At 61.5% G+C, this 115,343-nt stretch carries 102 protein-coding genes, 4 tRNA genes, 1 other RNA gene and 1 riboswitch (2 of these 108 cut by a window edge); of the genes, 38 read left to right on the plus strand and 69 right to left on the minus strand.

The genetic code is table 11. The features are described from left to right. A protein-coding gene (gene ptsP / locus I6E74_RS11840; protein WP_197125914.1) for a phosphoenolpyruvate--protein phosphotransferase crosses the window boundary here: on the minus strand, nt 1-1,566 show its 5' portion. The gene continues 81 nt to the left of window position 1, outside the view; the window shows 1,566 of its 1,647 coding nt (coding positions 1-1,566); the start codon lies at nt 1,564-1,566; its stop codon lies beyond the left edge, outside the window. Nucleotides 1,567-1,620: 54 nt separating this feature from the next. Here ptsP and I6E74_RS11845 point away from each other — a divergent pair, with 54 nt between their 5' ends. The 9 genes from I6E74_RS11845 (at nt 1,621) to ribH (ending at nt 9,843) form a co-directional block, all read left to right on the plus strand. Next, nucleotides 1,621-2,733 (plus strand): YihY/virulence factor BrkB family protein, encoded by a 1,113-nt coding sequence (locus I6E74_RS11845; protein ID WP_197125915.1) that lies wholly within the window; start codon nt 1,621-1,623, stop codon nt 2,731-2,733. A 44-nt stretch (nt 2,734-2,777) separates the two neighbouring features. After that, a complete protein-coding gene (locus I6E74_RS11850; RefSeq protein WP_197125920.1) occupies nt 2,778-3,638 on the plus strand; it encodes an exodeoxyribonuclease III in 861 nt (286 codons plus the stop codon). 12 nt (nt 3,639-3,650) lie between these two features. Then, entirely contained in the window at nt 3,651-4,661 is a 1,011-nt protein-coding gene (gene trpS, locus I6E74_RS11855) for a tryptophan--tRNA ligase (protein ID WP_197125921.1), read from the plus strand. After that, nucleotides 4,661-5,227 carry a GNAT family N-acetyltransferase gene (locus tag I6E74_RS11860; RefSeq protein WP_197125922.1) on the plus strand — a complete coding sequence of 189 codons (567 nt, stop codon included), beginning with the start codon at nt 4,661-4,663 and terminating at the stop codon, nt 5,225-5,227. Before trpS ends, I6E74_RS11860 begins: the two co-directional genes overlap by 1 nt. 21 nt (nt 5,228-5,248) lie before the next feature. Further along, nucleotides 5,249-6,004: an HAD family hydrolase gene (locus I6E74_RS11865; RefSeq protein WP_197125923.1), complete on the plus strand. Its 756-nt coding sequence runs from the start codon at nt 5,249-5,251 to the stop codon at nt 6,002-6,004. Between the two features lie 145 nt (nt 6,005-6,149). Then, nucleotides 6,150-6,304: riboswitch (FMN riboswitch) on the plus strand. A gap of 101 nt (nt 6,305-6,405) precedes the next feature. Next, complete coding sequence (ribD, locus tag I6E74_RS11870) at nt 6,406-7,455, plus strand: bifunctional diaminohydroxyphosphoribosylaminopyrimidine deaminase/5-amino-6-(5-phosphoribosylamino)uracil reductase RibD (RefSeq protein WP_197125924.1); 1,050 nt, start codon at nt 6,406-6,408, stop codon at nt 7,453-7,455. 2 nt (nt 7,456-7,457) lie between these two features. After that, on the plus strand, nt 7,458-8,081 hold the full coding sequence (locus I6E74_RS11875) for a riboflavin synthase (protein WP_197125925.1): 624 nt from the start codon (nt 7,458-7,460) through the stop codon (nt 8,079-8,081). After that, nucleotides 8,078-9,370 (plus strand): 3,4-dihydroxy-2-butanone-4-phosphate synthase, encoded by a 1,293-nt coding sequence (gene ribB / locus I6E74_RS11880; RefSeq protein WP_197125926.1) that lies wholly within the window; start codon nt 8,078-8,080, stop codon nt 9,368-9,370. Before I6E74_RS11875 ends, ribB begins: the two co-directional genes overlap by 4 nt. After that, on the plus strand, nt 9,370-9,843 hold the full coding sequence (gene ribH / locus I6E74_RS11885) for a 6,7-dimethyl-8-ribityllumazine synthase (RefSeq protein WP_100389547.1): 474 nt from the start codon (nt 9,370-9,372) through the stop codon (nt 9,841-9,843). The genes ribB and ribH overlap by 1 nt, the downstream gene beginning before the upstream one ends. Nucleotides 9,844-9,894: 51 nt before the next feature. Here the strand turns inward: ribH and I6E74_RS11890 are convergent, their stop codons facing one another. Then, on the minus strand, nt 9,895-10,560 hold the full coding sequence (locus I6E74_RS11890; protein ID WP_197125928.1) for an alpha/beta hydrolase: 666 nt from the start codon (nt 10,558-10,560) through the stop codon (nt 9,895-9,897). A 112-nt stretch (nt 10,561-10,672) separates the two neighbouring features. Between I6E74_RS11890 and I6E74_RS11895 the strand changes: the two genes are divergently transcribed. From I6E74_RS11895 to I6E74_RS11910, 4 genes are all read left to right on the plus strand, one after another. Continuing rightward, nucleotides 10,673-11,164 carry a hypothetical protein gene (locus tag I6E74_RS11895; RefSeq protein ID WP_197125930.1) on the plus strand — a complete coding sequence of 164 codons (492 nt, stop codon included), beginning with the start codon at nt 10,673-10,675 and terminating at the stop codon, nt 11,162-11,164. A 55-nt stretch (nt 11,165-11,219) separates the two neighbouring features. Then, nucleotides 11,220-11,600 (plus strand): YidH family protein, encoded by a 381-nt coding sequence (locus tag I6E74_RS11900; protein WP_197107834.1) that lies wholly within the window; start codon nt 11,220-11,222, stop codon nt 11,598-11,600. Further along, the gene (locus I6E74_RS11905; RefSeq protein WP_197125932.1) at nt 11,597-11,965 is read left to right on the plus strand and encodes a DUF202 domain-containing protein; all 369 of its coding nucleotides are present in this window, start codon (nt 11,597-11,599) and stop codon (nt 11,963-11,965) included. Before I6E74_RS11900 ends, I6E74_RS11905 begins: the two co-directional genes overlap by 4 nt. Nucleotides 11,966-12,195: 230 nt before the next feature. After that, nucleotides 12,196-14,067: an ABC transporter ATP-binding protein gene (locus I6E74_RS11910; protein WP_197125934.1), complete on the plus strand. Its 1,872-nt coding sequence runs from the start codon at nt 12,196-12,198 to the stop codon at nt 14,065-14,067. A gap of 101 nt (nt 14,068-14,168) precedes the next feature. Here I6E74_RS11910 and I6E74_RS11915 read toward each other — a convergent pair whose 3' ends face one another. From I6E74_RS11915 to I6E74_RS14780, 21 genes are all read right to left on the minus strand, one after another. Continuing rightward, nucleotides 14,169-14,969 carry an RNA methyltransferase gene (locus tag I6E74_RS11915; RefSeq protein WP_197125936.1) on the minus strand — a complete coding sequence of 267 codons (801 nt, stop codon included), beginning with the start codon at nt 14,967-14,969 and terminating at the stop codon, nt 14,169-14,171. Between the two features lies 1 nt (nt 14,970). Next, nucleotides 14,971-15,525, minus strand: coding sequence for a hypothetical protein (locus I6E74_RS11920; protein WP_231601514.1), 555 nt, complete (start codon nt 15,523-15,525; stop codon nt 14,971-14,973). A gap of 17 nt (nt 15,526-15,542) precedes the next feature. After that, nucleotides 15,543-16,127, minus strand: a complete 585-nt coding sequence (locus tag I6E74_RS11925; RefSeq protein ID WP_197125937.1) for an isochorismatase family protein — start codon at nt 16,125-16,127, stop codon at nt 15,543-15,545. A gap of 81 nt (nt 16,128-16,208) precedes the next feature. After that, a complete protein-coding gene (locus I6E74_RS11930) occupies nt 16,209-17,633 on the minus strand; it encodes a D-alanyl-D-alanine carboxypeptidase (protein WP_197125938.1) in 1,425 nt (474 codons plus the stop codon). Nucleotides 17,634-17,677: 44 nt separating this feature from the next. Beyond that, nucleotides 17,678-18,538, minus strand: coding sequence for a hypothetical protein (locus I6E74_RS11935; RefSeq protein ID WP_197125939.1), 861 nt, complete (start codon nt 18,536-18,538; stop codon nt 17,678-17,680). A gap of 216 nt (nt 18,539-18,754) precedes the next feature. After that, a complete protein-coding gene (locus I6E74_RS11940; RefSeq protein WP_374221070.1) occupies nt 18,755-19,453 on the minus strand; it encodes a lysophospholipid acyltransferase family protein in 699 nt (232 codons plus the stop codon). A gap of 531 nt (nt 19,454-19,984) precedes the next feature. Then, a complete protein-coding gene (locus I6E74_RS14835; protein WP_374221064.1) occupies nt 19,985-21,004 on the minus strand; it encodes an HNH endonuclease in 1,020 nt (339 codons plus the stop codon). Between the two features lie 30 nt (nt 21,005-21,034). After that, complete coding sequence (locus I6E74_RS11950; protein WP_197125943.1) at nt 21,035-22,108, minus strand: DNA cytosine methyltransferase; 1,074 nt, start codon at nt 22,106-22,108, stop codon at nt 21,035-21,037. After that, nucleotides 22,108-23,259: a DNA cytosine methyltransferase gene (locus I6E74_RS11955; protein WP_197125945.1), complete on the minus strand. Its 1,152-nt coding sequence runs from the start codon at nt 23,257-23,259 to the stop codon at nt 22,108-22,110. The genes I6E74_RS11950 and I6E74_RS11955 overlap by 1 nt, the downstream gene beginning before the upstream one ends. A gap of 438 nt (nt 23,260-23,697) precedes the next feature. Next, nucleotides 23,698-23,770, minus strand: a tRNA-Thr gene (locus tag I6E74_RS11960). A gap of 79 nt (nt 23,771-23,849) precedes the next feature. Beyond that, a complete protein-coding gene (locus I6E74_RS14775; protein WP_197125947.1) occupies nt 23,850-25,418 on the minus strand; it encodes an alpha/beta hydrolase in 1,569 nt (522 codons plus the stop codon). Nucleotides 25,419-25,434: 16 nt separating this feature from the next. Beyond that, the gene (locus I6E74_RS11970) at nt 25,435-26,976 is read right to left on the minus strand and encodes an alpha/beta hydrolase (RefSeq protein ID WP_197125949.1); all 1,542 of its coding nucleotides are present in this window, start codon (nt 26,974-26,976) and stop codon (nt 25,435-25,437) included. After that, the gene (locus I6E74_RS11975; RefSeq protein WP_197125951.1) at nt 26,973-28,139 is read right to left on the minus strand and encodes a DNA polymerase III subunit delta'; all 1,167 of its coding nucleotides are present in this window, start codon (nt 28,137-28,139) and stop codon (nt 26,973-26,975) included. Before I6E74_RS11975 ends, I6E74_RS11970 begins: the two co-directional genes overlap by 4 nt. 9 nt (nt 28,140-28,148) lie before the next feature. Beyond that, complete coding sequence (gene tmk, locus I6E74_RS11980) at nt 28,149-28,778, minus strand: dTMP kinase (protein ID WP_197125953.1); 630 nt, start codon at nt 28,776-28,778, stop codon at nt 28,149-28,151. A 1-nt stretch (nt 28,779) separates the two neighbouring features. Then, nucleotides 28,780-31,662, minus strand: coding sequence for a type I DNA topoisomerase (gene topA / locus I6E74_RS11985; protein WP_197125956.1), 2,883 nt, complete (start codon nt 31,660-31,662; stop codon nt 28,780-28,782). Between the two features lie 82 nt (nt 31,663-31,744). Then, complete coding sequence (locus I6E74_RS11990) at nt 31,745-32,146, minus strand: Rv3654c family TadE-like protein (protein WP_231604992.1); 402 nt, start codon at nt 32,144-32,146, stop codon at nt 31,745-31,747. Continuing rightward, nucleotides 32,143-32,517 (minus strand): TadE family type IV pilus minor pilin, encoded by a 375-nt coding sequence (locus I6E74_RS11995; protein WP_307784467.1) that lies wholly within the window; start codon nt 32,515-32,517, stop codon nt 32,143-32,145. The genes I6E74_RS11990 and I6E74_RS11995 overlap by 4 nt, the downstream gene beginning before the upstream one ends. Next, on the minus strand, nt 32,495-32,776 hold the full coding sequence (locus tag I6E74_RS14480) for a DUF4244 domain-containing protein (RefSeq protein WP_231604993.1): 282 nt from the start codon (nt 32,774-32,776) through the stop codon (nt 32,495-32,497). Before I6E74_RS14480 ends, I6E74_RS11995 begins: the two co-directional genes overlap by 23 nt. 104 nt (nt 32,777-32,880) lie before the next feature. Further along, nucleotides 32,881-33,798 carry a type II secretion system F family protein gene (locus tag I6E74_RS12005; protein ID WP_197125965.1) on the minus strand — a complete coding sequence of 306 codons (918 nt, stop codon included), beginning with the start codon at nt 33,796-33,798 and terminating at the stop codon, nt 32,881-32,883. After that, nucleotides 33,795-34,883 carry a TadA family conjugal transfer-associated ATPase gene (locus tag I6E74_RS12010; protein WP_197125968.1) on the minus strand — a complete coding sequence of 363 codons (1,089 nt, stop codon included), beginning with the start codon at nt 34,881-34,883 and terminating at the stop codon, nt 33,795-33,797. The genes I6E74_RS12005 and I6E74_RS12010 overlap by 4 nt, the downstream gene beginning before the upstream one ends. Before the next feature lie 106 nt (nt 34,884-34,989). Further along, a complete protein-coding gene (locus I6E74_RS14780) occupies nt 34,990-36,258 on the minus strand; it encodes a response regulator transcription factor family protein (protein ID WP_197125971.1) in 1,269 nt (422 codons plus the stop codon). 93 nt (nt 36,259-36,351) lie between these two features. Between I6E74_RS14780 and hxlB the strand changes: the two genes are divergently transcribed. After that, entirely contained in the window at nt 36,352-36,933 is a 582-nt protein-coding gene (gene hxlB, locus I6E74_RS12020; protein ID WP_197125973.1) for a 6-phospho-3-hexuloisomerase, read from the plus strand. A gap of 83 nt (nt 36,934-37,016) precedes the next feature. Next, nucleotides 37,017-37,640 carry a 3-hexulose-6-phosphate synthase gene (hxlA, locus tag I6E74_RS12025; protein WP_197125975.1) on the plus strand — a complete coding sequence of 208 codons (624 nt, stop codon included), beginning with the start codon at nt 37,017-37,019 and terminating at the stop codon, nt 37,638-37,640. Nucleotides 37,641-37,737: 97 nt separating this feature from the next. Here the strand turns inward: hxlA and I6E74_RS12030 are convergent, their stop codons facing one another. Further along, nucleotides 37,738-38,160: an Ohr family peroxiredoxin gene (locus I6E74_RS12030; protein WP_197125977.1), complete on the minus strand. Its 423-nt coding sequence runs from the start codon at nt 38,158-38,160 to the stop codon at nt 37,738-37,740. Beyond that, nucleotides 38,160-38,651, minus strand: a complete 492-nt coding sequence (locus I6E74_RS12035) for a MarR family winged helix-turn-helix transcriptional regulator (RefSeq protein ID WP_197125979.1) — start codon at nt 38,649-38,651, stop codon at nt 38,160-38,162. The genes I6E74_RS12030 and I6E74_RS12035 overlap by 1 nt, the downstream gene beginning before the upstream one ends. A 415-nt stretch (nt 38,652-39,066) precedes the next feature. Between I6E74_RS12035 and acs the strand changes: the two genes are divergently transcribed. Further along, on the plus strand, nt 39,067-41,031 hold the full coding sequence (gene acs, locus I6E74_RS12040) for an acetate--CoA ligase (RefSeq protein WP_197125981.1): 1,965 nt from the start codon (nt 39,067-39,069) through the stop codon (nt 41,029-41,031). Nucleotides 41,032-41,102: 71 nt separating this feature from the next. On the opposite strand, the gene I6E74_RS12045 is transcribed toward acs, so the two are convergent. Continuing rightward, nucleotides 41,103-42,620 carry a UDP-N-acetylmuramoyl-L-alanyl-D-glutamate--2,6-diaminopimelate ligase gene (locus I6E74_RS12045; RefSeq protein ID WP_197125983.1) on the minus strand — a complete coding sequence of 506 codons (1,518 nt, stop codon included), beginning with the start codon at nt 42,618-42,620 and terminating at the stop codon, nt 41,103-41,105. Beyond that, nucleotides 42,617-43,078 carry a RidA family protein gene (locus I6E74_RS12050; protein WP_197125985.1) on the minus strand — a complete coding sequence of 154 codons (462 nt, stop codon included), beginning with the start codon at nt 43,076-43,078 and terminating at the stop codon, nt 42,617-42,619. The genes I6E74_RS12045 and I6E74_RS12050 overlap by 4 nt, the downstream gene beginning before the upstream one ends. A 215-nt stretch (nt 43,079-43,293) precedes the next feature. Here I6E74_RS12050 and I6E74_RS12055 point away from each other — a divergent pair, with 215 nt between their 5' ends. From I6E74_RS12055 to I6E74_RS12095, 9 genes are all read left to right on the plus strand, one after another. Then, entirely contained in the window at nt 43,294-45,846 is a 2,553-nt protein-coding gene (locus I6E74_RS12055) for a transglycosylase domain-containing protein (RefSeq protein WP_197125994.1), read from the plus strand. Continuing rightward, on the plus strand, nt 45,837-46,808 hold the full coding sequence (locus I6E74_RS12060; protein WP_197125996.1) for a metallophosphoesterase: 972 nt from the start codon (nt 45,837-45,839) through the stop codon (nt 46,806-46,808). Before I6E74_RS12055 ends, I6E74_RS12060 begins: the two co-directional genes overlap by 10 nt. Nucleotides 46,809-46,836: 28 nt before the next feature. Continuing rightward, nucleotides 46,837-46,910 (plus strand) — tRNA-Pro (locus tag I6E74_RS12065). Between the two features lie 163 nt (nt 46,911-47,073). Further along, nucleotides 47,074-48,612, plus strand: a complete 1,539-nt coding sequence (locus I6E74_RS12070; protein WP_197125998.1) for an adenosylhomocysteinase — start codon at nt 47,074-47,076, stop codon at nt 48,610-48,612. Then, on the plus strand, nt 48,609-49,967 hold the full coding sequence (locus I6E74_RS12075; RefSeq protein WP_197126007.1) for an amidohydrolase family protein: 1,359 nt from the start codon (nt 48,609-48,611) through the stop codon (nt 49,965-49,967). Before I6E74_RS12070 ends, I6E74_RS12075 begins: the two co-directional genes overlap by 4 nt. After that, the gene (locus tag I6E74_RS12080; protein WP_197126010.1) at nt 49,960-50,436 is read left to right on the plus strand and encodes a cupin domain-containing protein; all 477 of its coding nucleotides are present in this window, start codon (nt 49,960-49,962) and stop codon (nt 50,434-50,436) included. Before I6E74_RS12075 ends, I6E74_RS12080 begins: the two co-directional genes overlap by 8 nt. A gap of 89 nt (nt 50,437-50,525) precedes the next feature. Continuing rightward, a complete protein-coding gene (locus I6E74_RS12085) occupies nt 50,526-51,374 on the plus strand; it encodes an ABC transporter substrate-binding protein (protein ID WP_197126012.1) in 849 nt (282 codons plus the stop codon). Nucleotides 51,375-51,384: 10 nt separating this feature from the next. Beyond that, complete coding sequence (locus I6E74_RS12090) at nt 51,385-52,251, plus strand: amino acid ABC transporter permease (protein WP_197126014.1); 867 nt, start codon at nt 51,385-51,387, stop codon at nt 52,249-52,251. Then, complete coding sequence (locus I6E74_RS12095) at nt 52,248-52,979, plus strand: amino acid ABC transporter ATP-binding protein (RefSeq protein WP_197126016.1); 732 nt, start codon at nt 52,248-52,250, stop codon at nt 52,977-52,979. The genes I6E74_RS12090 and I6E74_RS12095 overlap by 4 nt, the downstream gene beginning before the upstream one ends. A 14-nt stretch (nt 52,980-52,993) precedes the next feature. Here I6E74_RS12095 and I6E74_RS12100 read toward each other — a convergent pair whose 3' ends face one another. The 15 genes from I6E74_RS12100 to ffs all read right to left on the minus strand — a co-directional run bounded on the left by I6E74_RS12100 (nt 52,994) and on the right by ffs (nt 73,185). Continuing rightward, nucleotides 52,994-53,659: a thymidine kinase gene (locus tag I6E74_RS12100; protein ID WP_197126019.1), complete on the minus strand. Its 666-nt coding sequence runs from the start codon at nt 53,657-53,659 to the stop codon at nt 52,994-52,996. Next, nucleotides 53,659-54,342 carry a response regulator gene (locus I6E74_RS12105; RefSeq protein WP_197126021.1) on the minus strand — a complete coding sequence of 228 codons (684 nt, stop codon included), beginning with the start codon at nt 54,340-54,342 and terminating at the stop codon, nt 53,659-53,661. Before I6E74_RS12105 ends, I6E74_RS12100 begins: the two co-directional genes overlap by 1 nt. Next, nucleotides 54,329-55,483 carry a hypothetical protein gene (locus tag I6E74_RS12110; protein ID WP_197126023.1) on the minus strand — a complete coding sequence of 385 codons (1,155 nt, stop codon included), beginning with the start codon at nt 55,481-55,483 and terminating at the stop codon, nt 54,329-54,331. Before I6E74_RS12110 ends, I6E74_RS12105 begins: the two co-directional genes overlap by 14 nt. Next, nucleotides 55,480-56,700: a sensor histidine kinase gene (locus tag I6E74_RS12115; protein WP_197126025.1), complete on the minus strand. Its 1,221-nt coding sequence runs from the start codon at nt 56,698-56,700 to the stop codon at nt 55,480-55,482. The genes I6E74_RS12110 and I6E74_RS12115 overlap by 4 nt, the downstream gene beginning before the upstream one ends. Nucleotides 56,701-56,839: 139 nt before the next feature. After that, nucleotides 56,840-58,315: a malate:quinone oxidoreductase gene (locus tag I6E74_RS12120; RefSeq protein ID WP_197126027.1), complete on the minus strand. Its 1,476-nt coding sequence runs from the start codon at nt 58,313-58,315 to the stop codon at nt 56,840-56,842. 20 nt (nt 58,316-58,335) lie between these two features. After that, a complete protein-coding gene (locus I6E74_RS12125; RefSeq protein WP_197126029.1) occupies nt 58,336-59,007 on the minus strand; it encodes an SGNH/GDSL hydrolase family protein in 672 nt (223 codons plus the stop codon). A 105-nt stretch (nt 59,008-59,112) separates the two neighbouring features. Then, nucleotides 59,113-59,802 (minus strand): SGNH/GDSL hydrolase family protein, encoded by a 690-nt coding sequence (locus tag I6E74_RS12130; RefSeq protein WP_197126031.1) that lies wholly within the window; start codon nt 59,800-59,802, stop codon nt 59,113-59,115. Between the two features lie 38 nt (nt 59,803-59,840). Further along, complete coding sequence (locus I6E74_RS12135; RefSeq protein WP_197126035.1) at nt 59,841-60,905, minus strand: aspartate-semialdehyde dehydrogenase; 1,065 nt, start codon at nt 60,903-60,905, stop codon at nt 59,841-59,843. 73 nt (nt 60,906-60,978) lie between these two features. Next, nucleotides 60,979-62,244: an aspartate kinase gene (locus I6E74_RS12140; protein ID WP_197126037.1), complete on the minus strand. Its 1,266-nt coding sequence runs from the start codon at nt 62,242-62,244 to the stop codon at nt 60,979-60,981. A 92-nt stretch (nt 62,245-62,336) separates the two neighbouring features. Next, on the minus strand, nt 62,337-62,936 hold the full coding sequence (gene recR, locus I6E74_RS12145; RefSeq protein WP_197107976.1) for a recombination mediator RecR: 600 nt from the start codon (nt 62,934-62,936) through the stop codon (nt 62,337-62,339). 3 nt (nt 62,937-62,939) lie between these two features. Further along, a complete protein-coding gene (locus tag I6E74_RS12150; RefSeq protein ID WP_197126039.1) occupies nt 62,940-65,135 on the minus strand; it encodes a DNA polymerase III subunit gamma and tau in 2,196 nt (731 codons plus the stop codon). Between the two features lie 283 nt (nt 65,136-65,418). Beyond that, on the minus strand, nt 65,419-69,591 hold the full coding sequence (locus I6E74_RS14785) for an IPT/TIG domain-containing protein (RefSeq protein ID WP_197126041.1): 4,173 nt from the start codon (nt 69,589-69,591) through the stop codon (nt 65,419-65,421). A gap of 180 nt (nt 69,592-69,771) precedes the next feature. Beyond that, the gene (locus I6E74_RS12160) at nt 69,772-70,893 is read right to left on the minus strand and encodes an acetate/propionate family kinase (protein WP_197126044.1); all 1,122 of its coding nucleotides are present in this window, start codon (nt 70,891-70,893) and stop codon (nt 69,772-69,774) included. A gap of 2 nt (nt 70,894-70,895) precedes the next feature. Then, nucleotides 70,896-73,034: a phosphate acetyltransferase gene (pta, locus tag I6E74_RS12165; RefSeq protein WP_197126046.1), complete on the minus strand. Its 2,139-nt coding sequence runs from the start codon at nt 73,032-73,034 to the stop codon at nt 70,896-70,898. A gap of 54 nt (nt 73,035-73,088) precedes the next feature. Then, an RNA gene (gene ffs, locus I6E74_RS12170) (signal recognition particle sRNA small type) lies at nt 73,089-73,185 on the minus strand. 143 nt (nt 73,186-73,328) lie between these two features. Here ffs and I6E74_RS12175 point away from each other — a divergent pair. Then, nucleotides 73,329-73,413 (plus strand) — tRNA-Ser (locus tag I6E74_RS12175). A gap of 138 nt (nt 73,414-73,551) precedes the next feature. After that, on the plus strand, nt 73,552-74,118 hold the full coding sequence (locus tag I6E74_RS12180; protein ID WP_307784469.1) for a hypothetical protein: 567 nt from the start codon (nt 73,552-73,554) through the stop codon (nt 74,116-74,118). 97 nt (nt 74,119-74,215) lie between these two features. On the opposite strand, the gene I6E74_RS12185 is transcribed toward I6E74_RS12180, so the two are convergent. The 8 genes from I6E74_RS12185 to I6E74_RS12220 all read right to left on the minus strand — a co-directional run bounded on the left by I6E74_RS12185 (nt 74,216) and on the right by I6E74_RS12220 (nt 85,817). After that, nucleotides 74,216-75,151, minus strand: coding sequence for a carbohydrate ABC transporter permease (locus I6E74_RS12185; protein WP_129073070.1), 936 nt, complete (start codon nt 75,149-75,151; stop codon nt 74,216-74,218). Continuing rightward, the gene (locus I6E74_RS12190) at nt 75,148-76,038 is read right to left on the minus strand and encodes a carbohydrate ABC transporter permease (protein ID WP_197126050.1); all 891 of its coding nucleotides are present in this window, start codon (nt 76,036-76,038) and stop codon (nt 75,148-75,150) included. The genes I6E74_RS12185 and I6E74_RS12190 overlap by 4 nt, the downstream gene beginning before the upstream one ends. A gap of 74 nt (nt 76,039-76,112) precedes the next feature. Continuing rightward, nucleotides 76,113-77,384 (minus strand): ABC transporter substrate-binding protein, encoded by a 1,272-nt coding sequence (locus tag I6E74_RS12195; RefSeq protein WP_197126052.1) that lies wholly within the window; start codon nt 77,382-77,384, stop codon nt 76,113-76,115. 274 nt (nt 77,385-77,658) lie between these two features. Further along, entirely contained in the window at nt 77,659-79,581 is a 1,923-nt protein-coding gene (locus I6E74_RS12200; RefSeq protein ID WP_197126054.1) for a helicase HerA-like domain-containing protein, read from the minus strand. 4 nt (nt 79,582-79,585) lie between these two features. Further along, entirely contained in the window at nt 79,586-80,272 is a 687-nt protein-coding gene (locus tag I6E74_RS12205; RefSeq protein ID WP_307784470.1) for a phosphatase PAP2 family protein, read from the minus strand. 88 nt (nt 80,273-80,360) lie between these two features. After that, nucleotides 80,361-81,590, minus strand: coding sequence for a multidrug effflux MFS transporter (locus tag I6E74_RS12210; RefSeq protein WP_197126056.1), 1,230 nt, complete (start codon nt 81,588-81,590; stop codon nt 80,361-80,363). Between the two features lie 146 nt (nt 81,591-81,736). Next, nucleotides 81,737-83,590, minus strand: coding sequence for an ABC transporter ATP-binding protein (locus I6E74_RS12215; protein WP_197126058.1), 1,854 nt, complete (start codon nt 83,588-83,590; stop codon nt 81,737-81,739). A 124-nt stretch (nt 83,591-83,714) separates the two neighbouring features. Next, the gene (locus I6E74_RS12220; RefSeq protein WP_197126060.1) at nt 83,715-85,817 is read right to left on the minus strand and encodes an RTX toxin; all 2,103 of its coding nucleotides are present in this window, start codon (nt 85,815-85,817) and stop codon (nt 83,715-83,717) included. A 276-nt stretch (nt 85,818-86,093) separates the two neighbouring features. On the opposite strand from I6E74_RS12220, the gene I6E74_RS12225 reads away from it, so the two are divergent. Further along, a complete protein-coding gene (locus tag I6E74_RS12225) occupies nt 86,094-87,692 on the plus strand; it encodes a helix-turn-helix transcriptional regulator (protein WP_197126062.1) in 1,599 nt (532 codons plus the stop codon). 503 nt (nt 87,693-88,195) lie between these two features. Here I6E74_RS12225 and rplL read toward each other — a convergent pair. The 4 genes from rplL to I6E74_RS12245 form a co-directional block, all read right to left on the minus strand. Beyond that, entirely contained in the window at nt 88,196-88,573 is a 378-nt protein-coding gene (gene rplL / locus I6E74_RS12230) for a 50S ribosomal protein L7/L12 (protein WP_197126064.1), read from the minus strand. A gap of 39 nt (nt 88,574-88,612) precedes the next feature. Then, entirely contained in the window at nt 88,613-89,128 is a 516-nt protein-coding gene (rplJ, locus tag I6E74_RS12235) for a 50S ribosomal protein L10 (protein WP_197126066.1), read from the minus strand. A 312-nt stretch (nt 89,129-89,440) separates the two neighbouring features. After that, a complete protein-coding gene (locus I6E74_RS12240; protein WP_197126069.1) occupies nt 89,441-90,931 on the minus strand; it encodes a cell wall metabolism sensor histidine kinase WalK in 1,491 nt (496 codons plus the stop codon). After that, complete coding sequence (locus I6E74_RS12245) at nt 90,928-91,680, minus strand: response regulator transcription factor (protein ID WP_197126071.1); 753 nt, start codon at nt 91,678-91,680, stop codon at nt 90,928-90,930. The genes I6E74_RS12240 and I6E74_RS12245 overlap by 4 nt, the downstream gene beginning before the upstream one ends. Before the next feature lie 177 nt (nt 91,681-91,857). Between I6E74_RS12245 and I6E74_RS12250 the strand changes: the two genes are divergently transcribed. Further along, nucleotides 91,858-93,351, plus strand: a complete 1,494-nt coding sequence (locus I6E74_RS12250) for an ABC transporter permease (RefSeq protein ID WP_197126074.1) — start codon at nt 91,858-91,860, stop codon at nt 93,349-93,351. Nucleotides 93,352-93,385: 34 nt separating this feature from the next. Beyond that, a complete protein-coding gene (locus I6E74_RS12255) occupies nt 93,386-94,057 on the plus strand; it encodes an ABC transporter ATP-binding protein (protein ID WP_197126076.1) in 672 nt (223 codons plus the stop codon). A 36-nt stretch (nt 94,058-94,093) separates the two neighbouring features. Here the strand turns inward: I6E74_RS12255 and I6E74_RS12260 are convergent, their stop codons facing one another. Together I6E74_RS12260 and I6E74_RS14660 are read right to left on the minus strand one after the other, a co-directional pair. Next, the gene (locus tag I6E74_RS12260; protein WP_197126077.1) at nt 94,094-95,425 is read right to left on the minus strand and encodes an MATE family efflux transporter; all 1,332 of its coding nucleotides are present in this window, start codon (nt 95,423-95,425) and stop codon (nt 94,094-94,096) included. Nucleotides 95,426-95,431: 6 nt separating this feature from the next. Next, complete coding sequence (locus tag I6E74_RS14660) at nt 95,432-96,928, minus strand: hypothetical protein (protein ID WP_197126078.1); 1,497 nt, start codon at nt 96,926-96,928, stop codon at nt 95,432-95,434. A 135-nt stretch (nt 96,929-97,063) separates the two neighbouring features. On the opposite strand from I6E74_RS14660, the gene I6E74_RS12270 reads away from it, so the two are divergent. Next, nucleotides 97,064-97,666: a YqaJ viral recombinase family protein gene (locus I6E74_RS12270; protein WP_197126403.1), complete on the plus strand. Its 603-nt coding sequence runs from the start codon at nt 97,064-97,066 to the stop codon at nt 97,664-97,666. Nucleotides 97,667-97,687: 21 nt separating this feature from the next. Here the strand turns inward: I6E74_RS12270 and I6E74_RS12275 are convergent, their stop codons facing one another. From I6E74_RS12275 to I6E74_RS12305, 7 genes are all read right to left on the minus strand, one after another. Continuing rightward, complete coding sequence (locus tag I6E74_RS12275) at nt 97,688-98,356, minus strand: DUF998 domain-containing protein (RefSeq protein ID WP_197126079.1); 669 nt, start codon at nt 98,354-98,356, stop codon at nt 97,688-97,690. Between the two features lie 4 nt (nt 98,357-98,360). Next, the gene (locus I6E74_RS12280) at nt 98,361-98,912 is read right to left on the minus strand and encodes a GNAT family N-acetyltransferase (protein WP_197126080.1); all 552 of its coding nucleotides are present in this window, start codon (nt 98,910-98,912) and stop codon (nt 98,361-98,363) included. A 110-nt stretch (nt 98,913-99,022) separates the two neighbouring features. Then, nucleotides 99,023-99,712, minus strand: a complete 690-nt coding sequence (rplA, locus tag I6E74_RS12285) for a 50S ribosomal protein L1 (protein WP_197126081.1) — start codon at nt 99,710-99,712, stop codon at nt 99,023-99,025. Next, nucleotides 99,712-100,143: a 50S ribosomal protein L11 gene (rplK, locus tag I6E74_RS12290; RefSeq protein WP_100389473.1), complete on the minus strand. Its 432-nt coding sequence runs from the start codon at nt 100,141-100,143 to the stop codon at nt 99,712-99,714. Before rplK ends, rplA begins: the two co-directional genes overlap by 1 nt. Nucleotides 100,144-100,229: 86 nt before the next feature. Next, nucleotides 100,230-101,210 (minus strand): transcription termination/antitermination protein NusG, encoded by a 981-nt coding sequence (gene nusG, locus I6E74_RS12295; protein ID WP_197126082.1) that lies wholly within the window; start codon nt 101,208-101,210, stop codon nt 100,230-100,232. A 57-nt stretch (nt 101,211-101,267) separates the two neighbouring features. Continuing rightward, the gene (secE, locus tag I6E74_RS12300; RefSeq protein WP_197108034.1) at nt 101,268-101,549 is read right to left on the minus strand and encodes a preprotein translocase subunit SecE; all 282 of its coding nucleotides are present in this window, start codon (nt 101,547-101,549) and stop codon (nt 101,268-101,270) included. A 63-nt stretch (nt 101,550-101,612) separates the two neighbouring features. Next, nucleotides 101,613-101,685, minus strand: a tRNA-Trp gene (locus I6E74_RS12305). Between the two features lie 607 nt (nt 101,686-102,292). Here I6E74_RS12305 and I6E74_RS12310 point away from each other — a divergent pair. From I6E74_RS12310 to I6E74_RS12320, 3 genes are all read left to right on the plus strand, one after another. Next, nucleotides 102,293-104,248: a choice-of-anchor G family protein gene (locus I6E74_RS12310; protein ID WP_231604994.1), complete on the plus strand. Its 1,956-nt coding sequence runs from the start codon at nt 102,293-102,295 to the stop codon at nt 104,246-104,248. Nucleotides 104,249-104,425: 177 nt separating this feature from the next. Continuing rightward, on the plus strand, nt 104,426-105,622 hold the full coding sequence (locus tag I6E74_RS12315; protein ID WP_197126085.1) for a pyridoxal phosphate-dependent aminotransferase: 1,197 nt from the start codon (nt 104,426-104,428) through the stop codon (nt 105,620-105,622). 29 nt (nt 105,623-105,651) lie between these two features. Then, on the plus strand, nt 105,652-106,341 hold the full coding sequence (locus I6E74_RS12320; protein WP_197126087.1) for a HEAT repeat domain-containing protein: 690 nt from the start codon (nt 105,652-105,654) through the stop codon (nt 106,339-106,341). Here the strand turns inward: I6E74_RS12320 and I6E74_RS12325 are convergent. Further along, complete coding sequence (locus I6E74_RS12325) at nt 106,338-106,805, minus strand: hypothetical protein (protein WP_197126089.1); 468 nt, start codon at nt 106,803-106,805, stop codon at nt 106,338-106,340. The genes I6E74_RS12320 and I6E74_RS12325 overlap by 4 nt on opposite strands. 120 nt (nt 106,806-106,925) lie before the next feature. Between I6E74_RS12325 and I6E74_RS12330 the strand changes: the two genes are divergently transcribed. The 4 genes from I6E74_RS12330 to I6E74_RS12345 are packed head-to-tail and all read left to right on the plus strand — an operon-like array spanning nt 106,926 to nt 110,448. Then, nucleotides 106,926-107,801 (plus strand): ABC transporter ATP-binding protein, encoded by an 876-nt coding sequence (locus tag I6E74_RS12330; RefSeq protein WP_197126091.1) that lies wholly within the window; start codon nt 106,926-106,928, stop codon nt 107,799-107,801. Next, nucleotides 107,798-108,667, plus strand: a complete 870-nt coding sequence (locus I6E74_RS12335; protein ID WP_231601512.1) for an ABC transporter permease — start codon at nt 107,798-107,800, stop codon at nt 108,665-108,667. The genes I6E74_RS12330 and I6E74_RS12335 overlap by 4 nt, the downstream gene beginning before the upstream one ends. Beyond that, nucleotides 108,668-109,822 (plus strand): sensor histidine kinase, encoded by a 1,155-nt coding sequence (locus tag I6E74_RS12340; protein ID WP_197126093.1) that lies wholly within the window; start codon nt 108,668-108,670, stop codon nt 109,820-109,822. Beyond that, nucleotides 109,819-110,448 carry a response regulator transcription factor gene (locus tag I6E74_RS12345; protein WP_197126095.1) on the plus strand — a complete coding sequence of 210 codons (630 nt, stop codon included), beginning with the start codon at nt 109,819-109,821 and terminating at the stop codon, nt 110,446-110,448. Before I6E74_RS12340 ends, I6E74_RS12345 begins: the two co-directional genes overlap by 4 nt. 51 nt (nt 110,449-110,499) lie before the next feature. On the opposite strand, the gene I6E74_RS12350 is transcribed toward I6E74_RS12345, so the two are convergent. From I6E74_RS12350 to I6E74_RS12370, 5 genes are all read right to left on the minus strand, one after another. Further along, nucleotides 110,500-111,633: a UDP-N-acetylmuramate dehydrogenase gene (locus I6E74_RS12350; RefSeq protein ID WP_197126097.1), complete on the minus strand. Its 1,134-nt coding sequence runs from the start codon at nt 111,631-111,633 to the stop codon at nt 110,500-110,502. Further along, nucleotides 111,630-112,037, minus strand: coding sequence for a MaoC/PaaZ C-terminal domain-containing protein (locus I6E74_RS12355; protein WP_197126098.1), 408 nt, complete (start codon nt 112,035-112,037; stop codon nt 111,630-111,632). Before I6E74_RS12355 ends, I6E74_RS12350 begins: the two co-directional genes overlap by 4 nt. Then, entirely contained in the window at nt 112,034-112,480 is a 447-nt protein-coding gene (locus tag I6E74_RS12360; protein ID WP_197126099.1) for a MaoC family dehydratase N-terminal domain-containing protein, read from the minus strand. Before I6E74_RS12360 ends, I6E74_RS12355 begins: the two co-directional genes overlap by 4 nt. Nucleotides 112,481-112,930: 450 nt before the next feature. Further along, nucleotides 112,931-113,596: a class I SAM-dependent methyltransferase gene (locus tag I6E74_RS12365; protein WP_231604995.1), complete on the minus strand. Its 666-nt coding sequence runs from the start codon at nt 113,594-113,596 to the stop codon at nt 112,931-112,933. Between the two features lie 11 nt (nt 113,597-113,607). Next, on the minus strand, nt 113,608-115,343 hold the 3' portion of the coding sequence (locus I6E74_RS12370; protein WP_197126100.1) for an FAD-dependent oxidoreductase. The gene runs 787 nt beyond the window's last position; the window shows 1,736 of its 2,523 coding nt (coding positions 788-2,523); its start codon lies beyond the right edge, outside the window — the gene reads right to left on this strand; the stop codon is at nt 113,608-113,610.

The following is a 115,343-nucleotide window of genomic DNA, read 5'->3' on the forward strand; positions in this document are numbered from 1 at the left end:
CTCAAGCGTGACCGTCAGAAGCTCGGCGCGCACGTCGGCGAGCGCCGCGGGCGTCATCGAGAGGCTTGTGACTCCCAGACCGACAAGGACGATCGCGAGTTGCGGATCGGCAGCAGCTTCGCCACAGACTCCGACGGGCTTGCCCGCAGCAGCACCAGCGTCTCCGAGCATCTTCACCATGCGAAGCACGGCAGGGTGCCATGGGTCTTGGAACTTGGCGAGGGTGCCGAGCATCCGGTCTGCAGCGAGCGTGTACTGGGTGAGGTCGTTGGAGCCGATCGAGACAAAGTCACTGCGCTCGGCAACCTGGTCGGCGAGCACGGCGAGCGAGGGAACCTCGGCCATGACACCCACAGTGTTGAGGCCGAGTTCGCGGCCTAGGGCGACGAAGTATTCGGTCTCTTCGGCATCCGACACCATCGGGGCCATGACCCAGAGGTCGGCATCCGTGGCGTTCTGCGCATTGACAAGGGCAGTGAGCTGGTCGCGGAGGATGTTCTCGTTGACACGAAGCGAGCGGAGGCCGCGCTGGCCGAGGGCGGGGTTCACTTCTTCGCCCATGTCCATAAAGCTCAGGGGCTTGTCGGCACCAGCATCGAGCGCGCGAACGACAACCTTCTTGCCCGGGAAATGCTGCAGCATCTCGGTGTATTCCTTGGTCTGCTCTTCAACCGTCGGCGCAGTCTTGGCGTCAAGGAACATGAGCTCGGTGCGGAACAGACCAACACCTTCAGCGCCCAGCTCAACCGCCTGCGCGGCCTCAGAGGGAGTGCCCAAGTTGGCGAGGAGCGGAACGAGGGTTCCGTCAGCGAGAGCTCCATCAGTGATGGGAGCGTTTGCTGCGGCAGCGAGCTCGGCGATGCGGGCCTCTGCTGCGGAGACTTGCTCAGCGGTGGGCTCTGTCGTGATGATGCCAGCACCGGCATCCACAATTACCAGGGTGTCATCGGCAAGGTCGAGTGCTTCTGCGACGCCCATGATGGCGGGGATCGCCTTCGAGCGAGCGAGGATCGCGGTGTGGCTCGTGGGGCCACCCTGGCGAGTGACGAGAGCGAGAACCTTGTCGAGTTCGAGCAGTGCGGTGTCTGCCGGAGCGAGGTCGTCGGCAACGAGCACGAACGGCTCGTCGCGCTGCGGAACGCCGGGGGCTTCGACGCCACGCAGGCGAGCGACTACGCGCTGGCTCACGTCACTGAGGTCAGTGGCACGCTCGGCCATCATTCCGCCGAGCGAAATCAGCATCTCGCGGAACGAAGCGAAAGCCTCAAACACTGCGCGCTCGGCAGCTTTGCCGCCGTCGATCAGTTCGTTCACACTGTCGAGAATCGAGGGGTCTTCAGCCATAAGGGCTGTAGCGGTGAGAACCTCGTTGGCTTCGGCATCCGCTTTTTCTGCGCGGGCGCGCAGGTCAGCAGCCACAAAAGTCAGTGCGGATGCTGCCGCTTCTTTTTCTGCTGCAGCATCGCCGGAATGGCGAGCATCTTTCGGTTCCGGAAGGGGGTCGGGCATCCGCACGACTTTTCCGACAGCAACCGATCGTCCGACTCCAACACCCTGAAGTTCCATGTGATCTGACCTCTCCTCTGAGTTACGCACAGACAGCCTAGCTATTCTTATTGGATGCAGCTTGCGCAACGACTGAAACCAGCCATTGAGTGGGTACTCCAGCTACGCCCGGTGCGTGTCTTCATGCACTACGCGGAAAAGTTAGGACCACTCCTCTCATCGGGACTTTCCTACCAAGCGATCTTCGCCGTCTTTGCCGCAATCTGGGTTGGTTTCGCTGTCGCTGGCTTCATCGTGCAGGGCGATCCAGTGTTGCTCGATGCGGTCTACAACTTCATTTCCACGAACATCCCTGGCCTCATTGGCGATGGCAGCGGCAACGGCGCGATCAGCCGCGACACCCTCGCCGACACCAGCATTCTGGGTATCACTGGTGTCATTGCTGCCTTCGGTTTGGCGTTTACGGCTCTGGGCTGGATCGCCTCCGGCCGCAGTGCCGTTCGTTCCATGTTTGGCCTCGAGAGTTCCGAGACGAACTTCCTTATTTTGAAACTGAAAGATGTCGGGCTGGCGATTGGCTTCGGCCTTGCCGTTCTGCTGTCGGCTGCGATCTCTGTCGTGAGTTCCGCCGCTCTGAACTGGATACTCGGCCTCGCATCGATCGATGAAGACTCCGATGTCGCGATCATCGCCACTCGCGGTGTCGCCCTCGTGATTGTGCTGCTTCTCGACACCGCCACTCTCGCCGTGTTCTATCGGGTAGTTTCCGGCATCAAGATCCCCTTCCGTGTGCTCGCTCAGGGAACGATCATTGCGGCCGTAGCGCTTGGTGCGCTGAAGTTTGGTGGTGGCTTCCTGCTGGAAGGTGCCACCCGCAACCCGCTGTTGGCATCCTTCGCCGTGATTATCGGTTTGCTGATCTGGTTCAACTTGATCTGCCAAATCATTCTCATCGGTTCGGCGTGGATTGCCGTCTCCGCCGATGACGCTGACCTCGACATCAGCGGCGAGAAGCGTGATGCTGAGGCGCCGCGGGCCGTGGCAGCGACGAAGGCCGCCAATGACGCGAAAGCGAACAAGGCCGTCAAAGCCGACCGCAAGGCTCAGCGTCAGGCCAACCGCAAACCGCAGGCAACTCCCGACGAGCAGAGCGAACTCGACAAGGCCAACGAAGTGAAGTTCAAGCGCACCTTTAAACGGATGATGAAGCGCAACAGCAAGAGGTAGCTGACGGTCACCACAGGGTCAGTGGCGCTCGGTAGTCTTGAGGCATGGCAACACGTCTTCGCATCGCATCCGTCAACGTCAATGGTGTTCGCGCCGCTTACCGCAAGGGAATGGGCGACTGGCTGGATGCCCGTGACGTCGACATTCTCGCGTTGCAAGAGGTTCGCGCCGCCGACGCCGACATCGAAGGGTTGCTCGGCGATGGCTGGAACATCCTGCACGATGCCGCGACAGCGAAGGGCCGCGCGGGCGTCGCTGTTGCCTCACGCAAGGGATCTGCGGCATCCGCCCCTCTCGCTCACCGCGTTGCGCTCGGCGCCGACGACTTCGACAGCGCCGGTCGCTGGCTCGAAGCCGACTTCGATGTCAACGGCACGACCGTCACGGTTGTCAGCACCTACGTTCACTCGGGCGTTGTCGATACCCCGAAGCAGGTCGAGAAGTACAAGTTCTTAGAGGCCATGCTCGTGCGCCTGCCCGAACTTGCCGCGCACAGCGACCATGCCCTCATCGTCGGCGACCTCAACGTGGGTCACCGCGAACTCGACATCAAGAACTGGCGCGGCAACCGCAAGAAGGCGGGCTTCCTCCTCGAAGAGCGCGCCTACTTCGACCGCATCTTCGGCGCTGCTGGCGAGACCATCGAATGCGTCGACGGCACCACTGGCCCCGGCCTCGGTTGGGTGGATGTCGGCCGCCAGTTCGCTGGCGAAGTCGAAGGCCCGTACTCCTGGTGGTCGCAGCGCGGCCAAGCTTTCGACACCGACACTGGTTGGCGTATCGACTACCACGTCGCCACCCCCGCGCTTGCGGCCACCGTTGCGGATTACCGCATCGACAAGGCCGGCGCCTGGGATGAGCGCTGGAGCGACCATGCTCCCGTCGTTGTTGACTATTCGATCTGAAAGACTTAGCTAATGAGCACCACACCTCGCCTGTTTTCAGGAATGCAGCCGTCTGCCGATTCGCTCCACGTGGGCAACTACGTTGGCGCGCTCATGCAGTGGCGCGAGATGCAGCAGAACTACGACGCTGTCTTCTGCGTTGTCGACATGCACGCCATCACGGTTCCGCAAGATCCGGCACTGCTGCGCGCTCAGACCCGTCGCACCGCCGCGCAATACATCGCTGGCGGCATCGACCCGGAGAACTCTGTGCTGTTCGTGCAGTCCCAGGTTCCCGCGCACGCTGAGCTTGCGTGGGTCCTGAACACCATCACCGGCTTCGGTGAGGCTTCGCGCATGACGCAGTACAAAGACAAGTCCGCCAAGCAGGGGTCGGATGCCGCTTCGGTTGGCCTCTTCACCTACCCCATCCTGATGGCCGCCGACATCCTGCTCTATGACACCGCCATTGTGCCGGTGGGCGAAGATCAGCGTCAGCACATCGAACTCACGCGCGACCTGGCCGCACGCTTCAACTCTCGATTCGGCGACACCTTCGTGATGCCGGAGCCGCAGATTCAGAAGGCCACGGCCAAAATTTACGACCTGCAGAACCCCGAGTCGAAGATGAGCAAGTCAGCGACGACGGATGCGGGCGTGCTGTGGTTGCTCGACGAGCCGAACAAGACGGCAAAGAAGATCAAGTCGGCAGTGACCGATGACGAGCGCGAGATTCGCTTCGACCGCGAAGCAAAGCCGGGCGTCTCGAATCTGTTGACGCTGCACTCCACGTTCAGCGGAACACCCGTCGCCGACCTCGAAGAGCACTTCGCGGGCAAAGGTTACGGCGACCTCAAGAAGGAAGTTGCCGAAGTAGTGGTGGCCGAGTTCGCGCCCGTGCGTGAGCGCACCCTCGAGTTGCTCGCTGACCCCGCCGAGCTCGACCGCATGCTGAGCAAGAATGCCGAGCGCGCCAACGAGATGGCTCAGAAGACGCTTGATCGCGTCTACGATCGAATCGGCTTCTTGCCGCGGGTGCGCTAATGCAGGTCTTTAATCTGTCGAGCGAACGCCTGACGTTGGATGCCCTCACCAGCGACGATGTCGAGCTCATGACCGCCTACTGCCAAGACCCAATCTTCGAGCACACGCTCACGATCCCCTGGCCCTACGCTGCATCAGATGCCGAATTCTTCATCAACAACCTCGTGACGCAGTGGTGGGACGACGACGACGAATACACCTGGGCAATCCGCGAAACCGGCAAGCCTGAACTGCTCGGCGTCATCAGCTTTCGCCTCTACAACGACACCATCGGCTACTGGATGGGCGAACCCCACCGCGGCAAAGGCTTCATGAAAGAAGCCGTCGCCGAGGTCAGCCGCTGGGTGTTCTCCACCGGTCGCCCCGAAGTGCGCTGGGAAGCCCTCGTGGGCAACAAAGCCTCCGCCGCCATCGCCAAGAGCCTCGGCTTCATCTACACCGGCATCGAACCCGCCTCGAGCGAGTATCGCGGCGGCACGCATCCGCCATCGTGGTGGGCAACGCTCACCGCTCCGGATGAGAACCCCACGTATGAGGTCGAGTCCGGCCAGCCCTGGCCGGTTTAGAACTGAGAAAGCGCTGACGCATTGACAATCACAGTCGCCCTCTTTGACCTTGACGACACCCTGTTTGCTCACCGGGCATCCGTGGATCTCGGAATTCGCAATCACCGACGTTCGTTGGGGGCCGCATTTGCTGCCGGGCCCAGCGTCGACGGGAGTGCGGTGTGGCCCGACGATGCATCGGAGAGTGTGCGCTGGACCGCGCTGGAGGAACATCACTACCACCGCTACCTCGGCGGCGAACTGACCTTCGAAGGCCAACGCCAAGCGCGCGCCCGCGGTTTCGTCGAGCCCTACGGCGTGATGCTCAACGATGCCGAATCCAGCCAGTGGTTCGACACCTACTTCGAGGCGTACCGCGACGCCTGGCACCTGCACGACGACGCCCTCGCCTGCCTCGATTCGCTGGAGACCCGCTCCCCCGCCACCCGCCTCGGCATCATCACCAACGGCGAACTCGACTTTCAGACGCGCAAAGTTGAGACAGTCGGTCTCACTCACCGGGTTGAGCACCTCGTCGCGAGCGGCGAATTCGGACACACCAAGCCCGACCCGCGCATCTTTCACCACACCTGCGAACTCTTCGGCGTCGAACCCGCCAACGCGGTCTACATCGGCGACCGGCTAGCGACGGATGCGCTGGGAGCCGCGAATGCCGGACTCACCGGAGTGTGGCTCGACCGCGAGCGCAGCGCAACCACCGACCAACTCGACGAAGCTCGGGCGGCTGGCGTTAGTGTCATCCACTCGCTTGATGAATTGGACGGGCTGCTCGACTGAGCTGGCCGCACGCTTCGGCTGCGGCCGTAGCGCGAGGACTCGCCCGAAACAGTCGCGCCAGTCCCTCCTGCCTCGCGTAACAAACTGAGAGGTTGGGGCGGGAATAGTTCGCGGCGAAACGCGTTGAGTAGACTAAGCAAAGCAAAACGTGCTCCGGGGCTCGGTGAGATTCCGAACCGGCGGTTATAGTCCGCGACCCGCGCCGAAGTGAAAACTTCGAAACGGTTGACCTGGTGAAACTCCGGGACCGACGGTAATGAGATCGCAAGATTTCTCAGTCCGGATAAGAGGAAGCACGAGCTGAACCAACGAACGTGCCCGCATTCTGGGCGCGATTAGTGGTGCAGTGTGGTTTTTCGAACCCACTTTCCCGGAGCGCGTCCCACGAGACGAGAGCCCGGATGACCGCCCCAGAGCAGACCGCACAGCAGGTGCAACAGCTGGAGAAGCTGATGCACCATGCGCTGTCGTTGGCGAGCCACGGGCCGATCACCGGTGGCAACCCTCAAGTGGGCTGCGTGCTCGTGGATGCCACCGGCGAGATCGTGGCCGAAGGCTGGCACCACGGTGCGGGCACTCCGCACGCCGAAGTGGATGCTCTCGCCAACCTCGACGGCATCGCCGCAGGCCTCACCGCCGTCGTTACCCTCGAGCCCTGTAACCATCACGGGCGCACCGGCCCGTGCGCTCAAGCCCTGCTCGATGCTGGCGTGAGCCGCGTCGTCTACGCGGTGTCTGATCCTGGGCCACATTCCGCTGGCGGTGCCGAACGGCTCCGCGCTGGTGGCGTCGAAGTGATCGCCGGCATCGCTCAGGCCGACGCTGAAGAGTTTTTGCACTCGTGGCTGACCGCCGCTCGACTGCAGCGTCCGCACGTGACCGTGAAGTGGGCATCCACCCTCGACGGTCGCGCTGCGGCCGCCGATGGCACGAGCCAGTGGATCACCGGCACCGCCGCCCGCCAGCACGTGCACGAGCAACGAGCGCGCGCCGATGCGATCGTCGTGGGCACAGGCACGGTGCTCGCCGATGACCCGAGCCTGACCGCGCGGGGCGACGCCGGCGAACTTCTCGAGTCGCAACCGCAGCCGGTGGTGCTCGGTCGGCGCGAGATTCCGGCGGATGCGCAACTGCGCCAACACCCCGAGAAACTGCGTCAGATTGACGGCAACGACCTCGACGCCGCACTGAGCGAATTGTTCGAGGCGGGCATCCGGCGCGTCTTCGTTGAAGGCGGCCCGACTATCGCGAGCGCCTTCATCGCTGCTGGGCTTGCGGATGAACTGCTCATCTACCTGGCCCCGAAGCTGTTGGGTGGACCCAAGGTCGCGCTCGGCGAGCTCGGGATTACGACCATGGCTGAGGCCAAAGACCTCAGCATCACTGAACTTCGCCCGCTGGGCAACGACGTACTGATTGTCGCCCGCCCGGCGACAGAAACGAGAGCGTAACCATGTTTACCGGAATCATTGAAGAGCTCGGCGATGTCGTCGAGCTGGCCGCGACCGATGATGGTGCCCGCCTCACGGTGCGCGCTCCGAATGCGGTGTCGGATGCCGGCCACGGTGACTCGATCAGCGTCAGCGGCGTGTGTCTCACCGTTGTCGATCAGGGCGCCGACTGGTTCACGGCCGACGTCATGGGCGTCACTCTCGACATGAGCACGCTCGGCTCGCTCGCTGCTGGCGCCCGCGTGAACATCGAGCGCGCCATGCAGGTCGGCGATCGCCTCGGCGGCCACATCGTGCAGGGGCACATCGACGGCACGAGCTCGGTGCTGAGCATTACCGATGAGGGCAGCTGGAGCATCCTGCGTTTCAACCTCACCGAAGAACTCGCCCCGCTCGTCGCCCGCAAGGGCTCCATCGCGGTGCACGGCGTCTCTCTCACGGTGAGTGCCGTGGGTCGCGACTGGTTCGAGGTTTCGCTGATTCCCGAAACCCTCACCGCTACAACGTTGGGAGCGCTCGCTGTGGGCGACTCCGTCAACATCGAAACCGACATCCTCGCCCGCCATGTGGCCCGGATGGCGGAGTTCACCGACGCTGATCAGCGTCACGAAAGGACCGAGTCATGAGTCTCGCCACTATCCCCGATGCCATTGAGGCGATCCGCGCGGGTCGCCCCGTGATCGTCGCCGACGATGAAGGCCGCGAGAACGAGGGCGATGTCATCATTTCCGCCGAGCTCGCCAGTCAAGAGTGGATCGCGTGGATGGTGCGCCACTCCTCCGGCTTCATCTGCGCTCCGATGACCAACGAGATCGCTGACGCACTGGCGCTTCCGCCGATGGTCGCTGTGAACGAAGACCCTCGCGGCACGGCGTACACCGTGTCGGTGGATGCCGCCAACCGTCTCAGCACCGGCATCAGCGCCTCCGATCGGGCCCACACTCTGCGGGTGCTCGCCGATCCGCTCTCGATACCGTCGAGCCTGCACCGCCCCGGGCACATCATGCCGCTGCGCGCAGTCGATGGTGGAGTGCGCGAGCGTGACGGCCACACCGAAGCATCCGTCGATCTCATGAAGCTCGCGGGGTTGCGCCCCGTCGCGGCGATTTCGGAGATCGTGCTCGACTCGGGCGAAATGATGCGGCTGCCCGAACTGATCGAGTTCGGTGCGCGCGAAGATGTGCTCGTCATCACGATTCTGGACCTCATGCACTGGCTCGAAGAGAACCGCTGCGATACCATCCCGGCACCGATCGAACCGATCCCCGAGATGAGTCGCGTGCAGTTCGAGGTCGAAACCACCATCCCGACTGTGCATGGTTCCTTCACCGTACGCGCCTACCGCGATAACTCGACGGGCGCCGATCACGTCGCGTTCATCGCGCCCGGAACCCTCGAGCGCATCGGCGAGGGCCCCACCCTGGTGCGCGTACACTCCGAGTGCCTCACGGGGGAAGCGTTCGGTTCGCTCAAGTGCGAGTGCGGCCCCCAGCTCGATAGTGCGCTCGAGACCATCCAACGCGATGGCGGCGCGGTGATTTACCTGCGCGGCCACGAAGGTCGCGGCATCGGGCTCATCAACAAGCTGCGCGCCTACCGCCTGCAAGAAGACGGGCTCGACACTCTGGACGCGAACCTGGCCCTGGGCCTGCCTGCTGACTCCCGCGACTATGGGGCTGCCGTCGGCATCCTCAAGGATCTCGGAATCTCGTCGGTCAGCCTGCTCAGCAACAACCCTGAGAAGAAGCGTCAGCTTGAAGAGCGTGGCGTGATCGTCGGCGAACTTGTGCCCCTCGTTGTTGGCGTCGGCGCCGGCAATGAGGGTTACCTCGAAACCAAGCGTGACCGCATGGGTCACCAACTCCCCACCACCGCCGTGCTCGCTGAAGCACGACTTACCGCGAAAGGCCTCTGATGAGTGGCGCAGGATCCCCCGAAATTGTTACCGACGCAACCGGCCTCAAGGTCACGATCATCGCCGGGCAGTGGCATGAAGTCATCACCAATGGACTGCTCGCCGGTGCCCACCGCGCCCTCAAGGCAGCCAACGCTGAGGTGACCGAGGTGCGCGTTCCCGGCAGCTTCGAGTTGCCCGTCGCGAGCAAAGCAGCCCTCGATGCTGGGGCGGATGCCGTTGTTGCTCTCGGCGTCATCATCCGTGGCGGAACACCCCACTTTGAATACGTGTCGGATGCCGCCACCAGCGGCCTCACGCAGGTCTCGATCCTGACCGGCAAACCGGTGGGCTTTGGCGTGCTCACGCTCGACGACGAACAGCAGGGCCTCGATCGTGCCGGGCTTGAGGGCTCAAAAGAGGACAAGGGTGAAGAAGCCGCCAACGCCGCTATCGCGACCGCGGTGCTGTTGCGGCAGCTTCGCGGGGAGTAACCGTCGCACGCTCCCCTCGAGCGCATCCGGGAATTAGCGGTATCGCACTCGTCAGTTCGAAACAGCGCGAGCCAGAAGACTCGCGACCGTCTTCGGCTCACTGATAAACGGCGAGTGGCTCGTCGCGATTTCGACGGCATCGTCGCAGCGACGCGCCATCTCCCGCTGGAGCTCAGGGTCAAGAGCGCGGTCCCGGGCGCAGATGACGTAGGTCGATCGAGTGGAATGCCAGCCAATGTGACTGGGGACTCCGCGACCGTGCCCCGGAGCTTGACGGCGCAGCAGGGTTGTCGCCCACTCGCTGACCTCGTCCGAACAATCTCCGTACAGGTACTCCCCCGCCTTCGACGGATCGACCCGGGTAGAACCGTCACTAGTGGTGATGAGAGCCGGCTTTATCAGCGGCTCAGGGCCACCAAGCGAAGCGCTGCTCTCTCCGCTGTCGGGAACGAATGCCGCCACGAATACGAGGTGGTGCGCGTCGCGCAGTCCGGTGATCACCGATCCGCCATAGGAATGTCCCATTACAACCGGTGGACTTGCACAGGCATCGACTGCGTCTTGAACAACGGCGGTATCTGCCGCTAGCGACCCACGGTGCAGCTGCGGTGCGATTACTCGGATGCCGTTCTCCCGAAGTTCGCGCGTGACGAGCGACAGGTGCGCTGGCTGGTGCCACAGGCCATGCACCAGAATGACCTCCCGCACTTGTTCCACCCCGCGAGCGTAGAGCGTACGAGCGAGAAAACTCCTACAACTAGCGCTATTGGGGATGAAAGTTTTTCAGAAACCCTAGCCGCTGCCTCAAAACCCGGCCTAGGCTGGCGGTATGCGAAACTCACCACGAATGACGCAGTCTGCTCGATCCCTCGCCGCGCTGGTGATTCTCGGCGTCGCGATTGCGGTCTCCGGATGCACGCCCGGAAGCCCCACCGACGCAGATTCCACTCCGACGCCGACGTTCATCCCGGATGAGGCGAGCGCGTCAGCTTCGGCGGATCCCACGAGCGAGCCGATCGAAAGTACGGCGCCCGGCAGCGAAGTCGCGTTCCAAATGGTCGACAAGTTCACGCTGTATGAGGACGGACCAGGCACCGTAGTGCTCACAGGCAAAGCCCTCACTGGTGTCTTTCGGGCGGGTGATGGACTTGAAGTTCTCGGCGGTGGCCCCGATACCGGCATCGTGATCCTTGAAATTCGGATGGGGGTGCCGCTCGCCGCAGTCGATTCATTGCCTGCTGGCGAATACGGCAGCATCCTCGTCAACGGCAACTGGGACGATTACGACTTCGACGAGAAGTTTGTGCGGCCGACGGAGTAGCCGCGCCATCGCCCCGCTCCTGCTCCCGATAGGATCGGGGCATGAAGGATCGCTCGTGACCGAACCAGTACAGCCGCCTCCTCGCCGCTTTCCGCGCCGCGTTTACGGAGTCGGCACTGAGCCGGATGCTCGTTTCAGCCTGGCCAACGAGCGCACGTTTTTGGCGTGGATCCGCACCGCTCTCGCGCTGATCGCCGCTGGTGTGGCGCTCGAAGCTTTCGTGTTGCCGATCGCTCCTGGGTTCCGACTCGGCGCATCCGTGCTGCTCATTCTGTTGGGCGTACTGGCTCCCATGCAGGCATGGTTTGGCTGGATGAAGGCCGAGCAGTCGTTGCGGCTCGGGCGCCCGTTGCCCTCCCCTAACCTTGCTGGCCCCATCGGTGGCGGTGTTGTTGTGGCCGGGCTGCTGCTCGCAATCGGTATCCTCCTCCAGTGACGCGCGCCTTCGACCGCCCCTTCGATGCCGGCCTGCAAGCGGAACGCACCGCCCTCGCCTGGCAGCGCACCGTGCTGTCGTTTGCCATCGCCGCGCTCGTCTCCGCGCGACTGCTGCTCAACACTGTCAGCATCGGCAGCTACGCCGTGGCCGCTCTTGGCCTCATCATGACCGCCGTGCTGTTCTGGGTGGGGCATCGTAGATACCGCACCGTGCATACGAAGCTCGTCCAGGCATCCACCGATCGCATTCGCCTCACGAGTGCGGCGCCGCTCTTCCTCTGGGCGCTTGCCGTCTTCGTGCTCGCCGTCGTCGGCGCGGTATTCGCTGCACTCGGTATGGTCCCGACTGTTCAATCCCCGTAGCTGCGGCTTCGGCCCGCACCGCGCCTGGCACCCCGCGCACGGCGAAATTGCCCGCCGCAGCCCGCCCTCACCATCCAGCGGAGCAGCAGCTCCCGCAACACAGTTACACCGGATGTTGTACGCAGCGCCCAGACAGAAGGCTTAGTGTTTTAGAGGCTGATTGCTGATGCCGATGTCGCTGAACACTCGCGGCACCTTCGCCCTCCAGTTTTGGGACAACGAGAAACTTCATGAGCTCGACTTCACACACCGCTGCACCGCGTCGCGGACGTTCTGGATCACGCGACAACCCCGACGACGGCCCCCGCGCGAAGTTCAGCGAACTGCTCCCCTATCTCTTCGAGCACCGCAAGGTCATGATCTTCGTAATCATCCTCAGTGTGCTTGGCGCGGGCGCTTCGCTCGCGCAGCCGCTGCTCGTCAGCCAGGTCATCACGATCGTTGAGGCCGACGAATCGCTCGGCACCCTCGTGTGGCTGCTCATCGGCCTCGTCGTCATCTCGGGCCTCATCAGCGGTTACCAGCACTATCTTCTGCAGCGCACCGGCGAAGGTGTCGTACTCTCGAGCCGCCGTCGTCTCGTGAGTCGGATGCTCAACCTCCCCATCTCGGAGTTCGACCGTCGCCGCACCGGTGACCTCGTCTCCCGTGTCGGCAGCGACACGACCCTGCTGCGCGCCGTACTCACGCAGGGACTCGTCGAAGCCATCGGTGGCTCCATCACCTTCATCGGTGCGCTCATCGCGATGCTCATCATCGACCCCGTGCTGCTCGGCCTCACCGTGCTCGTGATCGCAATCGCCGTCGTCACGGTTACCACCCTCTCGAAGCGCATCCGTGTGGCCAGCCAGCGCGCCCAGCGCAAGGTCGGCGACCTAGCCGCCGCTGTGGAACGTGCGATCTCCGCCGTGCGCACGCTGCGAGCATCCAACGCCACCGAGCGTGAAATCGAGGCCGTGAACGAAGACGCGCTCGGCGCCTGGAAGATGGGCATCAGCGTCGCCAAGATCTCGGCACTCGTGGTTCCGATTGCCGGAATCGCGCTGCAAGTGTCGTTCCTCGTCGTCCTCGGTGTCGGTGGCTACCGCGTGGCCAGCGGCGCCATCGAGATCGCTGACCTCGTCGCGTTCATCCTCTTCCTCTTCCTCATGATCATGCCGCTCGGCCAAGCCTTCGGCGCCGTCACCGCCGTCAACCAGGCGCTCGGTGCGCTCGGGCGCATTCAAGAAATCATCAAGCTGCCCAGCGAGCTCGAATCCGACGTCAACGTCGTTGCCGTTCCGAGCATCGAATCGGATGCCGCGATCACGTTCGAGAACGTCGAGTTCTCGTACCCCCGCGACTCGGTGCTCGTGCAAGCCGAAACGGAACTGGCCTCGCTCAAGCACGGCGGCGCAGAAGCGGCCGCCGAGGAAATCGACCTCACCGTGCTGCGCGGAGTCAGCTTCACCGTGAAGCGCGGCGAACGCACCGCCATCGTCGGCCCGTCGGGTGCCGGCAAGAGCACCATCCTCGCCCTCGTCGAGCGCTTCTACGACCCCACGGGCGGTGTTGTACGCCTCGGCGGCGACGACCTCCGTGCCCTCAACCGTGAAGAGTTGCGCGCCCAGATCGGCTACGTCGAGCAAGATGCGCCCGTGCTCGCTGGCACCATCCGCCAGAACCTTCTCATCGGGGCCCCCAACGCCACCGACGAGGAATGCACCAAGGTCATCGCGGCCGTGAACCTCACCGGTGTGCTCGACCGCAACCCTGCCGGTTTGGATGCCGCCGTCGGCGAAGACGGCGTAATGCTGTCCGGTGGTGAGCGTCAGCGTCTCGCGATCGCCCGCACGCTGCTCGCCGCTCCCCCAATTCTGCTGCTCGACGAATCAACCTCCAGCTTGGACGGCCTCAACGAGCAAATGCTCCGCGAAGCCATCGACGCTGTCGCCGAGAACCGCACGCTCATCGTGATCGCGCACCGCCTCTCCACCGTCGTCGACTCCGACCAGATCGTGGTGCTCGACAAGGGCAAGGTTGTGGGCGTCGGAACCCACTCCGAGCTCGTGAAGTCGACCCCGCTCTACAAGGACCTCGCCAAGCACCAGCTGCTCGTTTAGCGGTTCGCGGGTGCGCCGCTTCGGCGGTGCGCCCGCGCGCTAGGGCCCTGCCGCTGCTGCCGGGCCGCTCGGCTCTCCGCTACGGAGCGGGTGCGCTGCCGCTATTCGACCGCGAGCGCGAACATCGCGACCGCGGCGGTCGCAGCAACGTTGAGCGAATCGATGCCGTGCCGCATCGGGATCTGCACGATCGAATCAGCGGCGTCGATGGCATCGCGGGTAAGACCGTGGCCCTCGGTGCCGAGCACGAGCGCGACCTTCTCGGGAGCATCCGCCGCATAATCGCGCAGCGACACCGCGCCGTCCTCGAGGGCGAGCGCTGCGATCTGAAAGCCGGATGCCGTGAGCAGCGCCCGAGTGTCGGTCCAGTTGCCGATGCGGGTCCACGGCACCTGGAGCACGGTTCCCATCGAGACGCGGATCGCGCGCCGGTAGAACGGGTCGGAGCACTGCTCGGTGACGAGCACGGCATCTGCCCCGATGCCGGCGACCGAGCGGAAGATGGCACCAACGTTGGTGGGATCAACGACGTTTTCGAGAATGACGATGCGGCGAGCATCCGCCAGCAGCGTCTCGGGAGCCGGCAGTGGCGGCCGGTGCATTGACGCGATGACACCGCGGTGCAGCACGTAGCCGGTGAGCTCCGCGAGCAGCGACCCGTCGCCCGTGAAAATGGGAACCTCGTCGCCGACGAGGTCAACAATCTCGTCCACCGAAGTGCCGAGCGCGAGCACCGAGCGCACGCGATGACCGGAGCGCAGCGCGCGCTGCAGCACGAGTGTCGACTCGGCCAGATAAAGGCCGTGCTCGGTGCCCTGCGCTTTGCGCAGTGCAACATCGGTCTGGTGCGAATAGTCCGCGAGCCGCGGATCGCTGAGCTCGGTGATCGGGATGACCGGCACGCTAGAGTGCCCGACTCACGCGGATGAGAATCACGGTGCGTCCATCGGCACGCTGCCCACTCGCGGCCTCAAAGTCGGGCCCGGTGATCGACTCGATGCCCTCGTACAGCAGCGCATTGTCTAGCCCGAGTGAATCCACTTCGGATGCCCACGACAGCGTTGCCGCAACACGGTAGTTACCTCCACGCAATGGATCAGCCGCCCCTTCAGGCAGCACGACGGTGGCATACAGCAGCCCGAACGAATCCTCGACCGTCGCGAACTGCACGCTCTCGACCTCGACGCCCTCGGGAAGATCAATGAGCGAGAACTCGGCGATCTGCTCAGCCGAAACATCGCTACAGGTGCCGGCAGAGGAATCGCACAGTGTCTCGCTGGTCGGCCAGATCGCTGTGAAGACTGCTGCGCCACCCGCAATGGCGAGGCCGATCACGAGTCCCAAACCCACCAGCAACGCCAGCAGACGCCAGCCCAAGCCCTTACTCGGTGGCAGAACGTCTGACTCAGCGATGAAACCCGGGAGGCTCAGCTCTGGCTCGCTCATATCGTTTGTCATTTCTCGGCCACCACTCGTCAGTCTTCGGTAGAGACAAGGGTGATGCCCGTGTCTGCCATCGTGCTGAGAGCGGCGGCGCTCGATTCCGGAGCGACACCGGCGACTAGGCCGGTGAGCACCGACACGTCGCGGCCGCTGCCCGCGGCATCCAGAGCAGAAGCAAGAACGCAGTAGTCGGTAGCGATGCCAGCGACATCGATCGTGTCGACACCGAGACGATCAAGCAGGGCGGGCACCGTCTCGCCATCTTCGGTAGTGCCCTCGAAGATTGAGTACGCGGGAACGCCCTGCCCCTTACGCACGTGCACCTGCACGAGCGAGGTGTCGAGCGCGGGGTGGTACTCGGCCCCAGCTGTGCCCGCGACACAGTGAACGGGCCAAGTGTCAACAAAGTTGGGTTCGGCATCCGTGGCGAAGTGGCCACCGTTGTCATTGTCAGCATCGTGCCAGTCACGGGATGCGATCACCACGTCATAGCGATCGGGATTGGCCCGCAGATAGTCGGTGATTCCGGCCGCCACAGCAGCACCGCCGTCGACGCCTAACGCGCCGCCCTCGGTGAAATCGTTCTGAACATCAATAATGAAAAGTGCAGCAACCACGATGCCAGTCTAAGTCGCGCCGACGCCCCACAACCGATCGCCGCAGGCTTGAGTAGTTGGCGAGCTGAGTAGTTGGAGAGCTTAGTAGTTGGAGAGATTGCTTCCACAGGCATAAACGCCAGCGACGAGGTTGTCGAGCGCGGTGCGTGCGTCGGTGGAGATGCCCTCGCCGATCGCGTAGAACGCGAAAGCGAGCTGAGTACCATCCTTGGCATTCACCACGCCACCAAGCGAATGCTCCTGGTTCGTCCACCCTGATTTAGCCGCGACGTGACCGGATGCCGCAGCGGCATCCCCCTCAAAACGGTTATAAAGGTCGCCGCTTTCGCCCCCAACCGGAAGCATCGAGAACGCTGTCGCGATTGCGCCGCTGCCTGATGCCCCTGCCGCCATGAACTGTGCGACGAACAACGGCGAGACTTGGTTTTTGGCACTGAGACCTGAACCATCGGTGATGGTGATGGTTCCGGCATCATCGAGTCCGGCATCCGACAGCACACTCTGGATCGCCTGGTTCAGGGTGCTTGCAGCGCCGCTGAGACCTTGCTGTTTGGAAACCAGACGGGCAAGCGACTCAGCCAAGGAGTCATCGCCACTGATCAACATCTGCTCCACGAGCACGCTGACAGGTTGCGACTTAACTTCAGCCAGCACCGTGTTGCCGACCGCTGCGCCGGTCGAGAATGTGACCGCGGGTAATCCAGCGGCTTGGGCGAATGCTTGCCCAGCCGATTGCACGGGATCGGTGCCGCGGGGGCTGATCGCGATGGTGGGATCAGCCCGGTCGCCGTTCACCATGAGCGCCGTAACGTAGGAGTGGTATCCACCAGTGCGTTCACGCTCGGGCCAATTGGAATCCCAGGCATCGCTCGTGTTCCACAGAGTGGAGTCGAGCACGATCTCCGTAATCGGAACTCCAGGATGGAGTTCCTCATAGCGGGTTATCGCCTGCGAAGCGAGATCCGAAATTTGGGGGGCATCGCGATAGTACGACGCATTGGTCGTCGCGAGGGTCGGGTCACCGCCACCCACCAGCACGATCACGCCCGCCGATGATCCGTCGATAACTTTGGTGCTGATACGAGTGTCTGCACCGAGAGCCTGAAGTGCCGCAGCAGCCGTCATCGCCGTCACGATGTGGGCGGGGCTGGCGGCTTCGTCGGCAGAACGGTCCCACAACACGGTGCCCGTAGCGACATCCGTCACGACTCCGACAAGCGAGGGGAAGGTTGCGACCGTGGCCAAAGAATCCACAGAGCAGGTGCGCACCGCTACCGCTCCGGGTGTAACATCCGGTTGGCTCCGCTGCTCTGCAGTGACTTCGTCTGGGGTGACATCAACTGCCGAGTTCGCGGAGCCAACCGAAATTCCGGCGAATACTGCTACTACTGCGAGTAGTACGAATACAACCGCTGCGACCGTCACCGTGGATGCGGTGGGGTGCTGAGTTATAAACGCGCGTATTCCTCCCGGCGCTTTCGGCTCACTACTGGCTGAATCAGTCACCCGGTTATAGTACCCGGATGTTCGAACCCAGCGCTTCGAGTGGCCTAGCAGTACGTCCATCGTGCTGCTGCGCGGGTAAAGCTATAAGGCTCATCGATTCCACCATGGGTCATGGCAAAGGCGATGCAAACGCCGCCGGTGCTGGCACCGGGCTGGTAGAGCGATGCGCGGTGAGAATACGATTCCCACCACTTGGAAGCAACGGTGGCTCCGCTGTTTCCTGAACCACCGGCGAGGTTTCCGTCGCAACCGCGAGCGGCAACGCCGTCGGAGCGAGTGGTGCCGTTGTGGCCCCAACCGTCGAGAGGATCCGAGCTGGGCGATTCTGCCATCCAGAAGAGGCGTTCTTCCATGCAGGAGTCGTAGCGGAAGTTCGAGAGGGGAATCGGCTGCAGGCAGTTGGCGACGCGAATCGCGTTGTACGCGTAAGCGAAGGATGCGAGGTCGCCCGAGGTCGTTCCGGCGACGCCCTGTGATGAGCTGCGGCTCGGCGCACCAGGTACGCCACCACCAACATTGCTCGGGCAAGCTTGGCCCGCCGAAGCGTAGGCTGCGCGAAGCTGAGTGACGGATGCTGAACCGCCCGTTACCGAGGCAACGACGATCGGCTCCGGCTTCGGCACTGCTTTCTGCGCGAGGTGCTCAGAGTCAGTGGTCAGCGACTTGGCTTCAGCCTTGATTGCTGCAGCCAATGACTCTTCGCTGACGCGTTCGATGCTGGCAATCGCGACGACATCGACCGACTCTTCGATCGGCGCAGTCGCCGTCGACGCAAACAGCGGCGAACGTGCAGCTGAGTTAGCGGTTGCGCTCTCGGTGAGCCCTGGGCCGCCTCCCCCGACGAACGGTACTACTCCAACAATTACGACGGTGACTAAGGCCGTTAAAAACGGAACTCTCCCCATGAAAATCGTCCCCCAGACGAATAAATAGGAGGCAGACCCCTCTGCTTCCTGTTGCCAAAACTAGGCGCGAAAGCAGCGTTCCACAAGGGAAAAACCCCGGAAACATAGGCAAATACCCGTTAATGGGGGGTCTGGGTGACGGGTCTATCCTCTGTTTGGGGGACACCCTCGTAGCCCGAAATCGTCGTTCGGGGCATGAGGGAAAACAGTGCCGGGTTAGTGCTTGCGGGCGGCTTGTGCGCGTCGCGCATCGCGCTCAGCATCTGCCGCGGCCGCCTCGTCTGGCGTCGGTGCGGTTCCGCCCAAGTGACGCGGTTGCCACCACTGACCAGTGCCATCGAGCGGGTAGGCCTCCTGCGCCGTCTGGAGCAGGCCTTCCATCGTCTTCTTGAGTCGCGCAGTTGCCGTTGCCGCGTCATCCGTCGTCGCAACCGTCATCGGGTCCCCAACGACCATCACGATCGGGATGCCCACACGTTCACGCAAAGTGATCTTGCGGTTCTTCGTCATGAGGCGCTGCCCACCCCACAGCGCGATGGGAATCACGGGCACGCCCGCTTCTGCTGCCAGACGCACGGCGCCGGTTTTGAAATCGCGGATGGTGAAGGATGCACTCACTCCGGCTTCGGGAAATACCCCAATCAGTTCCCCCGTGCGCAGAGCCGTGACGGCAGACTCGTAGGCCTTAGCCCCAGCATTCATGTCGACAGGGATGTGCTTCATGTTGCGCATAAACGAGCCGACAACGCGCTTCTCGAATACGCTCTTTTTAGCCATGAAACGAATGCGGCGGTGATTGTGCAGCCACAGCGCCCACTCGACAAGAGCGAACTCGAGGTAACCGAAGTGGGTCATCGCGATCACGGCCCCTCCCTCATCGGGCAGATTCTGCGACCCGATGACGGTGCGTCGCACACGAAGAGCACCGAACATGGCGCGACCCGCGCCGATGGCTGCCGTATAGATGGGTTCGTTGCGGTACTTCATACCTTCAGCTTAAGACTCCGATATGGGAGTTTGCCGCCACCACAACGCACAACGAGGACCAGATTTCTCTGATCCTCGATGCTCAACGGAGCCGCCTGTCAGAATCGAACTGACGACCTTCTCATTACGAGACAGATTAACCGACGTTTTCAGATTGAGTCCGCTTGCACAGCACTGCACTGCACTGCACTGCACTGCAAAATCTCCACTGTTTACCTGGGATTTGGCGACTTCGAAGCAATCTAAAGCCAACGGTTACCACCGATTACGAGATCCATTTGCCCACTAGCTGCCCACTAAGTCTGGCTGGAATCCTTTCGTACTCCGATCATCGACGCTTCGACGTCAGGCATGCCGCTCGCGATGGTTGTCCCAATTGAAGGAGACCAAAAGCACCCGTCCTCGACGAGGAACGAGTTCTTGGCGCCCGCCTTGAACAGGGCCGCGGCAGACTTCAAATCAACCGACCCACCGGCGAGCTTCTCTCCCGATCTGCAAAAATTCTGGTCGTGGCCTGTCCGAGGCCAATTCCGGGATCACTGCCAAGCTAGAACCGTCGAACGACATAAGTTCATCTAACCCGCCACCTCGTGACTCGGCGCGCAAAGCGCTCCCGCGCAATCTGGAGATCTCCACCAAATATTCTGGTGTGACTGAGAGCAAGTTTGCGTCATATGCACGGTGATGGTTTCTGCACAGCGATAGCCCGTTGCAGGTCAGATCCGTGCTCCCGGCGTATGCGACAGGAATTATGTGGGCAGCTTCGGTAAGGGAAAGCTGAATTGAGCATACGGAGCATCTTCCGTGATACGCCACACTTATCCGGCGAGAAAAGTCCCAAGCCCGGAAATTACTAGTAACCACTCGAGTAATCCTATTCCGAGACTCCCCGACCGGTTGTGGTTGCGCTTCCTCGATGACCTGACCGACAGACCCCGCGATTCCATTGAGCAAGTCAGCGATTTCTGCGGCAGTATCGCTGTGGATCTCCTCTGCATTCAAGCAGTAAACCGCAAGCATCTCGGCCCGAAAGGCGACGACTACGTCGTCGCTATGCCGAGTGGCTGCGGCCAAACCAATCGAATTGGCTGACAACAACGTTTGTTCACGTATTTGTAGCGACGGGGATGAAGACGAGCGCTGGCCGTGGACACTAGCGTCCCATCCCGCGAAGGTCTGAAACTGCGGACTCCACCCGATCACGACCGTGGTCTCCCCGGGAACGTTCTCGGGCATCTCACCCGTCAGTTGGATCCGGTACTCGTCAGCGGCTCGAGCGCTACCTCCGCCATGCGTCACATTCCAAGCGTAGATTCGGAGCGTCGTCGCGCCTTCATCCCCGAGAGCCCCCAGAAGAACCCGCATAGGTTTCCGCCTATTCGAAGGCAGGAGCAAAGCAGTTCGGCCGCTTGCACGCAGCGATTGAAGTACGTGATCTTCGAGAGCTGATCGCGATAGTCGTTGCACCGTGTCCGGCATTATGGTTTCCCCCCATTGTTCAGATTAAAACTAGGCTGCTTCTGCCTTGCTGGCTTGAGAGGAAAGCGCTTTCACGAGCTCTTCCCCTAGCGCCTTCGCTAGCATCGGCGGGACTGCATTCCCAACCTGACGCCATTGTTGCTCAACTTTGCCATCCAAGAACCAATCGTCTGGAAAGGTCTGAAGCCGCTTGACTTCCTCAATGCGCAGGATTCGATTCTTCCAATGCAATGGACCCATGTTGTTAGATCGCCGCGCTTGAATCGTCCACGAAGGCATGTCTGGGCTTAGTTTCAACAAGAACGACCAATACCGCTTCCGCCATTCAAACTGAGGGTTTGGATGACCTCTTTTCGCGGTGAGAAACAAGTAGTTGTCCCCAGGCGGGATTTGTTTCAAAAGTTCTCGGTGCTTTCCGCCTGCGACATGACCAGCATCGTTGGCATTCGCTTCAGTGTCCAAGTCGCTAAGTACGGCACCTGCGGTGCGCCAGCCGGGCAGATTAGAGTCCGCCTGCAAAGGCCCCCGATGCGACTCCGAAGGCCATTCGAATTCTGCGTCGAGGGTGCCAACAAGAAAGAATCGCTGCCGAATCTGCGGCACGCCGAAATCGGCAGCGTTCAGTACCTTCATCTGACACTTGTACCCGAGCGCCTCGGCCGTTTCGGTTATATGTTCAAGAGTTTCGCTGTGAACTTTGAACGCCATTCCGGCGACATTCTCCAATAGGAATGCGCGAGGACGTAGCCACTTGAGTGTTTCAAGATATCCACCGATAGTCACTTCGCCTACTGGATCATTCATCGCCCGAGGTTTATCCGTCCGGTAGAACCGGCTTTTCGAGAACGGAGGGCAGGGCGGACCACCGATAAGGATGTCTACGTCGCGAAGCTGTTCCTCTCCGACGAGCGCTATAGCTTGAGATTGCGAGAAATCAGCGATGCTTCCCTCGAAGAACTTCGAGGTTGGAAAATTTACTGCATGGCTTCGGGCGGAAAAAGGATCGCTGTCAACACCGAGCACTATGTCAAACCCAGCTTCTCGGAATCCGAGATCCAGACCTCCACACCCCGAGAAAATACTCACTGCTTTCAAACGACCCACTATGCCGCCTTGCTTTTAGCTGATAGTGATTTCATGGCAGCCAACACCATCTGCTCGGCCATTACTGACGGGACGGCGTTCCCAATTTGTCGCACCTGTTCTCGGCGCGGTCCCGAAAAAACGTATCCATCTGGAAAAGTTTGAAGCGCAGCAAGTTCGCGGATTCTCAGGCGTCGACCGCTCCAGTGGAACGGTCCGGTCCAAGGCCCCGGACTGGCGGGAATCGTCCAAGAAGGCCGATCAGGATCTAGTTTCAGAAGAAAATTCCAGTAACGCGTTTCGGTCTCAAACGTCGGATTGGGGTGCCCGGCCCACGCGGTGTGGAACTTGTAATTCATGCCGGGAGGAACATCTTTCAAATGTGAAGCCCAAGTTCCCGTCACTTCTTCGTTCCCTTCGGCGTACTCATCCCCCTCAAATCTTCTCAACGCATCACCGGAGGTAACCCAGGGCAATTGGCCAGCGTCCGGCTCCTTGAAATACGTGCCAGCTGGTGCTTCAGGCTGGGCTTCACGTGACCCCAAAAGGAAAACGCGTTGGCGTGCTTGAGGCGCCCCGAAGTCCGTAGCCGTCGCTACAACAGTTCGAGTGAAATAGCCGGCGGCCTCTGCGTCTTGGCGTAAGGCCTCAAAAACATGCTTGTTTCTTGGGTGCAAAATGCTTGGAACGTTCTCGAAGACGAAGGCTGCGGCATCCGTTTCTTTCGTGAGCCTCCAAAACTCATTCACGAGGGTTCTTCGGCTGTCTGGCCTAGCGAGCAACGGCTCCGTCGTGCGTTGTGCAGCTTCTCCGCGAGCTCGAGCCCTGCGGTATGCCGCCTCGTCACCCTTGTCCACCCAATACGCGGCCTTACTGAAGGGCTGGCACGGCGCGCCGCCTATCACTACGACATCTTCCCTCGAATTCAATCCAGCTTCTTTGCGCAGATCTGCCGCCGTTAGTGCCGTAACGTCGGCGTGCAATGCTGCACCACCGTGCAAATTCGGGTTCGCTGTCACTGTTTCACAGGAAAAGCGATCGCTATCGACTGAGAGCCGAAGATCAGCACCAGCGCGCGCCGCGCCGATCCCTAAGCCGCCTGCTCCAGCAAAGAGATCAATAACTGGTAAGGAGTTCAGCAACGTGTATCCCAACTTTCCATCCGAAATCACTCTTGAGAGTACGCCCAACGACCGACAAACTAAGCGATCGCTTCTGCCACAGATTCGTTGAACAGCCAAATCAAAGAAGCGTCACGCTACAAACTTCCGTTCGCTCTCGATCACTCGTCGAGTCTAGATTGCCTACTGCGTAGCGCACCGACGCAACGCTGTCGACGGTGAAGAGACGCAAACCTGAGCCCATTCTCTGTGATTTAGGGCGGAATACCGTCTTCACACCGCGCTTGCGATGGGTATCTAGCGTGCTTGTGAACAGCTTCGCTAGAGCCCTGCTTCGGGAAATGAAGTGTAAGGCCTTGGTCTTCGTGACTCTCAGCATGCTTCTGCAATCAAGCATTTGCCGTGAAATAGTGCCCACCAAGTGCCCACTAGAGGCAGACTCGCGGGGTGTCATATTCACAAAACAACCCTCTGACCTGCATTTTTTCGAGCCGCCTGTCAGAATCGAACTGACGACCTTCTCATTACGAGTGAGATGCTCTACCAACTGAGCTAAGGCGGCCGGCCACATTTTCATGAGGCACAGCAAGATAGCTTAGCCGAAGTTTTGGGGCCCGAAAGCCCACTCCGCCAAGTTGTCGTTAGGCAGCACAATCTGGGTCGTCATTCGGGACTACACCGTTGATGAAATAGGCGTCGACCGCACCATCGATGCACCCGACACCACCGTTGTAGGCGGTGTGACCTTCGCCGTTGTAGGTGATGAGCTGGGCGCTCTCTAGCTGCTCGCTGAGTGCTACGCCCCATTCGTAGGGTGTCGCCGGGTCGCCCGTTGTGGAGATGATCAGCACGGGCGGTGCGCCCTCACCGGTCAGCTCCGTAATGTCGGGCCCGATGTACTGGTACGGCCAATTCAGGCAGGTCAGGTCACCAGTCGGCGGAAAATCGCGGTAGGTCGTCGGCGAAGCCTCACGCATGAGTTCCTGCTGTTCAACCAGCACGGCAGGGTCAGTCTCAACGGGGTAGTCGACGCAGTAAATCGCGATGAAAGCCTCGAGCGAGTTGTCGGTGTAGCTGCCATCGAGATCGCGGCTGTAATAGAAATCAGCAAGGAAGAATGCGGTATCCGTTTCGCCGCGCGCAGCCTCCGAGAAAAGGTCGTTGAGGAACGGCCACGAGTCTTGAGAGTAGAGGGCAGTGCTCATCGCGATATCGAGCACACCGGCATCCATCATGCGGCCATCGGGGGCAGCAATCGGATTCGCGTCATAGCGGTCGTAGAGTTCGCGGATCGTCGCCAGCGCGGCATCCACGCCGCCGGTGAACGGGCAGTCATCGAACGATGTCGGGCACGCCGCCAAATAGTTTTCGAGTGCCCTCTGGAAACCAATCGTCTGAACGCGGCCGACCTCAAAAACAGAAATAGACGAGTCGGTGGCGCCGTCGAGCACAATGCGACCCACGTTCTGCGGGAAGTTTTCGATGTAATACGAGCCGATATCGCTGCCGTAGGAGTACCCCAAATACTGCAGCTTCTCGTCGCCCACAATCGCGCGCAACATGTCGAGGTCGTGCACCGTGCTTTGGGTATCAATGAACTGCAGGATCGGGCCCGTGTTGTCGAGGCACGCCTGGCCGAAATCGATGGCCGCCTGCTCGCTCTCCGCAAGCCATTCATCGCTGCCGACCGCCGTATCCGGAATACCAAAAATGAAATCATCGAGGCCGCCGTCATCGAGGCACGTCACGGGAGTCGAACGGCCAACTCCGCGAGGGTCCCAGCCGATCACGTCGTAGTTCTCGCGCAGGTTCGCACTCACCGCAAAGTCCACGTCATCGTGGATGAGATCAAAACCTGAGGCGCCTGGCCCACCAGGGTTCACAAACAGCGACCCCAGGCTCTCCCCTGTTGCCTCCTGGCGAGCCATCGCGATTTCAATATCAGTTTCCGAAGACGGGTTTGCCCAATCCATCGGAGCGATCGCCGTCGCGCACTGAGCGCCGTTATCGCAATCCACCCACGTGAGAATTTGCTCGTAATAGGGAGCGAGTTCTGCCGCCACCGTCTCACCGGTCGGCTGCGAAGTCTCCCCGAAAAGTCCCGAAAAGAGGTTCGCACAGCCGCTCAGCACGAGGGTGAGAACGAGAGCGGGCACCACGAGGGCAAACCTGCGAGTGCGAGAGGCGGGGGCGGCGGCGATAAAGTTCACCGCATGAGCCTAGCGGTTAGCAGTTCGGATCGGCGCTGGGAACTTCGCCCCTGAGGAGAAAGTCCTCTACCGCTGTATTGACGCACTCATTCGACTTGTTATACGCCGTGTGACCTTCACCGTTGTAAGTAATTAGGTGACCCGAGTCGAGGTTTTCGGCAACGGTTTGTGCCCACATGTACGGCGTCGCCGGGTCATTCGTCGTGCCAATCACCAGCATGTCGGCAGCACCGGGAGCAGCAATCGCCACGCGCTCTCGCTTCGCTTCCACCGGCCAGTTAGCGCAACCGGGGTCGCCATACGACATCTGCGGGCCAAACACCGGAGCCGCGGCGGCAAGCTCGGCAGCCTGCGCACGCATGCTCTCGTTATCGGCTGGCTCGCGGGCATCCAAGCAATTGATCGCGATGAAAGCTTCTGTCTGGTTTTCGGCGTAGGTGCCGTCAGCGCTGCGGCCGTTGTAGTTGTCGGCCAAATCGAAAGCGATGGTGGCGTCGCCCCTCATTACCGAGTCGAAAAGCTGGCGAAGGTAGGCCCAGTTATCTTGGCTGTAGAGCGGCAGGATGATGGCTGTGAACATGGTTGCACTGCCCAATTTGCGCCCGTCAGCGTTCGTGAGCGGGCTCTTATCGAGGCGGTCGAGCAACGTGCGGATGGTCGTGCGCGACTGCTCGACAGATCCCGTGAACGGGCAATCGCTCGCGCCGGCACAGTCAGCCAAGAACGCATCAAGCGCGCCCTCGAAACCCTCTGCTTGAGCCTTGGTAGTTTCGAATTCGGATGCCGCGGGGTCGACCGCGCCGTCGAGAACGAGCCGCCCCGTCTTTTCCGGGAACAACTCCGCATAGACCTGGCCGAGCAACGTTCCGTAGGAGTAGCCCAAATAGTTCAGCGTCTCATCGCCGAGAGCGGCACGCAGCATGTCGAGATCGCGGGCAGCACTCGGGGTGTCAACGAAGCCCAATAGCTCGCCCGTCTCCTCGCTACAGCGCTGGGCAAACTGGGCGGAGGCATCAGTGGCGGCAGCAATCCATTCGTCGCTGCCCTTCTCCCCCGGCGTGATCCCGTAAATATAGTCATCAAGCTCGGCAGGGTCGGAGTAACACGACACCGCCGTCGAACGGTTCACCCCACGAGGATCAAAACCAACAACGTCAAACTGCGATTGGAGGGCCTCACTGGTGGCGTAATCCACACTGTCGGCGATGAAATCGAAACCAGAACCGCCAGGGCCACCCGGGTTGACGAGCAAAGAACCGATGCGGTCATTGCCTTGAGCAACTTGACGCACAAGGGCCAACTCGATCGTGTCACCCTCGGGATTCTCCCAATCCACCGGCGCAATCGCCATAGCGCACTGCAGATCGTCTCCACAGCTCGCCCACTCCAGCACCTGCTGATAAAACTTTGTCAGATTCGGCGCAACGGCTTCTTCCGTCGGCGTCGATGTTGTGCTGGATTCCGACGGAACAAACCACGAAACACAGCCACTCAGTGTCAGCGAGACCGCCAGCGCGACCGATGTGAGGCCAACGAGGCGTGCAGAGCGGTGCCTCATGCCCCGCGTCCCGATACAGCGACCTTCACGAGCATCGCCTCAAGGGCGAGTGCCGGAGCAACGTTGCTTTCGATGCGACGGCGCGCTTCAGCGATACCGTCCATGATGGCGAGCGTCGCTGGCGCTGTTGTGCGGTTCGCCACCGCCGTGAGGTTATTGACAATGCTGAGGTTAATGAGTTCTCCCGGGGCACCAATTTGGGTCAACAAAATGTCGCGGTAGAGCGACAGCAAGTCGACCATGATGCGGTCAATACCGTCGCGCAAACTTCGAGTCGCACGACGCTTCTGGTCTTCTTCGAGATTCTTGAGCTGCACCCGCAGCGCCGGCGGAATAGTGCCGCCGGGAGCAACACCGAGCGAGCGAAGCGCGGACTCGCGTTCGTGGGCGTCCTTCTCCTCGGTGAGGGCGGTGGCATCCGCCTTCGACAACTCGAGCAAGAGAGTGGCGGCGATCACAGCGTCCGACACCGTGCGGATGTTGAGCACGGTGGTCAGTGCCTGTTCGCGTCGTTCGCGGGCCTCCGCATTGGTCGCAAGACGGTGTGCCATGCCGATGTGGCTTTGTGCTTCTCGTGCCGCGCGCAAGGCGATGTCGGGTGCAACGCCATCGCGATCTTGCAGCAGTTGGGCAACATCCTCGATCGCGGGCGTGCGGAGACGAACGCTGCGCACGCGGGAACGGATGGTGGGAATGAGGTCGGCTTCGCTGGGCGCGCACAGAATCCAGACCGTGCGTGGCGGCGGCTCTTCTAGGGCTTTGAGCAGAACGTTGGAGGTGCGCTCGACCATGCGGTCGGCATCCTCAATAATCATGACCCGGTAGTGGCCGACCGACGGCGAGAACTGCGACGAGGCCACCAGCTTGCGCACCTCGTCGATGGAGATGATGACGCGTTCGGTGCTCAGCACGCCAAGGTCGGGATGGGTGCGAGCAACAACCTGTTTGTAGACCGACTCTTCGGTTTCGTCGCCGCGCGTGCCGAGCAGGGCGGCAGCGAAAGCGTAGGCGATATTAGAGCGGCCAGATCCGGGCGGGCCCGTGATCAACCACGAGTGCGTCATCGACGACTGTTCTGAGCTGCCCAACGCCGATGACGAGGCCGCAGCCTCAAGAACGGCGATCGCTTCAGCTTGGCCCGTCAGGCCCTCCCACAACGACATGCGCTCAGTCTAGGCGGGTTGCGGGAGGTGGTTCTGAATGCGCTCACGGATCGTGCCAGCGATCTCATCGACGCCGCGGGCGGCATCCACCACAAGGATTCGCTCGGGCTCCTTCGCCGCGCGTTCCAGGAAGGCGTCGCGAACGCGGGTGTGGAATTCTTGCTTCTCAGCTTCGAGCCTGTCGTAGCGAGTGCGAGCGTTGTCGAGGCGCTTGCGACTGTCGGCAGGATCGAGATCGAGCAGCACGGTCACGTCGGGAAGCAAGTTCTGCGTCGCCCACAGCGAGAGGTCACGCACCTCGTCGGACCCGAGCACTCGACCGGCACCCTGGTAGGCCTCGGAAGAGTCGATGTAGCGATCCTGAACAACGATCTCACCGCGCTCAAGGGCTGGACGCACCAGCGTTGCGATGTGGTGGGCACGGTCGGCGGCGTAGATGAGCGCTTCGGCACGCGGGTCCATCTCGCCCCGGCGGTGCAATACGATTTCGCGCAACTCTAAGCCCAAATCAGTGCCACCGGGTTCGCGAGTTACAACAACCGTGTGGCCGGCTTCTTCGAGCCACTTCACGAGAAGCTGTGACTGCGTGGTCTTACCAACGCCGTCCCCGCCCTCGAGCGTGATGAACAGTCCGGGCACGCTACTCTGCTTCAGTAGCGGCGGCGGTGGTGGCCTTGGGCGCAGCAGGCTTTTTCGCCGCCGGCTTCTTGGCCGCAGTCGTCTTAGCTGCTGTGGTCTTCGCGGCAGTCGTCTTCGCCGCAGGCTTCTTCGCCGCAGGCTTCTTCGCCGCAGGCTTCTTCGCAGCCGGCTTCTTGGCGGCAGGCTTCTTGGCGGCTGGTTTCTTCGCGGCAGGCTTCTTCGCAGCCGTCTTGCGCTTGACCGGTCCCTTGGCTCGCTTGTCGGCCAACAGCTGAACGGCACGCTCGAAGTCGACATCTTCGACGGTCTCGCCGCGCGGGATGGTGGCGTTAGTGGTGCCGTCGGTTACGTACGCACCGAAGCGGCCATCCTTGATCTTGATCGGCTTTTCGCTCACGGGGTCAGCATCGAACTCTTTGAGAGCACTGGATGCTGCGCGGTTGCCGTACTTGGGCTGGGCGTAGAGCTCTACGGCACCGGCGACGTCGATGTCGAAAATGAGGTCTTCGCTCGTGAGCGAACGAGTTTCGACACCCTTCTTGAGATAGGGGCCGTAGCGTCCGTTTTGCGCGGTGATTTCGACGCCCGTTTCAGGGTCGAGACCAACGACGCGGGGCAGGCTGAGCAGCTTGAGCGCGGTGTCGAGGTCGATCGCGTCAAGTTCCATCGTCTTGAAAATGGATGCAGTGCGCGGCTTCACGACGGCAGCCTTCTTAGGCTTCTTGGCCTTCTTCACTTCGCCGGTCTTAGGATCGATCTCTTCGACGGGCTCCGGAACGGGCTCAGGTTCTGGCTCGAGCTCGGTGACGTAGGGGCCGAACCGGCCATCTTTCGCCACGATCTCTTTGCCGTTCTCCGGGTTGACGCCGATGACGCGGTCGCCGATAACGGGTGCTTCGATGAGTTCGATCGCCTTGGCGAGCGTGAGTTCATCGGGCGCAAGAGCTTCGGGAATGTTGACGCGGCGCGGCTTCTCCGGGTCGTCACTGGGAGTCTCGAGGTACGGGCCGTATTTTCCAATGCGCAGGGTCACGTCATCCGACAGCTTCATCGAGTTGATTTCCTTGGCATCGATCTCGCCGAGGTTGTCGATGACGGTGCGCAGGCCGCGGTACTTGTCGTCACCGAAGTAGAACGACTGCAGCCACTCCACGCGGTTCTGGGTGCCGCCCGCGATGCGGTCGAGGTCGTCTTCCATGCCTGCGGTGAAGTCATACTGCACGAGGTCGCCGAAGTACTCTTCGAGCAAACGGATCACGGAGAACGCAATCCAGTTGGGCACGAGGGCCTGGCCGCGAGGAGTGATGTAGCCGCGGTCGATGATCGTGGAGATGATCGACGCGTACGTCGACGGGCGACCGATGCCGAGTTCTTCTAGCTTCTTGACGAGGCTGGCTTCGGTGTAACGCGGCGGCGGGCTGGTCTCGTGGCCCTTCGCTTCGACGTCGAGAAGTGTGAGCGTCTGGCCTTCCTTGAGCGGAGGCAGTTTCGCTTCTTTGGGCTCAGCGGTGGCGTTGCGCTCTTCGTCTTGGCCTTCTTCGTAGGCCTGCATGAAACCGCGGAAGGTGATGATGGTTCCGCTGGCCGAGAATTCGGCAACGGGAGCTTCACCGGCAGCGATCGTGATGGATGCCGTTGACCCCTTAGCGTCAGCCATCTGCGAGGCGACGGTGCGCTTCCAGATCAGTTCGTAGAGCTTGAAGTCGTTGCCGCGCAGCGTCGACTGCAGTTCGCTTGGCGTGCGGAAGGTATCTCCCGAGGGGCGAATAGCTTCGTGGGCCTCTTGAGCGTTCTTGCTCTTGCTGGCGTAGACGCGGGGCTTGTCGGGCACAGCGTCTGCACCGTAGAGGGCAACGGCTTGGGTGCGAGCGGCGGTGATGGCCTGCTGCGAGAGCGACGAGGAATCGGTTCGCATATAGGTGATGTAACCGTTTTCGTACAGCGACTGCGCAACGCTCATCGTCTGGCGAGCGGAGTAACGCAGCTTGCGCCCGGCCTCCTGCTGCAGCGTTGAGGTGGTGAACGGTGCTGCGGGGCGGCGCGTGTATGGCTTGGTCTCGACCGTTTTTACGGTGATGGTGGTGCTCGGCATCCGCAGGGCATCTGCGAGCGTTTGAGCGGCCTTTTCGTCGAGGGCCACGGCGTCACCCTTGAGGTTTCCGCGGTCATCGAAGTCACGGCCGGCGGCAACACGCTTGCCGTCGAGGCGCACGAGCTTGGATTCGAAACCGTTGGTTTCGCTGTCTGGCGAGAGCTGGGCGATGAGGTCCCAGTAGTTGGCAGTGATGAAGGCGAGCCGTTCGCGCTCGCGCTCGACAACGAGGCGGGTCGCGGCGGACTGCACGCGGCCAGCGGAAAGACCGGGGCCGACTTTGCGCCAGAGCACGGGAGAGATTTCGTAGCCGTAGAGGCGGTCGAGGATGCGGCGGGTTTCCTGAGCGTCAACGAGCGCGGTGTCGACGTCACGGGTGTTGTTGATAGCCGCTTCGATGGCGTCTTCGGTGATTTCGTGGAACACCATGCGCTTCACGGGAACCTTGGGCTTCAACACCTGCAGGAGGTGCCACGCGATGGCCTCACCTTCGCGGTCCTCATCAGTTGCGAGGAAGAGTTCGTTAGCGCCGCTGAGCGCTTTCTTCAGTTCGGCGACGGTTTTCTTTTTGGCGTCAGAGACGACGTAGTAGGGCTCGAAGCCGTTATCGACGTCGACAGAGAACTTGCCGAGCGAACCCTTTTTGAGCTCGGGCGGCAGGTTGCGAGGCTCGACGAGGTCACGAATGTGACCGACGGAGGAGAGCACGTCGTAGTCGTCACCGAGGTACTTGGCTATCGTCTTGGCCTTGGTGGGCGACTCGACAATGACAAGTTTTTTGGTGCCAGACACGGGACTCCTTGGATGATGACGCACTTGACCGGTGGCAGCGCCACTATCAGCGACACAATACACACACCGACCGCTCAGTTGCCTAATCCGCCCTGGTTGGGGGTGGGCCTGCTGTAGCGCTCGTTGTGACCAGTATGCCGAGGATGCGGCGACTAGCGGTAACTGTCACGATACGCCCATCAACCACACAGTCCTCTATAAGGGAGTTATTAGCACTCGCGAGCCGCTCGGCGTTGGCACACGGGTAGCCAGCAACAAGTCCACTCGCGGTGTCTGCTGCGGCGAGCGCGGCAGCGTCCGTTGCCCCGGCGAGCGCATGCCTCACGCTGAGCGCCCAATAGAGAGGGATGACGAGCGCAGTGACGGCGAGAACTGTCGCGATGAGGCCGACCATCAGGATGGTGCCCGAGCCTCGTTCGTCGTTCAGCGGGCGACTCGCAGCACCCGCCGTAACCCCAGCTCCCGCCTGCAACTTGGCCATCATTGGCCTCCCGCGAGAGCGCAGCTGGTTGCACTGAGCGTGATTGGAAGCAGCCCGAGCAGTGCGTTGCGCGCGGGGGCGCTCACGGTGGCGCACACGAGGTCGTCGCGGTGATGGGAACTGAGTCGTGCTGACGCGACCAGAGCGGATGCGGTGGCCGCGACCGTGCCGGAGCTTTCGTCGCGGGCGAGGCTGCGTGCTGACGCGGCTGCCGCATCCTGTAACTGGATTTGCAGCCCGGCGAGTTGCACCCCGCTGAGGCAGCACACGAGAACGAGAGCGACGGCGGGCAACGCCAACGCAAACTCTGCGGTGACGCTGCCACGCTCGTTGATCGCTGCTCCTGCTCGGTTACGCCGGGATCGAGAGCGCACTGCGCACAAGGTCGGTGAGCATGCCGCGCACCTCTCCGGAACGAAGAATCACGACGAGCAGTCCGGCGAAACCGACTGCGGCCAGGGTGGTGATGGCGTACTCGGCGGTTGCTGCGCCTCTCTCGGACTTGAGCCGGGTGCGGACAATCGAGCCCATCCGGCGCGCACGTAGCGACAGCTCCAGATCGCCACCGAACCGGTGCCGGCGGGAACACCCGGGTTCGAGAGCGGGCAAGGGAACAAGGTGTGGATCATTCATGAGGTACTCCTTGGTGCGCTGTTGCGCAGTCTGCGGCCGAGTGACTCCAGCCTGCCGAGCGCGAGAGTCATACAACCCAGCGCGGTCCAATATGTGGAACATCGCTAGAACCCGGCAACGGTGGATGAGATGACCGCAACCATGAGCGGCAGCACTCCGAGCACCATGAAGGCCGGGAGCACGCACAGCCCGAGCGGGAGCATGAGCCGCACCGAGAGCGCTGCGGCACCAGCACGAGCATCCGCGTCGGCCGTCAGCCGCACCTCGTCAGCTTCGGCTCGCAAGAGTTCGGCGGCGGGCACCCCGGCCTCCTGCGAGAGCCGCAGCACCTCGTCGAGATGAGAGCCGTCGTCGGGCAGGCCGAAGCGTTCAAGGGCCTGCGTCACGACTGCCCGAGCCTGCACGAGTGAACCACCACCTGAGACCGCAACGGCCATCAGCTCGCACTCAAGACCGGGTGCTGCGTGCGTGGGCGTCGCCGACCGTACAAGCCTGATGTTCCACCTCACAGCGATCACGATCAGCCCGCCGCCGACCACGAGACAACCCCACCCGATCGGCGTTGTGAAGAGCACCCCGAGGGTGTCAAAACCCAGCAGCGCTCCAAAGATGAGTCCGACGGCGGGCAATGCCAAGACCATGCGCGCTGTGGCGACGGGGGCAGCGAGGGCGGTGGCCACTTCGCGCTGGATGTGCACGAGCATCCGCAGCGCTCGCGCATGAGTGCGTAACGCAGCGGCCAGCGGCGCACCAACCTGCCCAGCAACGAACCAGGCGGCGGCAAGCGAGTTCCATGCTTGCCGATCCAACGCTGGCAGCCCGGCGGATGCCCGTGAAATGCGTTCCGGGGCCCCTCCCGCATCGCTACCTTCCACCGCCACCGCCGTCGCAACGCCCCCCTCGGCTCGGCCGCGCGCCACGTGCTGCCAGGCCGAAGTGGGAGACAGCCCGGCGTGCAGCAGCACGGCGAGCCGTTGGGTGACACTGGCGACGTCGGGCAGTTGCGATGGCGGGCGTTTCATGCGATTTCGGCGATCGCGAGGCGGTCGTTGTCGTCGAGCACGAGCCGGCCGAGGTGGGTGAGGCGTCGGCGGCCGTCAACGCGATCCACGTGCAGCACGGCACCAATGGCGCTGACGGCTTGGCGTGCGATGGCGGTCGCGTCTAATCCGGCGAGCGCCCCTAACGCTTCGAGCCTGCTTGGTACGTCTTTCAGCGAGTTAGCGTGCAGGGTTCCTGCGCCTCCGTCGTGGCCGGTGTTAAGCGCGCTCAGGAGTTCGCGGATTTCAGCGCCCCGACATTCACCAACGACAAGCCGGTCGGGCCGCATCCGCAACGCTTCCCGCACGAGCGCGGGCAGCCCGTAGCCGCCGGCACCTTCGAGGTTCGCTTGCCGTGCCTCGAGCGATACAAAGTGCGGGTGTTCGACCCGCAGCTCCGCGACATCCTCAATGGCGACAATGCGTTCGGTGTCGGATGCCGCCGCCAACAGTGCGCCAAGAAACGTGGTTTTTCCGGCTCCTGATGCGCCCGAGATGAGCACATTCTCCCGCCCGTCGATGAGGGCTTTCACTCGTTGCAGCGGCACCTCGTTGAAGAATCCTGCGAAGTCGAGTTCTGCCAACCCGAATGGTTCTCGGCTCGGCACGCGAATGGAGAGCAGCGTGCCGGTGGCGGAGATGGGAGGGAGAACAGCGTGTACGCGCACCCCACCGGCGAGCCGAACATCCACGCAGGGTGTCGCTTCGTCGACGTGACGTCCGCCGAGGTTGATGAGGCGAATGGCGAGCGCGCGCAGGTCAGCTTCGGTCATGCCTACGTCGCCAACAAATTCAAGCCCTCCGCCGCGGTCGATCCAGACATTCTGGGCGCCATTGACGAACACGTCGGTGGTGTTCGGACGCCCAACGTAGGGGGCTAATGGGCCGAACTCGTGGAGTGCCCGCGTCATTGCATCCCCGGGGGCCACCCCAGAGCCGCGGCCAGCGCCGCCCCCCACTCCAGGAACGCCCCGCGCCTGTGCACTGGCGGTAGGGGTGGCCTCAGCTGTAAACCGTCGCCGAGCAACGAAAGGAACAATGTCGGGGTGCGAAGGAGTCGTAGTCACAGGGCAACATTAAGGAGACTCCGACTGCAGTTTCGGCGGCACAACCGCACTAGTGCCGAACGGCGACTCCGCGACTTTGTTGGGGAGAAGTGCGCAGGAAAACGAGTCAGCGATAGGCCGAAACGAGCTCAGCCCGGTTCGAGACCCCCGCCTTGCGCAGCAGGTTCGCCACATGAAACTTCACCGTGTTCTCGCTGATGGACAGCGAGAGCGCGATGGCTTTATTGCGAGCACCCGAGGCAACCAGTTCCAAGACCTCGGCTTCCCGTTGAGTGATCTGCCACTGCACGCTGGGCGAGCGATCAAGTCCTTCAGCACTCAGGGGCAAGACCACCGAAATTTCGGAGCCCCATCCTGCAGTGCCATTCACACTCAACCGACCACGAAGAGCAGCCGCCCTTTCAACAAGCTGCCGCACCGCGGGGTCTTCGACCGCCAACTCGCCAGGCCCGTCATCGCGAATCCCAATCAGCAGATTCTCGCCGTCGCAATCCCACTCCACCCGCAACCGAGCGACTCCCGGTTGGTCAACGAGTGCAAGCACAGCGCCCCGAACGATCGCTCGGCCAGCGTGGGCGACTTCGCCCGGCAATGCGCGACCGTTAGCGGGTGGTTCCACAAATTGCACGTCAAGGCCTCCAAACCGGGCCAAGGGCCGCAGGTCTGCTTTGAGGCGTTCGAAAGCGCGCGCAACCGGCTCCTCGGCCAAACTGCGATCCCGATCAGACACTGCCCGCAGATTGACCATAGCCGTAGCGGCCAGCTCGGTGGCTTCTTGGCGCGCAGTCTCATCCGACGCACTACGGGAGCGCAACGTCGCAAGAATTTGTTCCAGAGTCGTGGAGTGCGCATCGGTGAGATCGGCAATGACCTGGGCACGGTCCTGCGACGCCATCCGCGAATCCCGAAGATAGTCGGGGCTTGCAACGGCGACTTGCTGCTGGATGCTCACCGCCACCAATCGCCACAGTGACGCGATCGTCGCCAACGCTTGTTCCTGCGATTGCCCACCAGTCACGATCACCGGATCGGTGAGGACGAGCAGCGAACCGGTCGGCGCAATCCATACCGCTGCGGGACGCTCGTGGCGGGCAACTACCGCCGTGATTGCCCACACCGGATGCCCGATGCCCGACACTGTCTCCCGCACGGCGTCGAGTTCGGCGATGCTCACGTGATTGGTGATCGAAGGATCCCCCGCTTTCTTCTGAGGGCGCCCGGTGCAGTCTTCCGTGAATATCAATAGAGAGCTGTGCGCCACCATGGGCGCAAGCACCGCAGAAAAGGCGCTCGCAATCTGAAGTAGAGAACGTGAAACCACCGAATGGGCGGCATCGAGGAGGTCAAGGGAACTGGCGTTACTGAGAGCAGTCACTCCCCCATTTTACGCACGACCTACCCTTTCGGATAGGGAGAACCGGCCAAAAGGTGGGCGGTCTGCTGCCTAAACGGGTGGCACAGTGAAGTAATGGCCAGCAACGACACCACTACGGTTTCCTCCGCAATCGAACTTGTTCTCGCAGAAAATACCCGCATCAGCACCGCAATCGCTCGCGACGAATCCGGGGCAGTGCGATCAGCACTCGACCTGCTCAGCACCGCATCCCGAGTGTTCGTGCTCGGCTCCGGCCGCTCCGGACTAGCCCTGCGGATGCTCGCGATGCGCCTCATGCACGCGGGCCTCACCGTGCACGTCGTTGGCGAGGTAACCACCCCCGCAATAGCTGCTGGAGATGTTCTGCTCGCAGCAAGCGGCTCGGGAACGACCGCCGGCATCATCCGCTCAGCAACGACTGCGGAGGAGGTTGGCGCTCAGGTCATCGCCGTCACCACGGCAGCGGATTCGCCTCTGGCGCAGCTCGCACAGGTCGTCGTGATTATCCCCGCCGCACAGAAACAAGACCACGGACACTCTCGCTCGGCTCAATACTCCGGCGGACTGTTCGAGCAATCGTTGCTGCTGCTTGGCGACGCACTCTTCCACGTCCTCTGGCAAGAGTCCGGCGCGACCGCCGAAGAGCTGTGGCCGCGGCACGCCAACCTCGAGTAGCAGCACCCCCTTCTGCCCCTTCTCCCCGACTCCCCCGTCGGCCGATTCCCCTCGGCCAACTCCCCCTAAAGAAAGAGAACTCAATGAAGCTTCAAGTAGCAATGGATGTACTCACCACAGAAGCCGCCCTCACGCTGGCCGGCCAGGTTGCTGAGTATGTCGACATCATCGAATTGGGCACACCGCTCATTAAGCACGAAGGTCTCAGCGCCGTGCGCGCCATCAAGGACGCGCACCCCGACAAGATGGTCTTCGCCGACCTGAAGACGATGGATGCCGGAGAGCTCGAAGCCGACATCGCATTCTCTGCGGGCGCCGACTACGTCACCGTCCTGGGCACCGCCGGAGACAGCACCATCGTCGGCGCCGTGAAGGCGGCGAAAGCCCACAAGAAGGGCATCGTGGTTGACCTCATCGGCGTAGCTGACAAGGTCACTCGCGCGAAGGAGGTCACCGCTCTTGGTGCCGTTTTCGTCGAGATGCATGCAGGGCTCGATGAGCAGGCGGAGCCCGGATTCACCTTCGAGACTCTGCTCAATGACGGTGAGACCGCGAGGGTTCCGTTCTCGGTCGCTGGCGGCATCAACGCTTCCACAATCGCAGCAGTGCAGCGTGCCGGCGCAACCGTTGCCGTTGCCGGGAGCTCGATTTATAGCGCAGCCGACCCAGCGGCAGCAGCAGCCGCCCTGAAGGCGGCAATCGTCTAGTGAGCAGCGCTGCCTAGAGAGCGAAAACGAGGGGGTGCCTACCGGCATCCCCTCGTTCTTTAAGCACACGAGCGCGCCACGACGCACCCGCTGACGACTAGTCCTGTGCGACAGTGATGGTGACGTCGATGTTGCCGCGAGTGGCGTTGGAGTAGGGGCAGATCTGGTGGGCGGCATCCGCCAGTGCCTGAGCCTGGTCGTGCTCGAGGTCAGGGATTACGACCTCGAGATCAACAGCGAGTTTGAATCCACCGCCGTCGATCGGCAGAAGGTGCACAGCACTGCCGACGGAGGAGTGGTCGATGGCGACTTTCTCATTTCGGGCAACAAGCTGCAACGCGGAGTGGAAGCACGCGGCATAACCGGCCGCGAAGAGCTCTTCGGGGTTGCCACCGTTGCCCGAGCCCCCCATCGACTGCGGCACAGCCAAGTCGAGGTCGACGGAGCCGGATGTCGTAGCGACGTGGCCGTTGCGGCCAGCGCCAGTTGAGAGAGCCTGTGCGGTGTAGAGAGCTTCCATTAGTTCTGCCTTTCAATGACATGAGCTCCAGCAGCGGTTGCTGCGGAGAGGTTGGTGGTGACGTCGTGAAGAGTGGTCAGCGTCGAGGTAAATTCGGGGAGAGTAATGCCGGTGGCCTCGGCGATGCAGCCGGGAATGTGAGTCAGTTCCGCGCGGAGCTCGAGCCCGGCGGCAGTGAGCGACACCATCACGCGCCGTTCGTCAGAAGCCGATCGTGAGCGCATGACAAATCCGCGGTCTTCCAGCCGCCGAATCAGCGGCGAGGTGGTGCCGAGGTCGAGCATGAGGCTTTCCGCGAGGCCACTCACTGTCGACGACCGACGTTCCCACAAGAGAATCAGAACCAAATATTGCGGGTAGGTCAGCCCCCACGGCGCCAAAAGCGCGGTGTAGCGACGATTCGTCGCCCGGGCGGCCGCATAAAGACCGAAGCACAACATGGTGTCGAGGGCGGATGGAGCCAATTCTGTCTCAGTCTGTTCGTCATCCATTCAAAAAGCTTTGCACACAAATAAATTGTGCACAAAGCAATATGGCGAACTGTCAGCAAGCTGGATGCCAGCGACAGCCAAGCCGTCTGAGGGCCACGATTGCTAAGGAAGTAGGTCTCTATCGCACTTGCGTAGAGACCAGCCTTGGCCGAGCTACGGGTCTGTAGGTGGCCGCCGAAATATGCCTGCGCATCTGTCTTTTAAAGAGAGAGGGGCGGCGCCCAGTGGGGGGAAAGGGCGCCGCCACAGCGGCCGACGATTGGGGGGAATCGTATTGGCCACTTGCTGAACTTGCGCCCAGCGACTTTCAGTGTAACGCAACGGTGTGGGCGTGCAACGGAGGTTCTAGAATCGGTGGAATACTTTCAGAAAGCACGTGGTCAAGAAATGCAATCACAGGATCGAAGAGGATCAAATGCCTAGTAATTCCATTGACAGTCTTCTGCACGAATCACGCCGTTTTGCCCCGTCAGAGGCCTTTTCTGCGGCTTCCGAGGCAAGCGCCGACCTCTATACCTCAGCCAAAGAAGATCGCGTTGAGTTTTGGGCCGACAAGGCCCGTGAATACGTGCACTGGCACAAGCCGTTCACAGAAACACTCGATTGGTCTACCCCTCCCTTTGCGAAGTGGTTTGCCGACGGAGAACTCAACGTGGCGTACAACTGCCTCGACCGCCACGTGCTCGCGGGCAACGGTGACCGCGTCGCCATCCATTGGGAAGGCGAGCCCGGCGACAGCCGCAGCATCACCTACGCCGAACTAACCGCAGAGGTGAAGCGCGCCGCTAACGCCATGGCTGCCCTCGGCGTCGGCCAGGGTGACGTTGTCGCCATCTACATGCCGCTCGTTCCCGAGGCCGTCATCGCGATGCTCGCCACAGTTCGCCTCGGAGCCGCTCACTCCGTTGTCTTCGGCGGCTTCAGCGCCGAGAGCCTGCGCAGCCGCATCGACGACGCGAGCGCGAAGCTTGTCGTCACCGCCGATGGCGGCTGGCGCAAGGGCAAAGTCTTTCCCCTCAAAGCAGCAGTGGATACCGCCCTCGCCAACGGCGAATCCAGCGTCACGAATGTTTTGGTCGTCAAGCGCGGCGACAACGATGTCGAGTGGACCGAGGGTCGCGACCTGTGGTGGCGCGAACAGATTGAGGCAGCGGAGCCTGAGCACGAGGCGCAGGGCTTCCCTGCCGAGAACCCTCTCTTTGTGCTCTACACTTCGGGCACAACGGGCAAGCCCAAGGGCATCCTGCACACCAGCGGCGGCTACCTGACTCAGGCTGCATTCACTCACAAGAACGTGTTCGATCTGAAGCCAGAGACCGATGTGTACTGGTGCACCGCCGACGTGGGGTGGATCACGGGTCACACGTATGTCACCTATGGTCCGCTTGCGAACGGTGCAACGCAGGTGCTCTACGAGGGCACACCCGATAGCCCCAACCCGGGCCGCTGGTGGGAGATCATCCAGAAGTTTGGGGTGAGCATTTTCTACACGGCGCCCACCGCCATCCGTTCGTTCATGAAGGCCGGTCGTCAAATCCCCGAGCAGTTCGACCTGAGCTCGATTCGCGTGCTCGGTTCGGTGGGCGAGCCCATCAACCCTGAAGCGTGGATTTGGTACCGCGATGTAATCGGTGCGGGCACCGCCCCCATTGTTGACACGTGGTGGCAGACCGAAACCGGCGCCATCATGATCTCCGCCCTGCCGGGGCTCACGACGCTGAAGCCGGGCTCGGCACAGGTGCCGATTCCGGGCATCAAGATTGACATCCTCGGTGAAGATGGCACGCGCGTTGATCCACCCAACGGTGGGCTGCTCGTGGTCTCCGAACCGTGGCCTGCCATGTTGCGCGGCATCTGGGGTGACCCCGAGCGCTTCAAGGAAACCTACTGGTCGAAGTTCCCGCAGCTCGATGGCGAACAGTACTTCGCTGGCGATGGTGCCCACGTCGACGAAGATGGCGACATCTGGCTGCTCGGCCGCGTGGATGACGTCATGAACGTCTCCGGCCACCGCCTCTCGACCACCGAAATCGAGTCCGCTCTCGTCTCCAACCCGATCGTGGCGGAAGCCGCTGTGGTCGGAGCCGCTGACGAAGCGACCGGTCAGGCCGTAGTCGCGTTTGTAATTCTCAAGTCGAACCAAGAGCACGCTCAAACTGCCGCCGAAGCGAGCGCCCTGTTGCGTCAGCACGTTGCGAAGGAGATCGGGGCGATCGCTCGCCCCCGTGAAATCTTCATCGTCGCGGAGCTACCCAAGACCCGCTCGGGCAAGATCATGCGACGACTGCTTCAGGATGTCGCGGAGGGTCGCGAGATCGGTGACACCACCACCCTCGCCGACACCACCGTGATGCAGATCATCTCCGACAAGCTCAACTAGCTCTCCGAGCAACGACGAAGGCCGGGCCCATAATGGGACCCGGCCTTCGTTGCGTTACAAGCGCGTTTTCGCTACTCCGCGCGCTCCTTGAGCAAGCGAATAGCGGTGTCGATGTCGCTGAACGGTACGCGCTCGTTGCCCACGATTTGGTACGGTTCGTGACCCTTGCCCTGCAAGAGCACCACGTCATCCGGATTCGCTGCATCAATCGCATAAGCGATGGCGGTCGTGCGGTCGCGAATTTCCACTACCCGCTCCGGGTGTTCGAATCCGGCGCGAATGTGGTCCACAATCTGGTCGCCATCTTCGTTGTGCACATCGTCGTCGGTGACCACGATTACGTCAGAGGCTTCTTCAACGATGCGAGCCATCACCGGGCGCTTGCCGGGATCACGGTCGCCCGTTGCACCAAAGACCGTCACGATACGGGTGTGGCCCGAATCCCGCAGAGCCGTGACTGCCTGACGCACCGCATCGGGAGTGTGGCCGGCATCCACTACAACCAACGGCAGCTGGTCGTTTTCGCGGATGCGGGTCATCCGCCCCAGCACCGGCTCGAGCGGCGCCAATACCTCAGCGATCGCACGTGGCTCGGTACCTTGGGCCCACAGCACAGTGGCGCACGTGAGCAAGTTGTCCACATTGAAGCGTCCGATGAGACCGCTGGAGACGTGATGGCTTTCGCCCTCGATCACGAGATCGAACTCGAGACCCTCGGTGGTGAGCTTCACGTTATCGGCACGAACACTCGCTTCAGCATGGCCGTGGGAGGTCATGCCAATCGCGCGCACGCCCGCAGGGATCGTGTGATGGAAGTGATTCTCGGCAGCCGCATCATCAAGATTCAGCAGAGCCGTCTGGATGCCCGGTAGCGTGAAGATCTTTGCCTTCTGCGCCGCATATTCCTCCATCGACCCGTGGTAGTCGAGGTGATCGCGCGTGAAGTTCGTGAACGCCACAATGTCGAACGCAACGCCATCTACTCGGCGTTGCTCGAGCGCGTGAGAGCTGACCTCCATAGCCACGTTCGTGACGCCGGCACGGTGGAAGTCATCCAAGAACTGGTGCACCGCCGTCACTTGCGGAGTTGTCATGCCCATGTTGATGCGGGGCTCGCCCGTAATTCCCGCGCCCAACGTTCCGATCGTTGCCGACGTCATTCCCAGTCGCTGCCACGCTTGCGTCAGCAAGTGAGCCGTCGACGTTTTACCATTCGTGCCTGTAATACCCACCATGGACATCGAGGCAGACGGATGCTCGACAAACGCATCCGCTCGGCCACCGATTACGTCGCGGAGGTTCGCAATCGCGAACACGCGGTCGTCACCGTGGGCGCTCTCGGCCGCCTTCGCGTCCACGAGCACAGCGACAGCACCCTGGGCGAGAGCGGCATCGATGTACGGCAATGCCGACGACGCAGTGGTGCCGATAGCGACAAACACGTCATCTGGCCCAGCCTCTCGACTGTCTTGCACCAGACGACGCGCCTGCAGCGTGACGCCCACGAGCGTAGGATCCCACTCACTCAGATCTAGCGAGCGAAGCGGGGCATTCTCGCCGGCTTGACCGGACTGCCAGACTTCGATCACGCGAACTCGAACACGAACTCGACCTCAACAGGAGAATCGAGCGGCAATACAGCAACACCGACAGCACTACGAGCGTGCTTGCCGATCTCGCCAAAAATCTCAACCAAGAGCTCGGACGCTCCGTTGATTACACCAGGCTGGCCGGTAAAGCTGGGGTCGGATGCCACGAAACCGACAACCTTCACCACGCGCGTGATGCGGTCGAGCGATCCGATCGCACCGCGGGCGGCAGCGAGGCCATTGAGAACACAGGTCTTGGCGTACTCCTGCGCTGCAGCAGCATCCACCTCAGCACCCACCTTGCCTGTGGCCGGAAGTGCACCGTCAACCATCGGGAGCTGGCCCGAGGTGTACACGAGGTTCCCGGACACCATTGCTGGCAAATAGGAGGCAAGTGGCTTTGAACTTTCTGGGACCGTCAGGCCCAGCTCTGCGAGCCGCTGGTCAAGCTGTGACATTACTTATTCTCTTCCTTGATGCGTTTGAAATAAGCGACCGGGCCCCCTTCAGGGCCAGTACCGACCTGCACAAGCTCCCACCCTTCGGATCCCCAATTATTGAGAATCGCGGTGGAATTGTGCACCATCAGTGGTGTTGTCAAGTACTCCCATTTAGGCATATTTGCGGCTCCCGTTCAGCATGGCGTTATCAATGATCCCCTACTCTTGATCATATGTCTGCCCAAAAAACTCCGCGTCGCGGCATCGCTTCGGCTATTGCCGGATTGATCAGCTTCAGTGTCCTCTCTGGCGTGCTCGTCACAGCCATGGTTGCCCCCGCGCTCGCGGTCACCGGCATCACCGCCACAAGTACTATCGGCATCTTCGATGGACTGCCCGATTACCTCGAAATCGATCAGCAGCCAGAACGAAACGCGATCTACGCGCAGTTCACCGGCAGCGGCAACGTAGACGGCTACTACCAGATCGCCACGATCTACGATCAGAACCGTCAAGAGGTCGGATTCGACGAGATCTCCGAGTACGCCGTTGATGCTGTAGTTGCAGGCGAAGACCGCCGATTCTTCGAGCACGGTGGCGTTGACCTTACCTCGCTCGTGCGTGCCGCCGTGGGTAACTTCGTTTCTTCAGGAATCGAGAGTGGTGCATCCACGCTGACGATGCAGCTCGTCAAGAACACCTACATCTCAGAGGCAGAATCTCTGCCAACCGAAGATGAGCGCTCGGCCGCGTATCTTGCCGCCACGAGTCAGTCCTTCGACCGCAAACTGAAAGAGATGAAGCTCGCAATCGGGCTTGAGAAGCGGTACACGAAGAAGGAAATCCTGACCGCGTACCTCAACATCGCCAACTTCGGCAACGCCACCTACGGCATTCAGGCCGCCGCGCAGCGCTATTACAGCGTTGATGCGAAGGATCTCACCCTCGAGCAGTCTGCAAGCCTGATCGCCATCGTGCAAGAGCCCAGCGTCCGAAACCTGTCGGATCCTGAAAACTATGCAGCCAACCAAGACCGTCGCGACGTTATTCTCACCGCGATGCTCGACGTCGGCTCCATTGATCGAGAGCAATACGACGAAGCCGTCGCCATTCAGGTAGACGAAGAGTCTGTCGATCTCTCCGCACCGAACAACGGTTGCACCTCGGCGTACGAGTATGCCAAGTGGTTCTGCGACTACGTCGTCAAGAGCGTTCCCGACTTCGAGTTCCTCGGCGACACCGTCGACGAGCGCAACGAGAACTGGAAGCAGGGTGGTTACAGCCTCTACACGACCCTCGACCTCGACGCTCAAATTCCCGCCCAGAAAGCCACCTGGACGTACGCGCCCAATGACGAGACTTCGTTCAGTCTGGGAAGCGCCACCTCCACCGTCGAGTCGGGCACCGGGCGAGTGCTCGTGATGGCCGAAAATAAACTCTTCAACGACACCTTCGACGGCGGTGGCATCGAGAGCACCGCTGTGAACTACAACACCAGCTACGACTATGGCGGATCGAGCGGATTCCAACCCGGATCGACCTACAAGGTGTTCACTCTCATCGAGTGGCTCAATCAGGGCAAGGGCATCTACGACCGTCTTGAAGGTACCGCTCGAGACATCCCTGGATCTCAGTTCTTGGATAGCTGCAACGGCCCCTACGGCGGCACCGTGGAGTTCGGCAACAACGCCAACGAATCCGGTATTTACACTGTCGCCGAGGGTACCGCGGAGTCCATCAATGGTGTGTTTTTCTCCATGGCTACCCAACTTGACCTGTGCAACATCCGCAACGTCGCTGCAAGCATGGGCGTTGAGCGCGCCGACGGCGCCGAGCTCGAGAGCTTCCCGTCATCGATCATCGGCACGAACGATGTAACCCCGCTCAGCATGGCGTCGGCATACGCCACGATTGGAGCTGGCGGACTCTGGTGCGAGCCGATCATCATCGACAAGGCAATCAACGCCAGCAACACCGACCTTGGTGGCCAAGAACAAAACTGCCGTCAGGCCATCTCTCCCGAGGTCGCCGCGACCACCGCATATGTACTCACTGAAGTACTGAACCGCGGTAACGCTGCCTACTCCGACCCCAACGATGGCATCCCGATCTTTGGTAAGACGGGAACCACCGACGGCGCTGTCCACACGTGGATGGCCAGCGGAACGACTCGCTACGGCACGGCAACCTGGGTCGGAAATATTTCCGGGTTCCAAAACATCAGCCAGCTCTACTACGCCGGTGTCAACGGTTATCGTCTGCGCCACTACATCACCAAAGCAACGGACACTGCGCTGAACATCAAGTACCCCGGTGGTGCTCTTCCTGAACCCGACTCAAGCCTTCTCACCGGTTCGGGTACCGAGGTTCCTGACCTCTCCCTGCAGTCGCTGGAACAGGCCAAGTCAGTGCTCGTGAGCCTGGGCTTCAGCTTCGCAGATGGCGGTCAAGTCGACTCTGAGCTCCCCGCAGGTCAGGTCGTCAAGACGAATCCTGCAGCAGGCACACAGTCCGCCGCCGGCGTCACCGTCACGGTCTACACCAGTAAGGGCAACAAGGTGGAGGTACCCGATGCCGTCGGGGACGGTGAGTCGAATGACTTTGCCACCGCCCAGGGCATCCTCAGCGGCTCTGGATTCTCGAACGTGAGCCAGTCCTGCGAGGAAGTACCGCCAGGTGATCCGAGCGACGGAATGGTAACAGCCTCCAGCCCGTCGGCAGGCTCCTACACAAAGACGAGCACCACGATCACGCTCACCGTCGCGCAGTCAACGCCGTGTCCGTAGGCAGACGTCTCTCCCCCGCAGCTACCGCACTCGGTGCGGTAGCTGCGGTAGGGGTCGCCGCGTTCGCGTGGGGCTCGCTGGTGGAACGCAATGCGTTCACTGTTCGACACGAGATCCTTCCGATCCTCGACCCGAGTGCGCGCGACATTACCGTGCTGCACATCTCCGATTTGCACATGGCTCCGTGGCAAACCCGCAAGCAGAACTGGGTTCGCGAGTTAGCGCTGTATGAGCCCGATCTGGTCATCAACACTGGCGACAACCTGGGCCACCGCGACGGCATCATGGGCATCAAGCGCGCCTTCGAGCCTTTCGCCGGCGTTCCCGGAGTCTTCGTGCACGGCTCGAACGACTACTACGGCCCCCAATTCAAAAACCCGTTTACCTATTTCACCGGGCCGTCCTCAGGACATCGCCCCGTCGAACACCTCGACACAGATGCGTTGAATGAGTACTTCGAAGACGAACTCGGCTGGCTCTCGCTCAATAACCACGCGCGGGCGATCGAGATGCGCGGGTCACGGCTCGAACTTTTCGGCACGGCAGATGCGCATCGCGGCTGGGAGCGCCTCGATCGGCTTCCCGCCAATGTCGAAGAAATGCGCGAAAACGTGGGCTGGGCGGATGACCCCCACGGCCCCGAAACCGTAGCGCTCGGCGTAACGCATGCCCCCTACCGTCGCGTGCTCGATGCCCTCGTCACTAACGGTGCTGACGCCATCTTCGCTGGACACACCCACGGAGGCCAAGTTCGGGTGCCTGGCATGCCTGCCCTCGTGACTAATTGCGACATCCCTCGCGAGCAGGCAAGCGGCCTCAGCATCTGGCACCACTTGCGTCGTGCTGCGTTCCTCAACGTCAGCGCGGGCCTCGGAACGTCGATTTATGCGCCCGTTCGCTTCGCTTGCAAACCAGAAGCGGTGATAGTGACTCTCACCGCCGGAGATATCGGCTATTCTTGATGTATCGGTTGCGCAAGCGACCGATGATCGGGGTGTGGCGCAGCTTGGTAGCGCGCTTCGTTCGGGACGAAGAGGTCGTGGGTTCAAATCCCGCTACCCCGACAAACCACTGGCTCTGAGCCGCAGAATTGCAAGTCTCAGACAGTTCACTAATCGCTCTCCTTCGGGAGGGCGATTTGTGTATGGTCACTGTGCACGGCCGGGTGGCGCCGCGGCGCTCGGGCGGCGTTCGATTGTTGCCCGAGTGGTGCCTTATTCTTGACAAGTGGCCGACGTAACACTTATAGCCGAACGAATCATTCGCCGCTTCGCCCGCGACACCAACCTCTTGGTCGCCGGCCGCAGCGTGCACATCAGCGCGGTTCAGCCCGAAACTGCTCAGCTCGTCGCCACGTCCCGCGAACTGACGCGAATGCTCAGCGCGCTGGGTGCTCACGTTGTCACCGCTAGCCGCCACAACGCCACCGCATCCGCTCATCTCCTCGACATCCAATTAGATGCCGCTGGCCCCGATTCAGAGATAACCGCCACGCTCCTTCTGGGTGGCGCTCCCCTGCCGTCGCGCGGAGACGCCGACGGACGCATCGACTTCGCGGGCGAACACATGCCCGTTTCGCGACTCGTAGCGAAGGGCCTCGGCGAGCGCGGATCGATACGAGGCTTACGTATTGGCATCGCCATGGTGCTCGAACCCAAGACTGCCCAGTTGGCGCTGCTGCTTGCGGCCGCGGGTGCCGACGTCGCGGTGTACGCGCACCCGGATGAAATCGATGCGTCTGTTGCAGAAGCACTACGGGCGCGCGGTATAGCTGTCGACGGCTCCGAAACGCTCAGCGGCCAGGCTGAGCGCGCTGCTGCGCTGGCGTTCCTCGAACGCGGTTTCGACATCCTGATCGACGATGGTTCGCACCTCATCCGCCTCGCTCATGAAGATGCTCCGCACCTCGTGAAGCAGTGGATCGGCACGAACGAGGAGACGACGAGTGGCTTGACGCCGCTTCGCCACATGAGCACTATGGGCATCCTCGACACTGCTGTGTTTGCGGTCAATGACGCTCAAATGAAGACACGTTTCGATAACCGTTACGGCACCGGCCAGTCGTGTGTGTTCGCGATTGCGGATGCCCTCGACCGAGTGGGCGTGACCGTGCGCGATCAGCCCGCACTCGTGATCGGCTATGGCCCGGTCGGTGAGGGCGTCGCTGCCCACCTTGCGGCGCTCGGAGCCGAGGTGCGCGTGGCCGAGGTCGACCCCGTGTTGGCTCTTCGCGCTGCCCATGACGGTTACGACATCGGTGAGGCTGCCGAGCTCGGTTCCGGCGCACTTGTCGTCTCGAGCACCGGCGTTGCGCACACGATCAGCGCCGACTTGGCCCGCACAGCGCGGGCCGTTGCCGTGGCCGGTGGAGTTCCCGGAGAACTCGATCTCGACGGACTGCTCGTGGGCGATCCCGCCGAACAACTAACGCCACTCGCCGCCCACATCGAACGCGCTGACCCCGCGGGCACCCTCGTGCTCGACCGTGGCGGCTGCATCAATATCACCGCGGCCGAAGGCAACCCGATTGAGATCATGGATCTCTCGTTCGCTGTTCAGCTCGCCGCCGTCGAAGAACTCGTCGTCACGCGACCGGCCGTCGGAGTGCACGCGCTGCCCGCCAGCATCGACGATATCGTTGCCCGCGCCGCCTTGGCCGCCCGCGGTGAACACATCGACACGCCCGCCGACGACCAACTCGCCGCGGCCCACGACTGGCGCTCCCGCCGGTACCTCAGCTCTTCACCGAATCAGGAAACCCGATGAGTAACCTCCATCCCGAGGCATCCGCCCGCATCACTACGGATGCCGACCACCAGGTTGTGCTGTACACCGCCGACCTCGTGATCCCCATCACCGCTCCCCCGCTGCTGAACGGCGCCATTGCCGTGCGCGGCGGTCGCATTCTGCACGTCGGCGAGCGCGACTGGGTTCGCCGATCACTCGCCGATCGCGGTATCGGTGCGCGCGAAATTCACTGGCCCGGTGTTCTCCTACCCGGGCTCGTCAACGCGCACTCGCACTTGCAGTACACCGGCATGGCCGAAGTCGGCCGTGGGCAATACAACGGTTTTGACGACTGGTCCACCGCGTTCAACCCGGTGTACGACCAACCCCACGACTGGGCTGCGGATGCCGCGGCAGGCGCTCAGCTCATGATCGAAGCGGGCACCACCGCCGTGGCCGACATCGTGACCGATGGTGAGGCATCCGCGGCGCTGCACGACGCGGGATTGCACGGCATCACGTACTGGGAAGTGATGAGCTGGACCAATGACGACTGGGCTCGCACCGGGCGCCAGCAGGTTGAGGCTGCTCTGGATGCCCTGCCGTCCCCTCCCGGAACCGGGCTGTCGCCGCACGCACCGTACTCGCTCGAGGTCGTGCCGCTGCTCGAAATCCCCGACATCGTTCGTGAGCGCGGAAGCCGTCTTCACCTGCACTTGGGCGAAGCAGCGTTCGAGCGCGAGTTTCACCACGAGCACGGCGACCCGTGGCACGGCCGCGAACTGGGCAGCTTTCGTGAACTGCGCGCCGCGGGTTTCGGCACCGGCGCCACCGAATTCGTCGACCAGCTTGGCGTGCTCGGGCCCGACTGCCATATCGCCCATGGAATCTACATGACCGCGCGCGATCGTGCCCTTCTGCGGGCTCGCGGCACGAGTGTGGCGCTCTGCCCCCGCTCCAACGCCGTTATCGGTCTTGACGAGCCTCCCGTGGCCGCGTATCTGGCCGAGGGCAACGCGCTGGCCATCGGTACCGACTCGCTGTCATCGAGCCCCTCGCTCGACCTCATGGCGGATGTCGCTGAGCTTTCGCGCATCGCTCATTCTCAGGGCCACACCATGCGTGATCTACCCGAGCGACTGCTGCGCGCGGCCACTCTCGGCGGCGCTCACGCGATGGGGATCGATGTCGGCCCCGACCGCACGGGTCACCTCGCCGTTGGGGCGCTCGCTGACCTCGCTTTCTTCGACATCCCTGTCACCACCATCGACGACACCATCGCTACGCTCGTCGAGTCAGGGGCCGGCCGCACCGCCGCCACGCTCGTCTCCGGGCGCGTCCGATTTGCCAGCGCCAACTTCACAACCCAGACCGGAGTGACCGCTCATGACTGATCCCACTGCTTCTTCTGATGCCGCTAGCGTTGCCGCCGATACTCGCCCGGCAACCGCGCAGCTGCTCAACCTCGAATCGCACCCCGAGGGCGGCTGGTTCCGTCGCACCTGGGCGGGCACCAGCCCTGTCGAGACTCCGAATGGCGCACGCCCGTCAGCCACCTGCATCCACTACCTGCTGGTTCCTGGCGAGCACAGTGACTGGCACGTCGTAGCCAATGATGAAATTTGGATGTGGCACGGCCCCGGAACGCTTGAGCTCTCACTCGGCGGAAGCGGCGACCTGCCCGACGAAGAGAACGTTCAGCACTTCGTTTTGGGCCCCGATCTCGCCAACGGGCACGTCGCTCAAGTCGTTGTTCCGTCCGGCGTCTGGCAAGCCGGCCGTCTGACCGCCGACAGCGAGGTGCTCGTGAGTTGTTTTGTGTCGCCCGGTTTCGACTTCGCTGACTGGCGACTTGTAAACTAGCAAGTCTGTAATCGTTTTCTCCGCCCGAGCACAGCGCCGCTCGGGTGGCATTTGTTCGACCACCTCACGCACCGCAACTGGAGACTTTCATGACCACATCACGGCATTTTCGTCGGGCCCTCGTCGCCACCGCAGCAGCCGCTGTTTTGGCATTGACCGCTTGCGCCGCAGACACCACCGCCGACACGAGCTCGACCGTTGACGACGGATCGCTGCCCACCCTGACCGCGGGCAAGCTCACCATCGCTACCGGCGAGCCCGCCTACGCTCCGTGGATGGTCGACAACGACCCCACGAACGGTGAAGGCTTCGAAGCTGCCGTGGCTTACGCTCTCGCCGACGAACTCGGCTTCACCGCCGATGACGTTGTTTGGGTTCGCTCAAGCTTCGACAGCGCCATTGCACCGGGCCCCAAGGACTGGGACCTCAACCTGCAGCAGTTCTCGATCACCGAAGACCGCAAGCAAGCCGTTGACTTCTCCAGCCCGTACTACACGACCACTCAGGCGATCATCGCGACGGAGAGCTCGGCGGCAGCCGGCGCCACATCGCTCGCCGACCTCAAGGACGTCATCGTCGGTGTCGCTAGCGGCAGCACCAGCTACACGATCGCCGCTGAAGCTCTGGGAGACGACCTCGCGGTCTTCAACTCCAACGAAGACGGCGTTCTTGCGCTGACCAGCGGTCAGATCGATGCTTTCGTCATCGACCTACCCAGCGCTTTCTACCTCGCCAACGTTGAAATCGACGGTGGCGTTATTCTCGGCCAGTTCGAGTCCTCCGCCGGCGGCGATGAGTTCGCTTTCGTGCTGCCGAAGGACTCCGAGCTCACCTCCGCCGTGAGCGAGGCTCTCGACGCTCTGGCTGCTGATGGAACTCTTCAAGCCATCCAGGACGAGTGGCTCAGCGCTGCCGTCGACGTTCCTGTCCTGAAGTAAGGCCACGCCGATGAGCACCTCCACGAGCAGGCCGTCGTGGCGCCCAAGCGAGCTCGAGCTGTCACGACGGGACGTGCGCCGGCGCGCCACCGGTCGTTCGGTGCTCATCGGCATTGTGAGCACGATTGCTTTTGCCGCGATTGTCGGACTGCTCGTCGTCAACACCCCCGGTTGGGAGAGCGTCAAAGCTTCGTTCTTCGACTTCGAGGTGGGGGCGGCAAGCGTGCCGTCGATCCTCGTCGGGCTGTGGCTCAACATTCAGGTGCTCTTTATCTCAGCGATCGGCGTTGCCATTTTTGGCACTCTGCTCGCTGTAACGCGATCGCTGCGCGGACCGGTTTTCTTTCCGCTCCGCGCAGCGGCAACGATCTACACCGACCTCTTTCGCGGGATGCCGCTGCTGATCGTTCTCTACCTGGTCGGCTTCGGGCTGCCGGCGCTCGATATCTTCCCGCGCATGCCGGCCATGTTCTGGGGAACGATCGCCCTCATCCTCACCTACTCGGCTTATGTGGCTGAAGTACTGCGCGCGGGCATGGAAGCCGTGCATCCGTCGCAGCGCATGGCGGCCCGCTCGCTGGGTCTGAGCCACGCCAAGACCCTGCGCATCGTCGTGATCCCGCAGGGCGTTCGCAAGGTCGTTCCCGCCCTCATGAACGACTTTGTCTCTATGCAAAAAGACGTGGGGCTTATCTCGATTCTGGGTGCCGTGGATGCCGTACGCGCTGCCCAGATTCAAGTCGCCCAGAGCTACAACTTCACGCCCTACGTGATTGCCGCCCTGCTCTTCGTCGCCATGAGTTGGCCGATGATCAGGCTCACCGATTGGCTCACCGCACGACTCGCTAAGCGCGAGCAGATCGGAGGCGTCGTATGAGTGTTCTCGACGTGCGCGGAGTGCGCAAACAGTTTGACGACCACGAGGTCTTGCGAGGTGTTGACCTCTCGATCGACAAGCACGAAGTTGTCGTGCTCATCGGAGCCTCGGGCTCGGGCAAGTCGACGCTGCTGCGAACAATCAACCTCATCGAACGAGTGGATGACGGCCAAATTCTGCTCAACGGTGACGACATCACCGACCCCGGAATGAACGCTGACTCGGCCCGCAGCCGAATTGGCGTGGTCTTTCAACACTTCAACCTCTTTCCGCACTTGCGCGTGATCGACAACATCACGCTGGCCGCGCGCGAGGTGCACGGAATGTCGAAGGCGGATGCCACGGAGCGAGCGATGGAACTGCTTGTCTCGCTGGGCCTCGGCGACAAAGCGCGTGACTACCCCGATCGCCTCTCCGGCGGCCAGCAACAGCGTGTGGCCATCATCCGTGCGGTGCTTACCGACCCTGAGCTGCTGCTTCTCGACGAGATTACAAGTGCTCTGGACCCTCAGCTCGTCGGCGAGGTCCTCGACCTCGTACGGCGCCTGAAGACTGACGGCTCGACCATTCTCATGGCAACCCACGAAATGTCGTTCGCTCGCGAAGTAGCCGACCGCATCGTCTTCATGCAGGGCGGGCGCATCGTTGAACAAGGCACGCCAGCACAGATCTTCGACTCACCGCAGGAGCCCGAAACCGTGCAGTTCCTCTCCCGCGTTCGCCACTAGAGCGCGAACAGCACCTAGGAGAAGTCGGCGTCAGGCGCGCTTCCGTAGCTGAATTCGATCTTGGGGCGCCAGCCGCTGTTGAGAACACCACCGCTCTCTTCGAGGTAGCAGGCTCCGCACAGTGACTGGTAGCCGACATCCACACCGTCGATAGCGACTTGGTCGCCATCGAAGATGAACTGGTCGCCGACCGTGCGCGCGTTGAATACTGCTTTGCGGCCGCAGCGGCAAATGGTCTTCAGCTCTTCAAGCGAATGCGCGATTTCGAGCAAACGACGGCTGCCAGGAAACGCGACCGTCTGGAAGTCGGTGCGGATGCCGTAGGCCAGCACCGGAACCTTCTCCACAATGGCGATACGCAGCAAATCATCGACCTGCGCTTCGCTGAAGAACTGTGCCTCGTCGACGAGCAAACAACTCACCGGTAGCCCGGTCTTCTCCAAGACACGGGCACGTTCACGCGCGAATACCTCGTAAACATCATCGGTAGGCGAGATAGTGAAGTCGACCTGACGCGTTACGCCCAGTCGCGAAATGATCGCGTTGTCGCCCTTGGTATCGATGTGAGGCTTCGCCAGCAACACCTGCTGATCGCGCTCTTCATAGTTGTAGGCGGCCTGCAGCAACGCGGTGCTTTTGCCGCTGTTCATGGCGCCATAGCGGAAATATAGTTTGCTCATCAGCGTAGAAATCCATCCTCAGCAGCCCGACGAATCAGGTCAGCCTTTTTACTTGCCGGCCGGTTGGCCTTGGCGTACTTTTCGCGCACTCGCCGCAAGTACGTTTTCGCGGTCTCGTACTGAACATTCATCCGCTCGGCAACCTGCGGTGTGCTTAGTCCAGAAGCGTACAGGGTGAGTGCGTCAGCCTCGCCGGCACTCAGCTTCGGCTTCGACTGGTCTGCCGATCCCGATGGCAGCGGTCGCCAGTCATGCTGCTGCGAACCTTCGCCCTCGACCCCCATGATCTGGCGGGCGGCATCCATCACTTCGTGCATCGGCAGCGACTTCGAGAGGAAAGTGGCCGCCCCGGCCGCCAGAGCGCGGTCACGAGCCTCGCGACTATCGAGGCTGGAGAGAACGATCACTTTGGCTCCCGCGGCGCGACATGTGCGCACACGGGCTTCGATCGACACCGGCTCTTTCAGCTGGAAGTCGAGAAAGACGAGCTCGGTCGGAAAACGGTCGCTGTGCACGAGCTCGAGCCACGTGCTGGCGGTGAGAACAACATCGAAGTCCGGCGCGTTGTTGGTGATCCAACTGTTGAGGCTGTCGAGCAGCACTTCGTGATCGTCGAGGATCGCAAGACGAATGGGCGGCCTGTCGCCGAGATGAGCGCTGAGGTTGGTCTCAGGGGGTGTCATAAGTGAACCTAACGGTGAGAGAGGGCGATCGATAAGAGATGCGAAGTCCGGTAAAGACAACGCGCAAAACTGCGAGATAGGGCGCCAGAGACGAACGCCACGATGATTCGGATGAGGTGATGAGGCCTGTCACTGTGATGACCGCCCCGGAGTCAGTCTTCTCAATCGCGAGGCGCACGCTGCGACGGTCAATTTCACCACCGGTCGCAACGGCCAATACGGCCGCGCGCAAAGCAGTGCGTTGATGGGCTGTCATGGCACCGGCCAGTCGATGAGGATCGTAGACCCGATTACCATCGTCGAGCGCACCGAAAGAGTTGGCAACGACAGATTCGAGCCAACTGCGGTTAACTTCGGTAACCATGAGTTCACGGATCGATTCCGAGTATTTGGCCGCTCGAGCGCTGTCCTCGGGCGAGATGATTCCGCGCTGAGCGAGTTCAGCAAAGAGCGGCGCAATATCGCGATTGAGGATAGTGACGCGGTCCTGTTGCACCGATCGCGCAACTCCCGCATGCTCACGTCTCATCTGGCGCGACGTCGCTCGCAGGGCGCGTGACGCCCACTCTTCATGCGTCTGGATGAGCGACCGTGAAAACGCGGCACCACCGATCGACATCGTGAGAACCGGAGTCATCGAAAAGAGCGCGACGATCATCGCTGGCGCCTGAACTTCCGAAACGGACGACTGCACGATGGCGATAAACCCCGTAAAGATCGCGGCGACCACCCCCATCGTGACCAGCTCTGCGATGGGCCGATAGGGGGCAAGGGCCATGCAGGCGATACCAATGAGCAGCGGCCCCCAGAAATCGGTGAGCAGTGCAGCATTGCTTCCCAGCGACGCCGAACTGAGCGCGAACGCGATAACCAGATACCCGATAACAGCCGCGTGCAGCCCGCCGCTGAACGGGGCACGCAGTGGGCTCGTGCCAATGATCAGCGTCACCGAGGAGAGCGCGACAAAGATCAACGCACTATTTGCGAGCACGGGATGGGCAATGTGCGGCCCGCTAAGCCAGGTCATGACAGCGCCGAGAATAAGAACGCCAGCCGCAGCCACAACACCGACGGGGCGCGCATCAAGGGTTCCGAGGGGGTCGAGCTGTTGAACCGACTCGGTGTCAGCGAGAGCGGTCATTGGGCTGCACTCCGCTCTGAGGCGGGCGCGTTCTCCGCCGTGGGCACCCGAATCATCACCGATGTGCCGAGGCCCGGAGTAGACCAGACTTGAACTGTTCCCGACACCGTCTCGATGCGCCGGCGAACAGACTGCCGCAAACCCAGCCGATCAGCACCGGTCTCTGCCTCGTTGAAGCCCTTGCCCGCATCCACGACGAGCACGCTAACTTCGCTCGGGGAGCCGAAGATTGCCACTTCAGCCCGCATCGTGCCGGAGTGATTGATGACATTGACGAGACACTGCTTAACGGCGGGGGCAAGAGCAGCATCGCCTCGAGAATCCAAGCGGGACAACGCCGTCAAGTCTCCGGTGACTTCAACAACGAGTTCCAGGGCACGAGCCTCAGTAATCGTCGCGAGGAGCGCGCTGTTCTGCCAGTCGTGCCGCACGCTATCGGAGGAATCGAGAGCCGCCTCCGAAAGCCATTCTTCACCCACGAGCACCTCAAGATCACGGCTAATGTCGCGCTGGAGTTTCGGGTTCATCGCGCCAAATGGAGCGTGTGCGATAGCAGCGAGATGACTAAGAACTGTGTCGTGCATAACGGCAGCCGAGGTGGCTTCGATGCCATAGCGAAGACTCGCGAACTCATCATCGCGTGCCGCCCGGTGCAGGTGAGATTGCACGCGCCGCACCCCCCGTTGGCTGAGCCGCAGAATCATGAGCACGCTGATAACAGCAACGTAAATCACAAAGGCTGTCGGATGCGGGTGAACAAAGCCCTGAATCTGCAGCGATGCCAACGCCACTGACGCCTGAGACACGGCAGCACCAACCGTGCACCAGAGGATGCTCCACACCACGTTGCGCCCGGCGCCGCCCACGAGCATCATGGCGATCAGGACGAGGTCGAGCAAGTAGTGCCCGACAACCCCCACCGGTCGCAATTGCGAAATGATCGTGAGCGCGAACCAGTAGGTAGCGGGGCCGCCGATGAGAAGGTGCGCGACGGTAAAGAACATCGTGCGATAGCGGTTCAGGAGCCTGACCGTAATGAGCATCGGAATAAGAGCGATCGCCGCAGGCACGAGATTGCGGCTCGTGTCGCCGGCGTACAACGTCACCACCCCCACGAAGGCGAGGGTTAAGCAGACGAAAGCGACAGCATTAACAACCCGCGCGAAAGCCCGAGTGACGCTCTCTTTGCGCAAGTGGGCGGGCAAGCCAATAGACATGTCTGCCCCCGTTCCTCGTGCCGAAAATACACCACACACAGTATGGCAGCATTCGGGGTACGAGCTGTACCCCGCGTGCGGGGTACAGCTGGGGTCAGAGGCCCACTAAACGGGGGACAAATAGCGCGCTACCAGCCACTTACGGATTGATGTGCAACGCCTTGGCCGTGCGGGTGATCGTCTCGTGAGCAAGTTCAGGCGAGTCAGCAAGCTGCTGGCCGAACGTCGGGATCATCTTCTCAATCTTCGGACGCCACTCATCCATGCGCTCCGGGAAGCACTTCTCCACCAGACCGAGCATGATCGGAACGGCCGTGGAGGCCCCCGGCGATGCGCCGAGAAGGCCAGCGATGCTGCCATCGGCGGAGGACACGACCTCGGTGCCGAACTGCAAGACGCCGATCTTCTTCGGGTCTTTCTTCATCACCTGCACGCGCTGACCAGCCGTAATGCGGTACCAATCTTCTGGCTTGGCATTGGGCACGAATGCCTTGAGCTCTTCGAACTTGGTCTCGGGGCTTGCCATGAGCTGCCCAACCAAATACTTGACGAGCGACAGGTTGCTGAGCCCGGCGGCGACCATCGGGAGCACGTTGTGCCAGCGGATGGACGCGAAGAGGTCGAGAACTGAACCGGTCTTCAGGAACTTGGGGCTGAATCCGGCGTACGGGCCGAACATGAGGCTGCCCTCCCCCTCAACGACACGAAGGTCGAGGTGAGGAACCGACATGGGCGGCGAACCGACCGCGGCTTTGCCATAGACCTTGGCGCTGTGGGCGGCCACGATCTCGGGGTTGTCCGTGCGCAGGAACTCGCCGCTGACGGGGAATCCACCGAAGCCGCGAATCTCTTTGATGCCTGACTTCTGCAGAAGGTTGAGGGCATAACCGCCAGCACCCACGAAGACGAAACGTGCGGTCACGGGTTCGACAGGTGTGCCGCCGATGTCGTGACGAAGCTTGAGCTTCCAGAGGCCGTCGCGCTGTTTCGTGAGGTTCGTGACCACGATGCCCGTGCTGAGCTCAGCACCCGACTCCACGAGGTTGTTGACGAGATAGTGCGAGAGCGCACCAAAGTCGACGTCAGTGCCCGCAGGAATGTGCGTCGCGGCCACCGGCTCTGACTTGAGGCGGCCTGGCATCATGAGCGGCGCCCAGCCGTGAATGATGGCAGGGTCTTCGCTGTATTCCATGCCCGCGAAGAGCGGGTGATCCTTGAGCGCTTCGAAACGCTTGCGCAAATATTCGACGTTTGTTTCGCCCCACACAAAGCTCATGTGCGGGGTCGCGTTGATGAACGACTCGGGTTCGGGCAACGCTCCCTCGTCAACGAGGTACGACCAGAACTGGCGTGACACTTGGAACTGCTCGTTGACCTTCACCGCACTCGAAATCTCGATAGAGCCATCGCTCTTTTGCGGGGTGTAATTGAGCTCGCACAGCGCGGAATGTCCGGTGCCAGCGTTGTTCCACGGATTCGAACTCTCCAGGGCAAGATCGCCCAAGCGTTCGAAAATCTGGATCTCCCAGTCCGGCTGCAATTGCTTCAGCAGCGTTCCGAGGGTGGCACTCATGATTCCGCCGCCGATAAGCGCGACGTCGACGGTTTTCTTCACAACTCCACTTTAGCCTTCTGTTAGAGGCCCAAAGTGCGAAGAGCCTGATCCATCTCGCTGGCCATCGCCGCGTAACCCTCATTGTTGGGATGCAGCCCGTCGCTGGCCATCCACTCGGGGTGCCCCTCGATCCAGTGCGAGGCCCCCGCAATGTAGTCAGCACCGCTGTCGGATGCCGCAGCCTCGACCCAACCGATGATCGTTTCGACGGACTCTGGCCGCTCATCCGTGTACCAGAACGGCTCGACAACAATGAAGCGGCCATCCGGAAGCGCGGTTGTCAGCCGGTCGAGATCTGCTGAGATTTGAGTGCGGATGTCGCTGGCTCGGGCATCGAAACTGAAGTTGTCGTTGAGGCCCATCGTCACGATCACGATGTCGGGGTCATCCGCGATGATCATGCTCGGAAGGTCGCCGTCGCCGAACGCGCTGCGGTTGTTGATGAAGCCGAGTCCGTTCACGCTCGGATTGAACTCGCTCCACCCCCGCTGCTCGCTGATCACCGTCGACCACCGGTTCTCGGAAGCCGACGCTCCGGTGCCGAGAGTGTAGGAATCACCATAGAAAGCGACGCGAACCTCGTTGGGGTCGCGTTCGGCCGCGGGCTCCTCGGAGCTGCATGCCGAGAGGCTGAGGGCCGCGGCGACCACAACGGTCGTCGCGATAATGCGGGCTACTGAATCAAACTTCATGGAAGGAGTTCGGCGCGGGTGGCCCAAACGGTTGCTATGGTCTGGGACGCGGGAGACCATGAGTGATTTACGAGAGCTAGAGTCCGAGTTCGCGAAGCGCGAGAGCTAGAGTCCGAGTTCGCGAAGCGCGAGATCCATCTGGGTTGCGATCGCCGCATGCCCCGCATCGTTGGGATGCAGGTTGTCGTCGGACATCCACTCCGGATGCCCCGTGAGCCAATACGACGCGCCCGACACGTAATCGGCGCCGGCTTCAGTCGCGGCGGCACGGACCCACGAAATGATCACTCCGACCGAAGCAGGGCGCTGGGTTTTGTACCAGAAAGGCTCGACGACAATGATCTGGGCATCGGGAAGCTCCGTCACGAGTCGCTCAAAATCGCTGAGAATCTGGCCGGGCAGCTCGTCGGCATACGCGTCGTAGGCGAAGTTGTCGTTGAGGCCCATCGTGACAATAACGACGTCGGGGTCGTCGGCAATGATGAGGCCGGGCAGGTCACCGTCACCGAACTCCGTGCGGTTGCGCATGAACCCAAGACCGCTGACGCTCGGGTTGAACTCCCTCCAGCCGTGCTGGCTGCTGAGAAGCGTCGACCAGCGCAATTGCTCCGCTGATGCTCCTGTTCCCCGCGTGTAGGAGTCGCCATAGAAAGCGACCCGAAGAGCATCGGAATCAGACGCCGCGACGACAAGAGGCTCCGTCGAGGACGCGCTCGTCGCGCACCCCGCAAGACCCAACGTGACCGAGACCGCGATCATCGCAACGATCGTGCGGGCTGCGGAACCGAAGGTCATACGGGAAATTCGGAGCGGCGGGCAGTGGAGCGTGCCCGCTAAGCCGAAACCTTTGCGAGAATCTTTGCGGCAACAAGCTCCGCGATCTGTACCGCATTGAGAGCGGCGCCCTTGCGCAAGTTGTCGTTGCTAATGAACAACGCGAGGCCGCGACCGTTCGGCACGCCCTCATCCGTACGGATGCGACCCACAAAGCTGGGGTCGGCGCCCGCTGCGTCGAGAGGCGTCGGGATGTCGCTGAGACTGACACCGGGAGCATCCGCCAGCAATTCCTTCGCCCGCTCGGGGCTCAGGGGCTTGCCAAATTCCACGTTGATCGACAGCGAGTGGCCGGTGAAAACAGGGACACGAACGCACGTGCCGCTCACCAGAAGGTTCGGCAGTTCGAGAATCTTGCGGCTCTCGTTGCGCAGCTTCTTCTCTTCGTCGGTCTCGTTAAGGCCATCGTCGACGATGTTGCCCGCGAGCGGAACAACGTTGAACGCAATGTTCTTGGGGAACTTGTTTGGGGCAGGCATCGTGACCGCCGCGCCATCTTCCACGAGTCCCATCGTGTTTTGGGCGACCGCGGCAGCAGCCTGCTCGAGTAGCTCTTCGCCACCGGCAAGGCCTGCACCAGACACAGCCTGGTAGGTGCTCACGATCAAGCGCTCAAGACCGGCTTCAGCATCCAGAACCTTCAACACCGGCATCGCTGCCATCGTGGTGCAGTTCGGGTTCGCAATGATGCCCTTAATGGCCTGATCAATCGCGTGGGGGTTGACCTCGCTGACGACCAGCGGAACCTCAGGGTCCATGCGCCAGCCCGACGAGTTATCGATCACAGTGACACCGGCCGCCGCAAAGCGCGGAGCCTGCGCCAACGACGTCGTGGCACCGGCCGAGAAAATCGCAACGTCGAGGCCTGTCGGATCAGCGATGGAGGCATCTTCAACGGTGATCTGCTCGCCCTTGAACGGCAACGTCGTACCCGCACTGCGAGCAGATGCGAAGTAACGAATCTCCGCTACCGGAAAATCGCGCTCTTCCAACAGACGGCGCACAACAGCGCCAACCTGACCCGTCGCACCAACAACACCAATACGGATGCCTGCGTTACTCATGAGTACCTCTACCTACAGTTTGTATTCGCCACACTAGCGCCGAACAATGAGAAAATTTGGCCGCGAAGCGCGGTTAGCGACCCGTGCCCGCGTGAACAATAGCCTCTTCGTCGCCATCGAGACCGAAGGCAGTGTGCACAACACGAACCGCTTCCGCAACCGTGTCGGCACGCGTGACCACAGAAATACGGATCTCACTCGTGGAGATCATTTCCATGTTGATGCCCGCCTCGAACAGAGCCGTAAACAGTCGAGCTGACACTCCAGCGTTAGTACGCATGCCGCCACCGACCACGGAGAGCTTTCCGATCTGGTCATCGTGCTGCAGCGACTCGAAGCCAACCTCTTCTTGATTGAAAGTCAACGCGCGAAGCACATCTTCGGCATCCGACTTCTTCAAGGTGAAGGAGATGTCGGTGCGACCTGTTGCCGCCTCAGAAACGTTCTGAACGATCATGTCAATGTTGGCATTAGCGGTGGCCACGATCGTAAAGATCTGTGCAGCTTTTCCTGGAACATCAGGAACTCCTACCACCGTGATCTTCGCTTCGCTCAGATCGGAGGCAACACCTGTGATGATTGCTTCTTCCACGCTCTCTCCATCCTTCGGATTGACCACCAACGTGCCGGTGTTGTTATTAAACGACGACCGCACGTGAATCGTTACCCCGTGCCGGCGCGCATATTCCACAGCGCGCACATCGAGCACCTTGGCGCCTGCCGCAGCAAGCTCCAACATTTCTTCACTCGTGACGACATCGACCTTGCCCGCAGACTTAACGATGCGGGGATCAGCCGTGAAAATGCCATCGACATCGGTGTAGATTTCGCAGGTCTCGGCGCCGAGTGCGGCGGCGAGGGCTACCGCGGTGGTGTCTGAGCCACCGCGACCGAGAGTCGTAATGTCTCCGGTTCCGCGGTTGAATCCTTGGAAGCCTGCGACGATCGCGATAGCACCATCATCGAGGGCTTCTTTGACGCGGCGAGGAGAAACCTCCACGATGCGAGCAGCACCGTGCTGGGCATCCGTGACCATTCCGGCCTGACTGCCGGTGTAACTGCGAGCGTCGACGCCCAAGCCCTTGATCGCCATGGCGAGCAACGCCATCGAAATTCGTTCGCCTGCGGTAAGCAGCATGTCGAGCTCGCGCCCGGTCGGCACTGGCACGACTTGCGCGGCGAGGTCGAAGAGTTCGTCGGTGGTGTCCCCCATGGCTGAAACGACAACAACAACGTCGTTTCCGGCCTTGCGGGTCTCGACAATGCGCTTGGCGACGCGCTTAATACTCTCAGCGTCGGCAACGGACGAGCCACCGAACTTCTGAACGATGAGGCTCATTGTTCTCCTGAAGCGTGGTTGATCGGGCAGCGGGTGCCCAAAATGCGAGTCTAACGGTGCCAGCACCATCCGCCGAGTTCGTTACGGGAGGGCTAGTTGTCGATCGTTCGACGACCTTCAAATGCACGACCGAGAGTGACCTCGTCGGCATATTCCAGATCTCCGCCGACCGGGAGACCGGATGCGAGGCGAGAAATACGAAGGTTGGGTTGAACGAGAAGCCGCGTGAGGTACGTAGCGGTTGCTTCACCTTCGAGATTGGGGTCGGTCGCGATGATGACTTCTGTGACGACGCCGTCAGCTAACCGGCCCAACAGTTGCTTGATGCGCAACTGGTCGGGACCAATTCCATCGATGGGGCTGATAGCTCCACCGAGTACATGATACAGCCCGTGGAATTCGCGAGTGCGCTCGATAGCGACGACGTCTTTTGCCTCTTCGACAACACAAATCGTGGCCGGCGAGCGCCGAGCATCCCGACAAATCGAACACGTGTCGTGCTCGGTTACGTTGCCGCAAATGGCGCAAAAATGCACTTTGTCGCGGATGTCGTTGAGCAGTTCTGCAAGCCGACGAACATCGAAACTTTCGGTCTGCAAAATGTGGAATGCGATGCGCTGAGCAGACTTGGGCCCGATGCCGGGAAGCCGACCGAGCTCGTCGATCAGTTCTTGAACAATTCCGTCGTACACGGGTTACTCGTCTCTCGGCTGCGGCACCACACGGGGAGCCACTTGCTCTTCTTCGATAAAGGTTGCGTTCAGCAGTTCGCGCACCACGGATTCGCCATAACGCGAACGATCCATTTGCGCTGCCGTTGCCGACATCGCTGCTTTCGCCATTGATTCTGGTGGGGCTGGGGGCGCAGCTGCTGCCGCTTCTGCCAACCGGTCGGCCGTGGGCTTCTTCGCCGCTTGCTGAGCCTGCTGCGCTTGCGCGTTAGCAGTGCGTTGTGCTGCAGCGCCACCGCGTGCTGCGGAGGGGTCGCCCTCGGGTTCTGGCTCGGACTCAGGGATAGCCGCTACAGCCCATCCCCCGGGTTCACGATCTTCGGCCGGCGCAGGTTCCTCAGGCTCGGGGCCCTCATCAACGGCGGGCGCGGTGCGCTGCGGTGAACGCGGCTGAGCTGTGGGTTCCGGCGAAACCTCCGGGGCGGGCATCCGCGATTCTTGCTGCGGTGCTGTCGTCGCTGCTGGGTGCTCAGCGGGAGGCGCTGACGGGGCACCCTCAACTTTGGCAATGAACGCGGGCTCGAAACCGAGCACGTGCACGACTGCCTTCTTGAGATAGTCGCCGACTCCTTCGCCGGGAGCACTGCGCTGCTTGAGAGCGTCAACGTCGCGTTGGCTGGGGAACGAGAGCACCAAAATCTTCTCGTCGCGAAGCTCAAGAGGCTTGGCAGTGAACACGACCATCCACGCGGTGCGCTTGAGGTTCTCGACCACATCAAGAATTTCGGGCCAGGCGTCTTTAACCTGCTGAAACGACACGGGCGTCGTGCGCGGCGCAGCGGGGGCAGAGAGCCCCGTACTGGATGCTGCGGGCGCCGGCGGTGAGGCAACTGGAGTCGCCGAACCAGCCGAGGGTGCCGGCGGCGTCGCGGCAGGGGTCTGCGCAGCGGCACGCACAGCGGGTGCAGCCGCAGGGGCGGAAGCGGGAGCCGCAGGTGCCGCAGCACGCGACGGTGCCGCGCTGGCAGCGGTAGCCGCGGCGATGGGTGCATCACCCTCGATACCGATGCGACGTTCGAGGCGCTCAACCCGGGCGAGTGCACCACGTTGGGTGTTATCGCTCGCGGGAACCAAAATGCGCGCGATCATCAGTTCAAGATGAAGCCGCGGTGAGGTTGCGCCGGTCATTTCTGAGAGCGCAGCGTTGATCACATCGGCTGCACGCGATAGCTCAGCGGCGCCCAGCGTGTGGGCTTGCTGCGCCATGCGCTCGAGTTGATCTTGCGGGATGCCGCGCAGCACGGAGGCCGCATTGTCTGCGGTCGCTGCGACAACGATGAGGTCGCGCATCCGCTCAAGAAGATCTTCGACGAAACGGCGCGGGTCTTGACCGGTCTGGATGACGCGGTCAACCGCCGAGAACGCAGCGGCAGCGTCGCCAGTGCCGAGAGCATCAATCACTTCGTCAAGCAGCTCGGCGTGCGTGTAACCCAGCAGCGCAACGGCGCGCTCGTAACCGACCGTTGCAGTGTCGGAACCAGCGATGAGTTGGTCGAGCAGCGAGAGAGTGTCGCGCACCGAACCTCCACCAGCGCGGACGACGAGGGGAAGCACCCCTGGCTCAACCTCGACGTTCTCGCTTTCGCACAGCTGCTGAACGTAGTCGAGCATCTGGGCAGGCGGAACTAAACGGAACGGGTAGTGATGGGTGCGCGAACGAATCGTGCCAATCACCTTGTCAGGCTCGGTCGTGGCGAAGATGAACTTCACGTGCTCCGGCGGCTCTTCAACGATCTTGAGCATCGCGTTGAAGCCCTGGGGCGTCACCATGTGCGCCTCGTCGAGAATGAAGATCTTGAAACGGTCGCGGGCCGGGGCAAACACGGCACGCTCGCGCAGGTCACGGGCATCCTCAACACCGTTGTGGCTTGCCGCGTCGATCTCGACAACATCGAGCGAACCGCCACCATCACGCGACAGCTCTACACACGACGCACACACCCCACAGGGAGTATCGGTCGGGCCCTCGGCACAGTTGAGACAGCGAGCCAAAATGCGGGCGGATGTCGTCTTGCCACACCCACGCGGACCACTAAACAGGTACGCATGATTGACCCGATCGGTGCGCAACGCTGTGCGCAGCGGATCGGTCACTTGAGATTGGCCGATGAGTTCAGCAAAAGTCTCGGGCCGGTATCGGCGATATAGGGCAGCAACCACGCCCCTAGCGTAGTCGTGCCCGCTGACGATCCCAACGTGCGCTGAGCGAACAGGCACAGCCCACACTTATCTCAAAGTTGTGTGAAATCGACCAAACCGTATCGTCGCCCGCCCCGAATCATCTCTGGTCGGCTGGTTACCGACCACGGCCACACCTGATCCGTGGCACGCGTTACCCGAATAGACGTGCAGGGCTCACCCGGGGGGTGGGAAAACCCTGCACGCACTTGTGTCTCGAAACGAGTGATGAGGCGGCAGCGCTTTAGTGCGCTGCCGCCCTCATTCACGCGCGGTGGCGCCCGGTGGGGCGTCGAGAAATCATGAGCAGTCCGCCGGCGCCGATGAGAGCGAAAGCGAGCCAAGCGCCTAGGGAACCGGACGAACCGGTGAAGGCGAGGCCATCATCCGCTGCAGCCAGTGTGGTGAGCTCGAAGGTGAAGCCAGGCGTGCTGACCTCTAGTGCGCCCGAGGCGACCATCGCGGGAACCCACATCGCTTCGTGTTCGGGAGTGACAACCGTTGCGACGGTGTCACTCAGAACCGTGAAGTTGGAGCCCCACACCGCACCGAAGCGTGCTCCGGTAGCGGCCGAGAATCCAGTTCCGCGAAGCGTCACTAGGGTGCCACCATCGTCGGGGCCGACGAGCGGTGTCATTGACATGACTACCGGGGCTACGACGTAGGTGAACTCGCCAGCGGCGGCATCCACGATGGGATGCTCGACCACCACGGCAGCTGCGCCTGCCGACCCTGCGGGCGTCATGACCGTGATCTCGGTGTCACTCACGACGGTGAACGATGTTCCATCTTCCCCGTCGAAAGTCACCCCTGTCGCTCCGGTAAAACCACTACCCGTGATCGTGACCTCGGTGCCGCCAGCCAACGGACCGGTATCGGGGGTCAGGCCGGTCACACTCGGATTCGCGAGGTAGGTGAAGGTCGCCGAGGTCGAATCGCCAGCGGCGTGGGTCACTACAACATCGACGGCTCCCACAGCGTGCGCGGGGCTCGAGACAGTGATTTCGGTATCGCTGACCACGGTGAACGATGTTCCGTCATCCCCGTCGAAGGTCACCCCGGTGGCGCCGGTAAAGCCGGTGCCGGTGATGGTCACTACGGTTCCTCCCGCGACGGGGCCGAGGACGGGACTGAGCGACGCAATCGCGGGCCCGTCGGTGTAGGTGAAGTCACCAGCAGCCGCATCGGCGATCGGATGCACGACCACGACGGCCGCGTCTCCCGCCGCATGGGCGGGACTCGTGACGGTGATCTCTGTGTCGCTCACGACAGTGAACGACGTTCCGTCATCCCCATCGAACGTCACGCCGGTAGCGCCGGTAAAGCCGGTGCCGGTGATCGTGACCTCAGTGCCGCCAGCAAGCGGGCCGGAAGTCGGGCTGAGGTCGGTCACGCTCGGAGTTGCCAGGTAGGTGAAGTCGCCAGCGCTCACATCGCCACCGGCATGCTCGACGACAACGTCGACGGCTCCCGCAGCGTGCGCGGGGCTCGTAACAGTGATTTCGGTATCACTAACTACGGAGAACGACGTTCCCGCATCCCCGTCGAAGGTCACGCCGGTGGCGCCGGTGAAGCCGGTGCCGGTGATGGTGACGTCCGTTCCTCCCGCGATGGGTCCCAGGTCGGGGCTCATCGCAGAGACGGTCGGTGCCGCAACGTAGGTGAAGTCTCCGGCGTCAGCGTCGCCAGCAGGGTGCTCGACCACTACCGCGGCAGCGCCCTCGGCGCCTGCGGGTGTGGTGACGGTGATTTCGGTATCGCTCACCACAGTGAACGACGTTCCGTCATCCCCATCGAAGGTGACCCCCGTTGCGCCGGTGAAGCCGGTGCCGGTAATCGTGACAACCGTTCCGCCGGCAAGCGGGCCCTCATCGGGCGCGATCGACGAGACCATAGGAGCGGCCTGGTAGCTAAATTCGCCCGGAGCCGAATTGGCGGGCGTGTTGAGCACGATCACATCGACCACGGCAATGACGTGGGCCGGGGTAGAGACAGTGATCTCGGTGTCGCTCACGACGGTGAACGACGTTCCCGCATCCCCGTCAAAGGTGACTCCCGTGGAGCCCGTGAAGCCGGTACCGGTGATGGTCACTGCGGTTCCGCCAGCGACCGGGCCGATGTTCGGCGACAGCGACGAAATGATGGGAGCTGCGGTGTAGGTGAAGTCACCAGCAGCGACGTTTCCGAGCGGATGCTGCACCACCACGCCAACGGTTTCCGCGGCATGCGCGGGGCTTGAGACGGTGATCTCGGTGTCGCTCACGATGGTGAACGACGTTCCGGCATCCCCGTCAAAGGTGACTCCCGTGGAGCCCGTGAAACCGGTACCCGTGATCGTCACTTCAGTGCCGCCGGCGAGCGGCCCCTCGGTGGGAGCCAGGTCGGAGACGGTCGGTGCTCCGCGGTACGTGAAGGTGGCGGGAGCCGAGTCGCCAGAGGCACGCTCGATGATCACATCGACGGCGCCGAGAGCATGGGCCGGGCTCGAGACAGCGATTTCGGTGTCGCTCTCGACAGTAAATGACGTGCCGTCGGTTCCATCAAACGTGACGCCGGTCGCGCCCGTGAAATCAGTACCCGTGATGGTCACCGCGGTGCCACCCGCGATCGGACCGAAATCAGGTGTCATCGAGGAGATGACGGGCACCGGCGTGTAGGTGAACTCGCCAGCATCCGAAGCACCCGCAGGATGCTGGATGATGACCTCGACGTCGCCCACAGCATGCGCGGGGCTCGTGACCGTGATCTCGGTGGCGCTGACAACGGTGAACGACGTTCCGGCATCACCGTCGAAGGTAACCCCCGTAGAGCCGGTGAAGCCAGTACCCGTGATGGTCACTGCCGTACCGCCTGTTGTCGGACCGCTGGCGGGATCGACGTCGGAGATGGCGGGGCGCACACCGGTGTGGTTCGGACCGACAGCCGAGCGCGCGACATCCAGCTCGAGAAGACCGGCGACCGGACCTTGGGCGAGAAGGCTAATGCGAAGTGCGGTTTCGACAAACTGCTGGTCAGGCGACGTACCGATGAGTTCCTGGTTGTTGATGGTGATCGCAAGAACGGACTCCAGCGCAGTGAAGACGGGAGACAGAGCAGCGATTACCGGAGTGACAACACCGGACTGCACGCCGGCGACAAAGATCTGCAACGCTGTCGTACTCGGGTCGATGAGGTCAGCCGCGAGCGGAGCAATCGCCGCGCCCACGATGGCTTCCGTCAGCAGATCGACGTGGATGATTCCTAATGCCGAAATACCGATTGTCGCGTTCGAAGTTGCAATATCAGCGAGCGTTCCCGCGACAGTTACCTCGACGAGAGGCACAACACCAAGACCAAGATTGATACCGAGGTTGACCTCGATCTCGACTTCGGCGGCCTCGAGCGCGGCGGTGACGGCGTCCTCGACGTTGTCGGCGAATTGCCCGACCAGAGTCGTGATCGATGTGGTGATTGCGGTGAGCTCTGCAGAGCTCAAAACCGACGTGTTCGCAGGCTGCGCGGAAAGCGAGCCACCCTTCAGCTCGGCCAAATCAACAGAAATCTCGCCGGTACCAAAGTCGATGGTGACCGCATCTGACGTCATCGGCGTGTAGAGCGGGGCGATCGCTCCGGGGAGATCGAGAGTCACGCTCGCCGAGGTACCCGTGGTCGAGATCAGTCCGACACTATCCAGAGTGCTCAACGCGACATTGGACACCGCACCGACGAGAGAACCGCCGGGGCCCGCAACGGCATCGACCGCTCCGGAAAGCGTTCCCGCAAGACCGTCAACCGTTGCGCTCACGCCGGCAACAGTGTCGCTCGTTAGCTTCAGCTCAGCCCCAACAATTTCGTAGCTGCCTGTAGCCGCGGCAGGTGCAGCAGCTTCTGCTCGTGAACTCGTCGCACCAATTTCGAGAGACAGCGCAGTGAGTTCGCTCGCCAATCCCGCGTCGAGTACTTGAGCGAGATCCAGAGACAGCGGTGAGGGGCGATCTTCGATGCCAAAGAGTGCCACGCCGACGTCGCCGTCGACATTAACAAGCCCCGTGGCAGCGACTGAGCTGCCATCATTGGCCGCTTGGGAAAATGCCCTCAGCACCCCCGCATCGGCGAGCGCGATGGGCACACCGACACCACCCACCGTTGCGGTGAGACCAACGAGCGCTCCGACGCCCGCCGTATCCGTTTGCAGCGCCTGAACGCCGTTATTGCTGGCATCCGATTCTCCGAGGAGAGCCAATTCGCCCGCAAGCAGTCCGGAGAGCAAACTGCCCGAAAGGTAGGCGGACTCCGCAACGGAATCATCGCCCGCTGCAGCCTGCGCTGGAGCGCCAGCAGAGAAGACGGAGAGTGTGACAAGCCCTGCCGCAGCGACCGCCGAAACGGTTAAGCGAACTGCCCGAGCAAGCCCCCGATTGGTCTTATTCGTACGTAAAATTGGTTCCCCGAAAACCACAATATCCCCCTGATCACGAGGCCAGTGTGCTTGGTATACACAGTCTCAACTCGAGCAGTGGTTAGTCACTCGCAGGGTGGTTGGCCCAGCGTTGAGATGGTCCGAATCCGACCTCGAAGCCATAATAAAAGCTCAGGGTGTACCACTACAAGGTTCCACTAAGGGGGACAAACAAGTGGTCTATCGGGTTACAGCCTCAACGGATTCCCGTGCTATCTGGAGTTCTTCGTTGGTGGGGATGACGAGAACCTTCACGCGCGAATCGGATGCCGAGATGATGCGCTCGCCACGATTTACTGCGGCGTTGGTGGCGATATCCATCTCGATCCCAAACGATTCGAGACCCTCGACGGTAGCCAGACGCGTGTTGGCGTTATTCTCGCCCACGCCGGCGGTGAACACGATTGCGTCTGCTCCGCCCAACGCCACGAGGTATGCACCGAGGTAGTGACGAAGCCGGTGGTAGTAGACGGCGAGCGCCGCCTGCGCACGCTCATCGCCCGCATCCGCCTTCGATTGCACATCGCGCATATCTCCAGTGCCGGTCATGCCAAGCAATCCACTCTCACGGTTAAGCAGGTGGTCTAATCCGGGGAGGTCCATTCCTGCCCGGCCGAGATGAAAAAGCGCCCCAGGATCGATATTTCCGGAGCGGGTGCCCATGACGAGCCCCTCGAGCGGAGTCATGCCCATTGAGGTGTCAACGCTGCGACCCCCGTCGATGGCGCACACGGATGCCCCGTTGCCGAGGTGAAACACAATCAGTTTGAGGTCGGCGAGATCTTTGCCCAGCACTGCGGCCGTCCGCCCCGCGACGTAGCGGTATGAGGTGCCGTGGAAACCGTAGCGGCGGATGCCGTGCACTCGGGCCAGTTCCGTATTAATCGCGTACGTGTAGGCGTGGGGCGGCAGCGTTCCGTGGAACGCGGTATCGAAAATTGCGACGTGCGGCACGGTCGAGAATGTCGCCCTCGCCGCCCGAATCCCCTTGAGGTTGGCGGGGTTGTGCAACGGCGCCAGTACTGAAATCTCTTCGAGCCGATCCTCAACCGCATCCGTAATCACGGTGGCTTGGGTGAACTCCGCCCCGCCGTGCACCACACGATGGCCGACGACCGCCGGATGCTCGTCCCCGAGCTCGGCCAAGATCTGCCGCATTCCGTCGTCGTGGTCTGCGGCTCCTCCGCCGGGTTCCCCGATGCGTTCCACGATGCCGCCGCTATAGACGGAACCGGACTCGGCATCGAGCAGCTCCCATTTGATCGACGATGAACCGGAGTTCACCACGAAGACCGTTGTCATTCTTACTCCTTGGCAGAGGCATCATCGGCGATGCCAGGTAGTGCGGCAGCCTCGGCGGCAACCGATTGAGCCTGGATCGCTGTGATCGCCACAGTGTTGACGATGTCTTGCACGAGGGCGCCTCGTGAAAGGTCGTTGATGGGTTTGCGTAGACCTTGGAGCACCGGCCCAATGGCGACTGCGCCAGCGCTGCGCTGCACGGCCTTGTATGTGTTGTTGCCTGTATTCAGATCGGGGAATATGAACACGGTGGCACGGCCGGCGACTTCTGAGTCGGGCATTTTTGATTTACCCACGGCGGCATCTACTGCAGCGTCATATTGAATGGGGCCATCAACGGCAAGATCAGGGCGTCGTTCGACCACGAGCGCGGTAGCGGCCCGCACCTTGTCAACGTCGGCGCCGGTGCCCGATGCTCCCGTGGAATACGACAGCATGGCGATGCGCTGTTCGATGCCAAATTGGGCGGCAGTCGCAGCAGACGAGATTGCGATGTCTGCCAGCTGCGCGGCATCCGGGTCGGGGTTTACCGCACAGTCGCCGTAGACGAGCACGCGGTCTTCGAGGCACATCAGGAACACACTCGATACGATCGACACATCGGGCTTGGTCTTGATGATTTCGAAACTGGGGCGGATGGTGTGAGCCGTGGTGTGGGCGGCGCCCGAGACCATGCCGTCGGCCAGCCCCAAGTGCACCATCATGGTGCCGAAGTAGGAGACGTCGGTCACCGTGTCTCGCGCCACCTCCATCGTCATTCCCTTGTGAGAACGCAGCTTCACATATTCCGTCGCGAATCGGGTGCGCAGTTCTTCGTCAAAGGGGCTCAGGATGCTCGCACCCGAGATGTCGAGACCGAGTTCAGCCGCGCGGCCACGCACCTCGCCCTCGTCACCCAGGATCGTGAGCTTGGCAACGCCGCGGCGCAACAGCGTGCTCGATGCGCGCAAAATGCGGTCATCACTGCCCTCCGGCAACACAATGTGCTGCGGGATGCTGCGAGCGCGATCAAGCAGACCGTACTCGAACATGAGCGGCGTGACGACGGTGGGCGGATGCAGGTCGAGTCGACGCAGCAGCTCTGCGGCATCCACATGCTGTTCGAACAGGGCAAGCGCCGTGTCGAACTTGCGGGGAGATTCAGCAGCCAAGCGACCGCGCGTCTTGGTAATAATGCGCGCGGTGTCATAGGTGCCGAACGAGGTACGAATCACCGGCAACGACACATCGAGACCATCCATGAGGCGCTCGACCTGGGGCAGCAGATCAAAACCACCGTTCAGGATGATGCCCGCAAGCGAGGGGAACGTCTCCGACGCGTGCGCCATCAGCGTCGCCAACAACACATCCGATCGGTCGCCAGCAACCACCACGACCGAGCCCTCGATGAGACGCAGCAGCACGTTCTCCATCGTCATACCCGCCACAACAACGCCGAGCGCTTCGCGCTGCAGCAGATCATCGTCGCCGCGCAGCAATTCACCATCAACGGCAGTGAGCAGAGAGGCAAGGCTGGGCGCGATAAGGAAGGGGTCTTCTGGGATAGCCCACACCGGAGTATCGTCGCCGACCGCTGCGCTCACTCCGGCGATGATGTCGGTCATGAAATCGGGGTCAGACCTGTTGACGATTACGCCGACCAACCGCGCGTGGGCGGCGTCAAGTTCTTGATGCGCAATCGAATACACCTGAGCCATGTCAGCGGGACTACGGCTCTCGCCGTCCTCGGACTGACCACCCAATACAAGGAGCACCGGAGCACCGAGGTTCGCGGCGACGCGCGCGTTATAGGAAAGTTCTGTGGGGCTGCCGACATCCGTGTAATCAGAACCGACAATCACGACAACATCGCACTGGGCCTCGACTGCCTTGAAACGTTCGATGATGCGGCTGAGCGCCAGTTCGGGGTCCGCGTGCACGTCGTCGTAGCCCACACCGACAGCCTCGTCGTAGCTGAGATTAACTGCGTCGTGACCGAGCAACATCTCTAAGACGTAATCTCGCTCATCGCTCGTGCGAGCGACTGGCCTAAACACCCCCAGACTCTTGGCTTCGCGACTGAGCGTGTCGAGTAGACCGAGGGCGATGGTGGACTTGCCAGCGTGGCCTTCGATGGAGGTGATGTAGATATTCCGCGTCACCTCTCCAGCCTACGCCGGAAGATACGCCCCAGAAGGAGATGCCGGGCGCTTAACAGAAAAGACCCCTCGCGCACCCGCCAGAGCCCGGTTACCCTTGCTACGTTTCCGTCCTGGGGGAATTGGCCTGGATGGCGCCACGCGAGGAGCCGCCCTCAGTCTACCCAAAATTATTGACCCTCGCGCGCCCGCGGCACTCCTCTAATCCAGAGTGTTTGGGACGCCGATTACCACTGGGCCGCCCACCCCGTTATGATCACTTGAGGCTGTTTGCGCTAACGCGCGTTCAACCTGTCAGGAGAATTCGCCTAGTGGCCTATGGCGCACGCTTGGAAAGCGTGTTGGGTGCAAGCCCTCGGGGGTTCGAATCCCCCATTCTCCGCACTTACCCCATTGTGATCGCCCACGCGAAAAAACGAAGGGAACGCCGTTGTCGACTAGGCCCGTGAGCCTCAAACCTCGCCGTGACGATCCTCGTCGTCGGCTCGTTCCGCCACTCTCACTATTTTGGCGTGGGTTTGTGGCTGGCCTTCTTTTCACCGTAGTAGTCTTCGGCGCACTTTATCTCCTCACAATCCCGGATGGGCCTTGGCTGGCGGTCGTGATCACTCAGGTGATCGCTCTAGCCGCTGCCACTCTCGCTGCCATTTCTTACTTTCGCATCGCTATCTGGATCGGTGCAGACTCGCCTCTGGTCACCGAGCGAGGGTTCCTCTTCGGCCGACTACGGCACTTCGATAGGTCAGAAGCCACGCTGATGGTGCGGTCAACGGTCTACACAAGCGATGGTTTGGAGTCGCGGGCCGAACTCTCCGTGATGGGCCACAATGGCCGTCGTCTGTTGCGCATGCGTGGGCAGTATTGGGCTCTCGAGGATTTTGAATTCGTCGCGTCCCAGTTCGATGTGCCGGTAGAAACAATTCCCGGCACCGTTTCCCACGGTGAAATTCGGCGCGATTATCCCGAAACCCTGTATACGTACGAGCGGTATCCCCTCCTCGTAGTCGCTATCGCGATTGGCACCACTGCCGCGGCCGCCGGCATCTTTGTCGCAGCGCTCACGGTAATCAACGCCCTCGCTCGTTAGCGGCAGCAGCGACTCCCCTTTAACGCACAAAAGCCGCAGTGCCGACGCCCTCTGGAGGGGCAACAGCACCGCGGCATTCGCGGCGAGGAGATCTGACTTAGCTCTTGACCGAGCCGCTCATCAGACCACCGATGAAGTACTTACCAAGCACGATGTACACGACCAGCGTGGGTAGCGATGCCAGCAGCGCTCCCGCCATCGCGGCACCGTAGTTGGCTAGTTGCGCGCCCTGAGCGAGGTTGTTGAGCGCAAGCGACACGGGCCCCTCATTCTGGTTCGACAGGAACAGCGCGAACAAGAAGTCGTTCCACGCTGAGGTGAACTGCCAGATGATCGTTACGACAAAGCCGGGAAGCGACAGCGGCAGGACGATGCTGCGGAACGTGCGCAGCATCCCCGAACCATCCATGCGAGCAGCCTCCATGAGCTCATGAGGGATGCCGGCGTAGTAGTTGCGGAAGATCAACGTACAGATCGGCAGACCGTAAATCACGTGCACCACGAGCAGGGTGGAGACATCGCTCGGCAATCCGAGGCTGGTCTTCATTTGCACGAGCGGCGTCATGATCGCCTGGTACGGAATGAACATTCCGAACAGGATGAACGTGAAGACGACGTCGGCGTACGGAAAGCGCCAGCGGGCGAGAACGAAACCGTTCATTGCTCCCAGGAACGACGCGATCAGTGCGGCGGGAATCGCCAGCAAGAACGTGCGACCGATGGATGCCGACAGCGCGTTCCAGGCGAGAGCCCAGTTGTCGAAGCCGGTTGGTCCGCCCTCGAAGGCGGGTTCCCACGGCCAGCGAACCGGAAGCCCCCACGAGGTGGCGGGGTTGACGTCCTGCGGCGGCTTGAGGCTCGTGACGATCAGCACGTACACGGGCATCAGCACAATGACCAGGAAGAACACCAGCAGCACGTACTTCGCGGTGCGACTCAACCCAGCGCGCGCACGGATCGCCGAACTCTGCGGCATGTGCGACTCGGTAGTGGGTTCGCTTGGCTTCTTGTCGAGTCCAGTTGCGACACTCATCCTTGCCTCTTCTCTGCGCGAGCGGTGTAGATCAAGTAGGGGACGATTACGACGGCAACGAAGAGCAACAGGATCGTCGCGATCGTGGCCGACTTGGCGTAGTCGTTAGAGGTCAAAGCAACCCACAGGTAGGTTGCGGGAACCTCGGTCTGGTAGATCGACTTCGTGATCGCCATGATGAGGTCGAAGACCTTGAGCGACATGTGGCCCACGATGATGAGAGCCGACAGCGCGACGGGGCTGAGCTGGGGGAAGATCACATAGCGGTAGAGCTTCCACTCGGTCGCGCCATCCATGCGGGCTGCTTCACGCAGCTCTTCAGGGATGCCACGGAAGCCCGAAAGGAAGAGCGCCATGACGTAGCCGGCGAGCTGCCAGATAGCGGGCAATGCAATGGCCGCCATGCCCCAGGTCGGATCGTTCCACCACGAGTTCTGGAGAAAGTCGAGCCCGAGGTTCTCGAAGATCCGGTTGAGTCCAGATGCACGGTCACCCTCAGCGCTGTTGAGCAACCAGCGCCAGACAACACCGGATGCCACGAACGAGATCGCCATGGGGAACAGGAACACCGAGCGGAAAACGCCCTCTGCGGTAACGCCCTTGTCGAGCATCCACGCCCACAAGAATCCGAAGATCATGGTGCCACCGATGAAGAAGAGGGTGAAGATACCAAGGTTCTGAAGCGAGTGGATGAAGCGCTCTTCGCCAAACAGAGCGATGTAGTTATCGAGTCCAACGAACTCAGTAGCGGGAACAAGACTGTTCCGGTTGCTGAGCGACACCGAGATGTTGGCGCCGATCAAGCCATAAACAAATATCCCGAGAACGATAATCGTCGGGGATATCAAGAGGAGCGGTGGGCCCCAGTTTTTGTATCCTTTTTTCACGCGCGAGCTCCTCGGTTTGCACGGTAGTGGGTGGAGACGTCTCCGCCCCCACCCACTGTGTCTCGTAGTGCTAGTTAGCCCTGAGCCTTGTCAGCGGCAGCAACGAGTCCGGACAGGAGCGAAGCTGCATCGCGGTCAGCGCCGAACTTACCGATAGCCGAGGAGATGTCTCCCGACCAGGCAATGCTGGCTGCTGCGCCGTGAGCGAGCGAGCTCACTACGGTGTCTTCACCGAAGGAGGTGATGGCGGTCTGCTGGTACGCGGGGTAGTCAGCGGCAACCGTGTCGGTGCGGGCCGGGATCGAACCCTTAGCGAGGTTGAATGCCTTCTGGCCTTCAGCCGAGCTGATGGTCGTCAGCCAGTCAATGGCAGCTGCTTCGTGAGGAGCGCCTACCGAGAGGGTGAACGAGTCAGCGAGGAAGTCGAAGACTCCATCGGTGCCGGGGGTTGCCCAGGTGGTGTACTCGTTGTCGTAGGTCCAACCAGCCTGCTGGAATGCAGACTCGGCCCAGTCACCCATGACGTTGTAGGCGGCGTTGCCATCGAGAACGATCTGCGTTGCAGCATCCCAGTCGAGGCCAGCGAAGTCGCTGTTGGTGTATTCGAGCAGGTCGCCGTAGTGACCGATTGCGGTCTCTACTCCAGCGTCATCCCAGGCCGTGTCGCCAGTCCAGAGTCCCGAGTAGCCCTCAGCGCCAAGGTCAGCGATGAGAACGTTTTCGAAGAGCTGCATCTGGGTCCACTCGGTTCCGAGGGCGAGAGGAGTCTCGACTCCGGCGTCCTTGAGCTTCTTCAGGTCAACAAGCCACGCGTCGATGTCGGCGGGAGCGGCCATCGGGTCGATGCCGGCATCCTCAAGCACCTGGGTGTTGGCCCAGACGACGTTGGCACGGTGGATGTTGCTGGGCACCGAGTAGATGGCACCGTCAACGGTGATGCGCTCAATCAGGCTCTCGGGGAAGACATCCGTGAGGCCGTTCTCTTGGTAGAACGAGCTGAGGTCCTGAAGCTGACCGGCGTTGATGTAGTCCGTGAGCTCTGCTCCGGCGTGGGCCTGGAACGTGTCCGGCGGGTCGTTTGACTCGAGGCGTGATGCAAGAGCAGCCTTGGCGTTAGAGCCGGCGCCGCCAGCTACAGACGCATTGATGAACTCAATGTCAGGGTTCTGCTCTTCGAATACCTTGACGAGAGCGTCAAGGCCGACCTTTTCTGATCCTGAGGCCCACCAGGTGAATACCTCAACCTGGTCAGCGTTGTCGGGGTCTGAGCTAGGGGTGCTCGAGCAGCCTGCCAGAACGAGGCCTAAGGCCACCGCCCCGGCAATAATGGAAAGTGGCTTACGCATTCTGTGTTCCTCCATTGGAAAGTGAGTGCTGTTCCGTTCAAGAAGTGAATCGGACGTTCACCAGTAAACTGTCTAACCGTTGGGTTTGACAAGTGAACGCAGCTACTTTTTCCACATTGGTATGGTCACAATTTGGCAACAGCGAGCTTGTTTCGGTTCGTTGCCACCACCAATCGGAGCGGAATACGTGCTCAATTTCCGCCAAAACACTGGGGTCTAGGCACGTGAGACCGCCCGGGCGTCCGCCACGGCGCGCTCGGGATGTCGGTCGAAATTAGCGACGCTTGAGAGTCGAAAAAATCCCGCGAAGCACCTCGCGCACGACCGTCTGTCCAGTTCGTGAACCCAAGGCGTCACCCAAAACGTTGGGTTGCTTGCGCGTTGTCGTGCGTGTTGTGGTGCGCGACGTCGTCTTTTTATTCATGTCTTTGAGCGCTCGTTCGTAGTCGGCTTGCACCTTCGCCTGCTCTTTGGCTTGCGCCTTCGCGAGCTTCTCCGCGTCTTTGGTGGCAACCTTCGCGGCCGCTTCAGCCGCTTCTGCTGCCTCCGCCTTGGCATCCGCTTCGGCCGCTGCATTCATCTTCACAGCCAATATTTCCCGCGCAGATTCGCGATCGATCGCGGTGCCGTACGTCGCCATCAGCGGGGATGCCGCGACCGCAGCCTCCATCGTGGCGGCATCCGTTGGCGACATTGAGCCTTGTGGGGCACGCAACCGAGTCCAAGCCACCGGAGTCGGAGCACCCTTTTCGTTCATGACAGTGATGATCGCCTCACCGGTGGCGAGGGACGTCAACACCTCGCCCAAGTCGTAACCCGACGTCGGGTAAGTCGACACTGTCGCTTTGAGCGCTTTTGCCGAGTCAGGCGTGTGGGCGCGCAGCTGGTGCTGGAAGCGAGATCCAATCTGCGCGAGCACATCGCTCGGCACATCCTTGGGCGTCTGCGTCACAAACACCACACCGACCCCCTTGGAACGGATCAGCCGAACCGTTTGCGTGATCGATTCGATGAAGTCCTTCGACGCATCGTTGAACAACAAATGAGCTTCATCGAAGAAGAAGACCAGTTTGGGCTTATCGATGTCGCCAACCTCAGGGAGGTCGTTAAAGAGATCGGCAAGAAGCCACATCAAGAACGTCGAGAAGAGCGCGGGTTTGTTGCTCACGCCCGGCAGCTCAAGCAGGCTCACGATGCCCTTGCCGTCAGCATTGGTGCGCAGAAAGAGCGAGGTATCGATCTCGGGCTCGCCAAAGAACTCGTCGGCACCCTCGTTCGCAAAGCCAATGAGCTCGCGCAGGATGACGCCGGCCGTCGCAGAGGACAACCCTCCCAGATTCTTCAGCTCGGCCTTGCCATCATCGCTCAACAGGTATTGCACGACAGCGCGCAAATCACTGAGATCAACCAGCGGCAGGCCGGTCTGATCGGCGTAGTGGAAAATCAGGCCCAGGCTCGATTCCTGGGTGTCGTTGAGGCCGAGCACCTTCGAGAGCAACAGCGGCCCAAAGCTGGAAACTGTCGCACGAATGGGAACGCCGATGCCCTTACCGCCGAGCGTGAAATACTCCGTCGGGGATGCCGCGGGCTGCCAGTCTTGGCCGATCGACTCGGTGCGCTCCAGCAACTTCTCGCTCGAACTGCCTGCCGTAGCGATACCCGAAAGGTCACCCTTGATATCGGCGGCGAAGACCGGAACCCCGGCGGCCGATAACTGCTCGGCAAGCACCTGCAGCGTCTTCGTTTTACCTGTTCCAGTAGCACCAGCCACCAAGCCGTGACGGTTGAGCATCGCAATCGGAATGCGCACGGGAACATCAGCGAGCGCATCTCCATTGACGAGAGCGCCCATCTCAAGCACGTCACCCTCGAAGGCATAGCCCTCGCGGATCTCGGTCACCTCGGTTGCGTCGAGAGGCCCGTCACCAGAGTCAGTGGTCTTGGAAGGTTGTGCTGCGGCGGGGTTTGCGCTGGCCGGTTCTGCGGTGGCCGGTTGCCCCGGAGCAGCTTCGGCGGGAGTCGCTTCGGCAGCGGGCTCGGCAGCGGCTTCGGCGGTGGCCGCCTCCGACGCTTCGGCAGCCGCTTGCTCGGCGGCAAGCGCGGCCTCAGCTGATGCCAGTTCGGCAGCCGCGAGCGCAGCCTGTGCCTCCGCTAGGGCTTTCTTGGCTGCTTCTACTTGGGCTGCGGCATCCGTCATGCTTCTAGCCTACGGAGTGAGGTCGCCTAGCGCGCTTTTTGAGGCCGAATTGTAGGTCTTCAGTCGCCAAGACATGCGCGAAGGGCGCCCACAAGATAACGCCGACACCGATACCAACGAGTGCGCCGCCGATGGTGTCGCTGAGCCAGTGAGCGCCGAGATACGTGCGGCTCAGAATCATCAGGATCGTGTACACGATGCCGACGACCAGCACCCATCGCCGCTGCAACAGGATGATCAACACGACCGAGAGCGTCGCCGCGTTGGCCACATGCCCCGAGGGGAATGAACCGAGGTCAGCGGTCACCAAGATCTCGTCGGGACGAGCACGACCATAGAACGATTTGAGCAACTGAACAACGCCGGCGCTCAATGCTGATGCCAGCAAAAAGTACAGAGCAGCCCAGCGACGTTTCACCAGAAAGAAAGCGAGTGCTCCTCCGAGCGGTACCACGAACACCCCAAACCAGCCGCCACCCAAGAAATTCATTGCTAAGGCCGGCACGGTGAAGATATCGGCTCGGATGCTCAGCAGATCGTCGAGCACCAACTGGTCGAGGCTCAGCACGCCGTCTCGTGTCGCGATCAGCACGCCGAGGAGCACCGCGAGCACTAGCGCGCTCACGCCGCTGATGAGAGGCCACCGCCGCGTAATCTGACGGGCTTCTGCGGGCGAAATTTCAGAGTTCACCGGTTCACGGTACCGGATGAATCTTCGCGACTGCCGAGACAATCCGCGGCTGTCAGCCTTTCGTAAGCCTCAGCATTTCTCGCGATACCTAGCGCGATAGTGCGGGCACGGTCCTCGGGCGAATGACGGTCCACATGACGATGATCGACACGATTGCCGTGCTCCCCATCACAATGCCCATCGGAATTGCGTTGGTGATTCCGAAGGCGCCAACAATGGGTGAGGTGAGTCCGGCAAGGCCAAAGTTCACGGCGCCCAACACTGACGCCGCCGTCGCTGCTTCTCCCCCGTGGTTGGCGAGCGCCAACACTTGAGTACAGGGGAACGAGAAGCCACAGGACATCACGAAGAAGAACAGGGGAATCAGCACCGTAATGAGATCGCCGTTCACAATGTCGAGGAACACGATCGTGGATGCCGAGAGCAGCAGCATGACTCCGGAGCCTGCAAGAATCCACTGCGGCCCGATGAATCGCATCAGGAATGCTGCGGACTGGACTCCGATCACGACCCCCACCGAGTTCACGGCGAAGACAAGACCGAACGCTTGAGGATCAAGACCGTAGACGTTCTGCAGGAGGAACGGAGATGAGGCGAGGTACGCGAAAAGCCCGGAGAAGGTCATTCCCGCGATGATCGCCGTGCCCACGAACACCCGGTCAGTGAAGAGCGCCTTGTAGCGTTGCCCTGCCGTAGCGTGGCCGAGATCTCGGCGCCGGGCTGGTGGCAAGGTTTCGATAATGAGGAACCACGCAGCTATCAATACCAAACCGGCGTAGACCGCCAAGAAGACGAACATTCCACGCCAGGGGGTGATCAGCAGAAGCTGAGACCCGATAAGCGGAGCCAAGATGGGCGCTAGCCCCTGCACGAGGGCAAGGCGTGACAGCATCCGCACCAGAGGAAGCCCGCCGAAGAGGTCGCGCACGATTGCCATGGTGACAACAGCACCCGCCGCCGCTCCCATTCCTTGGATAAGCCGAAACACAAAGAGCAGTTCGATGTTGGCCGCGAGGGCAACGCCGACACTCGCCATCAAGTGAACGCTGGTGGCAACGAGAAGCGGCAGTCGTCGACCGATCCGGTCGCTCAGCGGGCCAACAATCAGTTGACCAAGCGCAAAGCCAAGCGTCGTTGCTGTCAACGTGAGCTGCACAATCGCGGCCGTGGTGTCGAGATCCGCTTCAATGAGCGGGAACGCGGGCAGGTACAGGTCAACGGTAAACGGCCCGAGCGCGGTGAGTGCACCAAGCACGAGAACATACACAAGCCGTTGACGCGCAGAGAGCGAGTCACCGGGATGAACGACGGTAGTCAAGCGATTCCTAGCTAAGAGAGCGCCCGGTTGTGGGCGCGGCAAAAATGTGATGCCCGCAACCCCGAGGGCTCCCCCAGCCTACGCCCAGCGCACACCGCACCGGCACCCGGGCCAGCAGTGGTCTCCGAGAGGATGTGTGCGACCCGTCAGTCGGTGCGGTTCTGCTCCGCATACAACCGCGAGTACTCGCCGCCGCGCGTGATCAGCTCAGCGTGCGTTCCCCGCTCCACAATCGCGCCGGCGACGACAACGAAGATCACGTCCGCCGAGCGTACGGTCGACAGCCGGTGCGCGACAGCGATGGTCGTTCGACCCCGCGAAGCAGTGTCGAGAGCGGCTTGCACGATGCGCTCAGAGATCGAGTCCAACGCACTCGTTGCTTCGTCAAGGATCAGCACTCCAGGATCTTTGAGCAGCACGCGGGCAATAGCGATGCGCTGCTTCTCGCCGCCCGAAAGCCGGTAACCACGCTCCCCCACCGTGGTCGCATATCCGTCGGGGAACGACATGATCGTCTCGTGGATGTTGGCGGCGCGAGCCGCGGCTTCGATCTGCTCGGTGGTCGCATCCGGTCGCGCGTAGGAAAGGTTCTCGGCGATGCTCGCGTGAAAGAGATAGGTCTCTTGGCTCACTATGCCGATGTTTCGAATGAGGGAATCTTGAGTGAGGTTCTTGACGTCATCCCCGGCAAAGAGCACACGCCCGTCACTCGCTTCGTGCAGGCGCGGGATCAGGTAAGACACCGTGGTCTTGCCTGCACCCGACGGGCCGACAAACGCCGCGTACTGTCCGGCCTCAATCGAGAAGCTCACCGAGTCGAGCGTGGGTCTCGTGGATGCGTCGGCATCCGGATAGCGGAACGTCACGTTGTCGAAAGCGACCGCTCCGAGCTTGTCTGTGTTCACCTCGTGGGCGTCAGCCTTGTCGGTAATCGCGGGCTTGAGGTCGAGGTATTCGAAGATGCGCGCGAAGAGCGCCGATGACGTTTGAAGGTCGAGCGCCACACGCATGAGACCAAGAAGAGGGAACATGAGGCGCGCCTGCACGGTGGTGAAGGCAACGATCGTTCCCGCGGTCACGTCAACGCCACCAGTAATAAGGTACGCCGCGACCATATAGACAATCGCCGGGATGACCGAGAGGAAGATGTTGACGATGGCGAAGAACCACTGACCACTCATCTGCTGGCGCACCTGCAGATCGACCTGCTGTTCGTTCTCGTCGGAGTACCGCTGAGTCTCGATGTCTTGCTGATTGAAGCTCTTGGAGAGCAGGATCCCCGAGACGCTCAGTGACTCTTGAGTGATCGCCGTCATGTTACTGAGCGACTCTTGGGTCTTGGTAGCGATGCGCGCACGGATCTGTCCGACACGTCGTTGAGCAATCACAATGCCGGGGAGCACGATGATTGCGACCACGGTGAGCTGCCAGCTAAGCACAAGCATGCTGATGAACGCCGCAATCACGGTGACGGTGTTGCCGATGACGCTCGACACGGTGTTGTTGAGGACGCCCGCAACTCCACCGACATCGTTTTGAAGCCGAGATTGGATGACGCCCGTCTTCGTGCGGGTGAAGAACGCGAGTTCCATACGCTGCAGCTGGTCGAAGAGTCGCACCCGGAGAGCGCCCATGACTTTGTTACCTACTGTCGCGGTGAGGTAGGTCTGCCAGACCCCCAGCGCGGCAGAGGCTACCCAGAGCACGATCATGATGCTGACGAGTTGTGTCAGCACCGGGATGTTGGGGGTTCCTGCTGTCGGGAAGAGGCCCTCGTCGAACGCTTGCTTGGTGAGTAGCGGCGGCAACACACTAATGGCGGCGCCGATCAGCACCAGAGTGATGGTGAGCGTGAGCGCTGGCTTGTGAGGCTCAAAGAGTTGAGCGATGCGCCCGAGGAGATGGGGAATCTTGGGGGCTGCAGCGTTTTCTGCTTTTTGGGCGGAATAGTCTCCACCACTGACTCGGCCACCGCGTCGCGGGCCACCTACTGTGCTCATGATTCGAGCCTAGTTTGCAGTTTTGCCGTTAACGGCCAATCGCACAGCGCCCGAGTGCGCTGTGCGAGAAACCTCACAAAGGGAGTTCGGCGGGCAACTAGGGTTGCCCGCCGAACAGTCAGGATCAGTTTCCGCGAACTACCGAACGTCGTCGCGCAACGCTGAACCCTACGAGCACCAATCCGAGCTGCAGGAACCCGAGTCCAGCCAGTGTCGGAACGATTGTGCTCGAGCCTGTGTATGCCAGGGTAGGCAGGTCAACTACTGAGGAAGGCACCGTGGTCGGTGGCTCCTCGGGAGGAAGCGGCAGAGTAGGCAGCTCGCACACTTCGAGTGTCACTTCGCTCTGGCTGACAAGCTCCATGTCGGAACTTGCAACAGTCACGATGTAGGTGTCCCCGTTGGGAACATTCTCGATTGTGATCGTTCGAGTCGGCATGTCGGCTTCGAAGACGATCGGAGCGACACCTTCAACTGCGTCGCCGGTCGACTTCGTGACTACGGTAACCGTGTAGTTCTCTCCGATGAAGAGGTTGTCTGCCGTTACTTCAATGCTCGAATCTCCGCCAGCGGTGCACTCTACCTGCGAGCCGAGAACAGCGGGCATTTGCGGGCAAACATCCAAGTACATGTCTGCTGCGGCGGTCACACTTGGATTCGACTTGGTGTCCGTCACTACGACTCGGTAGGTGTTGTCGGGCTCAAGGCCGTCGAACGTGAACTTCTGAGCGGTACCGGAGCTGGAGTCGAGCGACTGAGCGTCGACTGCAACGTTGTCGAGCATAAGCGTGACCTTGTAGTCGCGACCAGCTGCGTAGTTGGAAACAGTCGCGGTGATCGCTGCGTCGCCTCCGGGAACAGTGCACTGCTCTGCAGCCAATTCGACCGTGGTCTCGTTGGTGGCGCAGGGCAGGAGCGTTGCGGTAGTGCTATTCGTGTATTCCGACTGCGCCGCATCCGTCACCGTAGCGGTGTAGTTGCCTTCGGCAAGACCGGTCAGAGTGGCGTCGTAACGGTCGGTCGTTGCGACGTAGTTGTTCTCAGAAAGAACCGGCTGCTGAGAACCGTCGGTGATAACGATGTTGTAAGTGCGGCCAGGAACCAAACCATCAACGGCGAACGTAATCTCGCCCGCTGCATCAGAGGAAACAACGTCACACTGCGTAGCGATCAAGGTGAGCCCGCCGATTTCACCGGGGCAAGGAAGGAACGTGTGCGTGCTGCTCTTCAGCGGTGTCGCGTCTGCTTCACGAGTATCAACGATTGTCGCGTAGTAAGTAGCTGACGGCGTTGCGGGTGAGTTGTAGACCCCGCTGGTCGCATCAGCAGTGAAGGTGTTGCTGTCTACGACTGCGTCGGAAGCGGCATTGATGATGTCGATGCGGTACTCACGGCCGATAACGAGATCGCTCACGTTGATCTTGAGTGAAGCACCTTCACCAGGCACGGTGCATTCGTTCGCGAGGATAGCGATACCAGCGGTTTCTGGGCAGGGAACCGAATGAACGGTCTTGCAGGCCACAAGCGAGCGGTTAGTCGTGTCAGTAATCGTGACGGTGTAGGTGGGGCCGGCAGCCGTTCCCTCCCAGGTGTAGCTTCCCGTGGTCTGCTTCGGCGTGTACTTGACCGTCTGGCTGTGGCCAGAAGAATCGGACAACGTTACTTCGTACGTGCGGTTCGCGACGAGATCTTTGAACTCTGCCGTGATGTCGGTTGAGCCACCGGGAACCTCACAACGAGGAGCGGTGACGCTGACGATGCTCTGCGCAACGCAGGGCTCGGACGTCTTGGTCCACGTGCGGTTCCAGCTCGTGTTAGTGGGGTTGTTCCACGCGGTTACCGAGGCGGTGAAGGTGTAAGCCTCAGTGGAGTTGGGGAAAGCGAAGAAGTGCGAACCGTTCTTGCCGAACTCAATAACCTGCTGCTTGCCACCTTCAAGTTGGAACTTGATGAGGTTCTGCTGGCCTTCGCCCGAGCCACTATCGGCGTAATAGAGGCCAGTGACAGTCACGCCTTCACACGTAACTTCGATGCTTGGCGTGTGGGCTTCGGCGGCGGAGGAGACAGAAACAACTGCCAGTCCTGAACCGACCACAAGCGCGAGAGCGACCATGGCAGATACGCCACGCATGTCTCGCAACGACCAGAGCTTGCGCTTCTGGCCAGTGGCCTTATCGAATCGGGGGCTTCGATTTGCGGCGCGCCAGCGCGCCAAAAAGTTATTCACTTCGGGTTTCGCTCTCGGGTAACGAGCGACCTGGAACTATTCGAACCAATGCGCGGGGGGCGCGTTAGCCCGGCGGGGGATTCCGGGTAGCTCTATCGGGATATGTCACACGTTCGGGGGTCAAGAATGCGACGTGCCTATTATGGGGGGTCATCGAGAATGAATGCAAGCGCGACGCGCAGAAGGAGTAGTCTGTAGACTCTCGCGTCACCCACCCGACCAGGCGAGATCATTCGAACTCATCGAGACTGTGGTCTCGAAGGGGGGAACACAGCAATGGCGACAGCAGACGTGAGCGCGCTCGAACGCGCTTTTGATGCTGCCCGCTCCACCGGTGACTTCACACTCGCACTTCACGAATTGCGCGAAGCTTGGCCGCAGGTGGTCAGCACTGCGGGTGCATCGCTACGCACCATGCTCGATTTCACCCCCGACGAGTTGTGGCACAGTGATCCCTGGCTAATCACGTGCTACGCGTCTAGTTTCCGCTCCGCAGACACTGCGAGCCGCACCACGGCACTCCCCTACTACGAGGCCGCCTTCGCCCTGCTTGCCCCTGAGACTCCCGCCTACGTGCGCGCCACCCTCTACGTGCGCTACGCGGCAGCCCTGCGATCTCTTGGCCGTCTGAATGACGCCCTGGCCGCGATCACGAGCGCGAGCGCGATCGCAGATAGCCGCGATGTCATCCCGCTCGCTCGACGCGTTCCGCTCACCGCAGAAATCGCGCTCCAACGGGGTGTGATAGCTCTTCATGGCGGCGACTTTGACCGCGCCAAGGCAGACTTCCGGTTGGCCGGGTCGCTAGCCGAAACAAACTTGAGTGTCGCTAACCAGCTTGAAGTCTTCGGATGTCTCGCCCTCATCCAGTTGCTCATGGGCGACTTTGAGCATGCCCTCAGCTACGTCGCTAGAGCCGAATCAACGGGCGCAAGCCCTGCGTTGCGCGACAGCAGATTCAACGCGCCCGCTCTGATTACCGAGCTACTGATCGGGGTAATGCAACGCGGCACAGACACGGTTGGTCCGCTCGTGAGCAGAGTGCAGGAAGCCATTCGCGAGAGTGATTGGGAAGCTCTCGGACTCTACGCGCAAGCTTTTACGGAACTCTTCGTTGGGAATGCCCACGAGGGTCTCGAAAAACTTCGTTCAGCGCTCTTTGCCCTGGATGAGTGGCAACCCGTCGGCTTCGTAGACGCCGAGATCCGCGGACTCCGCGCTGCCGCTTTTCTGCAACTCGGCGATAGCGGAGCTGCGTGGGACGTGCTTGCGACGCTCTCCCCCACCCAGCACCACACTGTGTGCCCGAGCCGGCTTGTGGCTCACCTTCGCTTCGTTACCGGCGACGCTCGAGGTGCGCTGGATGCCCTTCGCGAATGCGAGTCCATGGGAGATAATCACTCAAGTCGCACTCTCGCGGATGTGTTCCTCGTCAAGGCTGCGGCGAACCTTTCGCTCGGTGGCGAAGAACAATCGGACGTCGCTTTCGACCGCGCACTGCGCTTGGCTGCCCGCAACCGCATGCACAGCCCATTCCGCCTGATTCCGAGCGAAGTGGTTCAAGCGATGCTCACTCGTGCGTCGACACGAAGCCAACCTCTTGAAGTCGGCGCTCTCATCAAACGACTCGACGGCCTCACCGTCGTTCTTGCGCCACGCGACTCGCTCGCCCTCAGCGACCGAGAGCGCTCGATCGCCCGCGAGCTTGTACGCGGGAGTAGCTCATCAGAAATCGCGGAAACACTGTTCATTTCGGTGAATACGGTGAAATCGCACCTCAAGAGTATTTACCGAAAGCTGGGGGTGACATCGAGGGTCGAAGCGATTCACAAATCTCGCGAGCTCGGTCTTCAAGTGGATATCACCCGCGACTAACCCTCTATTCACCCTCACTGCTGTTGCTGCCTCAGTTTCACCTCGATACATTAGTGAGACCACTTCCGCTAGCCCCGTATTCTTTACGCGCCTAGCGGTCTCGTGCCGAAACATCCGCCTCCGGAACCTGATCCCTGGTGTCAACGGATTCGGCACGTTGGTGGGGCGCTCGGCTGGTTACCAGGCGCCCCACCCCCTCTCTCACCGTGTTCTCCCCCGAGCCACTTCCCAGGTTTGCACAGCGGGCTCTGCACGCGGGCGTTTGAGCGTCCCAGCAAAACGCGTACGCCAGACGCTCCTATCGCACCTCAGGCCGCCCGTGAGCGCTCCCAGAGCACTTTCCCTGCGACCGCCACCACCGCACACAAGCGTGAGGCAGTCTCCCTGTGCATCCGCGCACCAGCTGCGCACGGTGATTAACGCAGAAAGGCGCCACCCCGAAGGGTGACGCCTTTCTGGCAAGTAAGTCTCTAACGAGACTCGAACCTAGTTAAAGGATTCGACTACTTAAGGGTTACGGTTGCGCCGGCTGCTTCAAGAGCAGCCTTTGCCTTCTCAGCGGTCTCTTTGTTTGCACCCTCGAGTACAGCCTTGGGAGCGCCGTCAACGACTGCCTTCGCCTCTCCGAGACCGAGGCTCGTGAGTGCGCGCACCTCCTTGATAACCTGGATCTTCTTCTCGCCAGCAGCTTCGAGGATGACGTCGAAGGAATCCTTCTCTTCAACCTCTTCAGCAGCAGCAGCAGGTGCAGCAGCAGCAGCAACCGGAGCAGCAGCGGTAACTTCGAAGACCTCTTCGAACTTCTTAACGAAGTCGCTGAGCTCGATGAGGGTCAGTTCCTTGAAGGCCTCGATGAGGTCGTCGCTTGACATTTTCGCCATGATTTTCTCCTATATTTCTTAAGCTAATTAACCCGCGCGTTACTGCGCGGAATCCTGCTTCTCGCGCAGCGCGTCGACCGTGCGAACGGCCTGAGCGAGCGGTGCGTTGAACAGATACGCGGCGCCGAACAGTGAAGCCTTGGCTGCTCCAGCAAACTTCGCAAGGAGCACCTCCCGACTTTCCAGTGCGGCCAGCTTGGTGACCTCTTCAGCGGTGAGCGCGTTACCGTCAAAGTAACCACCCTTCACCACGAGAAGAGGGTTTGCCTTGGCAAAGTCACGCATAGCCTTCGCAACGGCGACAGGGTCTCCGTGTACGAATGCGATTGCAGACGGACCAACGAGCTCTTCGTCGAACGACGAAATGCCTGCTGCGTTAGCTGCAATCTTTGTCAGCGTGTTCTTCACCACGGCGTATGTTGCGTGCTCACTGATTGACTTGCGCAGCGTCTTGAGCTGGGCAACAGTGAGTCCGCGATACTCGGTTAGCAGAACGGCGGTCGAGTTGCGGAAAAGATCCGTAAGCTCGGCGACCGATGCTTCCTTGTTCGCCATGGTGCTCCCTACTGGTTGATGTGTGTCTGCCTCAGAGCCGCATAAAAATATCGGAGGAGTTCGGGGCTCTTAAACGAAAAAGCTCCGGCCCTTCTGCACTAACGCAGAGGCACGGAGCTGAGTTGCGACCAGAGTTGATCGAAAAACTACTTCATACACCTGCGCTGGCCTTCGTTTTCACGAACTTCGATCGCATACATTTTCATGCACGCTAACGACCTGCGGTCTTTGGCTTCCGTAAGAGTACGTGATTGAGGGCCTGGCTGCAACTCGGCTGCCGGGCGCTCCTGCGACAGCCCCCGCCGCATCCAACTAGGTTGTCGCTGCTATTGGCAGCTCGACGCGGAACACGGTACTACCCGGCTCGCTTGAGACGGAACTCGTTCCCCCCAGCGACTCGACAACTGCCGCGACAATGGCCAGACCGAGCCCTGTGCTGCCGGCAGCGCGCGAGCGAGAACTATCGCCTCGCACAAAACGCTCAAAGACCTTCGCTTGCAACTCATCCGCAATACCGGGGCCCGTGTCACGAACCTCGATGATGGCGCGATCGCCCTCCGTAGAGAGGCTCGCGATTACGCTCGTGCCTGCCGGAGTGTGGATTCGTGCATTGGCGAGAAGGTTGGCGACAACCTGGTGAAGTCGGGCGCTATCGCCGTTGACGACGACCGCGTCATCCGGAAGCTGCAACTCCCACTCATGGTCGGGGCCGGCGACGGCAGCATCCCCCACGGCCTCAATGAGGAGCTGGGAGACATCTACAGCACGGTGTTCGACCGGAGCTGACTCGTCGAGTCGCGCCAGAAGAAGAAGGCTCTCAACCAGCCCCGTCATCCGCACGGATTCAGCCTCAATGCGCCCAATAGCGTGCGCGACGTCGGTAGGAATTTCATGGCCGCCGCGCCTCGTCAGTTCGGCATAACCACGGATCGACGCGAGGGGCGTGCGCAGTTCATGGCTGGCATCGGCAACGAAGGAGCGCACTTTGTCTTCACTTGCTTGACGAGCGGTGAGAGCGGATGCCACGTGCTCGAGTAAGCGATTGAGGGCCGAGCCCATCTGGCCGACCTCCGTGCGCGGGTCGGCGTCATCGAGCGAGACTCTCTCGGCGAGCGCCACGGCTCCCCGGTCGAGTTGGAGCTCAGACACCCGTGTTGCGGTGCTCGCCACGCGCTCAAGGGGTCGTAGGGCGAAGCGGACGGCGATCGCTCCGGCAATAGCCGCTACAGCGATCGCGAGCACGCCAATTCCCACGACGAGAATCGTCAGTTGGAGAACAGTCGCTTGAACATCCGAGAGCGGCAGGCCCACGATGAGAGAGTCGCCCGTCACGGGATCGCTCGACATGATCATTCGGTAGTCACCGAGGTCGCCGCCCAGAGAGACGGTGATGGGTTCGTTGATCTGTTCGAGGCTGGCAAGGGTGTCGAGCTGTTCACTGGTGAGCGACGATGCGCCACCCGTATCGCCCAGAACTCCCGCGATTATCTCCCCCGAACTGGTCGCCAGCCCGGCAATAGTTCCTGCACTCTGGCCAGGAAGGGCCAAGAAGTCGCGGGCGGGCGGGCGCTGGCCATTGTCGAATTGGCTGCCTTCGAGGGCGCCTTGTGAGCGACTCGATGCCGACAAGAGCTGGTCATCGAGGCGACCAACGAGAAAGCCCTGCAACGAGAGCACGCTCACGACACCGATAAGAATTGCGGCGAGCGCAATGAGCGCAGCGCTGCCCAGAACGAGTCGTTTGCGCAGGCTCAGGGGAGGCCGCCCGGTGCGGGGCGCTTTCACTTCGCGCGGGCGAATCATTCGGGCGCTCGCAACATGTAACCCACACCGCGCACGGTTTGGATCATGGGCGGGCCAAGAACATCCACCTTTTTACGCAGGTAGGAGATGTAAATCTCTACAACACTGGCCTTGCCGCCGAAGTCGTAGCTCCAGACGCGGTCAAGAATTTGGGCGCGGCTGAGTACACGGCGCGGGTTACGCATGAGGTACCGCAGGAGTTCAAACTCGGTAGCGGTGAGCTCAACAGGAGTACCGGCACGGCTCACTTCGTAGGTGCTCTCGTCGAGCATGAGGTCGCCGACCTCGATGATCGGGTTCGACTCCCCCGCGATGGCGAGCGCTGAACGACGCAACAGCGCCCGCAGTCGCGCCACCAGCTCTTCCAAACTGAAAGGCTTCGTGACGTAGTCGTCGCCGCCCACGGTGAGGCCCGCGATCCGGTCGTCTACGGAGTCTTTGGCGGTCAAGAAAAGAATGGGGGTTTGGACGCCATCCGCCCGCAATCGCGACAGCACTGATAGCCCGTCGAGCCCCGGCAACATGATGTCGAGCACGACGATGTCTGGCTTAAACTCGCGGATGGTCGAGAGAGCCGAGGGGCCGTCGGACGCGAGCCGCACATCCCACCCTTCGTAGCGCAGAGCCATGGAGAGAAGGTCGGTGAGCGAATCCTCATCATCGACCACGACCGCACGAATAGCGGTTCCATCGGCGCGGCTAAGTCGCGGTTGCGCCTGAACCGCGGGGAGGTGGTGTGACTGGGTCATGGGTCTAGTTATTCGGAGTTTCCTATGAATTTTCTGAAGGCGGATGCTCGGCGTACTGCTTTTCAAGAATATTGGAGTCTCTAGGAGGATTCACAGGATCGCCATAGTGCGCTGATAGACACCGTTCCTATCGTTACCTCGACCACCTGCATCACCGCGCATCACCTGAGGAGACCCATGTTCGGAACGTATCTGTATCGAGAGCTCAGCAATCGACGCAAACAAACAGCAATCATCGCCGCTGGAATGGCATTGGCGATTGCGCTCGTCATGATTGTTAACGGCGTCGCAGCAGGAGTGCGCGACGCCCAAGCGACCGTGCTCGCCTCGGTATACGGCGTCGGCACCGACATCACCGTTACACAAGAACCCATTCAGCCCGGCGGGGGCGAAGAGGGTGCGCCGCAAGAAGGTCCACGCTTTGAGTTCGGAGCCGAAGACGGCGATACCGCCAATGGCACGACGGCGCTCAGCCAGTCCAGCCTCACCAGCGGCATTGGCAGCTCCACTTTCGACGCGGATGCTCTCACCACAGCCCTCAGCCTCGACTCCGTTGCCGCAGCCACCGCCACCCTGGCGCTCTCCAACGTGAGTTTCAGCGGTGAAGTTGCTGCGCCCACCACAACGGACACTGGCGAAACCGCACCCGGCGAAGGAACCCAACAGGGTGGCCGCGGCGGTCCCGATGGAGCTGGCGGAAGCGCCTTCAACGTCGACACCTTCACCGTGACCGGAATCGATGTAGCGGGCGAAAGCGTCGGCCCACTCACCTCCGTCGAGCTCGTAGACGGCCGCGCCTTCGAGTCGAGCGACAGCGACGCCAACGTCGTGATTCTCGACACGAGCTACGCCACCACGAGCTCACTCACCGTCGGCGACAGCCTGGAGATCGGTGGGGAAGAATTCGAAGTAATCGGAACCGTCACTTCAACCTCCGCTGACGCGACTACGGCATCCAACACCTACATTCCGCTCGACACCGCCCAGCGCGTTGCCGACTTGGAGAACCAGATTTCGACCGTGTACGTTCAGGCCGCAAGCTCCACTGACATCGCCGCCGTTCAAACAGCACTGCAAACGGAACTGCCGGATGCTTCGGTGAAGACCCAGGAAGATCTCGCCTCGAGCGTTTCCGGCTCGCTCTCTACCGCGTCTGACCTTGTCGGAAAGCTCGGTACGTGGCTCTCGATCATCGTCTTGGCTGCCGCGTTCCTCATCTCGGTACTGCTCACCACCTCTGGTGTTGCTCGCCGCACCCGCGAGTTCGGAACGCTGAAGGCCATCGGTTGGAGTAACGGCGCTGTCGTTCGTCAGGTCGCTGGCGAGTCGCTTGTGCAAGGTGCCATCGGTGGAGTGATCGGTGTTGCGATCGGACTCCTCGGCATCCTCGCCATTAATATCGCTGCTCCGGTGCTCAGCGCGAGCGCTACCGCGACCGCGACCACGGGCCAAGGTGCTGGCGCGGGTGGCGGAGGCGGAGGCAACCGCTTTGGTGACGCTGCAACCACCGCCGCGGCGACAACCGACATCGCTCTACAGATTCCCGTGACCTTCGGCATCATCGGCATCGCCGTTGCTCTCGCCATTCTCGGCGGACTCATTGCCGGTGCGTTCGGCGGATGGCGTGCAGCACGACTGCGCCCCGCTGAAGCTCTCCGCAGCGTCGCCTAACCCCTGAACCCCATAGACCTCAAGGAGACTTTTAATGTATGAACTCAGCGAACTCACCAAAAAATACGAAACGAAACGCGGCCCGATTAGTGCTCTGAACAAGGTGACCTTGAGCATCCCCACCGGGCAAATGGTCGCTATCCAGGGCCCAACCGGAGGCGGCAAGTCGACCCTGCTACAAATGCTCGGAGCTCTCGAGCGCCCCACGAGCGGCACCGTAACCCTCGGCGGAGAGGAGCTCTCCGCGATGCCAGACTCACGACTGGCAGAAATTCGCGCCCGCACTATTGGGTTCGTCTTTCAGGGCTTCAATCTCATCCCGACACTCACGGCGCAGGAGAATGTGGAGACTGCGCTCGCGCCTCTCGGACTGTCGAATTCCGACCGTCGCCTTCGTGCTCGCGCTGCTCTAGAAAAGGTGGGATTGGGCGAACGCCTAACTCACCACCCCGCCGAGCTTTCGGGCGGGCAACAGCAGCGTGTCGCGATCGCCCGAGCACTCGTGAAGGAACCCAAGGTTCTGTTGGCAGACGAGCCGACCGGAAACCTTGACGAGCAAACTCGCGACGAGATCATGGAGCTTCTCGAAGGACTGTGGCGGGATGAGGGGCTGACGCTCATCATCGTGACCCACGACTCCGCGGTCGCGAAGCGTGCCGAGCGTCGGTTGTACTTGAAGCACGGTTCGGTAACCGAAAAGAAATAGAAGCACCCCATCCCTCGGACGGGCGGCGCGTGTTCGCTAGCGCGTCGCCCCAGGAATGAGGCAGCGATCGCCACGAGCCCGCAGGCCGAGAGTGACAGCACGGGCACCGATATAGCCGAGACCGAACGCACACCACAGGGCCACGATCGCGGACACCGACGTGAGGTCGGCGACATCGACCCACCACAGCAACGGCACATACACGGCGAGGTTGATAAGGCCACTGAGTGCCAGATAGCGCGCATCTCCAGCGCCGATCAGCACGCCATCGAGCACAAATACGAATCCGGCAATCGGGATGCCGAGGGCAAGCACCGGCAGAAGCGCCGCCAGGCCACTGCGCACTTCTGGGTCAGAACTAAACGCGAACCCGATCCACGGTGACGACAGAAGCACCACTACTCCAAGGACGATGCCGCTGCCGATTCCCAGTTCGATGAGACGCCGCGTGATCGCACGCGCACGCGGAAGATCGCTGGCCCCCAGCTCTTTGCCGATCATCGCTTGACCGGCAATAGCGAGCGCATCGAGCACAAAGGCAAGCGTCGCAAAGATCGTGAGCGCAATTTGCACCGTCGCCAGCTCAGGCACCCCGAAACTCGTGGCGACCGCAATCGTCGCGAGCATTGCTGCGCGCAAGGATGCGGTGCGCAGCAGAAGCCACGCTCCCGCGTGACCGGCCAACAGCATCCCGGTGACGTGCGGTCGCAACCGGGCGCTCTCCCGACGAGCGAGCGTGACAAGCATCACGAGGTAGGCGGCAGCCATGCCCCAACTTGCGACGACCGTGCCGATGGCTGAGCCGGCAACGCCCCAGCCGAAACCGTAAATGAAGAGTGCATTCAACAGGGCATTGGAAACGAACCCGGCAACGGCAACCACGAGCGGGGTGCGCGTATCCTGCAGGCCCCGCAGTAAACCAGATGCCGCAAAAGTAATGAGCATCGCTGGCAAGCCCAAGATCGAGATTGACAGGTATTCGGTGGCGTAACCCACGACACTGGCATCTGGGTTGAAGAGGCTAATCAGCCAGGGAGTGGTGGGGATGCCGACCGCCACAAGCACGACCCCGAGTGCGATCGCCAGCCACACGCCATCTACGCCCGCCGCGACCGCCCGTGCCCTATTGCCGACCCCCAACCAACGAGCAACCGCGGGAGTGGTGGAATAGGCCAGAAATATCAATAGTCCGACTGCCGTCTGCAGCACAGCGCTTGCGACACTCAACCCACCGAGCTGCGCGCTGCCGAGGTGCCCCACGAGAGCTGTATCGGTCAGCAGGAAGATCGGTTCGGCAACTAGTGCGCCCAGCGCCGGAACGGCGAGGCGGCGGATGTCGCGATCAAGCGGAGAGTGCAGCAATCCCACGATTGTCTAGTCTGCTGAGCTATCGCTCGTGTGCGTACCTGCAGACGCCGCGGGCTTCTTGGGTGTTGGTTTCTTCCTCGCGGGCTTTTTCGCAGCAGGCTTTTTCGTCGCGGCTGTCTTCGGTGCGGGCTTTTTCGCAGCAGGCTTTTTCGGTGCGGGCTTTTTCGCAGCGGGCTTTTTCGGTGCGGGCTTTTTCGCAGCAGGTGTCTTCGGTGCAGGGGTGGTCGCCGTCGTTGTCTTCGGCGACGCTGTGGAGGCGCGCTTCTTGGCTGCTGGCCGAGCAGCGGCGGATTTCGACGCAGTCGCCGTGGCGGATTTCGCAGTGGTTTTCGGTGCAGTTTTCGCCGCCGCCTTGGGCGCCGCCTTGGGCGCCGCCTTGGGTGCAGTTTTCGGCGCCGCCGTGGGTATCGGTGGCGTGGACGCTTTCGTTGTTGTCTTCGCGGGAGTCTTCGTCACCGCAGCAGTGGCGGACTTCGCAGCGGCCGGACGCGGCGTTGTGGCTTTCCCGGCGGGCTTTGTGGCTGCCGCTTTTTTGGCTGGAGCTCTTTTCGCAGAGGTTCGCTTAGCGGCGGGCTTTGCCGGGGCGGCAATTTTTGCTGGGGCGGTTGTCGCGGGTACTGCTTTCGCTGCAGCGGCAATCTCAACTTCGTCGTCAGCCTCGGTTGCCGTGCCGGCTTTATCAGCCGAGGTAGTTGCGCCCTCAGCATCGTCGTTCTCTTCCGCTGCGCCATCTTCAACAGCGCGACGCTCACGGCGCTCGCGTACTTGGCCAACCACCGTGGGAACAAGCAGCACCATCAGCACCACAAGAATCGTGGTGGCGATCAGTACTACGGACTGCACTGAGCCTTGGTCAGGCTGCGGATCTTCTTCGACAACTTCAATGAGGCGGGTCGACACGATGGGCTGGTACGCCTCAAGCGTCATCTCGCCTGCTACTTCGCTAGAACCACGCACGAGAGGCGTGATCGTGCCATCGATGAGACTGAACCACGCACCCGTCTCAGGCTCCTGCACGAGAGTGGCGTCGTCGTCAACGTCATCCAGCGCGAGAGCAATGCCTGGATTACGGATGAAATCGATCATTTCAGGTTCAACAGTCGCCGGATCGATGCCGATCATGGCTACGCCGACCGGTTCTTCCCCGATCGTCACCGGAACCATCCACCGATTCACATACTGGACCGGAGTCTCTGTCGGTTGACCCGAGTGATAGTCGTTCGACCACAAGAACACGCGATCAATCGCACCAAGCTCAATGCCATCCGTGAAGTCGAGGCCGCTGCCACGCTGGTCTTGGCCAAAGAACTCTCCAAGTTCCAGAAGGAGTCCATCATCGTCGTTTGCAAACGAGGTGACGTCAGGCGGCGTCGAACCAACAGACGCCGAGGCCCCCGCGACCGGAACCAACGCCATGACTGCCACGATTGCTGCCGCAGCTACCCCAATCCACCGACTGCGAAAACTCGAAGTTGGCGCTGTGTCGGGGTGCATGGCTCGCATGGGCCTAGTCTGCCAGTTCGTACTGGCATTACAGGTCCAGACGCGGAGTAAGTGATCACAGAGCAGCGAGAATCCCCGTTTCTCTGTAGGGCGCGCACGCAATGCCACCAGCAGGAGAGACAATGGGGTGTGACTATGCAACCGGAACTCGATCTTTGGGAACCGGTTGCGCCCAATCATCGCCATCGCATCGTTGCTCACTCTGAGGATCGCGTCGCGTGGCTTCGTGCCCGCAGTCGCGGCGTGACAGCAACGGATGCCGCCCGCCTGGCCACAGAACAATCCTTACGTGCTGTGGTGGAGAGCAAGCTGCTCGGCTCCGGTTTCAGCGGCAATGCGTTTACCGATCACGGTCGCGCTCGGGAACCCGAAATCGCTCGCTGGGTGCTCGGTGCGCACGGCATCCAGTCAAGTTCGGCGCTTTATCACGCCCACGATCAGCCTCTGCATTTAGCAACCCCCGACGGCGTCTCGGTGCTTGATGGGTCGCTCGTGCTTTCGGAGATCAAAACGACCGCTAAAGCGTGGCGCACCATTCCCCGCTCGTATCTTCGTCAGGTGTGGTGGCAGCAGTATGTGCTGGGCGCTGACCGCACGCTCGTGGTGTGGGAACAACATACTGATTTTGTCCCTGTGCATTCTGAGCCGAAGTGCCAGTGGGTTGAGCGCGACGAAGATCAGATCCACACTCTGGTGGGTTTGGCTGATCGACTGCTCGATCTCATGCGCGCGTCGTAGACCCTGAGCACCACAGCGCAACTACGAGCGGATAGTCCGAGAAAGCGCGCGTGCGGCGATCACGGTTCCGAGAATGATGAGCCATGCAATCGCAATCGTCGTGGCTACAAACTCAAGCCGGCTGCCGAGCACGACCTGAAAACGGAACAGGGAAAAGAGCCCACCGGTTCCGGCTATTACCGCGACCGCCACAGCGGTGATGAGCGACATGCGCGCCAGCACGCGGTGTTCCCTCGCGAACGAGGTTTGGATCATCGCCCAGCATGCTGCGGCAAAGGCGATAACTGCCGCTAGCGTGTGCGTGAAATCTTGCCAAGTGAAACTAGGCCCGTAGGGCAACGGGCACCCTGAGGTGCACGTCACTTGGGAGGCGATCAGGAAGAATCCGCACCCCACCCAGAGAGACAACGCTGGCGAACCGAAGGACAGCAGCGGCGGCCACGCGCGCACCCGACGCGCACTCCACGCAACTGCCGACCCACCAACCACGATGAGCAGCAGTGCGACTTCGAAAGCGGCCGCGGTCGGTTCGCCCTCCGCCCCCAACTCGCTGACATACAGCTCACGCGGAACCATGAGCCGCGAGGCCCAAATTACGACAAGCGCAATACCGACAGCAACGCTGCCTACGACGGCAGAAAATCCCTCAATAGCTGCAGAAGAAACGCGCTGCGGCGCAACAGTCGTCATCGGGTTAGTGGGCGGCAAGGGGTTCGTTGAGCGAAAGTTGACGCACAAAGTCGTCTTCCCAGCGGTCTCCGACGAGAAACTTTTTGGTTCCTGCGAGCTCGAAGCCCATCTTTTCGTAGAAACGATTGGCGCGGGCATTCTCCTGATTCACGCCCAACCACATCCCAGCGAAACCTTGATCGCGCGCCCACGCAATTCCTGAACCGATCAACGCGGGCGCGACACCGGCGCCATGAAAGAGGCCGAGAACGTAGCACTTGCTGAGCTCTACCGTGGGGTGAAGAGTAAGCACCTGGGCGACATCCGGATCACTGGGCTCGGCAGTAGAAAATAGCGCGTAGCCGGCGGGCTGGCCATCTACCTCGGCCAGAAGCACCTCGCGGGCAGGGTCAGTGAGATAGTGACGGAATGCTGACACCGAAAGGGCTTCTGCGATGTACGACGCGATCGAATCGAGTGTTGTGCTGGCAGGGCACGCCAACGGAAACGTCTGGCGAGCGATCTCGTGGAGCAACTCGGCGTCACTCTCGATAGCGCGGCGAACAGTGGTGGTCACGACAGGGCTCCCTACGGCGGATACCGACCAGCATATTCCCTCCAGCAGGATGCCCGGGAATGCAAAAAACGGGGGCCGGCACAAGCCGACCCCCGTTCATTTAAGCAGTATTAGATCGAGTTGATGTCGACCGGAATGCCAGGACCGAAGGTGGTCGAAACCGTTGCCTTCGTGATGTAGCGACCCTTGGAAGAGCTGGGCTTGGCGCGCAGAACCTCGTCGAGTGCTGCCTTGATGTTCTCGTCAAGCTGCTCAGCGGTGAAGCCGGCCTTGCCCACGATGAAGTGAACGTTGGAGTGCTTGTCGACGCGGAATTCGATCTTTCCGCCCTTGATCTCCGAGACAGCCTTTGCGGTGTCAGGGGTAACCGTTCCGGTCTTCGGGTTTGGCATGAGGCCACGCGGGCCAAGTACCTTACCCAAACGACCAACCTGGCCCATGAGCTCGGGGGTCGAAACTGCAGCATCGAAGTTGGTGTAACCAGCGGCTACCTTCTCGATGAGCTCCGAGCCACCAACCTCGTCAGCGCCAGCAGCGATTGCTGCTTCTGCTGCCGGACCGGTTGCGAAAACGATAACGCGAGCAGTCTTACCCGTACCGTGAGGCAGGATAACGGTGCCACGAACCATCTGGTCAGCCTTGCGAGGGTCTACACCCAAGCGAAGAGCAACCTCAACGGTCGAGTCAAACTTCTTGGAGCTCATGTCGCGAGCAACAGAAACAGCTTCGGTAGGCGTGTAGAACTTGCCCTCTTCGAGCTTCTCAGCGGCGGCCTTGTATGCCTTGGAATTCTTGGACATTATGCCTCCACCGTGATTCCCATCGAGCGAGCGGTGCCCGCGATGATCTTCATTGCGCCGTCGATGTCGTTGGCGTTGAGGTCAGCCATCTTCTGCTCGGCGATCGTACGTACCTGGTCTTTTGTGAGCTGCGCAACCTTGACGGTGTGCGGCGTGCCCGAACCCTTTGCAACTCCAGCAGCCTTCTTGATGAGCTCTGCTGCCGGCGGGGTCTTGAGGATGAACGTGAACGAACGGTCCTCGTACACGGTGATCTCTACCGGGATAACGTTTCCACGCTGAGCCTCGGTAGCGGCGTTGTACGCCTTGCAGAACTCCATGATGTTAACGCCGTGCTGTCCCAGCGCAGGCCCGATGGGCGGTGCGGGGTTAGCGGCGCCGGCTTGGATCTGAAGCTTGATCAGACCTGTAACCTTCTTTTTCGGTGCCATTGTGTTTCCTTTTCAGTACGAACTGACCCGTGTGGTCAGCTCTCCCGCACCCGAAGGGCGCGGTGGTTTTTTAGGGGCGTAAGCCCTTAAAGCTTGGTGACCTGATCGAAGCTGAGCTCGACCGGGGTCTCGCGCTCGAAGAGGGAAACCAGAACGATGAGCTTTCCGCTCTCCGCCTTGATCTCGCTGATCGAACCGGGAAGGCCCGCGAACGAACCTTCCTTGATGGTGATGGTCTCGCCGATTTCGAAGTCGATCTCTGCGGGGATAGCGCGTGCAGCGGTCTTGCTCTTCTGCGATGCACCCTTAGCGACAGGAGCTTCAACGATCTCAACAAGGCTCTTCAGCATGTTGAATGCTTCTTCGAAACGAAGCGGTACGGGGTTGTGAGCGTTGCCCACGAAGCCAGTAACACCAGGAGTGTGACGAACAACCGACCAGCTGTCTTCGTTGAGGTCCATGCGAACCAAAACGTAGCCGGGGATGCGAACGCGGTTAACGAGCTTGCGCTGACCGTTCTTGATCTCGACAACATCTTCCATCGGAACCTCGACTTGGAAGACGAAATCTTCCATCGCCATGGAAACCTTGCGGTTCTCGATGTTGTGCTTGACGCGCTTTTCGAAGCCAGCGTAGGAGTGGATGACGTACCACTTGCCCGGCTGCAGGCGAAGGTCCATGCGGAACTCGGCGTACGGGTCGACCTCGGCCTCTTCGCCCTCGGCTGCTTCAGCAGCGTCGGTGCCTTCAGCTTCAGCTTCATCCGCTGCTTCGTCATCGGTTGCGGCAACAGAAGCGTCAGCCTCAGCAGCGTTGTCGATGTCGAGCGCGTCGTTTACTTCAGCATCTGCTTCAGGATCGACTGCGGCATCCAGAGCCTCAAGGAGACCAGCAAGATCGGCATCGACATCAGCCGAATCGCCTTCAATGTGCATTGCCTGGTGCTCGGCGGAGTCTTCTGAACGCTCTGCCGCAGCCAAGGTGTTACCCGTCTGCGCCTCATCCTCCTCGGAGGACTGCTCTGCTGCCGTAGCGAGCTCGGAGTCTTCGCGGTGGTTCTCGGACACTAAATCTCTTTTCGTTACTCTGCAGGTCGGCCGTAACCGCTGCGGTTTATGAAGGGCTTAGACGACCAGGTTCGGGTCGCCGAACAAGAAGTTCACCAACGCGCTAAACCCAAAGTCGAGGGCCGAAACGATACCCATCATGATGATGACGAATACAAGAACAACGAGAGTAAAGCTGACCAGCTCGCGCCGAGTCGGAGTTACTACCTTCTTGAGTTCGTTAATAACTTGGCGGATGAAGAGTGTCATGCGGCCGAAGGGTCCACGACGTTGCGCGCTCTCCTTCTTCGCCTTGGCGACGACGTCCTCGCTGGGCTCGTCTACGTCTTTCTTGGCCACTCTTACTACCTTCCGATACTTCGGCTTACTCGACCCACTCCGTTTCTCACAGAGAGGGACTTGCAGGGCGGACAGGACTCGAACCTGCAACCTGCGGTTTTGGAGACCGCTGCTCTACCAATTGAGCCACCACCCTTTGCAAGAGAGGTAAATCTCTTACCCACACTTTCGCACAAACACTACGACACATCCACATTGAGAAGTGAGGAGCAGGCGCGCGAAAGTATGGCAGTTATCAACAACCTGAACAAGTGTACGTCATCCTGAGCAGTCCTGCAGTGCCCACTCCCCCTCTAGGGGAAGCAATGCGGTGAACAGGCAGAAATGGGTGCCACTTCGACTGTCATTTCAGCGTCTCAAAAAAAGTTTCCGAAAAAGTTTGAAAACCCGCGTCATAACCGAGGGGGGTCTCAGTCTCTCTATGCAAGCAGGGCAAACCAACCCTCCTTATTCGGGCAACACCAGCACTACCAGTAACACCATTCGGGCAACACCACGCGAGACCTCACCATCTCGCCGCACAACTCAAAAACCAGCACCACCATATGGGCAAGCGAAGCTGAGATCAGGCAGTAGTTCGTGGCACAACCCTCACGTTGGCCTCATTGTCGAACCAGCTTCCTTATCCACACAGGATCAGGAAGGTACCAGTCGTGTTTACACAACACATCCCGCGCACTGGGAAGCCAGTCGGGAAAAGCAACCACACCGCAGGAGTCCGTTTCGGAGCGGCCCTCGGAACCATGGCCCTTGTATCGGGCTTCACATTCATTGCCCCCGCTGCTGCTAGCGCAGAAGAGACCACCGGGGCTTCCTACGCTTACGCAGAGTTCCTCTCTGGTGATGTGCTCGGAACCGACCTCGGCAACGTTGCGGGGCTCGGCCAGGTAGTCGCCTCCAATAACGGCAACCAAGCACGACAGGTTGACCGCGATCCTCTTACCGTCGACGCCTTGGGCGCCACGGTGCTCAACCAGCCCGGCGGCCTGCAGCTTCCCCTTCTTGACGTGGTGGATGCCGGCGTAATCAGCCAGTACGCAGAAGCGGACAAGAATGGCGAATCATTCGCCTCCACGGGAGCAATTCAGGATGACGGCGCGATCGGCGTCGGCAACACCTCGTCTGGGCGAGCAGGTGACCTCACCGTCGACCTCGACAGCCTCCTCTCCAACGAGTTCGCATCGGTTCTCACTGACCTCAAGCTCGAGCTCGATGCAGTCTCTGCTCGTGCCGACGGAAACATGACGTCGGCCTCCGGCGACTACACGCTCGCGGATGCAACGCTGAGCTTCTCCAGTCCCGCCATCAGCAAGCTGACAAGCAAGGTCACCACAGCGCTCAACGGCGTTGACGGCCAACTCATTAGCTTGGGCGGCGACAACGGCGCTCTCGGCAACTCGATCGACGGCATCCTCGACCCCGTTCTCGGCGTCGTAGGTTCCTCAGCTGACGTGAAGGTCGTCGTCGACGCCGACCTCCAGAAGGCAGTAAGCACGCTGCTCGACGGCAAGTACGGAGACGGCGCCGTGAGCTTCAACCTCGAAACCGGCGCGGTAGTGGTTGACCTCGAAACCCTCCTGGGCGGCGAGCTGAACAACCTGGCCCCGAACACCGAGCTGCTCACGGATGCTGTGGTCAACCAGATCCTGAACGGAATCACCGAAACGGTGGCCGACCTCGCCGACGACATCGTCGAACGCGTCGAACTGTCACTGCGGGACGCTCGCGTCGAGGTATCCGCCAAGCTCAACTTGCTGACCGCACAGAAGTCCACTCAGAAGACGGTGTGCCACGACATCCAAGTTCCGATCATTGGCGACATCCTCAACGGTGAAGTTCTCGGTGGAGGTTCCTCCAACGGCGGCCTCGTTGGCGGTCTGCTCGGCGGGCTCACCGGCGGCCTTACCGACGGAGTAACCCAGGGCGTCACGCAGGGCATCATCGGCTACACGACAGACACCGTGTGCGAAGTGGTTGGTTCTGTTCTCCCTGACCTGCGCAGCACCGTTGACGTCAGCATCATCGGAAACGTGGATGACCTGATCGACGGAACCGCTATCTCCGCGAAGGCAAACATTTCACTCCTCGGAGGAACGGTCACGACCGGCCTCAACGTGAAGACGCTCATCGGCAGCCTCGGAAAGAGCCTTGATAGCTCTCTCTTCTCTAACGGCGGCGTGGTTACCTCGCTTGTCAAGAGCCTGAACACCGGCCTCGTGAACCCGGCAGTCACCGGTCTCCTCGGCGACTCGAGCGTAGCCACGGTGCTCCACGACCTCGTCTCGATCAAGGTCAACGTGCAAGAACAGTTGACCTCCACCGGCACCGTCAAGGGTGACATGTTCAGCGAAACGGCAGTACGCGTGGCGGTGGGCAGCGGAGACGTAGCCACCCTCAACGTGGCGCGTGCCGTTGTTGGCCCCAACGTTCAGACCGTGGTCGACCCCAACTGCACCGAAAACTGTGGCACCGGCGGGACCGGCGGAGACCCCGACGGAGACCCTGACCCCTGTGTCGGTGTCTGCCTCGTCGGCGGTTCAGACTTCCTCGATCTTCCGACCTATGCCCTCGGTGGGCAGCTCGCATACACCGGTGCCGGTGTTGCGACTCTCATCGCTCTCATCGTCGCGTTGTTGGCAGCGGGTGCCTACTTCGCGCGTCAGGGTTACCTACGTACACACCCCAAGTCCGAGCTCTAGGACTGCGTAAGTAACCTCTAGCGGCCGGAGCTTATCGTCCCCCCAGGATTCAAGCTCCGGCCGCTTCTCTCTGCCCCTATCGCGTTCTCGCGGTAGGGGCAGTCTTCTGTGTGAGTGCCTCTCTCGCCGGCAAGCAATCTCTGGGCATCCCGGCACCCGAAGCCATAGACTTGAGCGGTGACCTCACCTCGCCTCTCTGCCAGAATTTCCGCCATCGCCGAGTCAGCCACCCTCAAGGTGGATGCCAAGGCCAAGTCGCTTCTCGCGGCCGGGCGGCCCATCATCAGCTACGCGGCGGGCGAGCCCGACTTCGCGACCCCCGCGAACATCGTGGAGGCGGCATCCAAGGCCGTGCTCGACCCCAAGAACCACCGCTACACGCCCGCAGCCGGACTTCCCGAACTGCGCGAAGCGATCGCGGCGAAGACGCTGCGTGATAGCGGCCTTGAAGTCGGCATCAACCAGGTTGTTGTCACCAATGGTGGCAAGCAGGCCGTGTACCAAGCCTTCGCAACTCTCGTTGACCAGGGCGATGAAGTTATCGTTCCTACGCCGTACTGGACCACCTACCCCGAAGCGATCAAGCTCGCCGGTGGCACCATGGTCGAAGTTTTTGCTGGCGCAGACCAGGGTTACCTCGTGACCGTTGAGCAGCTTGAAGCCGCTCGCACTGAGAACACGAAGGTGCTGCTGTTCGTTTCGCCGTCGAACCCCACCGGTGCCGTTTACTCGCCAGAACAAACCAAGGCCATCGGCGAATGGGCTCTTGAGCACGGCATCTGGGTCATCAGCGACGACATCTACCAAAACCTGGTCTACGACGGAGTGCGTGCTGTCTCCATCGTGGAGGTCGTTCCGGCGCTTGCTGACACCACCATCCTCGTGAACGGTGTAGCCAAGAGCTACTCGATGACCGGCTGGCGCCTTGGCTGGATGGTCGGCCCGGTTGACGCCATGAAGGGTGCAGCAAACCTGCAATCGCACCTCACCAGCAACGTCTCCAACATCTCGCAGCGTGCCGCCATCGAAGCCCTCACCGGCCCCCAGGATGCCGTGGAAGAGATGCGGGTGGCCTTCGACCGCCGCCGCAAGCTCATGGTCTCCGAACTCAACAAGATCGACGGCGTGAACTGTCCGACACCTCAGGGCGCGTTCTACGTGTACCCGGATGTCTCCGGCTTGCTGAACCGCGAATGGGACGGCGTTACGCCAACCACAAGCCTCGAACTCGCCGACCTCATCCTTGAGAAGGCCGAAGTCGCCGTGATCCCCGGAGAAGCGTTTGGGCCAAGCGGCTACCTGCGCCTCTCCTATGCCCTCGGCGACGACGCACTCCTCGAAGGCGTGCAGCGCTTGCAGAAACTTTTTAGCTAACCCAACCGCCCCGACGCGGTGGAGGATTTATGGATGCGACACCACCGCTCGATGCCGCTGGCCGGTTGAGCGCGGCCCTCACCGGCGCACTGCCCTCCCAACGGCTTCAGGCTGCCCTCTCCGCCGGAACGCACCCGCGGGACGAGTTCGTGCGCGTGCTGCTCGAGCACTGCGCACTCGAACCCGACCTCAACGTGCGCGAGACACTCACGTGGGCGCTCATGCGGCACCCGGCAGCGGTTACCGTGCCGCTGTTAATCGCCGAAACACAGTCAGCGACCGCCCAAGCGCGGAGCCAAGCTCTGCACACTCTCTCGAAAATTGGTGACCCCGCCGGGTGGGACGCAATCACTCCCGCTCTTCTCAACGACTTGGATGAGACCGTCGCCCGCACAGCGTGGCGGGTTGCGACCGTTTTGGTGCCCGACGGCGACGAAGCTGAACTCGCTTCCCAGTTGGTCGCACACCTTGGGCGCGGCGAGCGCGAAGCTCACATGAGTCTCAGTCGATCACTTGCGGCGTTGGGTGAGCACGCGACACCGCTGCTCGACGAGCTAGCCGAGAACGGCGCTGGGGATGTGCGGCTTCACGCTCTGACCACGCTGCTGTTGCGGGAATCCCCCGACGACGGCTACGAGGCAGCACTGTTTGATGCGGAGCTGCGCGTGCTGCTAGCGGATGCCGCTGCGGCGGATGAGCCTGAGGGCGATAGCGGCTAACGACCGGGCAGTTCGACGGTCACCGTTGTGCCGCCGTAGCCGTTGGCTTGGTCGCGACCCTCGACCGTGACCTCGGCGATGCCTTCAGGGATTTCCACGCCCGATTGGGTGCGGGTGAACGGCTGCTCGCTGGCGTGATCGTGCGAAAGCGTGTGCTCACCCAGCACCGTGCCATCGGGGGCGAGCACGCGCCATCCGTCGGCATACTGCTCCGGAGTGTCGTACGGCGAGCTCACGGTGACGGCGAAATCGAACAGGTTCGTTCCCGTCGGTGAGACGCTTACATCCTCGATATCGGGGAAGAATGTGGCCGCGTCAGGGCTTGAACTGGCTGGCGGTGTTGTGCTGAGTTCAGAGGTGTTGTTGTTCGAGGTGCTCGCAGCCGAGCATCCCGTCACGGCGAAAGTAACGGCGAGCGCGAGCGCGGTGAGAGCAGATGTTCGAGAGCGGGCCGGCGTGATCATGATTCGACGGTAATGGGGCTGGCTGACAATCCCCGCCATACCTCGCATCAACCGATCGGTTGATGGACCTCTAACCGTCTGCACCTGTCGCAGCGCGCCCAGACAAGCGACGATAGAAGCATGAACACCACCGCTCCTGTCGTGCAGGTCGAAAATCTGCGCAAAACCTACGGTTCATTTGCCGCTGTTGACTCGGTCAGTTTTGAGATTCAGCGCGGCGAAACCTTCGCGTTGCTTGGCCCTAACGGCGCAGGCAAGTCGACCACGATCGAGATTTTGGAAGGCTACCGGGATCGTACCGGTGGCTCCGTGAGTGTGCTCGGCGTCGACCCCGGCAAGGGTGGCCTAGCTTGGAAGGCTCGCCTCGGCATCGTGTTGCAGTCCAGTGGCGAGAGCGGCAATGTGTCGGTGCGCGAACAGCTCACCCACTTTGCTGGTTACTACCCCCATCCCCGCGATGTCGACGAAGTTATTGCATCGGTCGGGCTTGAGGAGAAGGCAGGAACGCTGATTCGCAAACTTTCTGGCGGGCAACGTCGGCGAGTGGATGTCGCGCTCGGCATCATCGGAAGCCCCGAGCTGCTCTTTCTCGACGAACCCACCACGGGCTTTGACCCCGAGGCGCGTCAGCAGTTTTGGCAGCTCATTCGCTCGCTCAAGGCGGACGGAACGACCATCCTCCTCACCACCCACTACCTCGACGAAGCGGCCCAGCTGGGTGACCGGGCGGGGGTAATCGCGGGTGGAAAGATGATCGACATTGGCGCGATCGACGAGATCGGCGGGCAAGAAGCGCGCACCCCACGCGTGCGTTGGCGCGATGCCAACGGCAAGCACGAAGAACGCACCCACACCCCTGGCGCTGTCGTGGCATCCCTCATGGCCGCCGGCGCAGAACCGACCGGGCTCGAGATTGTTCGCCCCAGCTTGGAAGACATCTACCTGCAGTTGGTCTCCGACCACGCACACGCACGCGAAGTGGAGAACGCACGATGAGCACCCCAACCACGACCAGCTCGGCGGCGATTGCTGCTAGCACGCCGAGCTTTGGCCTCGGAATCGGCCGCAGCCTCAGGCTCGGATTCAGCCGCATCAAGCTCGAAGTGCGGAGCTACTTTCGCCAGGGCGATTCGGTGTTCTTCACCTTCTTGTTCCCCGTCGTCATGCTCACGATCTTTGCGGTCGCCTTCAGCGAACAGAACTTCGGGACCGAGGAAGAACCGCTCACGGCGGCTGCTTTCTACCTGCCAGGGATGATCGCCGCCGGCCTGCTCCTCAGTGGCCTGCAGAACATGGCGATCGACATTGCTATGGAACGAAGCGACGGCACCCTCAAACGCCTCGCCGGCACACCCCTGCCGGTGATGAGCTACTTCATCGGCAAGATCGGGCAAGTCTTCGTGACCGGCGTGCTGCAAGCTGCCCTCGTGATTCTGGTCGCGAGTGTCGCATTCGACGTCGAACTGCCGAGCGAACCCAGCAAATGGGTGACCTTCGCCTGGGTCTTTGTGCTCGGAGTCACGACATCCGCAGTGCTCGGTATTGCCCTGAGCGGGCTCCCGCGCAGCGGTAAGAGTGCAACCGCCGTCGTGATCCCGGTGGCTCTCGTGCTGCAGTTCATCTCCGGCGTGTACCTCGGATTCTCGATGCTGCCCGAGTGGTTGCAGAACTTCGCCAGCATCTTCCCGCTGAAGTGGATGGCGCAAGGAATGCGCGAAGTGTTCCTGCCCGCAAGCTTCGAAGTGATGGAGCAATCCGAAAGCTGGAACCTTCCCGGCGTTGCCATCGCCACCGGCCTCTGGCTCGTGATCGGTCTGATCATGACGCGCATCACCTTCCGCTGGATCCGCAAGGATAGCTAAATGGGATTTGTTCGCTGGATGAGCGCTGCCGTGATCGTCACCACGACGATCATGGCCGCGCTCATCGTCGGCTCAAGCGGCTACGGCCTCAACGACCGGATCGGAGCCGGGGTCGCACTCGCAGTGTTCGGTCTCTCCTGGTTCACGGTCGGCATGCGATCAGACACCAGCCCGATTGCGGCCTTCATCTTCGTGACCGTGCTGGTCATCGCCGTCGGTACCGGCGTCGCGTTCATGCCGATCATGGCCACGCTGCAGGCACTCGCCTACCCGCTCGTGTGGGTGATCTCTGAACGCACCCGTAACGCGATTATCAGCAACGTGGCACTCGCTCTTTCCGTGGGCGTCGGCTCAGTCATCAACATGGGGCTCAGCGTGAGCGCCATGCTCTACAGCGGCACCGTCACCGCGCTCTCCCTCATCTTCAGCCTTGCCCTCGGCCTCTGGATCACCCAGATCTCGAAACTCAGCGACCAACGCCACGACCTTGTGCTCGAACTGCAATCGACCCGCGACAAGCTCACTGCCATCAGTCGGGATGCTGGGGTCTCCAGCGAACGAGAGCGGCTCGCCCGCGAGATCCACGACACCATCGCGCAAGACCTCACCGGGCTCGTACTCGTTGCCCAAAGAGCTAAGCGCGAACTGGATAACAACAATGCTGCCGGCGCAGCCGAACAACTTGAGCTGATCGAAGACAGTGCCCGCGCCGCCCTCGCGGAAACACGCGCACTGGTGGCGGCATCCGCCCCGGTTGGTCTCACGGGTGACGGTATTTCGAGCGCGCTGCACCGACTGGCCGAACGCTACACGCGGGAAACCCACCTGACCGTAACGGTGGATGCTGCGGAGCTGCCCGCAATTGCGCGCGAGACCGAAGTGGTGGTGTTGCGCTGCGCCCAGGAGGCCCTCGCCAACGTGCGCAAGCATGCGAACGCCACGCGCGCCACGATCGCGGTCGCTGCTGATGCGACCGGGCTCACGGTAGCCGTGACCGACGACGGCGGCGGCTTCGACCCCGCCACCGCTCACACCGGCTTCGGGCTCGAAGGAATGAGCGAACGCTTGGCTCTCGTGAACGGTCGTCTCGACGTCGACAGTTCGGGCGCCGGCACCACCGTGCGCGCCACCATCCCGAAGGAAGTTCTTGCATGATCCGTGTCGTAGTTGCCGACGATCATCCGATTGTCCGCAGTGGAATCGTCGGCCTGCTGAGCTCGGCGGATGACATCGAGGTCGTCGGCGAAGCCAGCGACGGTGTCGAGGCGGTCGCGTTAGCCACGCAGCTCGCCCCCGACGTTGTACTCATGGATTTGCGCATGCCCGGCCTCGGAGGCGCAGAAGCGACGGCGCAACTCGTAGCCGCTCGCCCCGACGTTCGCGTGCTCATTCTCACCACGTATGAATCCGACGAAAACATTCTGACCGCCATCGAGGCTGGAGCGAGCGGCTACCTGTTGAAGGCGGCACCGCAAGAGGAGATTCTGGCCGGCCTTCGATCGGTGGCGCGCGGCGAGGTCGCGTTAGCTCCGTCGATTGCGGCGCTGCTCGTGAACCGCATGCGCGAGCCCGCGAAAGTGACGCTGAGCGATCGTGAGACTCAAGTCTTGGCGCTCGTGGCAGAGGGCAACAGCAACCGAGAGATTGCGGCCGCCCTGTTCGTGAGCGAGGCTACCGTGAAGACGCACCTCATCCACGTCTTCGAAAAGCTTGATGTGAAGGACCGCACGCGGGCCGTCACAAAGGCGATGGAGTTGGGGTTGCTGCCCCGCTCTCACTAGCGCCGCCTGAGCTAGGCGAGGCTGGCGGATGAGCACGCGTTGCTAGGCGAACTAGGCGAGTTCGACGCCAACAGCGACGGGTTCCGGCTGCAGGTGGATGCCGTATCGGCTGAGCACACACGCCCCGATATAGCGTGAAAGTTCTGCAATCTCGGTGGCGTCCGCGCCAGTGCGGTTGACGATCGCCAAGCTGTGTTTGGTCGACACTGCGGCTCGCGAGCCCGGCAGCCTGAAACCCTTGTTCACGCCCGAATGTTCGATGAGCCAGGCTGCGCTGAGCTTCACCAGGCGCGGTTTGGGCGCGGGTGGCGGGGCAGGTTCTTCGCCGAGCGGAACCGCAACATCGGTGACGGGATCGTCGTCGATGACCCAGCGTGGGGCATCCGCGGGAAGGGCTCTCGCGATGTGTTCTGGCACGATCGGGTTCGTAAAGAATGAACCGCAGCTGGCAGAGTCTGGTTCGTTGGGGTCGAGCACCATCGCCTTGGAGGCGCGCAGGGCGAGCACCGTGTCGCGCACTTGCTGCAGGGGCACAGCATCGCCGACGTTCACCCCGAGGGCGGTAGCGAGTTGCGGGTACTGCACTGTGCTGGCGGGTGAGGCGGTGACGGTGAGGTACACGGCAACGACGACTCCGGCGAGGCCACTTTTAATCACGGAGCTGCGGTAGCCGAGTTCGAGTTCGGCTGTCGTGAGGTGCACGAGTTCGCCGCTGTCGTAGTCGAGAAAGTCAATGCCAGTGAGGGCGCTGGCGACTTCTTGGCCGTAGGCTCCGATGTTTTGGATGGGGGCTGCGCCGACGGATCCGGGGATGCCGCTGAGGGCTTCGATGCCGCCCCAGCCGCGGGCGACAAGGCGCGCAACGAGGGCGTCCCATGATTCGCCCGCTTGCACGCGGAGGCTGAGGGTCGTGTCCGTTTGATTAGTGACTTGGATGCCGCGAGTGGCGATATGGATGACGGTGCCGTCATATCCTTCGTCACTGATCACCATGTTGGAGCCGCCGCCGATGAGTAGCCAGTCGTCGCCGCGTTCCCAGACGGCACGCACACTCTCGAGAAGCTCAACTTCAGTCGTGGGGCTCACTAGCGTGCGTGCGGGCCCGCCGACTCGGATGGTGGTGAGGTCGGCGAGCACGATGCTCTCAGCAGGTGCTGTGCTGTCGGGGGAAACGGTGTCGGTCATTGGTGGAGTTTGACCCTCACTTGTGCTTTGCCGAGCACGGTTTGGTTGTTGGCGCTGACAGTGAGGTCGATGCGCGTCACGTCGTCTTCGATGGCGCCAACCTTGGCGGTGACGGTAACAACAACGCCGCCGTTGCCGTCGACGACGACAGGGCGAGTGAAGCGCACACCGTATTCGACGAGTTCGCCGCGGTCGCCCATCCAGTCAATGACGGGTTGCACGGCGAGGCCCATGGTGAGCATGCCGTGGGCGAGCACACCGGGGAGGCCTACGGAAGCGGCAACGTCATCCCGGTAATGGATGGGGTTGAAGTCTCCGGATGCTCCCGCGTAGCGCACGAGCGAGAAGCGGGTGAGGGTGACTTTGCCGGTGATGAGTTCTTGGCCGACGACGAGGTCGCTCATTCTGTGCCTCTCATGACGAGTACGGAGGTTGCGGTGACGACGTGGTCGCCTGCGGCATCACTGATGGCGGTTTCGGCGGTGATCATGTCGTTGCCGCCGAGGGACTTAATGCTCGTGACGGTGAGGATGGCGGTGAGCTCGTCGCCAGCGACGATGGGTCGCGTGGAGGTGAACTTCTGTTCGCCGTGCACGATGCGCGAGAAGTCGATGCCAGTGTCGGGGGCAGCCAGGAGAAGGGCGAGGCCAGCTTCTTGGATGACGACGGCGAAAGTGGGCGGTGCTACGACGTCGGCGAAGCCTGCTGCTCTAGCGGCTTCGGGGTCGTGGTTGAGCGGACTTTGAGCGAAGACGGCGCGCGCAAATTCGCGTACTTTTTCTCGCCCGACGAGGTAGGGGGTCGTGGGCGGGAAGACCCGGCCTTCTAGTTCTTTATTCACTGGCACGGTGTCCAGCTTAGGCAATGTTGGCGATGCGTGTGTGGGTGAGATTGGGGTTGTGTTTGTGGGCCGGTTGATTACGGCCAGATTGTGTTGCGGCTGTTAAATGGGTGAAGCCCCGGAGACCGTGAGGTCTGCCGGGGCTTCAGAAATTCTGTGAGGCGTTAGCTCAGTAAGTTTTTACTGGCAGCTGTCGCACTGCAGAAGATCCATTGGGTCGACGGGAATTGCATATCCGCCAACGGTGTCGTTTTCGTTATCCATTCGATCCTCCTTAAAGTCTTCTTGAAGTTTCCGGCGGTTTGTCGGAGATTTCACTATATATGGGTAATGACACCCATGTCATTACCCCAGATGTAGTGTCTCGGCGTGTCGGCCAATTTTCTTTAAATCTACTCTCAGCCGCTGACATTTCTCCGCAAACGTCCTCCCTCAGGACGCGAAACTGCGCTCCCGCTACAAGTGCGCAGTGCCCGAGATATGGGCGACAGGAGGCGACATCGGATGCGGCGAGAAACCGAACCGGTCGACGGCATCGACTTCGAAACCGGCGGCTTCGATCGCGGCAAGGGTGTCGCGGTTGGGGCGGCATCCGCCCGCTATCGCGGCCCACGCCGGAGTGAGCAGATCCTCTACCGTCGCCACCACACGATTGCTCGAACGCACATGCTCGTAAAACGCGAGGTGCCCGCCCGGTTTGAGCACGCGGGTGAATTCGGCGAGTGCCGCCTGCTGATCAGGGACCGTGCACAGCACAAGGCTGCACACGACCCAGTCGCAGCTGTTGGTGGCGAGCGGTAACGCTTCTGCGGTGCCGTCGCTGACGGTGATCGGAACGCTCGCCTTCAGCGCCGCAGCCTCGGCGATCGCCCGCAGTTCGGCATCCGGCTCGACGGCGTGAACGGAATCCACCGCCGAACCGTAGTGCTGAAAAGTGGTGCCGGTTCCCGCGCCGACCTCGACCACCGTGCCGGAGATGGCGCGAAACAGTTCAGCACGGTGGGTGTCGCCACCCCGGGCATCCATCGTCGGAGACAACTTGATGAATCCCTGACGAAAGAACCGTTCGCGCCAGCCGCCCTCACCCACGGGGACGACCCGCGAGTGAGGACGTGTAGACAATCAGCACGGTGTTAGATGAACAGCGTCGTCGTGGATTCGGCGGCTTCGCCCAAGAACGTGGCGACCCCACCGAGCTCGACACCCTCAATGAGGTCAGATTCGGCGATGCCGAGAAGGTCCATCGTCATGGTGCAGCCGATGATGCGAGCGCCGCCCTCCATCGCCGATTCCATGAGTTCGGGCAGCGAGTGCACGCCATTCTTCTTCATTGTCTTCTTGATCATCGCCGTGCCTGCACCCATCATGTGCATCTGCGAGAGCGTGAGTTTGTCGGCACCGGCGGGCATCATGCCGGCGAAGAGCTTGTCCATCGCCTTACGCTGACGCTTCGGTGGCTTCTGCTGACGCAGCGCGTTCAGGCCCCAGAAGGTGAAGAACATCGAAACTTCTTCGCCCATCGAGACAGCACCGTTGGCGATGATGAACGCGGCGATCACCTTGTCGAGGTCGCCCGAGAACACCACAAATGACACCTTGGGTTTCGCCGGGGCGGCAACGGCTCCTCCACCGCCGGCGAGCAAGAGCGCCTCGGGACCAGCCTTGCGGATGGTGGCCACATAGCCGGGCCCCTCCGGTTCGATGGCCAACAGTTCGTGACTGTTGCGGCGCACCCACGCGGGCGCATCGCTCGCGAAGCCAGGGTCAGATACATGAACGACGATCTCGTCGCCGAGGTTGAGTCCCTTCATTTCGGTCGCAAGCTTCATGATCGGCCCTGGACACGCGAGCCCCGTGCAGTCCAGATTCACCGAGACACCCGTGCCGTTCGCCACGTGGGCGGCGACACGAGCCGAGTTGAGCGCTTCGGCTGCTTCGGCGTACGAGGTTTCTGGCTCGATCGGTCCGTCGGTGTCGGGCTCGACCTCATGCCACGCTCGGAACGTTTCGGATCCGCCCGACAGCGTGGCGACATCCGTAAATCCCAGCTGCACAAGGATGCGGTAGGCAAGGTAACTGCGGAAACCGACGGAACAGTAGAGACGCAGACCTACTGACCGATCCCAGTCGCCGGTGTCGGTGCGGAGGGTCGCAAGCGGCACGTTCTCGGCGCCGGGCAGGTGGAAGATGGAGAACTCTTCTGGCGTGCGCACGTCAATAATGCGCGCACCGTCGGTGGCGTGTGGATAGTCCTGCGCGTACCAGAGATTCAGGTCGCCGAGCAGGACGTTGCTGGCGACGAAGCCGGCCATATTCACCGGGTCCTTGGCCGAACCAAACGGCGGGGCATAGGCGAGCTCGAGTTCTTCAAGATCCCAGACAGTGAGGCCGGCACGAAGCGCGGTGGCGAAAACATCGAGGCGCTTATCGACGCCATCAAAACCGGTGACCTGAGCGCCGAGCACCTTTCCCGAGTCAGGAGTGAAGAGCAGCTTGATGTGCATCATCGCGGTACCCGGGTAGTAACCAGCGTGGCCGGATGGATGCACGTGCACGGCCCGATACGTGACGCCCGCGGCCAGCAACTGGCGTTCCGTCGCGCCAGTGCCACCCGCGACCATCTCGAAGATTTTCACTATCGAGGTGCCCTGAGTGGACTTGTACTCCGTGTCGCGGCCGCAGATATTCTCAGCTGCAACGCGCGCTTCGCGGTTAGCTGGCCCGGCAAGCGGAGCGAGCCACGACCCCGGCAACACCGTGTTCGGGGTTTCAACCGAGTCGCCCGCCGCCCAAATGTTCGGGTCAGACGTGCGCATATGGGTGTCGACGGCTAGGCCGCCATTCTCGCCCAGATCGAGACCGGCATCCC

It is taken from the genome of Salinibacterium sp. SWN139 (assembly GCF_015864625.1).
Taxonomy (GTDB): Bacteria; Actinomycetota; Actinomycetes; order Actinomycetales; family Microbacteriaceae; genus Rhodoglobus.

Excerpts from the sequence above, each read along its gene's own strand:
- I6E74_RS11845 (WP_197125915.1), top strand. The coding sequence starts at position 1,621 with ATGCAGCTTGCGCAACGACTGAAACCAGCCATTGAGTGGGTACTCCAG.
- I6E74_RS11850 (WP_197125920.1), top strand. The coding sequence starts at position 2,778 with ATGGCAACACGTCTTCGCATCGCATCCGTCAACGTCAATGGTGTTCGC.
- trpS (WP_197125921.1), top strand. The coding sequence starts at position 3,651 with ATGAGCACCACACCTCGCCTGTTTTCAGGAATGCAGCCGTCTGCCGAT.
- I6E74_RS11860 (WP_197125922.1), top strand. The coding sequence starts at position 4,661 with ATGCAGGTCTTTAATCTGTCGAGCGAACGCCTGACGTTGGATGCCCTC.
- ribD (WP_197125924.1), top strand. The coding sequence starts at position 6,406 with ATGACCGCCCCAGAGCAGACCGCACAGCAGGTGCAACAGCTGGAGAAG.
- I6E74_RS11875 (WP_197125925.1), top strand. The coding sequence starts at position 7,458 with ATGTTTACCGGAATCATTGAAGAGCTCGGCGATGTCGTCGAGCTGGCC.
- ribB (WP_197125926.1), top strand. The coding sequence starts at position 8,078 with ATGAGTCTCGCCACTATCCCCGATGCCATTGAGGCGATCCGCGCGGGT.
- ribH (WP_100389547.1), top strand. The coding sequence starts at position 9,370 with ATGAGTGGCGCAGGATCCCCCGAAATTGTTACCGACGCAACCGGCCTC.
- I6E74_RS11895 (WP_197125930.1), top strand. The coding sequence starts at position 10,673 with ATGCGAAACTCACCACGAATGACGCAGTCTGCTCGATCCCTCGCCGCG.
- I6E74_RS11910 (WP_197125934.1), top strand. The coding sequence starts at position 12,196 with ATGAGCTCGACTTCACACACCGCTGCACCGCGTCGCGGACGTTCTGGA.
- I6E74_RS11920 (WP_231601514.1), bottom strand. The coding sequence starts at position 15,525 with ATGACAAACGATATGAGCGAGCCAGAGCTGAGCCTCCCGGGTTTCATC.
- I6E74_RS11935 (WP_197125939.1), bottom strand. The coding sequence starts at position 18,538 with ATGGGGAGAGTTCCGTTTTTAACGGCCTTAGTCACCGTCGTAATTGTT.
- I6E74_RS14835 (WP_374221064.1), bottom strand. The coding sequence starts at position 21,004 with ATGCCGGACACGGTGCAACGACTATCGCGATCAGCTCTCGAAGATCAC.
- I6E74_RS11970 (WP_197125949.1), bottom strand. The coding sequence starts at position 26,976 with ATGAGGCACCGCTCTGCACGCCTCGTTGGCCTCACATCGGTCGCGCTG.
- I6E74_RS11975 (WP_197125951.1), bottom strand. The coding sequence starts at position 28,139 with ATGTCGTTGTGGGAGGGCCTGACGGGCCAAGCTGAAGCGATCGCCGTT.
- I6E74_RS11990 (WP_231604992.1), bottom strand. The coding sequence starts at position 32,146 with ATGATGGCCAAGTTGCAGGCGGGAGCTGGGGTTACGGCGGGTGCTGCG.
- I6E74_RS14480 (WP_231604993.1), bottom strand. The coding sequence starts at position 32,776 with ATGAATGATCCACACCTTGTTCCCTTGCCCGCTCTCGAACCCGGGTGT.
- I6E74_RS12005 (WP_197125965.1), bottom strand. The coding sequence starts at position 33,798 with ATGAAACGCCCGCCATCGCAACTGCCCGACGTCGCCAGTGTCACCCAA.
- hxlB (WP_197125973.1), top strand. The coding sequence starts at position 36,352 with ATGGCCAGCAACGACACCACTACGGTTTCCTCCGCAATCGAACTTGTT.
- hxlA (WP_197125975.1), top strand. The coding sequence starts at position 37,017 with ATGAAGCTTCAAGTAGCAATGGATGTACTCACCACAGAAGCCGCCCTC.
- I6E74_RS12030 (WP_197125977.1), bottom strand. The coding sequence starts at position 38,160 with ATGGAAGCTCTCTACACCGCACAGGCTCTCTCAACTGGCGCTGGCCGC.
- I6E74_RS12035 (WP_197125979.1), bottom strand. The coding sequence starts at position 38,651 with ATGGATGACGAACAGACTGAGACAGAATTGGCTCCATCCGCCCTCGAC.
- acs (WP_197125981.1), top strand. The coding sequence starts at position 39,067 with ATGCCTAGTAATTCCATTGACAGTCTTCTGCACGAATCACGCCGTTTT.
- I6E74_RS12050 (WP_197125985.1), bottom strand. The coding sequence starts at position 43,078 with ATGTCACAGCTTGACCAGCGGCTCGCAGAGCTGGGCCTGACGGTCCCA.
- I6E74_RS12055 (WP_197125994.1), top strand. The coding sequence starts at position 43,294 with ATGTCTGCCCAAAAAACTCCGCGTCGCGGCATCGCTTCGGCTATTGCC.
- I6E74_RS12075 (WP_197126007.1), top strand. The coding sequence starts at position 48,609 with ATGAGTAACCTCCATCCCGAGGCATCCGCCCGCATCACTACGGATGCC.
- I6E74_RS12080 (WP_197126010.1), top strand. The coding sequence starts at position 49,960 with ATGACTGATCCCACTGCTTCTTCTGATGCCGCTAGCGTTGCCGCCGAT.
- I6E74_RS12085 (WP_197126012.1), top strand. The coding sequence starts at position 50,526 with ATGACCACATCACGGCATTTTCGTCGGGCCCTCGTCGCCACCGCAGCA.
- I6E74_RS12090 (WP_197126014.1), top strand. The coding sequence starts at position 51,385 with ATGAGCACCTCCACGAGCAGGCCGTCGTGGCGCCCAAGCGAGCTCGAG.
- I6E74_RS12095 (WP_197126016.1), top strand. The coding sequence starts at position 52,248 with ATGAGTGTTCTCGACGTGCGCGGAGTGCGCAAACAGTTTGACGACCAC.
- I6E74_RS12100 (WP_197126019.1), bottom strand. The coding sequence starts at position 53,659 with ATGAGCAAACTATATTTCCGCTATGGCGCCATGAACAGCGGCAAAAGC.
- I6E74_RS12105 (WP_197126021.1), bottom strand. The coding sequence starts at position 54,342 with ATGACACCCCCTGAGACCAACCTCAGCGCTCATCTCGGCGACAGGCCG.
- I6E74_RS12110 (WP_197126023.1), bottom strand. The coding sequence starts at position 55,483 with ATGACCGCTCTCGCTGACACCGAGTCGGTTCAACAGCTCGACCCCCTC.
- I6E74_RS12115 (WP_197126025.1), bottom strand. The coding sequence starts at position 56,700 with ATGTCTATTGGCTTGCCCGCCCACTTGCGCAAAGAGAGCGTCACTCGG.
- I6E74_RS12125 (WP_197126029.1), bottom strand. The coding sequence starts at position 59,007 with ATGAAGTTTGATTCAGTAGCCCGCATTATCGCGACGACCGTTGTGGTC.
- I6E74_RS12130 (WP_197126031.1), bottom strand. The coding sequence starts at position 59,802 with ATGACCTTCGGTTCCGCAGCCCGCACGATCGTTGCGATGATCGCGGTC.
- I6E74_RS12135 (WP_197126035.1), bottom strand. The coding sequence starts at position 60,905 with ATGAGTAACGCAGGCATCCGTATTGGTGTTGTTGGTGCGACGGGTCAG.
- I6E74_RS12140 (WP_197126037.1), bottom strand. The coding sequence starts at position 62,244 with ATGAGCCTCATCGTTCAGAAGTTCGGTGGCTCGTCCGTTGCCGACGCT.
- I6E74_RS12160 (WP_197126044.1), bottom strand. The coding sequence starts at position 70,893 with ATGACAACGGTCTTCGTGGTGAACTCCGGTTCATCGTCGATCAAATGG.
- I6E74_RS12185 (WP_129073070.1), bottom strand. The coding sequence starts at position 75,151 with ATGAGTGTCGCAACTGGACTCGACAAGAAGCCAAGCGAACCCACTACC.
- I6E74_RS12195 (WP_197126052.1), bottom strand. The coding sequence starts at position 77,384 with ATGCGTAAGCCACTTTCCATTATTGCCGGGGCGGTGGCCTTAGGCCTC.
- I6E74_RS12200 (WP_197126054.1), bottom strand. The coding sequence starts at position 79,581 with ATGACGGATGCCGCAGCCCAAGTAGAAGCAGCCAAGAAAGCCCTAGCG.
- I6E74_RS12215 (WP_197126058.1), bottom strand. The coding sequence starts at position 83,590 with ATGAGCACAGTAGGTGGCCCGCGACGCGGTGGCCGAGTCAGTGGTGGA.
- I6E74_RS12225 (WP_197126062.1), top strand. The coding sequence starts at position 86,094 with ATGGCGACAGCAGACGTGAGCGCGCTCGAACGCGCTTTTGATGCTGCC.
- rplL (WP_197126064.1), bottom strand. The coding sequence starts at position 88,573 with ATGGCGAAAATGTCAAGCGACGACCTCATCGAGGCCTTCAAGGAACTG.
- rplJ (WP_197126066.1), bottom strand. The coding sequence starts at position 89,128 with ATGGCGAACAAGGAAGCATCGGTCGCCGAGCTTACGGATCTTTTCCGC.
- I6E74_RS12240 (WP_197126069.1), bottom strand. The coding sequence starts at position 90,931 with ATGATTCGCCCGCGCGAAGTGAAAGCGCCCCGCACCGGGCGGCCTCCC.
- I6E74_RS12245 (WP_197126071.1), bottom strand. The coding sequence starts at position 91,680 with ATGACCCAGTCACACCACCTCCCCGCGGTTCAGGCGCAACCGCGACTT.
- I6E74_RS12250 (WP_197126074.1), top strand. The coding sequence starts at position 91,858 with ATGTTCGGAACGTATCTGTATCGAGAGCTCAGCAATCGACGCAAACAA.
- I6E74_RS12255 (WP_197126076.1), top strand. The coding sequence starts at position 93,386 with ATGTATGAACTCAGCGAACTCACCAAAAAATACGAAACGAAACGCGGC.
- I6E74_RS14660 (WP_197126078.1), bottom strand. The coding sequence starts at position 96,928 with ATGCGAGCCATGCACCCCGACACAGCGCCAACTTCGAGTTTTCGCAGT.
- I6E74_RS12270 (WP_197126403.1), top strand. The coding sequence starts at position 97,064 with ATGCAACCGGAACTCGATCTTTGGGAACCGGTTGCGCCCAATCATCGC.
- I6E74_RS12275 (WP_197126079.1), bottom strand. The coding sequence starts at position 98,356 with ATGACGACTGTTGCGCCGCAGCGCGTTTCTTCTGCAGCTATTGAGGGA.
- rplA (WP_197126081.1), bottom strand. The coding sequence starts at position 99,712 with ATGTCCAAGAATTCCAAGGCATACAAGGCCGCCGCTGAGAAGCTCGAA.
- rplK (WP_100389473.1), bottom strand. The coding sequence starts at position 100,143 with ATGGCACCGAAAAAGAAGGTTACAGGTCTGATCAAGCTTCAGATCCAA.
- I6E74_RS12310 (WP_231604994.1), top strand. The coding sequence starts at position 102,293 with ATGGCCCTTGTATCGGGCTTCACATTCATTGCCCCCGCTGCTGCTAGC.
- I6E74_RS12320 (WP_197126087.1), top strand. The coding sequence starts at position 105,652 with ATGGATGCGACACCACCGCTCGATGCCGCTGGCCGGTTGAGCGCGGCC.
- I6E74_RS12325 (WP_197126089.1), bottom strand. The coding sequence starts at position 106,805 with ATGATCACGCCGGCCCGCTCTCGAACATCTGCTCTCACCGCGCTCGCG.
- I6E74_RS12330 (WP_197126091.1), top strand. The coding sequence starts at position 106,926 with ATGAACACCACCGCTCCTGTCGTGCAGGTCGAAAATCTGCGCAAAACC.
- I6E74_RS12335 (WP_231601512.1), top strand. The coding sequence starts at position 107,798 with ATGAGCACCCCAACCACGACCAGCTCGGCGGCGATTGCTGCTAGCACG.
- I6E74_RS12340 (WP_197126093.1), top strand. The coding sequence starts at position 108,668 with ATGGGATTTGTTCGCTGGATGAGCGCTGCCGTGATCGTCACCACGACG.
- I6E74_RS12345 (WP_197126095.1), top strand. The coding sequence starts at position 109,819 with ATGATCCGTGTCGTAGTTGCCGACGATCATCCGATTGTCCGCAGTGGA.
- I6E74_RS12350 (WP_197126097.1), bottom strand. The coding sequence starts at position 111,633 with ATGACCGACACCGTTTCCCCCGACAGCACAGCACCTGCTGAGAGCATC.
- I6E74_RS12355 (WP_197126098.1), bottom strand. The coding sequence starts at position 112,037 with ATGAGCGACCTCGTCGTCGGCCAAGAACTCATCACCGGCAAAGTCACC.